The organism is Pseudomonas sp. sp1636 (assembly GCF_030376615.1).
Classification (GTDB): Bacteria; Pseudomonadota; Gammaproteobacteria; order Pseudomonadales; family Pseudomonadaceae; genus Aquipseudomonas.
Map to the genome: position 1 here is coordinate 57,672 of NZ_JARRAB010000013.1, position 85,919 is coordinate 143,590.

79 protein-coding genes and 4 pseudogenes (1 of these 83 only partly in view) are annotated in these 85,919 nt (G+C 63.4%); 47 read left to right on the plus strand and 36 right to left on the minus strand.

All coding sequences use genetic code 11. The features are described 5' to 3' along the window. Positions 1-509 carry the final stretch of an efflux transporter outer membrane subunit gene (locus tag P8H27_RS14025; protein ID WP_289638189.1) on the plus strand. The gene continues 988 nt to the left of window position 1, outside the view, so 509 of the gene's 1,497 nt are visible here — the last part of the coding sequence; its start codon lies off the left edge, out of view; it ends in the stop codon at positions 507-509. Here the strand turns inward: P8H27_RS14025 and P8H27_RS14030 are convergent. From P8H27_RS14030 to P8H27_RS14045, 4 genes and pseudogenes are all read right to left on the minus strand, one after another. Next, complete coding sequence (locus P8H27_RS14030; RefSeq protein WP_289638190.1) at positions 494-940, minus strand: CopD family copper resistance protein; 447 nt, start codon at positions 938-940, stop codon at positions 494-496. The genes P8H27_RS14025 and P8H27_RS14030 overlap by 16 nt on opposite strands. Positions 941-958: 18 nt before the next feature. Next, positions 959-2,347 carry an oxygen-independent coproporphyrinogen III oxidase gene (gene hemN / locus P8H27_RS14035; RefSeq protein ID WP_289638191.1) on the minus strand — a complete coding sequence of 463 codons (1,389 nt, stop codon included), beginning with the start codon at positions 2,345-2,347 and terminating at the stop codon, positions 959-961. A 140-nt stretch (positions 2,348-2,487) separates the two neighbouring features. Further along, positions 2,488-3,186, minus strand: coding sequence for an anaerobic ribonucleoside-triphosphate reductase activating protein (locus P8H27_RS14040; protein WP_289638192.1), 699 nt, complete (start codon positions 3,184-3,186; stop codon positions 2,488-2,490). After that, positions 3,183-5,405: pseudogene (locus tag P8H27_RS14045) on the minus strand (ribonucleoside triphosphate reductase). Before P8H27_RS14045 ends, P8H27_RS14040 begins: the two are co-directional and overlap by 4 nt. 798 nt (positions 5,406-6,203) lie before the next feature. Here P8H27_RS14045 and P8H27_RS14050 point away from each other — a divergent pair. After that, complete coding sequence (locus P8H27_RS14050) at positions 6,204-6,815, plus strand: response regulator (protein WP_289638193.1); 612 nt, start codon at positions 6,204-6,206, stop codon at positions 6,813-6,815. A gap of 90 nt (positions 6,816-6,905) precedes the next feature. Here the strand turns inward: P8H27_RS14050 and P8H27_RS14055 are convergent, their stop codons facing one another. The 9 genes from P8H27_RS14055 to P8H27_RS14095 form a co-directional block, all read right to left on the minus strand. Then, positions 6,906-8,687 carry a hybrid sensor histidine kinase/response regulator gene (locus tag P8H27_RS14055; protein ID WP_289638194.1) on the minus strand — a complete coding sequence of 594 codons (1,782 nt, stop codon included), beginning with the start codon at positions 8,685-8,687 and terminating at the stop codon, positions 6,906-6,908. Positions 8,688-8,735: 48 nt separating this feature from the next. After that, the gene (locus P8H27_RS14060; protein ID WP_289638195.1) at positions 8,736-9,806 is read right to left on the minus strand and encodes a lipase secretion chaperone; all 1,071 of its coding nucleotides are present in this window, start codon (positions 9,804-9,806) and stop codon (positions 8,736-8,738) included. A 49-nt stretch (positions 9,807-9,855) separates the two neighbouring features. Further along, positions 9,856-10,782, minus strand: a complete 927-nt coding sequence (locus tag P8H27_RS14065; RefSeq protein WP_289638196.1) for a triacylglycerol lipase — start codon at positions 10,780-10,782, stop codon at positions 9,856-9,858. A 142-nt stretch (positions 10,783-10,924) separates the two neighbouring features. Next, positions 10,925-11,050: a hypothetical protein gene (locus P8H27_RS14070; protein WP_289638197.1), complete on the minus strand. Its 126-nt coding sequence runs from the start codon at positions 11,048-11,050 to the stop codon at positions 10,925-10,927. Between the two features lie 8 nt (positions 11,051-11,058). Further along, positions 11,059-11,184 carry a hypothetical protein gene (locus tag P8H27_RS14075; protein WP_289638198.1) on the minus strand — a complete coding sequence of 42 codons (126 nt, stop codon included), beginning with the start codon at positions 11,182-11,184 and terminating at the stop codon, positions 11,059-11,061. Then, positions 11,181-12,389 (minus strand): MFS transporter, encoded by a 1,209-nt coding sequence (locus tag P8H27_RS14080; protein ID WP_289638199.1) that lies wholly within the window; start codon positions 12,387-12,389, stop codon positions 11,181-11,183. Before P8H27_RS14080 ends, P8H27_RS14075 begins: the two co-directional genes overlap by 4 nt. A gap of 437 nt (positions 12,390-12,826) precedes the next feature. Further along, positions 12,827-13,489: an O-methyltransferase gene (locus P8H27_RS14085; RefSeq protein ID WP_289638200.1), complete on the minus strand. Its 663-nt coding sequence runs from the start codon at positions 13,487-13,489 to the stop codon at positions 12,827-12,829. A 62-nt stretch (positions 13,490-13,551) separates the two neighbouring features. After that, on the minus strand, positions 13,552-14,070 hold the full coding sequence (locus P8H27_RS14090) for a C40 family peptidase (RefSeq protein WP_289638201.1): 519 nt from the start codon (positions 14,068-14,070) through the stop codon (positions 13,552-13,554). An 83-nt stretch (positions 14,071-14,153) separates the two neighbouring features. Beyond that, on the minus strand, positions 14,154-14,768 hold the full coding sequence (locus tag P8H27_RS14095; RefSeq protein WP_289638202.1) for a C40 family peptidase: 615 nt from the start codon (positions 14,766-14,768) through the stop codon (positions 14,154-14,156). Positions 14,769-15,077: 309 nt separating this feature from the next. Between P8H27_RS14095 and P8H27_RS14100 the strand changes: the two genes are divergently transcribed. From P8H27_RS14100 to P8H27_RS14115, 4 genes are all read left to right on the plus strand, one after another. Next, positions 15,078-15,950, plus strand: coding sequence for an SH3 domain-containing protein (locus P8H27_RS14100; RefSeq protein WP_289638203.1), 873 nt, complete (start codon positions 15,078-15,080; stop codon positions 15,948-15,950). 13 nt (positions 15,951-15,963) lie between these two features. Then, complete coding sequence (locus tag P8H27_RS14105) at positions 15,964-17,838, plus strand: hypothetical protein (protein WP_289638204.1); 1,875 nt, start codon at positions 15,964-15,966, stop codon at positions 17,836-17,838. Between the two features lie 5 nt (positions 17,839-17,843). After that, the gene (locus P8H27_RS14110; RefSeq protein ID WP_289638205.1) at positions 17,844-18,887 is read left to right on the plus strand and encodes a hypothetical protein; all 1,044 of its coding nucleotides are present in this window, start codon (positions 17,844-17,846) and stop codon (positions 18,885-18,887) included. Between the two features lie 76 nt (positions 18,888-18,963). Continuing rightward, positions 18,964-20,715, plus strand: a complete 1,752-nt coding sequence (locus tag P8H27_RS14115) for a hypothetical protein (protein WP_289638206.1) — start codon at positions 18,964-18,966, stop codon at positions 20,713-20,715. A gap of 9 nt (positions 20,716-20,724) precedes the next feature. On the opposite strand, the gene P8H27_RS14120 is transcribed toward P8H27_RS14115, so the two are convergent. From P8H27_RS14120 to ttcA, 3 genes are all read right to left on the minus strand, one after another. Further along, the gene (locus P8H27_RS14120; protein ID WP_289638207.1) at positions 20,725-21,495 is read right to left on the minus strand and encodes an NAD-dependent deacylase; all 771 of its coding nucleotides are present in this window, start codon (positions 21,493-21,495) and stop codon (positions 20,725-20,727) included. Positions 21,496-21,586: 91 nt separating this feature from the next. Continuing rightward, positions 21,587-22,258 (minus strand): DNA-3-methyladenine glycosylase I, encoded by a 672-nt coding sequence (locus tag P8H27_RS14125; RefSeq protein WP_289638208.1) that lies wholly within the window; start codon positions 22,256-22,258, stop codon positions 21,587-21,589. A gap of 41 nt (positions 22,259-22,299) precedes the next feature. Further along, on the minus strand, positions 22,300-23,124 hold the full coding sequence (gene ttcA, locus P8H27_RS14130) for a tRNA 2-thiocytidine(32) synthetase TtcA (RefSeq protein ID WP_289638209.1): 825 nt from the start codon (positions 23,122-23,124) through the stop codon (positions 22,300-22,302). Positions 23,125-23,486: 362 nt separating this feature from the next. Here ttcA and P8H27_RS14135 point away from each other — a divergent pair, with 362 nt between their 5' ends. The 11 genes from P8H27_RS14135 to P8H27_RS14185 all read left to right on the plus strand — a co-directional run bounded on the left by P8H27_RS14135 (position 23,487) and on the right by P8H27_RS14185 (position 32,823). Continuing rightward, positions 23,487-24,083, plus strand: a complete 597-nt coding sequence (locus P8H27_RS14135; RefSeq protein ID WP_289638210.1) for a DNA-J related domain-containing protein — start codon at positions 23,487-23,489, stop codon at positions 24,081-24,083. Between the two features lie 166 nt (positions 24,084-24,249). Next, positions 24,250-24,849 carry a Yip1 family protein gene (locus tag P8H27_RS14140; protein ID WP_289638211.1) on the plus strand — a complete coding sequence of 200 codons (600 nt, stop codon included), beginning with the start codon at positions 24,250-24,252 and terminating at the stop codon, positions 24,847-24,849. Between the two features lie 114 nt (positions 24,850-24,963). Next, the gene (locus P8H27_RS14145; protein WP_289638212.1) at positions 24,964-25,458 is read left to right on the plus strand and encodes a SprT family zinc-dependent metalloprotease; all 495 of its coding nucleotides are present in this window, start codon (positions 24,964-24,966) and stop codon (positions 25,456-25,458) included. A 352-nt stretch (positions 25,459-25,810) separates the two neighbouring features. Beyond that, entirely contained in the window at positions 25,811-26,329 is a 519-nt protein-coding gene (locus tag P8H27_RS14150) for a transcriptional initiation protein Tat (protein ID WP_289638213.1), read from the plus strand. Between the two features lie 54 nt (positions 26,330-26,383). Continuing rightward, positions 26,384-27,964 carry a GMC family oxidoreductase gene (locus P8H27_RS14155; protein ID WP_289638214.1) on the plus strand — a complete coding sequence of 527 codons (1,581 nt, stop codon included), beginning with the start codon at positions 26,384-26,386 and terminating at the stop codon, positions 27,962-27,964. A 22-nt stretch (positions 27,965-27,986) separates the two neighbouring features. Beyond that, positions 27,987-28,976: a thiamine pyrophosphate-dependent dehydrogenase E1 component subunit alpha gene (locus P8H27_RS14160; protein ID WP_289638215.1), complete on the plus strand. Its 990-nt coding sequence runs from the start codon at positions 27,987-27,989 to the stop codon at positions 28,974-28,976. 64 nt (positions 28,977-29,040) lie between these two features. After that, complete coding sequence (locus tag P8H27_RS14165; protein WP_289638264.1) at positions 29,041-30,111, plus strand: 2,3-butanediol dehydrogenase; 1,071 nt, start codon at positions 29,041-29,043, stop codon at positions 30,109-30,111. Between the two features lie 26 nt (positions 30,112-30,137). Next, positions 30,138-31,169 carry an alpha-ketoacid dehydrogenase subunit beta gene (locus P8H27_RS14170; protein WP_289638216.1) on the plus strand — a complete coding sequence of 344 codons (1,032 nt, stop codon included), beginning with the start codon at positions 30,138-30,140 and terminating at the stop codon, positions 31,167-31,169. Then, positions 31,166-31,399, plus strand: coding sequence for a lipoyl domain-containing protein (locus tag P8H27_RS14175; protein ID WP_289638217.1), 234 nt, complete (start codon positions 31,166-31,168; stop codon positions 31,397-31,399). The genes P8H27_RS14170 and P8H27_RS14175 overlap by 4 nt, the downstream gene beginning before the upstream one ends. 12 nt (positions 31,400-31,411) lie before the next feature. Further along, a complete protein-coding gene (locus P8H27_RS14180; RefSeq protein ID WP_308446824.1) occupies positions 31,412-32,113 on the plus strand; it encodes a 2-oxo acid dehydrogenase subunit E2 in 702 nt (233 codons plus the stop codon). Then, complete coding sequence (locus P8H27_RS14185; protein WP_289638219.1) at positions 32,110-32,823, plus strand: lipoate--protein ligase family protein; 714 nt, start codon at positions 32,110-32,112, stop codon at positions 32,821-32,823. Before P8H27_RS14180 ends, P8H27_RS14185 begins: the two co-directional genes overlap by 4 nt. 240 nt (positions 32,824-33,063) lie before the next feature. Here P8H27_RS14185 and P8H27_RS14190 read toward each other — a convergent pair whose 3' ends face one another. After that, positions 33,064-35,028 (minus strand): sigma-54-dependent Fis family transcriptional regulator, encoded by a 1,965-nt coding sequence (locus P8H27_RS14190; protein ID WP_289638220.1) that lies wholly within the window; start codon positions 35,026-35,028, stop codon positions 33,064-33,066. Positions 35,029-35,392: 364 nt separating this feature from the next. Between P8H27_RS14190 and P8H27_RS14195 the strand changes: the two genes are divergently transcribed. The 3 genes from P8H27_RS14195 (at position 35,393) to P8H27_RS14205 (ending at position 37,230) form a co-directional block, all read left to right on the plus strand. Further along, positions 35,393-35,521, plus strand: coding sequence for a hypothetical protein (locus P8H27_RS14195; protein WP_289638221.1), 129 nt, complete (start codon positions 35,393-35,395; stop codon positions 35,519-35,521). 97 nt (positions 35,522-35,618) lie between these two features. Continuing rightward, positions 35,619-36,230 (plus strand): VOC family protein, encoded by a 612-nt coding sequence (locus tag P8H27_RS14200; RefSeq protein WP_289638222.1) that lies wholly within the window; start codon positions 35,619-35,621, stop codon positions 36,228-36,230. A gap of 67 nt (positions 36,231-36,297) precedes the next feature. After that, positions 36,298-37,230, plus strand: a complete 933-nt coding sequence (locus P8H27_RS14205) for a transporter (RefSeq protein WP_289638223.1) — start codon at positions 36,298-36,300, stop codon at positions 37,228-37,230. 73 nt (positions 37,231-37,303) lie between these two features. On the opposite strand, the gene P8H27_RS14210 is transcribed toward P8H27_RS14205, so the two are convergent. The 3 genes from P8H27_RS14210 to P8H27_RS14220 all read right to left on the minus strand — a co-directional run bounded on the left by P8H27_RS14210 (position 37,304) and on the right by P8H27_RS14220 (position 41,404). After that, entirely contained in the window at positions 37,304-38,485 is a 1,182-nt protein-coding gene (locus P8H27_RS14210) for a CaiB/BaiF CoA-transferase family protein (RefSeq protein WP_289638224.1), read from the minus strand. A 51-nt stretch (positions 38,486-38,536) separates the two neighbouring features. Then, on the minus strand, positions 38,537-40,174 hold the full coding sequence (locus P8H27_RS14215) for an AMP-binding protein (protein ID WP_289638225.1): 1,638 nt from the start codon (positions 40,172-40,174) through the stop codon (positions 38,537-38,539). 90 nt (positions 40,175-40,264) lie between these two features. After that, the gene (locus tag P8H27_RS14220) at positions 40,265-41,404 is read right to left on the minus strand and encodes an acyl-CoA dehydrogenase family protein (protein WP_289638226.1); all 1,140 of its coding nucleotides are present in this window, start codon (positions 41,402-41,404) and stop codon (positions 40,265-40,267) included. 169 nt (positions 41,405-41,573) lie between these two features. On the opposite strand from P8H27_RS14220, the gene P8H27_RS14225 reads away from it, so the two are divergent. The 8 genes and pseudogenes from P8H27_RS14225 (at position 41,574) to P8H27_RS14260 (ending at position 48,578) form a co-directional block, all read left to right on the plus strand. Continuing rightward, complete coding sequence (locus tag P8H27_RS14225; protein WP_289638227.1) at positions 41,574-42,572, plus strand: AraC family transcriptional regulator; 999 nt, start codon at positions 41,574-41,576, stop codon at positions 42,570-42,572. A gap of 280 nt (positions 42,573-42,852) precedes the next feature. Further along, positions 42,853-43,851: an alpha/beta hydrolase gene (locus tag P8H27_RS14230; RefSeq protein WP_289638228.1), complete on the plus strand. Its 999-nt coding sequence runs from the start codon at positions 42,853-42,855 to the stop codon at positions 43,849-43,851. A 314-nt stretch (positions 43,852-44,165) separates the two neighbouring features. Beyond that, positions 44,166-44,876: a 4'-phosphopantetheinyl transferase gene (locus P8H27_RS14235; protein ID WP_289638229.1), complete on the plus strand. Its 711-nt coding sequence runs from the start codon at positions 44,166-44,168 to the stop codon at positions 44,874-44,876. A 72-nt stretch (positions 44,877-44,948) separates the two neighbouring features. After that, positions 44,949-46,238, plus strand: coding sequence for a M18 family aminopeptidase (locus tag P8H27_RS14240; RefSeq protein WP_289638230.1), 1,290 nt, complete (start codon positions 44,949-44,951; stop codon positions 46,236-46,238). A 107-nt stretch (positions 46,239-46,345) separates the two neighbouring features. Beyond that, positions 46,346-47,434, plus strand: a complete 1,089-nt coding sequence (locus P8H27_RS14245; protein WP_289638231.1) for a DUF3375 domain-containing protein — start codon at positions 46,346-46,348, stop codon at positions 47,432-47,434. Continuing rightward, positions 47,358-47,519 (plus strand): annotated as a pseudogene (locus P8H27_RS14250) (DUF3375 domain-containing protein); the annotation flags it as partial. The gene P8H27_RS14245 and the pseudogene P8H27_RS14250, both read left to right, overlap by 77 nt. 190 nt (positions 47,520-47,709) lie before the next feature. Then, positions 47,710-48,222 carry a hypothetical protein gene (locus P8H27_RS14255; RefSeq protein ID WP_289638232.1) on the plus strand — a complete coding sequence of 171 codons (513 nt, stop codon included), beginning with the start codon at positions 47,710-47,712 and terminating at the stop codon, positions 48,220-48,222. Next, positions 48,219-48,578, plus strand: coding sequence for a DUF2220 domain-containing protein (locus tag P8H27_RS14260; RefSeq protein ID WP_289638233.1), 360 nt, complete (start codon positions 48,219-48,221; stop codon positions 48,576-48,578). The genes P8H27_RS14255 and P8H27_RS14260 overlap by 4 nt, the downstream gene beginning before the upstream one ends. Before the next feature lie 82 nt (positions 48,579-48,660). On the opposite strand, the gene P8H27_RS14265 is transcribed toward P8H27_RS14260, so the two are convergent. Next, on the minus strand, positions 48,661-49,377 hold the full coding sequence (locus P8H27_RS14265) for a UTRA domain-containing protein (RefSeq protein ID WP_289638234.1): 717 nt from the start codon (positions 49,375-49,377) through the stop codon (positions 48,661-48,663). A gap of 342 nt (positions 49,378-49,719) precedes the next feature. Between P8H27_RS14265 and P8H27_RS14270 the strand changes: the two genes are divergently transcribed. From P8H27_RS14270 to zapE, 7 genes are all read left to right on the plus strand, one after another. Next, positions 49,720-50,778, plus strand: coding sequence for an ABC transporter substrate-binding protein (locus P8H27_RS14270; RefSeq protein ID WP_289638235.1), 1,059 nt, complete (start codon positions 49,720-49,722; stop codon positions 50,776-50,778). Positions 50,779-50,837: 59 nt separating this feature from the next. After that, positions 50,838-51,644 carry an alkaline phosphatase family protein gene (locus P8H27_RS14275; protein ID WP_289638236.1) on the plus strand — a complete coding sequence of 269 codons (807 nt, stop codon included), beginning with the start codon at positions 50,838-50,840 and terminating at the stop codon, positions 51,642-51,644. Continuing rightward, positions 51,644-52,483, plus strand: a complete 840-nt coding sequence (locus tag P8H27_RS14280) for an ABC transporter permease subunit (protein WP_289638265.1) — start codon at positions 51,644-51,646, stop codon at positions 52,481-52,483. The genes P8H27_RS14275 and P8H27_RS14280 overlap by 1 nt, the downstream gene beginning before the upstream one ends. Further along, positions 52,470-53,264: an ABC transporter permease gene (locus P8H27_RS14285; RefSeq protein ID WP_289638237.1), complete on the plus strand. Its 795-nt coding sequence runs from the start codon at positions 52,470-52,472 to the stop codon at positions 53,262-53,264. The genes P8H27_RS14280 and P8H27_RS14285 overlap by 14 nt, the downstream gene beginning before the upstream one ends. 91 nt (positions 53,265-53,355) lie before the next feature. Then, positions 53,356-54,345 carry an ABC transporter ATP-binding protein gene (locus P8H27_RS14290; protein WP_289638238.1) on the plus strand — a complete coding sequence of 330 codons (990 nt, stop codon included), beginning with the start codon at positions 53,356-53,358 and terminating at the stop codon, positions 54,343-54,345. After that, a complete protein-coding gene (locus P8H27_RS14295) occupies positions 54,345-54,998 on the plus strand; it encodes an HAD family phosphatase (RefSeq protein ID WP_289638239.1) in 654 nt (217 codons plus the stop codon). The genes P8H27_RS14290 and P8H27_RS14295 overlap by 1 nt, the downstream gene beginning before the upstream one ends. Before the next feature lie 77 nt (positions 54,999-55,075). After that, entirely contained in the window at positions 55,076-56,212 is a 1,137-nt protein-coding gene (gene zapE, locus P8H27_RS14300) for a cell division protein ZapE (RefSeq protein WP_289638240.1), read from the plus strand. Between the two features lie 10 nt (positions 56,213-56,222). On the opposite strand, the gene P8H27_RS14305 is transcribed toward zapE, so the two are convergent. After that, positions 56,223-57,140 (minus strand): chemotaxis protein CheV, encoded by a 918-nt coding sequence (locus P8H27_RS14305; protein ID WP_289638241.1) that lies wholly within the window; start codon positions 57,138-57,140, stop codon positions 56,223-56,225. A 107-nt stretch (positions 57,141-57,247) separates the two neighbouring features. Then, on the minus strand, positions 57,248-57,484 hold the full coding sequence (locus P8H27_RS14310; protein ID WP_289638242.1) for a glutaredoxin family protein: 237 nt from the start codon (positions 57,482-57,484) through the stop codon (positions 57,248-57,250). A 225-nt stretch (positions 57,485-57,709) separates the two neighbouring features. On the opposite strand from P8H27_RS14310, the gene P8H27_RS14315 reads away from it, so the two are divergent. Next, positions 57,710-58,981: an OprD family porin gene (locus P8H27_RS14315; RefSeq protein WP_289638243.1), complete on the plus strand. Its 1,272-nt coding sequence runs from the start codon at positions 57,710-57,712 to the stop codon at positions 58,979-58,981. Between the two features lie 63 nt (positions 58,982-59,044). Here P8H27_RS14315 and P8H27_RS14320 read toward each other — a convergent pair whose 3' ends face one another. Beyond that, positions 59,045-60,253 carry an ammonium transporter gene (locus P8H27_RS14320; RefSeq protein WP_289638244.1) on the minus strand — a complete coding sequence of 403 codons (1,209 nt, stop codon included), beginning with the start codon at positions 60,251-60,253 and terminating at the stop codon, positions 59,045-59,047. A gap of 386 nt (positions 60,254-60,639) precedes the next feature. Here P8H27_RS14320 and P8H27_RS14325 point away from each other — a divergent pair, with 386 nt between their 5' ends. The 5 genes and pseudogenes from P8H27_RS14325 to P8H27_RS14345 all read left to right on the plus strand — a co-directional run bounded on the left by P8H27_RS14325 (position 60,640) and on the right by P8H27_RS14345 (position 63,337). Next, positions 60,640-60,957 (plus strand): YqjD family protein, encoded by a 318-nt coding sequence (locus P8H27_RS14325; RefSeq protein WP_079201600.1) that lies wholly within the window; start codon positions 60,640-60,642, stop codon positions 60,955-60,957. Between the two features lie 11 nt (positions 60,958-60,968). Continuing rightward, the gene (locus P8H27_RS14330; protein ID WP_289638245.1) at positions 60,969-61,352 is read left to right on the plus strand and encodes a phage holin family protein; all 384 of its coding nucleotides are present in this window, start codon (positions 60,969-60,971) and stop codon (positions 61,350-61,352) included. Then, entirely contained in the window at positions 61,349-61,684 is a 336-nt protein-coding gene (locus P8H27_RS14335; RefSeq protein ID WP_289638246.1) for a hypothetical protein, read from the plus strand. The genes P8H27_RS14330 and P8H27_RS14335 overlap by 4 nt, the downstream gene beginning before the upstream one ends. A gap of 56 nt (positions 61,685-61,740) precedes the next feature. Then, positions 61,741-62,276: pseudogene (locus tag P8H27_RS14340) on the plus strand (EAL domain-containing protein); the annotation flags it as partial. 125 nt (positions 62,277-62,401) lie between these two features. Next, on the plus strand, positions 62,402-63,337 hold the full coding sequence (locus P8H27_RS14345; protein WP_289638247.1) for a c-type cytochrome domain-containing protein: 936 nt from the start codon (positions 62,402-62,404) through the stop codon (positions 63,335-63,337). Between the two features lie 121 nt (positions 63,338-63,458). Here P8H27_RS14345 and P8H27_RS14350 read toward each other — a convergent pair whose 3' ends face one another. Beyond that, complete coding sequence (locus P8H27_RS14350) at positions 63,459-63,836, minus strand: DoxX family protein (RefSeq protein WP_289638248.1); 378 nt, start codon at positions 63,834-63,836, stop codon at positions 63,459-63,461. Between the two features lie 324 nt (positions 63,837-64,160). Between P8H27_RS14350 and P8H27_RS14355 the strand changes: the two genes are divergently transcribed. From P8H27_RS14355 to P8H27_RS14365, 3 genes are all read left to right on the plus strand, one after another. After that, positions 64,161-65,492, plus strand: coding sequence for a deoxyguanosinetriphosphate triphosphohydrolase (locus tag P8H27_RS14355; protein WP_289638249.1), 1,332 nt, complete (start codon positions 64,161-64,163; stop codon positions 65,490-65,492). 3 nt (positions 65,493-65,495) lie between these two features. After that, positions 65,496-66,560: an FUSC family protein gene (locus tag P8H27_RS14360; RefSeq protein WP_289638250.1), complete on the plus strand. Its 1,065-nt coding sequence runs from the start codon at positions 65,496-65,498 to the stop codon at positions 66,558-66,560. A gap of 141 nt (positions 66,561-66,701) precedes the next feature. Continuing rightward, on the plus strand, positions 66,702-69,662 hold the full coding sequence (locus tag P8H27_RS14365) for an HD domain-containing phosphohydrolase (protein ID WP_289638251.1): 2,961 nt from the start codon (positions 66,702-66,704) through the stop codon (positions 69,660-69,662). A 112-nt stretch (positions 69,663-69,774) separates the two neighbouring features. Here P8H27_RS14365 and P8H27_RS14370 read toward each other — a convergent pair whose 3' ends face one another. After that, a complete protein-coding gene (locus P8H27_RS14370) occupies positions 69,775-70,119 on the minus strand; it encodes a YggL family protein (RefSeq protein WP_289638252.1) in 345 nt (114 codons plus the stop codon). 256 nt (positions 70,120-70,375) lie between these two features. On the opposite strand from P8H27_RS14370, the gene dacB reads away from it, so the two are divergent. Next, positions 70,376-71,818, plus strand: coding sequence for a D-alanyl-D-alanine carboxypeptidase/D-alanyl-D-alanine-endopeptidase (gene dacB / locus P8H27_RS14375; protein WP_289638253.1), 1,443 nt, complete (start codon positions 70,376-70,378; stop codon positions 71,816-71,818). 27 nt (positions 71,819-71,845) lie between these two features. Here the strand turns inward: dacB and P8H27_RS14380 are convergent, their stop codons facing one another. From P8H27_RS14380 to recQ, 7 genes are all read right to left on the minus strand, one after another. After that, entirely contained in the window at positions 71,846-72,274 is a 429-nt protein-coding gene (locus P8H27_RS14380) for a hypothetical protein (protein ID WP_289638254.1), read from the minus strand. A 106-nt stretch (positions 72,275-72,380) separates the two neighbouring features. After that, a complete protein-coding gene (locus tag P8H27_RS14385; protein ID WP_289638255.1) occupies positions 72,381-73,547 on the minus strand; it encodes a CynX/NimT family MFS transporter in 1,167 nt (388 codons plus the stop codon). 293 nt (positions 73,548-73,840) lie between these two features. Beyond that, a complete protein-coding gene (locus P8H27_RS14390) occupies positions 73,841-74,134 on the minus strand; it encodes a SelT/SelW/SelH family protein (RefSeq protein WP_289638256.1) in 294 nt (97 codons plus the stop codon). Positions 74,135-74,276: 142 nt separating this feature from the next. After that, the gene (locus tag P8H27_RS14395; protein ID WP_308446823.1) at positions 74,277-76,319 is read right to left on the minus strand and encodes a FimV/HubP family polar landmark protein; all 2,043 of its coding nucleotides are present in this window, start codon (positions 76,317-76,319) and stop codon (positions 74,277-74,279) included. A gap of 300 nt (positions 76,320-76,619) precedes the next feature. Continuing rightward, positions 76,620-78,023, minus strand: coding sequence for a DHA2 family efflux MFS transporter permease subunit (locus tag P8H27_RS14400; RefSeq protein ID WP_289638258.1), 1,404 nt, complete (start codon positions 78,021-78,023; stop codon positions 76,620-76,622). Then, a complete protein-coding gene (locus tag P8H27_RS14405) occupies positions 78,023-78,463 on the minus strand; it encodes a MarR family transcriptional regulator (RefSeq protein WP_289638259.1) in 441 nt (146 codons plus the stop codon). Before P8H27_RS14405 ends, P8H27_RS14400 begins: the two co-directional genes overlap by 1 nt. Positions 78,464-78,675: 212 nt before the next feature. Continuing rightward, positions 78,676-80,802, minus strand: a complete 2,127-nt coding sequence (gene recQ / locus P8H27_RS14410; RefSeq protein ID WP_289638260.1) for a DNA helicase RecQ — start codon at positions 80,800-80,802, stop codon at positions 78,676-78,678. 153 nt (positions 80,803-80,955) lie between these two features. Here recQ and P8H27_RS14415 point away from each other — a divergent pair, with 153 nt between their 5' ends. Next, entirely contained in the window at positions 80,956-81,543 is a 588-nt protein-coding gene (locus P8H27_RS14415; RefSeq protein ID WP_289638261.1) for a YecA family protein, read from the plus strand. Positions 81,544-81,552: 9 nt separating this feature from the next. Next, positions 81,553-81,954, plus strand: coding sequence for a YbaN family protein (locus tag P8H27_RS14420; RefSeq protein WP_289638262.1), 402 nt, complete (start codon positions 81,553-81,555; stop codon positions 81,952-81,954). A 113-nt stretch (positions 81,955-82,067) separates the two neighbouring features. Here P8H27_RS14420 and P8H27_RS20735 read toward each other — a convergent pair whose 3' ends face one another. The 3 genes and pseudogenes from P8H27_RS20735 to P8H27_RS20745 form a co-directional block, all read right to left on the minus strand. Beyond that, a complete protein-coding gene (locus tag P8H27_RS20735) occupies positions 82,068-83,546 on the minus strand; it encodes a type I secretion C-terminal target domain-containing protein (RefSeq protein ID WP_374761357.1) in 1,479 nt (492 codons plus the stop codon). Positions 83,547-83,580: 34 nt separating this feature from the next. Next, complete coding sequence (locus tag P8H27_RS20740; protein WP_374761358.1) at positions 83,581-83,742, minus strand: hypothetical protein; 162 nt, start codon at positions 83,740-83,742, stop codon at positions 83,581-83,583. A gap of 1,295 nt (positions 83,743-85,037) precedes the next feature. Then, positions 85,038-85,919: pseudogene (locus P8H27_RS20745) on the minus strand (VCBS domain-containing protein); the annotation flags it as partial.

Here is an 85,919-nt window from a genome sequence, read left to right on the forward strand (position 1 = left end):
GCTCATCAGCGGCGCGCGCCTGGGCTGTGGCGCCGACCATCAGCTGGGCCGCGTTCGACCTGGGCAGCGTGCGCGCCCGTTTGCGCGGCGCCGAAGCCGAGGCCGATGGCGCCCTGGCCAACTACCAACAGCAGGTATTGCTGGCCCTGGAAGAGACGGAGAACGCCTTCAACGATTACGCCAAACGCCAGCAACGCCTGCTCGCCCTGGTGCGCCAGTCGGCAGCCAGCCGCGCCGCCGCCGAACAAGCCGGGGTGCGCTATCGCGAAGGCGAAGTGGACTTCCTCGTGCTGCTGGATGCCGAACGCGAACGCCTGGCCGCCGAAGATGCCCAGGCCCAGGCCGAAGTCGAGCTGTATCGCGGCATAGTCGCCATCTACAAGGCGCTCGGCGGCGGTTGGCAGGTTGATGTTGTAGGGCTGCGCTCCTCGACGCCAACCGACAGGTTGGCGTCGAGCGCTATTCTCGCAATAGCCCCAGGGGGATATGCGCCTTACCAGTGGAGATAGAACATGCCTTTGGCCAGCAGCACGATGCCGAGCATCTGCGCCAGCACGGCCCAGTGCAGCTTACGGTAAAGACTCGGGGTCATACGCCCGGATCTGAGCAGTATGGCGACCAGGCCGAAGCTGAAAAATACACTGACGGCCAGCGCGATCTTCAGGCTCAGTAAGCTGGCGAAACTGCTGGCGAAAGGGTCGGCCAGAGCCTGGCGGTGCTGCCAGGCCAGACCGAAGCCGGCGCCATAGACCAACAGCACGACCCAGTGCAGCACCGTGCGCGTACGCCGGCCGAGCGCCTGTTCCAGCTCGGCCACGGCGGCAGCGCCTACTACTAGTTGTGGCTTGACCTTGGCGAGGATCAGCACCTCGTAGAACAGCGTGCCGATAAAGGCAATCGCCGCGAGCAGGTGAATCACATGCAGCAGTGGATAACTCATCGCCATGGTTCTAACTACTCAGACCGTGCGCGAGAAGCGGCCTTTCTGCTCGCCGCCCAGGTAGGCGTCGAAGGCCATGGCCACGCTGCGCATCATCAGGTGGCCCTGGGGCAGCAGCAGCAAGGCGTCGGCGTGGATCTCCACCAGACCGTCGGCGACCTGCTCGTCGAGCTTGGCCAGCGACTCGGCGAAATACTCGACGAAGCGGATGCCGTGATTGGCCTCGATCTTGGCGAAGTCGACCCGGCCATGGCACATCAGGTCGCTGATCACCTCGCGCCGCAGCAGGTCGTCGGCGCTCAGGCGATAGCCGCGGTGCACCGGCAGCAGGCCCTGGTCGAGCCGCGCATAGTACTGCGAGAGTTCCTTGACGCTCTGACTGTAGCTGTCGCCGACCTTGCCGATCGAGGACACGCCGAGGCCGATGAGGTCGCAATCGGCATGGGTCGAGTAGCCCTGGAAGTTGCGCTGCAGGGTGCCGTTGGCGCGGGCCAGGGCCAGCTCGTCATCCGGCAGGGCGAAGTGATCCATGCCGATATACACGTAGCCGGCCGCGGTCAGGCGTTCGATGGTCAGCTCCAGCAGTTCGAGCTTGCGCTCCGGCGGTGGCATGTCTTCGCGGCGGATCAGCCGCTGGGCGCGCACCAGTTCCGGCAGGTGGGCGTAGCTGTAGGCGGCGATACGATCCGGACGCAGGGCGATGATCTTGCTCAGGGTGGTGTCGAAACTGGCCACGGTCTGCAGCGGCAGGCCATAGATCAGGTCGACGCTGACCGATTTGAACTGCGCCTCGCGCGCGGCGGCGACCAGGGCGTAGACCTGTTCCTCGCTCTGCACCCGGTTGACCGCCGCCTGCACATCCGCATCGAAGTCCTGCACGCCAAAGCTCAGGCGATTGAAGCCGAGCTGGCGCAGGTTATGGATCTGCTCGGTGTCGATGGTGCGCGGGTCGACCTCGATGGAGAACTCGTGGTCGTCGCTGTCATCCATGTCGAACGCCTGGTGCAGGCTGTCCATCAGGTCGGCCAGTTGCGCGCCGGTCAGGTAGGTCGGCGTGCCGCCACCGAGGTGCAACTGGGTCAGTTTGCGCGTGCTGGCGAACAGCTCCGCCTGCATGGCGATCTCGCGCTTGAGGTAGGTCAGGTACTCCACCGCGCGATGGGTCTTCTGGGTGATGATCTTGTTGCAGGCGCAGTAGTAGCACAGGCTCTTGCAGAACGGGATGTGGATATACAGCGACAACGGCTTGGGCGCGGGCACCTGATTGCTGGCCTGGGCAGCGTGCTGATAATCATCGACGGCGAACGCCTGATGGAACTGCGGCGCAGTGGGATAGGAGGTATAGCGCGGCCCCGGGCGATCATACTTCTCGACCAGGGCGCGGTTGAAATTCAGCGATTGACCCATGTTCGATCACCTCGTAGCGTGAGTAGGATGGCCGCGGCAGCGGCTATGTCGGCGCCGGCAAGCATTGGCCCGACTGGGGCGCAAACGCGCGATTATGCCGCCATTGTACTATGTGCCACTCACCCGTCATCTGACGGCGATCAATCCGTACGCAAGACGAAACACGGAAACAGCTGTTCCAAGCACTGCCAGAGCTCACTCACATCTGCGGGCGCGGCGACCCGGGGCAAACTGGGATCGTACATCCGCTCGCTGCGCACCAACTGCACGGCGAGGTTCCTGACGCCGAAGGCATGCAGGCGCTGGCCGATTTGCCAGAGCCGCTCGGCATCCAGTAGGTGCCAGTGCACGGTGATCCGACATTCGTAGTCGACGCCGCTGGCCAGCAGGTGTTCCAGGCTGCGCCAGTTGGCTTTGCCGCTGCCGCTGACGCCGGTGATCAACTCGGCATCCTCGGCCAGCGCCTTGATGTCGAAACCGACCCAATCCGTCGCCTTGAGCGCCCAGGCAAATGCCCAGGGCTTGATCCCGGCACTGTGCAGACCCACGCGGAACCCCAACTGACGCACCTGCTGCATGGCCGGCACCAGACCGCCCTGCAAGGTCGCCTCGCCGCCGCTGAAGACCACGGCCTGGAGCAACCCCTGGCGCCGCTGAAGAAACGCCAGCACCTGCGCCCAGGGGATTTCCTGCTCGCCGCGGGCGGGGATCAACTGCGGGTTGTGGCAATAACGACAGCGCCAGGCGCAACCCTGGCAGAACAGCACACAGGCCAGCAATCCGGGATAGTCGAGGGTGGTCAGGGGCACCATGCCCCCGACCCGTAGCGCTCTACTCACGCGGCCCGCACTCGCGCCGCCGCTTCGGTAAAGTGCTGGCGCTCAAAGTGCTCGGACTGCTTGCCCGGATTGAAGGCGGTGACCGGGCGGTGATAACCCATCACCCGGGTCCAGACTTCGCAGCGTTGGCGTTGTTCTTCAGGCAGTTGCTCGGCTTGCTTCATGGTGTCGCTCCTTGTTGTGGATAAAGGTTGCTTGATTCAGTTGCAGGTCGCCGTGGTGCAGCTCTGTTTCTGCAACAGAACCTCGTCGCATTTCGGGCAGAACTCGTGTTCGCCATCCAGGTAGCCGTGCACCGGACAGATCGAAAAAGTCGGCGTGATCGTCAGATAAGGCAGGCGGAAGCGGCTCAGGGCGTTGCGCACCAGCTGCTTGCAGGCCTGGATCGAGGAGATCCGCTCGGCCATGTACAGGTGCAGCACGGTGCCGCCGGTGTACTTGCACTGCAGTTCGTCCTGCAGCTCCAGCGCCTCGAAAGGGTCGTCGGTGAAGCCCACCGGCAATTGCGAGGAGTTGGTGTAGTAAGGCGCTTCCAAGCTGCCGGACTGGAGAATGTCCGGGTAGCGCTTGCAGTCTTCCTTGGCGAAACGATAGGTGGTGCCCTCGGCCGGGGTGGCCTCGAGGTTGTACATCTGCCCGGTTTCTTCCTGGAAGCGCACCAGGGTGGCCCGCACATGGTCGAGCAGGAGCAAGGCGAACTCGCGCCCCTTCGGCGTATGCATGCCTTCTTCATCGCCCGTGAAGTTGCGCAGCATTTCATGCATGCCATTGAGGCCGATGGTCGAGAAGTGATTGCGCAGGGTACCCAGATAACGCTTGGTATAAGGGTAGAGGCCGGCGTCCATGTGGTGCTGGATCACCTTGCGCTTGACCTCCAGGCTCTCCATCGCCAGCTCCATCAACTGATCGAGGCGCTTGAGCAGACCCTGGGTGTCGCCCTTGAACAGGTAGCCCAGGCGCGCGCAGTTGATCGTCACCACCCCCAGCGAGCCGGTCTGCTCGGCCGAGCCGAACAGGCCGCCGCCGCGTTTGAGCAGTTCGCGCACGTCCAGTTGCAGGCGACAGCACATCGAGCGCACCTGATTGGGCTGCATGTCGGAATTGAGGAAGTTCTGGAAGTACGGCAGGCCGTAGCGCGCGGTCATCTCGAACAGGCGGTCGGCGTTCTCGCTGTCCCAGGGGAAGTCGTGGGTGATGTTGTAGGTCGGGATCGGGAAGGTGAATACCCGGCCCATGGAGTCGCCGGCCTGCATCACCTCGATATAGGCGCGGTTGATCAGCTCCATCTCGGCCTGCAGCTCGCCATAGGCGAAGGGCATTTCCACCCCGCCGATATAAGGGATCTGTTCGCGCAGGTCTTCCGGGCAGACCCAGTCGAAGGTCAGGTTGGTGAACGGCGTCTGGGTGCCCCAGCGCGACGGCACGTTGAGGTTGTAGATGAACTCCTGGACGGCCTGACGCACCTCGGCGAAGCCCAGATTATCCTTGCGCACATAGGGCGCCAGGTAGGTATCGAAGGAGCTGAAGGCCTGGGCGCCGGCCCACTCGTTCTGCAGGGTGCCGAGGAAATTGACCATTTGCCCCAGGGCGCTGGACAGGTGCTTGGGCGGCCCCGCCTCGACCCGCCCGGGAATGCCGTTGAAGCCCTCGTTGAGCAGGCTGCGCAACGACCAGCCGGCGCAGTAACCGGCGAGCATGTCGAGGTCGTGGATATGCAGGTCGGCCTCGCGATGGGCCTGGCCGATTTCCGCGCTGTACACCTCGTCCAGCCAGTAGTTGGCGGTGACCTTGCCCGACACGTTGAGAATCAACCCGCCGAGGGAATAGCCCTGGTTGGCGTTGGCACGCACCCGCCAGTCCTCGCGCGACAGGTACTCGTTCATCGACGCGGCCACATCCACCAGCGCCTTGCGATCGCGGCGCAGCCGACCGTGGCGCTCGCGGTAGACGATATAGGCCCGCGCGGTCTGATAGAAACCGGCCTCCATCAGCACCCGCTCGACGCGGTCTTGCACCTGCTCGACGTCGATATTGGGCAAGTCCAGCAGACGCACCAGCACCGCTTCGGCCAAGTCCCCGGCCTGCGCCTCATCGAACTCGCCACTGGCCTCGCCCGCCGCGATTATCGCCTGGCGAATCTTGCCGAGATCGAACGCGGCGATGCTGCCATCGCGCTTGCATAACTGCTGAGGATGAAGGGCTTTAACCGGGCTGAGCATATTGTCTCCTGACACCACATATAGATATTTATTTATCTGTAACCACAATATGCAGTGGAAGTTACGCCAGAAACACTAGCCGGAGATTGACCTCGATCAAGAACCGCACGGCGCATGAGTTGGCCATTTGCTGGACTGCACAAAATCCGTTGCACATAGGCATGCACTGTTCTGCGACGCCATGGCCTGACTGGAAAGACTGGGGGGCATCCAGCCTATGGAACGATGCAAAACCGCCCCGGAGAGGCGCGCTGACGGCACCGTGGAGGGTTACCTCGTTTATTTAGGCTCTGTACCCGTTAGGTGCTGTATCGCCAGGCACGAACCGTCTGCGATCCGTAGGAGGCCCGACCTCGGGGCGAGCTTTGGCTATATCCGCGAAACGATGGGCAGGCAGCCCTGCGGGCTGCATTCGCCGCGAGGCGCGTGACCCACATGGATGTGGGAAATGCCGCTAGCCTGTCAGGAACAGGCGCGGCCCTCCGACAAGAGATCGCGCCTGCAACACATAATTGAGACAGAGCCTTTATTCAGTGCCAAACCCGACCTAAAGGGGTGAACTGGGCCTAAAAACAGGCAAAAGGAGCCTCGCCAAGCGAGCAACGAGACTTTTTGTTGATGCTTAGTTGACCGTAGATCGCCTTCGGTTGGTCAAATGGTGCCTTAGGGTTAGCCGGGCGGGTTGGCAGCGCATTCTCGGACGGCCTGCTAGGCAGTGACCTACCCCGCCAAACCCAGTAGCGCTTTGCGTTACACTCACGCGGCGAGCATAACCACAAAAAACCGCGTGAAACTGCCATGACAGCACTCTGTACTGCCTTGCCCGACCAGCTTCGCCTGTTGCTGGTGGATGACCATCGGATCTTTCTCGATGGCCTCAGCCTGGCCCTGGCGCCGCTCTGCCCGAATCTGCAGGTTCATACCGCGCAGGATGCCGCCGCCGCCGAGGCGTGCCTGAGCCAGCACGATTTCGACCTGATCCTGCTGGATTTGCGGCTGCCGGACGTCGCCGGACTGGAACTGCTGCAGCGCTGGCAGCAACAAGGACGCATGACCCCGGTGGCGATTCTCAGTGCCAGCGATTCCAATCTGGATGCTCAGGCGGCGCTGGCCGCCGGCGCTCTGGGTTTTATCCCGAAAAGCGCCAACAGCGAAGAACTGCGCCAGGCGGTGACCCGCGTGTTGCTCGGGGAAACCCTGCCGATTGCCACTGCCAAGCCACCGCTGACGCCGCGCCAGCAGGAAATCCTGCTGCTGCTGGCCGATGGCCTGCCGAACAAGGCCATCAGCCGCCACCTGGGCCTGTCCGAAGACACGGTGAAGACCCACCTCAAAGCGCTGTTTCAGGAGCTCGACGTGCATACCCGTACCGCCTGCGTCAGCGCTGCGCGCCAGCGTGGATGGTTATAGGGATGAACGTTGCGGCGCTGGGCTGACGCGGATCGCCGCCCGGCTCATCCGGCGTTTCGCGGCACAAGCCAAGCTTCGCCGGACACCGCCTCACTCGCTGCCGACAACCTGTTCCGATGCTTTCTCCGCGGCCGGCAGCAAAACCGCCAGAGCCTGGCGCAAGCGCGCCGGCAACAGCGGTTTACCGAGCAGGGTGACGTGGGCGGGAATACAGCGCTCCTGCAGCTCGGGGCTGATATCGGCACTGATCAGCAAGGCCGGCAGCATGTTCCCCAGCTCTTCGCGCAAACGCTCAATGGCGCGTAAACCATCTTCGTTGGCGGCCAGGCGGTAATCGCTGATCAACAGCTGCGGCGCCGCCTCTGCCAGGCACGCCAGGGCCGCCGGCAGATCGGCACAGGCCCAGACCTCACAGCCCCAACGCCGCAACAAACCGGACAACGCCTCGCGCCCGGCTTCATCGTCCTCCAGCAGCAAAACCCGCCCACGCAATGCGCTGCCGACCGGTTTGGCTGGCGGCCACTCGGCCACGGCGGCGCGCGGCAAGCGCAAACCAAAGCAGGCGCCCTGCCCCGGACGGGACTCCAGCTGCAACGGATGCTCCAGCAGCGTGGCCAGCTGCTGGACGATGGCCAGGCCAAGCCCCAGGCCACGCTCGGCATTGCGTCCGGGATTATCCAACTGGCGGAACTCCTCGAAGACCTGCGCCTGCTCTTGCGTGCTCAGGCCACGACCGTCGTCGGCAACTTGCAGCAGCACGCCAGCGGCATCTTCCCGGGCGCTGAGCGTCACCCGCCGCGCCTGGGCATGGCGCAGGGCATTGTTGAGCAGATTGCGCAACACCCGCTCGAGCAGCAAAGGGTCGCTGCGCACCCACAAATCCGCGCAGTGCAGATCCAACTCGACGCCCTGCAACTCGGCTTCGCGTTTGGTTTCGCCGCTCAAGCGCTCGAGCAGCGGGCGCAGGGCGAATACTTCAAGCTTGGCTTGCACCCCGCCGGGCAAGGTCAGGCGGGTGTAGTCCAACAGCGATTGCAGCAGGCGGCTGAGTTGCTCCACCGAAGTCGCCAGACGAGCGCTGACCCGCCGCAGATCCGGTTCCTGGCTTTGTTCGAGCAGGTGCTGGGCGTACAAACCCATGGCGTTGAGCGGCTGGCGCAGGTCATGGCTGGCGGCAGCGAGCAGGCGCAACTTGCGCGCGTCATCCGCTTCGGCACGCTGACGGGCCAGGTCGAGCAGACGCAGATTGAGCCAGGCGCCGCGCTGGCCGTGCTCCTGCAGATAAGCGCCGCCACTGCCGATCAGGTTGGCGCAGAGCAGAAACAGCCCCTGATAGGCCAACGCGCCGCCCGGATCGGTCAGCAGCAAGCCAAGCGCCAGAAACAGGATGCAGAAGCCCCAGGCGGCCAGGCTCACGGCGCGAAATGAGACGCCGAGCAGCACGTAACCGAACAACAGAATCAGGAACAGACCGTCGTAGGGCATGGCCACGCCCTGCAGCCAGCACAGGTGGATGATCACCGCCACGCAGGCGCCGTTCAGCGCGTAAGCGCCAATGTAGGCGAGCAATACCCGTCGCGGCGGGCGCTGCGGACGACGGCAGTAGACGAAAGCAGCCAGCACGCCAAGAATGCCCAGCGCGCGCAGGGGCACCAGCGACAGGCTCACCGTCAGCGGTATCAGCAGCAGATCGAGGGCGGTGTAGATCAACTGGAACACAATCGCGGTGCTGACGATCAACAGCAAGCGTCGACTGATGCGCTGCACCCGGTGCTCGACAAAACCCTGTTCCAGCGCCGGAACAAAGCATAACCGTCGGTAGCCACGGCGCTGTTGCGCCAGCAGCAGGCGTTCTTCCTGCTCCAGGTTCATCGGGCCCCGTCCGTTAGCGCGCGCGACGGGGCATGCCACAACCCGGAGTCAAGGCTCGGCGGGTTCGCTGACCTGCTGTTTGGCGGCAATCGCATCATAGGTATCGACTCGGTGTTGGTCGGCGGCGCTGAACAACCGCTGGCGCAAACGCTGCTGCTCATACTGCTGATCCGCCGGACTCAAGCCGTTGCTGTGCAGCGTGGCCAGTTGCTCGCGATAAGTCGTATAACGCTGTTGCCAGGCACGCTCGCTACGTTGTTCGAGCAACAGACGCTCGACAGTCGCCGGATCATAGGACAAAGCCAATGACTGGCGCACCTGTTCCTCACTCGCCCCCTCACGCCACAACCGCTCACTCTCCCCCCGCTGTTCCTGCGCCTGCAGCTGACGCTCCTCGCTGGCGCGCATGGCCGCGGGCAATTGTCCGCGTAAGCGCTGTTGGGCATCGGCCTTGCCCTGTTCGCTCAGGTCTTCGCGCCCGAGTATGGCCAAACTGTCGAGGGTATAGCGTGCATAGGCCTCTTCGGCACCAAACAAGGCCTCGACCGCCCCTGCCGAAAAGTGTCGGCGGCGCAACTCGGCCAGGCTATCGAACGCCTGCTGCAAAGCCGCCAACTGCGCTTGCGGCTGGAGTTGTTGCTGGCCGTTCAGCGGTTGCTGCAACAGCGCCAGGCTGGCGCGCTTGTACTCCAGATAATCGCCCAGCAAGCCGATCAACTGGCCCAGCGCCGGCTCCTGCAAGCGAGCGTTGGCGTCGGCCAGCAACGCCTCAACCGAGGCATCGAGCCCCGCTTGATCGACAGCGCTAAGGAAATAATCGAAATAGTCACGCAGGGCCAGGTCGAGCTGCAGATTTCCGGCGCTGTCGATCTTCAACTCGCCGTCGACCTCGGTACCGTTCATGCCCGGCAGCAACGTCACTGGCGCGGTCGGGGCGACAGCCGTTGGCGCCGGCTGAGGCAACGAGGGGCTGGCAATGGCCGGAGTGACAACTTGAGCCTGGCTGGCCGAATCGACCAGAGCCGCAGCGGACTCCGGCCACTGCCAGTAGAGCGTCAGCCCGGCGGCACCGATGGCCAGCATGGCCAACGGGATAATGGAGCGGATGGGCAAAGGCATGTGACCTCCGGAATGCGGACTGCCTAACAGCCCGCAGGTATAACTGGGATCAGACGCCTTTGTTCTTCAGGCGGTTGGCATGCTGGCGATACAGCGAGACAGGTTCGGTCCAGCCGCGCAGACCGAACAGGTGGTTGATCGCATCGGCATGGTTCAGGTGATAGCTGTCGCCGAGTACCTGGCCCAGGTAGGTCGAGCAGACACCCACCAGGCCGTCGTTCTTCTCGCTGCCGAAGGCCAGACCGGTGATGGCCAGGAACGGATCGAGCGCATCGAAGATGTTGGTGTAGGACGAATTGCCGGTCCAGGAGAAGTAGCGGATGTTATAGCCACGCACATTCTGCACTTCGGTGGACTTGGCACAGTAGCTGGCGTTGTTCACCCCCCACGGATGGCGACTGTTGAGGGCCGCGGTGCCCGGGGTGGTCAGGGTTTCCAGGGAGGCCAGACCGTCCTGCGGATTGTTGTTGCCGGAGAGCAGGTTGATGACCATGCCCAGTGCATTGGCGATGGTATTGGCGCCGCCCTCGATGGCGCCGTTCGGCGGCACCACGCCACGCACCACGTCGGCGACTTTCGAGCCCTTGTTGACGCCGTTGACCGAAGTCACCGAAGCCACCAGATCCGGACGCAGGGAAGCGGCCACCCGCGAGGTCGGTGAGCCCTGGCTGTGGCCGATCAGGTTGACCTTGCCGCCGTTGGCCGCCGCCCAGGGCACAATCTGCCGCGCCAGATCGGCGCCGCGCTGCTCGCTGTCGTTGAACGCGGCAACGCTGGCCACATAGACCTTGGCGCCATCGCGCTCGAGGTTCCAGGGGATGGTATGGAAGTAGTTGATCAGGCCGCCGAGGGTGTCGAAGCCGCTGATGCCGTGCACCAGCACGATGGGGTACTTGGTCTGGGTGTAACCGGCCTGGGCCGTGGCCGCGCCGACCAGGGCGACGGCAGCTAAAGCAGTACAGATAACGCGACGCATGGGTGCCTCCTTATTTTTCTTGTGGGCACGCCGGGAGACTGCGTCCGGCGTGCCCACACTGTAAGGAAGCGAGGACGGCCGGCCCATCGCCCAGATGGGTGAAGAGCCGGCAGCGCATGAATCGGGGTGTCGAGGCGATGGCCTATTCGGCTGCGGCGATCAGCGCAGGATCGTCCGGTTGGCTGCGGCGGAAGAAACCGGCGCTCAGCGTACCCCGCTGCTCGACGCCAATCGGCGAGACGTAAGCGCCTACAGCAAAACGCTGCAAGCCGGTGTTCAGCAAGCCCCGAGGCCCAGCTGCATGAATGCCAGCCCGCCCTGGTGCCAGCCCCACCAGGCCAGGGCCAGCAGCGTGGCGACCGACATGAGCAAGGCACTGTGCAGCCAATATTCTGTATTCATGCTCCGACTCCAACGCCTTGCAGGCGCGCTACCGGCTGCTCGCGTACCGGCCAGTTCAGCGCCGCGGCAAGCAGGCTGAGGAGGATCGCGATCAGCCAGACCAGATCATAGCTGCCGGTGCGGTCGTACAGGTAACCGCCCAGCCAGCCGCCGAGAAAGGCGCCGACCTGATGAAAGAGAAAGATGATGCCACCGAGCATCGACAGGTTGCGCACGCCGAACAGGGTCGCCACGGTGCCGTTGGTCAACGGCACCGTGGCCAACCACAGCAAACCCATGGCGATGCCAAAAACATAGGCGCTCCAGGTGCTCAGCGGGGCCAGGATGAAGGCCGCGATCACCACTGCGCGGGCCAGGTACAGGCCCGTCAGCAGACGCGGCTTGGACATCCGCCCACCGAGCCAACCGGCCGTGTAGGTGCCGAGCACGTTGAACAGGCCAATCAGCGCCAGCACCGTGGTACCGACCAACGCCGGCAAATGCTGATCGACCAGGTAAGCCGGCAAATGCACGCCGATGAATACCACCTGGAAACCGCAGACAAAAAAACCCAGCCCGAGCAACCAGAAACCCGAATGCCCGCTGGCCTCACGCAGTGCCTCGCGCAAGGTTTGTTCGTGGCCCAGAACCGGCTGCGGCTTGTCCTTGACCATCGCCGCCAAGGGCACGATCAAGGCCACCAGTAAACCGAGGGCGAGCAAGGCGGCGGACCAACCGAGCCAGCTGATCAGGCCCAGGGTGCCGGGCAACATGACGAACTGGCCGAGCGAGCCGGCCGCTGCGGCAATCCCCATGGCCATGCTGCGCTGTTCCATCGGCACGACGCGGCCGACCACCCCGAGAATCACCGAGAACGAGGTGCCGGACAGGCCGACGCCGATCAGCAAACCGGCGCTCAGCGACAATGACCAGACCGAATCGGCCAGGCCCATCAAGACCAGGCCACAGGCATAGAACACTCCACCGACCACCACCGTGCGCTGCGCGCCGTAGCGATCGGCCAGGGCGCCGGTGAACGGCTGGGTCAAGCCCCAGATCAGGTTCTGCAGGGCGATGGCGAAGGCGAACACCTCGCGGCCCCAACCGAACTCGGCGCTCATCGGTGGCAGGAACAGGCCGAAGCCGTGTCGAATGCCCAACGACAGGGCGAGGATCAACGACCCGCCCAGCAGAATCCAACCACTCTTGCGCCAAACGGCAGTCATAAAAGCGTCCTTTCGCGGGCAGGCACCCGCCTTCTCGAGAAAAATATGTCGCGCGCTCCCGGCTCGTCGAACGACGCCATCGAGGCGGCTCTCTGGTGCCGCCGATGCATCGCGTCAGTTGCTCCTGCTGCCGATCCGCATGGCCAGGTCGAAGCACGCCCACAGCTTACGTCCGTGCATGCTGCGCCCCAGCCCACGGCTTCGGCCAGACCGGTGGAGCACGGTTGATTCGACCTTTGCGGGTTTTCAGCAGTGAATACTGAGCGACATCAAGCGCGACAGCTATAAGCGCATCGCCGTAGAGCCCGCTCAGGCCACGGCTGACGCTACGCATGGGTTATACCGGCATGGGGGCGACAACATGGACAGTTGTATATACCCCCCTCCGCCGGAGCGGCAGCTACAGTTACCCGGCAATCCAGCGCTACAGATCGAATTCAGCGTTTGCGGCACAGGCTCAGGCCGTCGCCCAGCGGCAACAGCGACAGGTCGATACGCGCATCGTCATGCAGCGCACGGTTGAGCGCCTGGATGGCGCGGGTATCTTCGCTGTCCGGGTTCGGCTCCAGCACCCGGCCGCTCCACAGGGTGTTGTCGAACAGGATCAGGCCGCCCTGGCGCACCAGCCGCAGGGCATGCTCCAGGTAGGCCGGGTAGTTGGTCTTGTCGGCGTCGATGAAGATCAGGTCGAAGCTGCCGGCCTGCCCTGCACGTTCAAGCCCGGCCAAGGTATCCAGGGCCGGCGCCAGGCGTTGTTCGATGCGCTCAGCGAGGCCGGCTTCGCGCCAGTAGCGCTCGGCGATGGCGTTGTAGTCGCCGGGGATATCGCAGCAGATCATCCGCCCCTCCTGCACCATGGCCTGGGCCATGCAGAGAGCGCTGTAGCCGGTGAAGGTGCCGACCTCGAGTATCCGCCGGGCGCCGATCAACTGCACCAGCAGCGCCATGAACTGGCCCTGCTCGGGAGCGATTTGCCAGTTGGCATTGGCCAGTTGCGCCGTCTCGTCGCGCAGCCGCTTGAGCAGCGGCGTTTCGCGCAGGGACACGTCGAGCAGATAGCGGTAAAGGTTGTCGTCGAGCGTGAGGGTGCGGTTGGTCATGGGCTCTCCATGGATGAACACGCGCTACTGGCGTTCTCGTAGGAGCTGGCGCACCCGGGCAATCAGGGATTAGTCGCCAACTCCGCGGTAAATACCCGCTTGGCATCCAGGTAGGTGCGCTGCCAGTAGCTGTTGCTGAGGCTGTCCAGGCGCACGGTGCCGCCGCTGGAGGGCGCATGCACGAAGCGCCCGTCGCCGACGTAGATGCCGGCATGGCTGACCTGGCGCCCACCGTTGGTGGCGAAGAACAGCAGATCACCGCTTTGCAGGGCATTACGGGCAACGGCTGGCGCGCGCATGCGGATTAGTTCGCGGGTCGAACGCGGCAGGCTGACGCCGGCAGCGTCACGGTAGACATAGCCAATCAGCCCGCTGCAGTCGAAACCGCCTGCCGGGGTATTGCCGCCATAGCGATAAGGCGTACCGACCAACCCGAGGGCGCGGAACAATACGTTCTCGGCGCCACCGTGAGAGCTGGCGACGGGCACATGAATGGTTGGTTGTGGAGTAGGAGCACGGCCCGCGCAACCAGTCAGCAGCGCGGCAAGCAGGAACAGGGCAACAGGGGTCGTGACGTTCATCAGCGAAGCGATCCAGAGCCTGAATGCGCTCTACTGTGCCTACTCGGGAGAAACAGCGCAACCTTTGCGGCTGCGCCAGACAATCAGGGGTGCCGGACGGGCTGATCGGCCGACGCCAGGGCCAGGGCTCGTTTGGCTTCGATAAAGGTGCGGTTCCAATAGCGATCTTCCAGGCTATCTACCCGCACACCGCCGCTGCGGCTGCTGGAGGAGTGGATAAACTGATCGTCGCCCAGGTAGATGCCCGCATGGCTGACACGGCCGCGGCCATTGGTGCTGAAGAACAGCAGATCGCCCGGTTCCAACTCTTCACGCTCGACCAGGGGCGCATCGATATTGATCATTTCGCGAGTCGAACGCGGCAATTGCATACCGAGCTCTTCCTGGAACAGGTAACCGATGAAGCCACTGCAATCGAACCCAGACTTCACCGTGCTGCCGCCGTAGCGATAACGGGTGCCCACCAGCGCCAGGCCATGGGACAGAATGCTGTCGGCCAACTGAGGGAGTTCGTAGGGTTTTTCGGTGGCGAAGTCGACCATTGCTGCGGCGTCGGTCTCATCGAAAACAACCGTATGCTTAGCCGGCTTGGCCTGCATCACTGCAGTGCTCGCCGGCGTTTGCGGCGCATGCCCGGCACAGGCGGCCAGAGCCAGAGTGAGCGCAAGAGGCACGAGCGGTGCGAAGTTTTTGAACATGGGCACAAGGTGTCGTAGTTTTTCCAGGGCGCGACTATGCCTTCTACGCCCTTCATTTGCAAATTCTATGGGGCTTGATGTGACTCAGCAGTTCCGGCAAAACATCTAAGCGCCGCACCGCAAGAAACGAACATGCCATTGAATTGCCAGTAACTTTTAAGCTCTAATCGGCCCTGGTCGTCGGATCGATTTTTTTCGCTCAAGGGAATGAGAGTCCTCAGCAGTTTCTGCTGCCGTTGTTTGCTTTCCCGCCTGCGTAAAAAGCCAATTCCCTCGAGACCCTCACCGAGTCGACAAGGAGTTTTCATCATGCGCATGCTTAAAAAAACCGGCCCCCTCGTTCTGGGCGCCTGCATTGGTCTTTCGGCAGGCTGCGCCAACATGTCGCAGAACGAGTGGATGAACAAAGAGAACATCGGCACCCTCGCCGGTGCTGCCGCGGGCGTGCTGATCGGCAGCCAGGTCGGCAGTGGCAGCGGCCGCACCGCCGCCATGATGGTTGGCGCCCTGGCGGGCGGCATGCTCGGCAAATCCATCGGCGCCAAACTGGACGAACGCGATCGCCAGGCCCTGGCCTTGCAGACCCAACAGGTGCTGAACAACAGCCTCGATGGCCAGGCCAGCACCTGGACCTCCGGCCACAGCGGCGCCAGCGCGCAAATCACCCCGGTCAGCACCGAAATCCGCTCGCGCACTGTCGCGGTCAAGCGCACCGCCCAGGTTCAGCCGGTGCCCAACATGCAATTGCTGAACAAGCCCTACCGCGCCTTGAAATCCGCCAACGTGCGCAGCGCGCCGAGCACCAGCGCCGAAAAAGTCGGCGGCCTGGCCAGCGGCAGCACCTTCACCGCCATCGGCCGCACCGACAACGACTGGATCATGGTCGGACGTCAGGGCGTCAGCATCGGTTATGTCTACGCCCCGCTGGTCGCCGCCGTCGGCAGCCAAACCACGGCCAGCACCGCTCAACCTGTCGCGCCCGCTACCGACCTGGATGCCATGGATGTCGCCAGCGCCAAGGAGCAGGGTTTCGACCTGGACAGCCTGAGCCTGGTGGAAGAACAAGTCACCGCCCAGACCACCTGCCGCACGGTCAATTACAACATGACCAGCAAGGGCGCCAACGACCAGCAAACCGTTCAGGCCTGCCAGGCCGCCGATGGTGCGTGGGAACTGATCTGACCGGGATATGAACATGAAGAACTTTGCAGCCCTCAGCCTCATGGCGCTGAGCGTGGTCGCGCAGGCGGCCGATAACAGCCACCGCTTGGCCTATTCGAAGGCGGAGAATGTCGAAGTATTCGTCGACCATGCCAGCGGCCAGCCCTGGTGCAGCAGCGCCCTGAACATGCGCTTCGCCTTCGGCGGCGCGGCCAATCAGAACACCCTCGAGCGCCTGCTGCCGAAACTGGGCGGATTGCTCGCCAGCCAGTGCCCACAAGCCGAAAGCCTGAACTGGCAAAGCCTCGACCAGAACGGCCAGCTGCAGGCCCAAGGCAGCGCCAGCAAGAGCGGCGCCTGGCTCGCCCAGGTGACGCCAAGCGCCCCTGCCAGCACAGCGCCTCCTGCCCTGGCAGGCCACACACCGATCCCAGCCACCGCGCCAGCCAGCGTAGCGGCCGATCCGCCAACACAGCCTGCTGCAGCGCCCGCCAGCGCCGCCGCAGCAGCGCCAACTGCCGAGCCAATAGCAGCCGAGCCAATAACTGCCGGGCCAATCGCAGCCGAGCCAATCGTCGAACCAACCGCCACGCAAACAACCGCAGCCCCGGCCGCAACCGTTGCGGCACCGGCGGTTCCGAGCAATGACTTCAGCGTGGCCGGCTGGAAGCCGCCCCTGGAGAGCGACGTGCTCGCCCAGGCCAGCTTCCTGAGCATCATCCAGGATCAGAGCGGCTGCCGCTTTCGCACCAGCTACAAGCAGGAAGGCGACAGCCAGTTCATCCAGGCCGAATCCACCGGCATCAGCTGCGGCCCGGACGGTTTCGCCAGCGGCACGGGACAACTGCTGCTCAAACGTAGCGATGGTGTCGAGCTCAAGCGTATCAAGGCCAGTTTCCATCGCGGCCTGCCGATCAGCGACGGCACTCTCGACCTGCCCGTGGTCGGCTTCGACGAAGAGCAGAACATGCTGCTGTGGCTGAGCAGCGACCCGGTCAACCGCGTGCATTACCTGGTGCGGGCAAAACACAACCGCTATGCCGGCAGCTGGCACCTGGAACAACCGCTGCTACTGGCCCTGACCGACAACGCCGAGCTGTTTCGCCAAGCCGAAAGCATCCGCACCATCCTGTTCGCCCCGCTCGCCCAGCTCGACAAGCAACGGCCCAAGGAAACCTGGATCAGCGCCTACGCCATGCGCGACCTGGACAAGGGCCTGCTCAAGGGCGACCGCGACGCCTGGCTGTACGAGGTCGGATTGCAGCGCAACTACCGCAGCAAACTCTGGGACTTCGACCCCAACCGCGCCAACAACCACCTCTTCGCATTCGAGCGCAAGCAGGCAGAAATCGCCCGCCGCGAAGCCGAGCAGAAGGCGCGCGACGAACAGCGCCTGCGCGAGCAGGTGGCCTACCAGGCTGAAGAGCAGCTACGTCTTTTCGAGGCCATGCAAGAGCAGAGCCGCAATCCGCGCAAGCTGATGGCAAGCCTGATCGACGATGTCGGCCAGGGTTCCGGCTATCGCGCACTGATGCGCGGCGAGGCGCGCGACATCCGTCAGGTCGTGCACATCGACGGCAAACAGGACGACGCCTGGGTTCTGGACTACCCCTATGAGGCCCGACTCAGCGCCGACGACGCCGATCAGCAGCCGGAGAACGGCTGGTACCTGATTCAGGGCAAGGTCAGCCTGGACACCAGCAAGCGCGACGGCCAGGAACTGCCGCTGACATTGATCGCGGCCAATTCGTTGCTGGCCTGCGCAGACCAGGGCTGCGCCGATCTGCGCGACCCGCTCAAGCTCACGCGCCAGCGCCTGAACAATCCCGAGTGGACGCCCGAAGAAGCCAAGAACCAAGTCCGTGCCGCCTGGCCGGATCGTTATCCCCAGGCCCAGGTACAGGAGTGAACCGCATGCCAAAACAACTCAAATTCATCGTACCCGGGGCCGCACTGGTGGTATTGCTTGGCGGCTATTTCGGTCTCAGCCAGGTTGCCGCGAACAGCGCTGAGAGCCGGATCGAAGACTGGCTCTACGACAATGAACTGGACGGCCAGGTCAGCTGGCGGTCGCTGTCCTCGAGCCCGTTTGGCGGCACCGTGGTGCTCGCCGGCGTCGAAGTCATGGGCTCCGCCGGCGCACTCAAAGGTCTGGACCTGAGCATCCAGCGCCTGCAGATCAGCGATCTGGTCAATGAGCGTGAGCGCAAGAGCCTGAGCCTCGATATCCAGGGCATCAGCTTCCCGAACAGCGACAAAGGCCTGGGCCAACAGCTCAACGCGGAAGTCTTCGGCAACCTGCTGCTCGACAGTGGCCGCAGCGAACTGCAACCCTTCGACCTGAAACTGCAGGGGCGCTATGACAATGACGAGCAACAGGCCAGCTACAGCCTGGCGCTGACGTTGCCGGAGTTGCTGGAGATCGAAAGCAGCCAGACCATCGACAGGGTGCGTGACCTCGATAGCCTGTTCAGCGGTGCCGTCGCCCAGGCCTCCAGGCACAGTTCCGTGCTGGCCCGCTCCGGCATCGGCAAGCACCTGGAGGGCGACCTCGACACCGCGCTCAAACGCCTGCTCAGCATCGAGCTGGGCGACAGCGCCTTCAGCCTGCGCGACCTCGGCTACTTCAAGCGCAGCAACGCGCTGCACCAGCGCTATGCCCTGAGCCTCGACCCCACCAGCCAGGATGATGCCGAAACCCAGCGCCAGGCGGCGTTTGCACGGCAGATGCGCAACGAGCAGAAGGGTTGCGAAGACCAGCTGGCGCCGCTCTACCGCGATGCCGAGCAGGCCTGCTCCAGCTGGCTGGCCACCCTCAATGGCCAGAACGAGGGAATCCGCCTGAGCAGTTCGCCGGAGGAACGAGTACGCCTGTCCGACCTGTTCAATGCGGCGCAGCGCCCCGATCGGGCCGAGCGCTTGCTGAGCCGCCTCAACCTGCGCATCGACAGCCTGTGATACCCAGGCTCTCCGTGCTGCGCGCAGAGGGCCTGTTCGCTACCGACAAACCTGCTCGACTGACGAGATAAACAGCATGTCTTATGACTATGGCTCCCAGACCCTGGGAATTCGCAACCCGTTCCGTTTCGAAGGCAGCCTGATTGCAACGCGCGGTGCCCTGGTCGCACTCGGCGGATTTTATGCCCTGTTCCAGGTCGCCGGTCTGGTCAACCGCGGCCGTGACCTGGAAGGCTGGATCTGCGCGGGCCTCGGCCTGCTGCTGGTGATCTGGGGCTTGACCGTATTGGGTCAGGGCCTGCTCAAGGTGTTCCGCTTCTACGTCGGCCGCAACGTGCCGGCCAGCCTGGCGCCGAACCAGGCCGACAGCGCTAGCCGCGATCACAATGCCTATCGCAGCGAAGAACTGCGCGACATGTTGATGGCACGCAAGAACACCACCTTCAAAGAACCGCAAAGCCTGTTCTCCCGCCTGATCCACAGCCTGCTGCCGCGCCTGCTGTTCATGCCGCCGGTGTACCGCGCGCTGGCGGAAAACCTGCTGTTCAGCCTCAGCGTCTCGCTGTTCATGCTGCTCGCCTTCGGCCTGGTCTGGTTCGCCAACGCCACCGGCCTGGCACGCCTGGACAACACGCCGGTGATGGCCTGGCTGGGGCTGCTGCTGACCCTCTACCTGCTCAAACTGTGGCTGGGCATGCGTGAGCCATTCCGCCACTTCAGCCGCGGCGCCATGGACATCAGCCTGCTGCGGATCGGCCTGACCCTGGCCCTGGCGATCCTCCTGCCGGTCGCGCTGGCGTATGTCCACCGCCATGTGCAGGCCATCCCCCGCTTGCCGATCAACACCCTGCCCCACCTGCTGACCCTGCTGCTGCTCGGCGCCATCACCACCGGCCTGGGCCTGTACCTGCTGGCGCAGCGTCTCAAGCTGGCCGAACCGAGCACCGAAGTCTCCGAACACCGCAACAACTGGCAGAAGAACCTGATGCCGCGCGAGCTGTTCATCCACCTGGACTCGCACATCCTGGCCAACCGCCGCCATCGGGAAATCCCCAACCGGATCTATCAGAAATTCGAACCCTCGCTGTGCCAGGAAGGCGGCAGCGAGAAAGGCACCTTCGCCGGGCGCACCCTGGTGGAAACCCAACCGATCCTCAGCGAAATAGCCTATGGCAGCGGCTTCCGCGCCGTTCGCATCGCCACCAGCGGGCTCGGCCAGACGCTGCTGGCGGTAGGTGCCCTGAGCCTGATCGGCCTCAGCGCCGACCTGGCGCGCGTGGCGCACCAGCCCGCACTGCTGAGCGGCCTGATCATGCCCGGCCTGCTGTTGATCTTCGGCACGGTGCTGAGCCGCATGGGCAATGCCTTCTGGGCCGAGATGCAGTTCCGCTCGCTGCTCCTGGAGTTGAGCGTGGAAGGCACCTACACCGAGTCGAAACTCTCCACCGGCACCGGCATCTATGACAGCACCCGCTCGGAGAACACCGTAGTACGCTCGACCATCACGCCCTGGTTCCTGGTCAGCGACCTGCTCACCAGCACCTTCGCCATCACTGGCAACATGAACCTCGAACAGGAACGCCACATCCTCTCGCTGGGCAAGGCCGACGACGCCCTGGACGCGGTACTCGGTGAACTGGAGGAGTTCTTCGCCAGCCGCCAGACCATCGCCGGCATCAACGAGGTGGATCTGCAGTCGGCCAGCCAGATCTACCAGATGAACGAGCAGACCCGCGCCCTACCCGCCCAGCCGACGACCCTCGCGCTGCCGGCCGAACAGGCCGCCGGCTCGATCGCCCGCACAGAAGAACAAGGCGCAACCACCTGAAGGCCCAACCTACTCCGGCGCCGACCACAGCTGTTGCAGCCGGGTCAGCGCCTGGGCCGCCCCCATTTGCACATGCACATCGACGACAGCGCTCAGATCGCCGCGGGCGGGGTTGATCTCGACGGTGAAACCGCCCGCCTGACGGGTGCGCAGCACTGGCTCGACGATATAGGGGAAGCTGGCGCTGGTGCCGATGCTGACGACCGCCTCGAAGCCTTTGCCCAGCTCGGTATACAGGCTGTCGATGGCCTGCTCCGGGAGCATTTCCTCGAACAGCACCACCGGCGGACGCAGGATGCCGCCGCACTGCCCGCACCTGGGCGGCAACGGCCGGCTCAGGTGCTCGGCCAATTGCGCATCGATGGCGCCGCAGGATTGGCAATACAGCGGCGCCAGCTCGCCGTGGATCTCGATCAGGCGCTCCGGCGGGCTGCCGGCGGCGCGGTGATAGCCGTCGATATTCTGGGTCAGCACCCAACACTGGGGTTTCAAACGCTGCAACTCGGCGATGGCGTAGTGCCCGGCATTGGCCCGGGCGCCGAGGCAGGCTTTGCCCAGTTCGGCCAGGTACTTCCAACACAGCGCCGGGTCGCGCTGCAGCATGGATCCGGAAAGCGCCGCCTCGATCGGCAGGCCTTCGGCGGTCTGGCCGTTGTACAGGCCGCCGATACCGCGGTAGGTCGGCAAGCCGGAGTCGGCGGACAGACCGGCGCCGGTAATGATCAGGATGCGCTCGGCCGCCACTATGGCCTGGGCGACACGGGCAATGACCTCGTCCATCTCAAGCGCTCCCGCGTAGGGCGGACGACGCTCTTTTCGTCCACCGCCATATCAACAGGTGGATGGAGAAAGCGTCATCCACCCTACCTTTTCAATGATTGACCGTGTACGCCAGCATCATCGACAACTGGCACAGCGGCCGACCGCTCTGCGCCTGCCACTGATTGAACGCCGCCTGCACCGCGGCGCGGTCTTTCAGGCTGGTCGGCACCTTGTCGACGATGCCCTGCGCCTTGAGCGCGGCGACCATGTCATCGCTGGGAATAAAGGTGTCCTTGCCGACCATGCGCAGGAAACGCGGTGCGGACAAACCGCCCAGCTGGCTGCCGTGCTTGGCCAGGTATGTCCATAAGCCGACGATATCGTTCACTGGCCAGTCGGCGATGAACGCGCCGAAGCTGCCGTGGGCACGGGTTATATCCAGCACCAGCTGGGCATTGCGCGGCACGCTCTTGAGCTTGCCCAGATGGCGGATGATGCGCGCATCCTGCATCAGGTTTTCCAGGTGCTCGGCGCTCATCAGCACGACTTTTTCCGGATCGAAAGCGAAAAACACCTGCTCGAACGCCGGCCACTTGGCGTCGACCAGGCTGTGCTTGAGGCCGGCGCGGAAGACCCGCAGGCTGATGGTGGAGAGATAACGGTCATCGCTCAACGCGCGCAACTCGGCAGCGCTGCGCGGTTGCGGCAAGTGCGCTTCCAGCGCCGCAACCGAGCCGAAGCGGTTCAGACAGTATTCGTTCAGCCATTGGTAGTCGCGCATCGTCTCTCGCCTTTGCTCGTCGCTGGCAGCCTGGCGCGGCCCTACAGGTTCATCACATTGACGAAGCGCGAGGCGGCGCTGTCGTCAATCTTGAGGTTCTTGAAGTCGAACAGGTTGCGGTCGGCCAGTTGCGAGGGCACCACATTCTGCAAGGCGCGGAACATGATCTCGGTACGCCCCGGCGACTTGCGTTCCCATTCATGCAGCATCTCCTTGACCACCTGGCGCTGCAGGTTCTCCTGCGAGCCGCAGAGGTTGCACGGAATGATCGGGAAGTCCTTGAGCCTGCTGTAGGCCTCGATATCGTTTTCGCCGCAGTAGGCCAACGGGCGGATCACCACGTTGCGCCCATCGTCGGCGCGCAGTTTCGGCGGCATGGCCTTGAGGGTGCCGCCGTAGAACATGTTGAGGAAGAACGTTTCCAGGATGTCGTCGCGATGATGCCCCAGGGCCATCTTGGTCGCGCCTATTTCGTCGGCGAAGGTATACAGGGTGCCACGGCGCAGACGGGAGCACAGCGAACAGGTGGTCTTGCCTTCCGGGATTATCTCCTTGACCACCGAATAGGTGTCTTTTTCGACGATGTGGTACGGCACACCGATGGACTTCAGGTAATCCGGCAACACATGTTCGGGGAAACCTGGCTGTTTCTGATCCATATTTACCGCGACTATCTCGAACTTGATCGGCGCGACCTTCTGCATATGCAGCAGCACGTCGAGCATGGTGTAGCTGTCCTTGCCCCCGGACAGGCAGACCATGACCTTGTCGCCGTCCTCGATCATGTTGAAGTCGGCAATGGCTTCGCCGGCCTGACGGCGCAGGCGTTTTTGCAGTTTGTTCTGATTGACCGAGAGACTACCCATGGTGCGCTGGAATCCGGAGGCTTACTAAAGTGCGGCATTTTACCTAGAAAGCGCGGCGCGCCCCACCCCAATCACGCTGAATGTTAGGGTCTGTTGCCGTTTCATCGCGACCGCGCCGGAGCCTGTTTTAGCGCGAGGCAAGGCACGAGACGCGAAGTTTGGTTGTTCCAAATGAGTGTCGAGAAACGCAGCATCGCGCTAAAACAGGCCCGGCCCTGCGGGTTGCGCGGAAAATCTCGCCATGCGTTGTTGTAGGACTTGGCAAGGGAACAACCATTACCGGCGTCCTACGCCTAGCCTGGCGAGATTTTTCGCGGCAACGCGGCTTGCGCTGAAACGGCAACAGACCCTAGGCTCGGTTAATGAACGACGAACTCGACCCCGCTGCCGATCTGGCCGAACACCTGTACCAGTTGCTGCAGGACGCCCCTGCCGGGATTGGCGAATACCAGTTGATCCAGCAGTTGAAAGATCGCCACTGCACGCACATCCCCCATCTGCCGTTGACCGACAACCTGGTGCTGTTTCGCACCCACTTCCTGGTATTCAACGCCCTGTACCGGCTGCGCGAACGGTTATGCAGCGAGCAACTCGGCTTTGTCCAGATCAGCCCGCTGCACATCCAGCTGCTGCCTTACCAGGCCGGTAGTGCCGAACTGAGCGAACACGACCCGCTACGCGACTATTACCTGGATCTCAGCCAGTTGAGCGACACCGACGAACAGGCTGTGGAGAAGCTGCTGGCCAGTTTCTGGACACGCATGCAAGGCGGCGAGGAAAAGCGCGCAGCACTGGAGCTGTTTGAACTGAGCGAAAGCCAGCAACCCCTCAATCTCGGGCTTATCAAGTATCGCTACCGGCAACTGGTCAGCCAGCACCATCCGGATCGCGGCGGCAGCACTGCGCGCCTGCAATCGATCAATAAAGCCATGGAAATTCTAGAACGCTATTACGACTGATATTCAGATACCCATTTGCTCTAAAACCAGCCCCTTCATCAACCCCGGCCTCCGCCTATACTGCGACATATGGTCGCATAGGTTCGGCTTAATACCCGGTAGCGCTGCATACGTGCGCCGGGCACTTCGCTGGGGGGCGATCACATAACAAGAGGAGGTGTCTGGCATGATCCATCACGTTTGGGGGCTCTTCACCCATCCCGATCAGGAATGGCAAGAAATTCGTGGCGAAGAAGAAACCATCAGCCACATGTACCTCACCCACATCCTGGTGCTCGCTGCAGTTCCGGCGGTTTCGGCCTTTCTCGGTACCACCCAGGTTGGCTGGTCCATCGGTGATCAGGCACCGGTAATGCTGACCCAAGCCAGCGCATTGCAAATGACCATCATGACCTACCTGGCGATGCTCGCCGGTGTTGCGGTGATGGGCGCCTTCATTCACTGGATGGCACGCACCTATGACGCCAGCCCCAACCTGACCCAATGCATCGTATTCGCCGCTTATACCGCGACGCCCTTGTTCGTCGCTGGCCTGGCGGCACTCTATCCAAATATGTGGCTGGCCATGGTGGTGGGAACGCTGGCCATCAGTTACACCGTCTACCTGCTCTATGTGGGCATACCCACCTTCATGAACATCCCCGAAGATGAGGGTTTCATGTTCTCCAGCTCGGTGCTGGCGGTTGGCCTGGTGGTGCTGGTGGCGATGATCGCCAGCTCGGTGATTCTCTGGGGGCTTGGGGTAGGCCCGGTGTATACCAGCTAAAACATGGCGCGCGCGCAGACAGTACGGAACCACCTTGCGGTGGTTCCGTCGTTTTAGGGCTGCCGTAGCGGCTCGGCTTAGGCATAATCGCGCCGTCATCCTCAGGCCGCGCCCATGCCCGAACACATCCTCGCCCGCGTCGAAACCTGTTACCAGCAGGCCGAAGCTTTTTTCAAACAGCGTTTTGCCCGTGCCGAGGTGAGTTTCAAACTGCGCGGGCAAAAAGCCGGGGTGGCGCACCTGACGGAAAACAAGCTGCGCTTCAACCCGCAGTTGTATCGGGAAAACCGCGAAGACTTCCTCAAGCAGACGGTGGCCCACGAAGTGGCGCACCTGATCGCCCACCAACTGTTTGGCCTGACGATCCAGCCGCATGGCGAGGAATGGCAACTGATCATGCGCGGCGTCTACGAACTGCCGCCAAACCGCTGCCATAGCTATGACGTCAAACGCCGCCAGGTCAGCCGCTTCATTTACCGCTGCAGCTGCCCTCAGGGCGACTTCCCCTTCTCCGCCCAACGCCATGCCCTGGTCGGCAAAGGCCGGCGCTACTTCTGCCGGCGCTGCAAGGTGATCCTGAGCTTTACCGGCGAACAGCGGCTGGAGTGAACGACTCTTTCTCCGGAAAATCGATCACCAACGGCAAGCCATCACTTTAAGCAAACCTCGCCCCAGAGCTGGGCTCAGCTCACCTGCACGGCGTACTCCGGCCCCCTTACAGATGTTTTACAACTGTAAAGAGTCTCGCGTTACAGGTGCATTACGACGCCCTGTAAGAGCGCCGCCAAACACCTTATAAAATTCTTAATAAACAACATCTTATGCACGAATAAGAGCATTGGCACGCAAGCTGCTCAAGGGTTATCGAGAGAGAAAAACAGTCCTCTCGACCAATAACAATGAGCGCCGGCCACGTCTGTCCCACCAGCAGGATGTGCCGGCAACAGCCTGGAGCACTGCCATGCATGACTCTCCCAGCCCTCACACCGGCTTCACGCGCCGGCGCTTCATGTCCCTTTCCGGCCAGTCCCTGCTCGCCCTCGGCGCCACGGCCGTGGCCGCGCAACTGATCCCGGTCACCCTGCTCGCCGATGAGGCACTGCCCGCCCTGCCCCAGGGCCTGCTGCGCATGGGCCGCGACATCTACCCGCATGACCGCCTGAACGATCTGCACTACGCCAAGCCACTGGCCGAACTGGTGGCCAAACAACCCGAGCTGATCGCCGACGGTCTGCGCGAGCTGCAGGCCAGCGCCGAGCGGCGTCACGGCCAGCCCTTCGAAGGCCTCAACACGGAAATCGATCGGGTCGCCCTGCTGCGCGAGATCGAAACCGGGCCGTTCTTTCGTGCCGTGCGCAACGCCCTGATGTTCGGCCTCTACGACAACCCGGCGCTGTTCCCGCTGTTCGGCTACGAAGGCTCCTCGGTGGAGAAAGGCGGCTACCTGGCGCGCGGTTACAACGACCTCGACTGGCTCTGACCCACGCCTGACCAATCGCAGCTCATCCAATTCCAACAACGAGGGGAACACCCCATGGCAGCGAAATTCGCACAAGACGACGGCGACGTCGTGGTCATCATCGGCTCCGGTGCCGGCGGCGGCACCCTGGCCCACGCCCTGGCCAAGCAGGGCATCCGCAGCGTGGTGCTGGAAGCCGGCAAGCGCTTCGAAATGGCCGACATCGAGAACGATGAATGGGCGATGTTCAACAAGATTTCCTGGCTCGACAAACGCATTGCCACCGGCGGCTGGGACATCGCGCAGAACCATCCCAACCTGCCGGCCTGGATCGTCAAGGCAGTCGGCGGCAGCACCGTGCACTGGGCCGGCGTGGCCCTGCGCTTTCGCGATTTCGAGTTCCGCATGCGCACGGAAAATGGCGAGATCAAGGGCGCCAACCTGCTCGACTGGCCGCTCGGCTACGAGGAGCTGGAACCCTGGTACGTCAAGGCCGAGCGGCATATGGGCGTGACCGGCCCCAGCACCGGCATGCCCTATCACCAGTGGCACAACTCCTTCAAGGTGCTGGCCGAGGGCGCCAAACGGGTCGGCTACCAGGAAATCCAATCCGGCCCCATGGCGATCAACACCCAGGCCTACGACGGCCGGCCGGGCTGCCAGCAGATCGGTTTCTGCATGCAGGGCTGCCGCATCGGGGCCAAGTGGTCGACCCTCTACACCGACATTCCGCGCGCCGAAGCCACCGGCCACTGCGAGGTACGCCCGCAGTCCATGGTTCTGCGCATCGAGCATGACGCCCGCGGCAAAGTCAATGCGGTGGTCTACGCCGACGCCCAGGGCCGCCAGCAGCGGCAGAAGGCGCGCGTGGTGTGCGTGGCCGGCAACTCCATCGAGTCGCCACGCCTGCTGCTCAATTCCGAGTCCTCGACCTTCAAGGACGGCCTGGCCAACTCCTCCGGCCAGGTCGGGCGCAATTACATGACCCACACCACCGCCGGCATCTACGCCACCCTGCCCAAGCCGGTGCACATGTACCGCGGCACCACCTGCGCCGGGGTGATCTCCGACGAGTCGTACAACGACCCCGCGCGCGGCTTCATCGGCGGTTACCGCCTGGAGGTGCTGTCGCTCGGCCTGCCGTTCATGTCCGCTTTTCTCGACCCGACGCCACAGGGCTGGGGTCGCGCCTTCGCCTCGAAGATGGAGCGCTACGACCACATGTCCGGGGTCTGGCTGTGTGGCGAGGATCTGCCCATGGAGGGCAACCGCATCACCCTGCACGCCAGCGAGAAGGACCAGTACGGCCTGCCGGTACCGGTGGTGAACAAGGACGACCATGCCTTCGACGTCGCCATGCGCGAGCACGGCATCGAGCAGACCCGCAAGTGCTACGAGGCGGTCGGCGCCACCGAAGTGATCCGCCTGCCGTCCTACCCGGCCAGCCACAACATGGGCACCAACCGCATGAGCGCCAAGGCCGCCGACGGGGTGGTCAACAAGTGGGGGCAGAGCCACGACATCCCCAACCTGTTCGTCTCCGATGGCAGCCAGTTCACCACCAGCGGCGGCCAGAACCCGACCCTGACCATCGTCGCCCTGGCCCTGCGCCAGGCCGAGTACATCGGCACGCAGCTCAGCCAGCGTGCCCTCTGACAGAAACAATGGAGCCCAGCACATGACCGTACCAAGCAACGCACAGCGCCTCTGGATGTTCGAGCAGATGCTCGTCAGCCGCTACCTGGAGGAGTCCATCGAGCGCATCTATATGGAAGGTAAGACCCCGGTATTCAACATGGCCAACGGGCCGATTCCCGGCGAAATGCACCTGTCCAACGGCCAGGAGCCCTGCGCCGTCGGCGTCTGCGCGCACCTGAATGCCGAGGACATCGTCACCGCCACCCACCGCCCGCACCACATCGCCGTGGCCAAGGGTGTGCATCTCAATGAGATGGTCGCGGAAATCTTCGGCAAGAAGACCGGCCTGTCCGGCGGCCGCGGCGGCCATATGCACCTGTTCGATGCCCGGGTGAACTTCTCCTGCTCGGGGATCATCGCCGAAGGCATGGGTCCGGCCGTGGGCGCGGCGCTGTCGCGCCAGCTGCAGGACAAGCCGGGCGTGGCGGTGGCCTTTATCGGCGAGGGCGCGGCCAACCAGGGCGCCTTCCACGAGACGCTGAACCTCGCCGCCCTGTGGAAGCTGCCGGTGGTGTTCGTCATCGAGGACAACGCCTGGGGCATCTCGGTGGCCAAGCAGGCCTCCACCGCGATCGAGCGTAACTACCTGCGCGCGGCGGCCTACGGCATGCCTGGGGTGTTCGTCCCCGGCAACGACGCCGACGCCATCTTCGCCGCTGCGTCTGCTGCCATCGAGCGCGCCCGCGCCGGTGGCGGGCCGAGCCTGATCGAGATCGAGACCTCGCGCCTGGCCGGCCACTTCATGGGCGACGGCGAGCAGTACCGCCCGGCCGGCGAGAAGGAAGCGCTGCAGGCCAAGGATCCGATTCCCGCCTACCGCCAGCGCCTGCTCGAGCTGGGCGTGCTGGACGAGCGCGGCGCCGAGGAGATCGCCGCGCGCGCCCGCGGGCGGGTCGACGAGGCCGTGCTGTTCGCCCGCGAAAGCCCCTACCCGGCCCCCGAAGAGGCGCTGGAAAAGGTGTTCGTTTGAACGTCGTGTCCGCACGCGCATACCAACAGACAGAAAGGATGTGCTTATGAATCAGCAAGCCAGTATGACCGCCGCGGTATGGCATGGACGCCGCGACATCCGCCTGGAACAGGTTGCCCTTCCCGGCACGCCGCCACCCGGTTGGGTGCAGATCAAGGTGCACTGGTGCGGCATCTGCGGCTCCGACTTGCATGAATACCTGGCCGGGCCGGTGTTTATCCCGATGGACAGCCCGCATCCGCTCACAGGGTTGCAGGGGCAATGCATCCTCGGCCATGAGTTCAGCGGCGAGATAGTCGCCCTGGGCGAAGGCGTCAGTGACTTTGCCTGCGGCGAGCGGGTGGCGGCCGATGCCTGCCAGCACTGCGGCCAGTGCCTGTTCTGTCGGCAGGGCCAGTACAACCTGTGCGAGAACCTGGCCTTCACCGGGCTGATGAACAACGGCGCCTTCGCCGAGTTGGTCAATGTACCGGCCAACCTGCTGTACCGGCTGCCGGAGGGATTCCCCAGCGAAGCCGGGGCGTTGATCGAACCGCTGGCCGTGGGCATGCATGCGGTGAAAAAGGCCGGCAGCCTGCGCGACCAGACCGTGGTGGTGGTCGGTGCCGGCACCATCGGCCTGTGCACCATCATGTGCGCCAAGGCCGCGGGCGCCTCGCGCATCATCGCCCTGGAGATGTCCGCCGCACGCAAGGCCAAGGCCCTGGAAGTCGGCGCCAGCCACGTCATCGATCCCAGCGAGTGCGACGCCGTCGCCGCCGTGCGCGAACTCAGCGAGGGCTACGGAGCCGCGGTTTCCTTCGAGTGCATCGGTCACAAAGCCACGGCCAAGCTGGCCATCGACGTGATTCGCAAGGCCGGGCGCTGCGTGATGGTCGGCATCTTCGAGGAGCCCAGCGAGTTCAACTTCTTCGAGATCGTCGCCACCGAGAAACAGGTCATCGGCTCGCTCGCCTATGCCGGCGAATTCGCCGACGTGATCGAGCTGATCGCCGACGGCCGCATCGATGTCACGCCTTTGATCACCGGGCGGATCGGCCTGCAGCAGATCATCGAGCAGGGCTTCGAAGAGCTGGTGAACAACAAGGACCACAACGTCAAGATCATCGTCAGCCCCAGCCCGCTGGCGAGCTGACCGGCCAAGAAATCCAGGAGACAACCATGACCACAGCAGTCAAACAACGCAAACTCACCGTCGCCCGCGCCATGGCCGAGGCGGTGGCCCAGGAAATGCGCCTCGATCCCCGCGTGTTCGTGATGGGCGAGGACATCGGCCCGCTCGGCGGGGTATTCGGCAACACCCGCGGCCTGCATGAAGAATTCGGCGGTGCGCGGGTACGCGACACGCCGATCTCCGAGACCGCCTTTATCGGCGCCGCGGTGGGCGCGGCCTCCGATGGCATGCGCCCGATCGTCGAGCTGATGTTCGTCGACTTCTTCGGCGTGTGCATGGACGCCATCTACAATCTGATGGCGAAGAACACCTACTTCTCCGGCGGCAAGGTCAGGGTGCCGATGGTGCTGATGGCCTCCACCGGCGCCGGCTATTCCGATGCCGGCCAGCACTCGCAGTGCCTGTACGCCACCTTCGCCCACCTGCCGGGGATGAAGGTGGTGGTGCCGAGCAACGCCTATGACGCCAAGGGCCTGATGACCGCGGCGATCCGCGACGACAACCCGGTGATCTTCCTGTTCCACAAGGCCCTGCAGGGCATGGGCTGGCTGGGCACCGAGAAAGGCGCCACGGTGGCGGTACCGGAGGAACCCTACTGCCTGGAGATCGGCAAGGCCAAGACCCTGCGCGAGGGCACGGATGTGTCCATCGTCAGCCTCGGCGTCGGCGTGCACCACGCCCTGCGCGCGGCCCAGCAGCTGGCACAGGACGGCGTCAGCGCCGAGGTCATCGACCTGCGCAGCCTGGTACCTCTGGACCGCGACCACGTGATCGCCTCGGTGCGCAAGACCGGCCGGCTGATCGTGGTCGACGAGGACTATCACAGCTTCGGCGTCAGCGGCGAGATCATCGCCAGCGTGGTCGAGCACGACATCGGCATGCTCAAGGCGCGGCCGCAGCGGGTGGCCTTCCCGGACATCCCAATCCCCTTCACCCCGGTCATGGAGCAATGGGCCCTACCCAATGCCGAGAAGATTGTGGCCGCTTACCAACAGATGCACGAGGAACACAACCGATGAGTACTCCCATCCTGATTGCCGACGATCTCTGGGACGGCGACGCCGAAGCGGTGATCACCTCTTGGCTGGTCAGCGACGGCGCCGAGGTCGGCCAGGGCGACCTGGTCGCCGAGATCATGTCCGAGAAGGCCCAGTTCGAGATCGAGGCGCCGGCCGCTGGCGTGCTGAAGATCCTCGAGGAAGAAGACGCGGTGATCGCCAAGGGCGCGACCATCGGCCGGGTGGAGTAGCCCATGACTGCCATGACACAAACCGCGGATTGCCTGCCGGGCACGACTACAGTGCCGCTCAAGGGCATGCGCAAGATGATCGCGGCGAAGATGCACGAGAGCCTGCACAGTTCCGCCCAGCTCACCCACCACGCCGAGTGCGAACTGACCGCGCTGCAGGCGCGGCGCGCGCGCTTGAAGGCGGCCGGCAGTGCGGTGTCGTTGCAGGATCTATTGCTGCACCAGATCGTCCAGACCCTGGGCGCGCACCCGAGCCTCAACGCCACCCTGCAGGACAACCAGATCACCCGCTATCAGGCGGTGCACCTGGGCCTGGCCATCCCGCTGCCCGGTGACCTGCTGGTGGCGCCGGCGCTGTTCGACGCCGACCAGCTGGATGCCGAGCAACTGGCCGAGGCGCGCCGCGCCCTGGTCGACAAGGCCCAGGCCGGCAAGCTGTCGGTCAGGGAGCTGACCGGTGCGACCATCACGGTATCCAACCTGGGCCTGTCGCGGGTACGCTTCTTTACCCCTATCCTCAATGTGCCGCAGGTGGCGATCATCGGCATCGGCGGCAGCCAGCGGCGCTTGCAGCGCGAGGCCGATGGCACCCTGGTGGAACGGGACTTCATGGGCTTGTCGCTGACCTTCGATCACCGTGCGGTGAACGGCGCGCCGGCGGCGGACTTTCTCGATGACCTGTGCCGGCGACTGGAAAACGAAGAGGTGACATGACAAGCATACAGCGACTGCCGGTCGAAGCCGGTCTGGATGCGGAACGGCAGTTGTTGGATCGGGTGCATGGCGGCGCCCTCGACTGCGGCCTGCTGTTCTGGCGGCCGCTGGATGCCGCGCTGGTGATGCCGCGCCGACTCAACCGCCTGGACGGCTTCGCGGCTGCCGAGGCGGACTGTGCCGCGCAGGGCTGGCCGGTAGCCCTGCGCGACACCGGCGGCGAGCCGGTGCCGCAATCGGCGGCGGTGCTCAACGTGGCCCTGGCCTATGCCGTGCCAGCCAGCGACAACGAACAGAAACGCATCGAAACCGCCTACCTGCGCCTGTGCGAACCGCTGCGCGCCTGGCTTCGCGGCCTGGGCCTAGATCCCGGCCTGGGCGAAGTGGACGGCGCCTTCTGCGACGGCCGCTACAACGTCACCCTGGGTGGGCGCAAACTGGTCGGCACCGCGCAACGCTGGCGTCGCCGGCCGAGCGACGGGCGTCACGTGTGCCTGGCCCATGCCGCGGTGCTGCTGGAGAACCAGCGCCAGTCGATGGTCGAGGCGGTCAATACTTTCTATGCCGGCTGCGCACTGCCGAGCCGTTGCCGGGTCGCCAGCCATGTGGCGCTGGAGGAATTGCTCGAGGATGTCTGGCCGGCTACCGATGGCCTGCTGGGTTGCTACCGGCAGCAGTTTCAGACGATGGGATTGGTGCTGTCACCGTAGAAGGCCCGGGCCGCACCCTACGGCCCCCTCACCCTAACTCTCTCTTAGCCGGCCGCCCCCCAAAAGGGCGAGGGGACTCATCAGCGTAAGCCCTGCAATCTGTAGGAGCGGTCCATGACCGCGAAAGTGTCTGGCCTCGCGTGGTTCGCGGGCATGGCCCGCTCCTACAAGGAATAGCTGCATACAACAGCTAACTGGTACATCGCCTAAAAAAACCCGCTCCGCGGCCAGGCCGGCGGCTCACTCCCATGCCTTCGGCGGCACTATGTTGTAGACCTTCATCCAGCGATAGATGGTCGGCCGCGACAGCGACAATTCGCGCGCCGCGGCGCTGACATTCCAGCGGTGCCGGCGCAGGGTTGCCTCGAGCTGCGCAGCCGGATCGGTGCTTAACGTACGGGCCTGTTCTGCCGGCACTGGCAGACGCGGCCCCGGGCTGGGCAGGCACTGCTCGGGCAGGTCGTCGACGGTGATCTCGTCGCCTTCGCAGGTGGCCAGGGCGTACTGCAGCGCGTTGCGCAGTTCGCGGATATTGCCCGGCCAGGCATAGCCCAGCAGCGCACTCATGGCATCGCCGCGCAGGCGCGGCGGACGCTGGCGCTGCTCGCTCAACTCGATGAACAGCCGCTCGATCAGGTAACCCTTGTCGGCCCGCTCGCGCAGCGCCGGCAGTTTCAGGGTGGCGCCGTTGAGGCGGTAGTAGAGATCCTCGCGAAATTGTCCGGCCTCGATCATCTGGCGAATATCGCGGTGGCTGGCGGCGATCACCCGGATGTCCACCTTGATCGGCTTGTCCGCCCCCAGCGGCATCACTTCCTGCTCGGCCAGCACCCGCAGCAGGCGGGTCTGCAGGTGCAGCGGCATGTCGCCGATCTCGTCGAGGAACAGGCTGCCGCCATCGGCCTGCTGGATCAGCCCGCGCATGCCCTTGCCGCGCGCGCCGGTGAAGCTGCCCGGCTGGTAGCCGAACAGTTCGCTCTCGATCAGCGACTCGGGCATGGCCGCACAATTGATCGCGACGAAGGCGGCTTGGCTGCGATTACCGCTCTCATGCAGGGCACGGGCCAGGCGTTCCTTGCCGGTGCCGGTCTCGCCATTGAGCAGGACGTTGAGTGGCTCGCTGCACAGGCGCTTGGCGCGGGCCAGCATCTTGCGCATCAAGGGGTCGTCGTCGGCCAACTCGTCCAGGGCGCAACGTGGCAGCTCGCGACTGCTGGCCAGCGCCGGCGCAGATGCGCGGCGCGGCTCCATCAGGGCGGCGAAATACAGCGCATTCTGCCGATGGGTGCGGAAGGCGCGCACATGGTCGGCGCTGGCATAGGGAATATTGAAAACATCCTCCAGTTCGCAATCGAACAGCTGCTGCACGCCAATCTTGGGCGCCAGCGCGGAAGGCCGCAGCGGCAGCTCCAGGGCGCACTCGGCGAGCAGTCTCCGACCCGCGGTGTTGGCCGCCAGCAGGCTGCCATCCTCGGCCATCGCCAGCAGGTAATGACGGTTGATCAGGACGAACTCGCGCGAGCTGTCCAGGCAGAGGATGTGGCTGTCGCGGTAGCGCCGAAGAAAATAGACGTCCTCGATCATCCGCGCGTACTGCTTGACCAGTTGCAGGGCAAAGGTCTGCGAGTCTTTCGAGGGCGGCGACTGCAGGGCGGAGATGTCCAGCACGGCAAGCAGTTGGCCCTGGGGGTTGAAGATCGGCACCGCGGTGCAAGTGAGGCTGACATGGTGGGCGCTGAAGTGGTCATGGTGGTGACAGGTCAGGGCCTGCTGCTCCTTGATGCAGGTGCCCACCGCGCAAGTGCCGGCGTGATCCTCGCTCCAGTCGGCCCCCAGGTAGAGGCCGGTCTTGCGGTGCGCGGCCTTGTCGTCCGGGTCGCCGAGAAACTGCACGGTGATCCCGCGGTTGTCGGTGAGCAGCACCACATAGCCCAGCTCGGCGATATGCCGGTACAGCTGTTCGACGCCGGCGCGGGCCACGTTGATCAGTTCGTCGGCCTGATCCTGGTGATCGAGCAGCACCTGGCGCGGGACGAAACGCGGCGGAGCCGGCTTGGCCGGATCCAGGCCGTAGTCCTGGATGCAGCGTTGCCAGGAGCGCGAGATCAGCGGGTCGAAACCTTGCCCCAGCGGGGCCAGCGCAGGGTCGGCGGCATGGGACAGGACAGTGTCGATATGCACACTGCTGGGCCGGGTGATGCGCATGCAACCTCCTCGGACGCGCGACCCACCCTGCTCAGGCAGCACGCGCTGACGATCTTGTTTTTGTTGCGCCCCGCCCGCTCGCTGGCAAGCCGGGCGCATCCGTCTGTGGATCAGAGTCTACTCCCCCAGCGCCGGCCCTGCGAAGCCTGTAATGCCTGTAACTACGGGCATTACAGCTGTAAGCGGCGTGACAGTCGGCGGCCTTGCTCTGGTTGCCGCAAGCCGATTCGACATCCGAAAAAAGCCATTGAAAATCAATCGCCTGCAGCCACAACCAAGAGCCGCAACGGGGTTGGCATGGGTTCTGCCATCCAGTCGATGAGCCCGGCAACGGGCCCCCATAACAACAAGACGAGGATGCAGCATGCCCGCCATCACCCCGATGCCTTTTACCGATACCACTCGCAGCGCCGACAGCCAGCCCTGGCCATTGCTTTGCCGTCCCGGCTTGCCGCAGAGCCAGCAGGCGGTGCGGCGATCACCCCGCCGCTGACCGCTGCCCACTTCCCACTGTCCCAGTCGACCGACATTGCAGGCGCGCAAGCCTGCGGCGGGCGACCGTTTGCCCATCCTGTACCAGGAGTATCGCCATGACTTTCCAAGCAGCAACCCAGCTGTTGCGCCGTTTCCTCCTCACTCTCGCCGCTGCCGCGCTGTCGCCATTGGCCCTGGCCGGTGGACTTCCCGGCGTGCAAGGGCTGCAGCACATCGGCATCACCGCCCCCAGCCTGCGCCAGGCGACGGATTTCTTCGTCGAGGTGCTCGGCTGCGAGCCCTACTTCACCTTCGGCGAGTTCAAGTTCGCCGACGACTGGATGGAGCGCCACCTCAACGTGCATCCGCGCGCCGCGATCAAGGACTTCCAGATGGTTCGCTGCGGCAACGGCACCAACCTGGAAATCTTCGAGTACAGCGCGCCGGATCAGAACCGCCGGCTGCCGCGCAACAGCGACATCGGCGGCCACCATCTGGCGTTCTACGTGGACGACATGGACGCGGCGGTCGCCTACCTGAAGTCGCAGCAGGTGCGGGTGCTCGATACGCCCAGCACCTTCCGCGAAGGCCCGGCAGCCGGCCTGACCTGGGTGTACTTCCTGGCGCCCTGGGGCCTGCAGCTGGAGCTGGTGAGTTTTCCGCGCGGAATGCAGTACGAGCAGGGGCTGGATCGACTGCTGTGGGACCCACGCCAGCCGCAGCAATAGTCCCGCCAGCCCAGCTGTCGACGAGAAATGCACCGCTCAAATCAAACAAGAAAAACGAGGAGGCAAGATGCTGCCAAATACGCCAATGCCGCTACGCCCTGGCGCTCGGCAAGTCGATGCGAAAGTGTGGATAGTGCTGTGGGGATTGCTGCTGTTGGGCGCGCTGCTGTCCTGGGGCAGGCCGGCCCAAGCCCTGGATCTGGATGCCGGCGACTACGTGCCGGCTGCCGCCGACACCACCCTGGGGCTGCTCTACCTGCAGTACGCGGAGCGCGACCATCTCTATCGGGACGGCGACCAGCAGGCCGGTTCGACCGGGCTGGATTCGCAGATCGGCATCCTGCGGCTGGTGCACTACACCGACCTGGGTGGCTACCGCATCGCACCGCAGATCCTGCTGCCATTCGGCCGCCTCGACGGGCGTCACGATGGCGGCGCACTGGGCGACAGCAGCGGCCTGGCCGACCCGATCCTGGCGATGCCGATCTGGCTGCTCAACCAGCCGGAGCGGCGGCGCTTCTTCGGCATCACGCCCTACCTGTTCCTCCCGCTCGGCAGCTACGACCACGAGCGGGCGCTGAACCTCGGCGAGAATCGCTGGAAGTTCAATCTGCAGGCCGGCTATGTCACCGGGCTCGGCGCCAAGCTGGCGCTGGATCTGGCGGCCGACGTGACCTTCTACGGGCGCAACCACAGCTACGGCGCGCACAAGTGGACCCATCGACAGAAACCCAGCTACCAGTACCAGGGCTTTCTGCGCTATCCGCTGCGCGACAACCTCGACCTGCGCGTCGGCCTGTCGCACCAGAGCGGCGGCGAGAACCGCATGGAGCAGAGCTGGCTGGACGACAGCCAACGCAGCAGCAAGTGGTCGGCGGGCTTCGCCTGGTTCTTCCTGCCCGACACCCAACTGGCGGCCACTGTCGGCCGGGACATCGCAGTGGAACACGGCTTTCGCGAAGACAGCCGGCTGAATATCCGGCTGCTCCAGGTGTTCTGAGAGGCGCCGGGTTCGGCGGCCGGCGCGAGGCCGATGCGGTCGCCGGCCGCTCAGGAGCGAAGCGCCATCCCGCTTACGCCACGACCTTGGCCGCCTTCAGCGCGGCGATTCGCTCGGCCGAATAACCCAGTTCGCGCAGCACTTCCTCGGTGTGGGCACCCAATGCCGCGCCTATGTGCCTGGGCGCGGGCAAACCGGCGGAAAACTTGAGCGGGCAGGCGAGTTGCTGCTGCGGGTCGCTACCCGCGCGCGGCACTTCGGCGATCACTTGGCGGGCCTTGAGCTGCGGATGCTCGACCGCCTCGGCCAGGCTCAACATCGGCTCGACGCAGGCGTCCAGGCCGGCGAATAGCTGGCTCCACTCGGCGAAATCGCGCTTCTCGAATTCGATCTCGATCTCGCGCTTGAGCGCCTGCTGTTCTTCCGGCTTGGACGACAAGCCGCGTGTAGCCAGCTCCGGACGGCCGAGCGCCGTGCAGAACTGCTGCATGAATTGCGGCTCCAGGCTGCCGACCGAAAACCAGCGCCCGTCGCGGGTACGGTAGTAGTCGTAGAAGCTGCCGCCGTTGAGCGCCTGGTTCTGCATCTGCGGCTCGACGCCGGCGGCCAGGTAACCGGCGCCGGCCATGCCGTGCAGGCTGAAGGCGCAGTCGGTCATGCTCACATCGACCTGCTGCCCCTCCCCCGTGACCTGGCGCTGGATCACCGCCGCCAGCAGGCCCATCACTCCGTGCAGCGAGCCGCCGGCGATGTCCGCCAGCTGTACGCCCAAGGGCAGCGGCCCGCTGTCGCGGCGCCCGGTGTAGCTGGCGATGCCGGCCAGGGCCAGGTAGTTGATGTCGTGGCCGGCGCGATCCTTGTACGGGCCGGTCTGGCCGTAGCCGGTGATAGACACGTAGATCAGCCTGGGGTTGATCGCCTTGAGCGCGGCATAGCCGACGCCGAGCTTGTCCATCACCCCGGGGCGGAACTGTTCCAGGACGATGTCGTACTCGGCCACCAATTGCTTGACCATGGCCACCGCCTCGGCCTGCTTGAGGTCCAGGGCGATGCAGCGCTTGTTGCGGTTGAGGTAGGCGTGGCTGGCGGAGACGCCGCCATCGTGCGGCGGCAACACCCGCAGCAGATCCATGCGGCTGGGCGACTCGACCCGCAGCACCTCGGCGCCCATGTCGGCCAGCAGCAGCGAGGCAAAAGGCCCCGGCAGCAGGGTGGAAAAATCGAGAATCTTCAGCGAAGACAGCGGGCCGTTCATTGCAGCTCCTTGGGGCAAAATCGGTATGCGGATAAAGCACGCAGGCAACAGTCACTGCCAGTGCAATGGCTGCCCGGCATCGAGTTTGGCCAACTCGGCGACAAAACGCGCCTCCAGCACATTACGCCGGATTTTCATGGTCGGGGTCATGCAGCCGTTATCCACCGTCCAGGCTTCGCGCACCAGCACGAAGTGACTAATCCGTTCGTGGGCCTGCAGTTGGGCATTGAGCTGCAGTAAGGTCTGCTGCAGATCGGCCGCCACCTGTTCACGGGCCTGTTCGCGGGCCACTGGCGAGAGCTCGATCAGCGCCAACGGCTGATCCAGATTGCTGCCCATCAGGCACACCTGCTCGACCCAGAGGTTCTTGGCGATCTCGCCCTCGATCGGCGCCGGCGCCACGTACTTGCCTTTGCTGGTCTTGAAAATGTCCTTCACCCGTCCGGTGATCCGCAGGTAGCCGGCTGCATCGATCGCCCCCTTATCGCCGGTGTGCAGCCAGCCGTCGACCAGGGTCTGCGCGGTTTTTTCCGGCTCCAGATAGTAGCCCAGCATCAAGCAGGGGCTGCGAAACAGAATCTCGCCGTTGTCGGCGATGCGCACCTCATTCTCCGGCATGGGCCGGCCGACCGAACCGAAACACACCTGACCGGGCCGATTGAAGGTGCCATAGGCGAAATTCTCGGTCATGCCGTAGCCCTCGCAGAGGGTCAGGCCGATGCCCTGGTACCAGTCGAGCAACCCCCTGGGGGTGGCTGCAGCACCGCTGATCAGGATGCGCGCACGATCCAGCCCCAAGCTCTTGCGCAGCTGCTTCGCCACCAGCCGACCGAGCAGAGGAATGCGCAACAAGCGCTGCAACCAGGCCTGCGGCAACTGCGCCAGCACGCCCTGCTGAAAGCGCGTCCACAGCCGCGGCACCGAGAAGAACACCGTAGGCCGTACATGCTTGAGGTCGCTGGCGAAGCTCTCCAGCGACTCGACGAAGGCCACCCGCCCCGCGCTGTACAGGCTGCTCATCTGCACCAGAAAACGCTCGGCGGCGTGGGACAGCGGCAGGTAGGAAAAATACTGATCGCGCTCGCTGATCTGCATCTCCAGCACCGATCGGCTGGCGGCGAAGGCAAAGGCGCGCGGGCTGAGCATCACGCCCTTGGGCTGGCCGGTGGTGCCGGAGGTGTAGAGGATGCTCAACAGCTCATCCGGCGTCTGTTGGTGGCCGACCTGCAAGGGCGCATGCGCCGCCAGCAGGCTCGCCCAGTCATGCTGCGCGGCGAGGGTCGGATACGGCAAGGCGATACGCATCACTTCGGGCGGAATACCGGCGGCGAAGGCTTCCGGCTGATCGAGCTTGCCGAGGAAGATCGCCTTGCACTGCGAATGGCGCAGCACATAAGCGATGCTCTCGGCCGACTGCAACGGATACAGCGGCACGCTGACCAGGCCGGCGAGCATGATCGCCAGGTCGGCGATAAACCATTCGGCGCAGTTCTTCGCCAGCAGCGCCACCCGCTCGCCGGGCTGACAGCCCAGCGCCTGCAACGCGCTGGCCATACGTCGTGCCTGCTCATCGACCTGGCGCCAGGTGAAGTCGTGCCACTGGCCATTCACCGGTTGAGTCAGCCAGACCGCATCCGGGCGTTTCTCCAGCCAGTAAGCCAGGCGCTCGAGCGGCAGTTGATCGGTCATATCGCTGTCCTTTTCTTATTGTTTTAGCTGTGCCATTGCCTGCACAGGTCGGCTGTCAGCCCGTTCCCTGCTCTACCGTACAGTTCTGTGTCAGAGCCGCATGCCGCGACTGATGATCTCCTTCATGATCTCCGAGGTGCCGGCGAAGATGCGCTGGATGCGCGCGTTCGCGTACATCTTGCAGATCGGATACTCCCACATGTAGCCCCAGCCGCCGTGCAGCTGCACGCCCTCGTCGACCACCTTGCCGAGCAGTTCGGTGGTGAACAGTTTGGCTTCGGCGGCCACTTCCGGGGTCAGCTTTTTCTGGTTGTGATCCATCACGCAGCGGTCGACGAAGACCTGGGCCACATCGACCTGGGTGCGCATCTCGGCCAGCTTGAAGCGGGTGTTCTGAAAGTGCGAAATAGGTCGATCGAAGGCCTTGCGCTGCTTCACGTAGTCGATGGTGGTCTGCAGCGCCGCCTCGGCGCCGGCCACCGCGCCGCAGGCATTGGTCAGACGCTCCTGGGCGAGCATGTTCATCAGGTAGAAGAAGCCGCCCTTGGCGTCGCCGAGCAGGTTGGCCTTGGGCACCTTGACGTTATTGAAGAACAGCTCGGCGGTGTCCTGACTGTGCATGCCGAGCTTCTTCAGCTTGGCGCCGCGTTCGAAACCGGGCATGCCGCGCTCCACCAGAAACAGGCCCATGGCGTGCTTGTTGGTCGGGTCGGTCTTCGCCGCGACTATCACCACATCGGCCAGCAGGCCGTTGGAGATAAACACCTTGGAGCCGTTCAGCTCATAGTGGTCGCCCTTGTCCACCGCCGTGGTGCGCATGCCGGCGAGATCCGAGCCGGCGCTCGGCTCGGTCATCGCCACCGCGAGGATCAGTTCGCCGCGAATGATCCCCGGCAGCAGGCGCGCCTTCTGCTCGGCGTTGCCGTACTCGGCGAGATAGGGGCCGCACAGCGCCGAGTGCAGCGGCAGCATGAAGCCGGCCTCGTTGATGTAGGCCAACTCCTCGGCCATGATCTGCTCGTAGCGGAAGTCCTTGAGCCCGGCGCCGCCGTATTCCTCGTCCGCCCAGGGCAGCAGAAAACCCATCTCACCGGCCTTCAGCCAGGCCTCGCGGCTGACCACCCCGGCCTCCTCCCACGCCTCCTGATGCGGCAGCACTTCCTTGCGCAGAAAAGCCCGGAAAGATTCGCGAAACATGGCGTGTTCGGTATCGAAATGGATGCGCTGCATGCGGGTGACTCCCGGTGAATTAACTCGTTGCGCAGAGTAGGCGCCTGCGCCGCGCCCGCTCAATGACCCCAGCGCTCAGACTCGATTGACCCATTCGCTCGCGCGCACAGACGGCTTGTCCTGATCCGCCGCACCTGCCTACCATCGGCACACCGAACAGGAGCCGCCCATGCGCGAACGCACCATCGCCAGCCACTTCGTCCGCGCCGCCTTGCGGGGCGCCGAACGCCATGGCCACGATTGCCTGGCGCTGTTGCGTCAGCTGAACATCCAGCCGGCGCTGCTCGATGAACCCCGCGCACGGGTGGCCCCCGAGCAATTCGCCCGCCTGCTGCAGCGGCTGTGGGAAAGCCTCGACGACGAGTACCTGGGTTTTGGCCGCAGCGCCAGCAAACGCGGCACCTTCGCCATGATGTGCCACGCGATCATCCACTGCCGCAGCCTGGAGAAGGCCCTGAGCCGTGGCGCACTGTTCTACAGCCTGTTCCCCGAAGCCCCGACCATCAGCCTCAGCCGCGAAGGCGACTGGGCGCGCTTGAGCGTGGACGACTCGAACCTGCTGGATCCCGATCACTTCCTGGTCGAGAGCCTGCTGGTGATCTGGCATCGCCTCGGCAGTTGGCTGATCGGCCAGCGCATCCGCCTGGAAGAAGCCACCTTCGGCTATGCCGAGCCGGCGCACAGCACCGAGTACGGGCTGCTGTTCCCCTGCCCGCGACGCTTTGCCGCCGGCAGCACCAGCCTGCTGTTCCATGCCCGCTACCTGAGCATGCCGCTGCTGCAGGACGAGCGCACGCTCAAGCAGTTCCTGCAACACTCGCCCGCCGATCTGCTGGCGCGGCCGGACGGTGGCGACAGCCTGAGCAGCCAGATCCGGCGCCTGCTCGGCCGCGATTGCAGCAGCTGGCCGGATCTGGAAGCGGTCGCCCAGCACCTGCACATGAGCCCGCAAACCCTGCGCCGGCATCTGCGCGAAGAGGGTTCGAGTTTTCAGGAACTGAAGGATCAATTGCGCCGCGATCTGGCGATCTACCTGCTCGGCCGCGACGAGCTGTCGACCCAGGCCATCGCCGAACAGCTCGGCTTCTCCGAGCCTTCGGCCTTTCACCGCGCGTTCAAGAAATGGAGCGGGCTGACCCCGGGCGCCTATCGCGCCCAGGAAAGCTGAGGCGCCGCCCAACCCGGATTCACCTTGGCAAAACTTACCGCGTTCTCGCCCGCCAAGCGGCCAGCAGAACAGGCCGTGCAAAGCCAAGCGCGCGCTGCCGCGCACAAATGTTATGCGCCTGCCGAACAAGCCGCTTAGCCAACGAGCGAGCAGCGCTCCCGACCACCCATGCGTGCCAGTTCGCCCACCAGGGTCTAGCCTGAAACCGGTGTCAGGATCGGCCCACGCGGCCCCCTTTCGCCCCAGCGCAAGCACGCGCCTGAAACAGGAGCATTCATCGATGAACGACTTTGTGGTCAGCGCCCGCCGCGTCAGGCAAGGCGCTTTCGAGGCAGAACCCGGCCCTTCGCATATGCTGCTGGTGCCTGTCGATGCCAAGCAGCCGCTGCCCAGCCATGGGCGCATGGGCGCAACCTGGATCAAGGCCTGGTTGCAGCAGTTATTGCACGCGGCGATCTGGGGCACGGACGAGCGTACCGGCGCCGAGCGCGGCGACATCCTGGTCTATGTGCACGGTTACAACAACAGCGCCGCGGAAGTGCTCAAGCGCCACCGCCGACTCCAGGCCGACCTGATCGCCATCGGCTGGAAAGGCGCATTGGTGTCCTTCGACTGGCCTAGCGACAACCGCGCCATTGGCTATCTGGAAGACCGCCACGACGCCAAGCGTAGCGCCATGCAGCTGGTCACCGACCTGATCGCCCTGCTGGCAGCCAGGCAGACCCCGGACTGCGCGGTCAACACCCACATCCTCGCCCACTCCATGGGTGCCTATGTGGTGCGCGAAGCCTTCGACGACGCCGACGATGCACGCCTGGAAAACAACAGCTGGATGATCAGCCAGCTGTGCTTTATCGGCGCCGACGTATCGGCCGCCTCGCTCGACGCTGGGCATGCCAGCAGTGACTCGCTGTACCGCCACTGCACACGCCTGACCAACTACTTCAGCTTCGGCGACAGCGTGCTGAAACTGTCCAACGTCAAACGTGCCGGCGTGGCCCCACGGGTCGGCCGCGTCGGCCTGCCGGAGTCGGCCCCACGCAAGGCGGTGGATATCGACTGCAGCGCCTATCACCAGGCGCTATTGGCCGATGCCGCACGGCAGGCAAACGACCAGCCACACGGTTTTTTCGGCAACCGGGATCACTCCTGGTTCATCGGCAACCGGGTGTTCACCCGGGATCTGTTCGAGACGCTCAAGGGCGACCTGGATCGCAGCATCATTGCCGCCCGCGAACCGCTCAGCGGTTCGCGCCGGCTCAGCCTGGCACGCCTGTAGCAACCGCGGCGCCGGCGCCATGCGCAAGCAGAGACAGCGGGAGCCTCGCGTCGAGGCGTGTTGGCATCGGTTAACGGGCGCAGAACCAAAAAAAAAACGGGAGCCCAATCGGGCTCCCGCACTCATTCGCAGAGAAAAGTCGCAACCGACTCGCACCGTTTGCAACAAAAACCTCACCTGCGTTCCCGAAGAAACGCGGGCTCATTCTGGCAAGAATCCACCTACCTGTTCGTGTAGCTTTGTTGTCGCTGTGCAAAGAAATGTAAACGCGCACACTGCTGGCAGGCTGCCACGGCAACCGGCAGAATGCCGGCATGAGCGACTTCTACCTGCCCCCTTGCTGCACCGCGTTGAGCGATCACTGGCCATTGCCGCAGGCGCTGGCCGGCGTGCAGCTGATCAGCACGCGTTTCGATCCCGCCCGGCTCGGCGCCGAGGACTTCAGCCGCAGCGGCATTGCGGCCGTCAGCGGTGTGGCCAAGCGCCAGACCGAATACCTCGCCGGCCGCCTGTGCGCGCGTGAAGCCTTGCGCCGCGTGACCGGCATGGCCTCGGTGCCGGCGGTTGGCGCCGACCGCGCACCGCAATGGCCCGCCGCGGTTAGCGGTTCGATCACCCACGGCAACGGCTGGGCCGCCGCCCTGGCGGCGCACGCCAGCGCCTGGCGCGGCCTCGGCCTGGACGTCGAACAGCCACTGCCGCCGGCGCGCGCCGAACGCCTGGCCGCGGAGATTCTCACCGCCAACGAAATGCAGCAGTTGCATGCCCTGGCACCCGAGCAACGCGCAAGGCGCGTCAGCCTGACCTTCTCGCTCAAGGAAAGCCTGTTCAAGGCGCTCTACCCCCTGGTCTTGCGCCGTTTCTACTTCCACGACGCCGAGCTGCTGGATTGCCACGACACCGGCAACGCGCAGCTGCGCCTGCTGATCGACCTGCATCCCGATTGGCCCGCCGGCAGCCGGCTGGATGGCCAATTCGTCGAGTTCGACGGTTACCTGCTCAGCCTGGTCGCTATTGCGGCCTGATCGGTTACGCCGCACGGCCCAATGCACCGGGCAAATCCGATAAACTCCGCGCATTGCCGCCAGGAGTGACCCATGCGCGAAGAACTGAATCAAGGCCTGATCGATTTCCTCAAGGCCTCGCCCACCCCCTTTCACGCCACCGCCAGCCTGACCCAGCGCCTGGAAGCCGCCGGCTACCTGCACCTCGACGAGCGTTCCAGCTGGCACACCCAAGCCGGCGGCCGCTACTACGTGACCCGCAACGACTCCTCGCTGATCGCCTTCAAGCTGGGCCAGCGGGCGCCGCTGGAAGGCGGCCTGCGCCTGGTCGGCGCGCACACCGACAGCCCCTGCCTGCGGGTCAAGCCGCAGCCGGAGCTGCAGCGCCAGGGTTTCTTTCAGTTGGGCGTGGAAGTCTATGGCGGCGCCTTGCTCGCGCCCTGGTTCGACCGCGACCTGTCCCTGGCCGGACGGGTGACCTACCGCCGGGCCGGCAAGGTGGAAAGCCAGCTGATCGACTTCCAAGCGCCGATCGCGGTGATTCCCAACCTGGCCATTCACCTCAACCGCGAGGCCAACCAAGGCTGGGCGATCAATGCGCAGACCGAGCTGCCGCCGATTCTGGCGCAGCTGGCCGCCCCGGAAGCGGCTGACTTCCGTGCCCTGCTCACCGAGCAACTGGCCCGCGAGCACGATTTCAATGCCGATGCGGTGCTCGACTATGAACTGAGCTTCTACGACACCCAGAGCGCCGCGGTCATCGGCCTGAACGGCGACTTCATCGCCGGTGCGCGCCTGGACAACCTGCTGTCCTGCTATGCCGGCCTGCAGGCGTTGCTCGCCGCCCCGGACATCGAGACCTGCGTGCTGGTCTGCACCGACCATGAAGAGGTCGGCTCCAGCTCGGCCTGCGGTGCCGACGGATCGATGCTCGAACAGGTGCTGCGCCGCGTGCTGCCGGAGGGCGACGGCTTCGTGCGCAGCATCCAGCGCTCGCTGCTGGTGTCCGCCGACAACGCCCACGCCGTGCACCCCAACTACCCGGACAAGCACGACGAAAACCACGGGCCGAAACTCAACGCCGGCCCGGTAATCAAGATCAACAGCAACCAGCGCTACGCCACCAGCAGCGAAAGCGCCGGGTTCTTCCGCCACCTGTGCCTGGAGAATGAAGTACCGGTGCAGAGTTTCGTGGTGCGCAGCGACATGGCCTGCGGCTCGACCATCGGTCCGATCACCGCCAGCCAATTGGGCGTGCGCACCGTCGACATCGGCCTGCCGACCTTCGCCATGCACTCGATCCGCGAACTGGCCGGCAGCCACGACCTGGCTCATTTGATCAAGGTGCTGACGGCGTTCTACGCGAGCGCCGAGCTGCCCTGATGGACTACCAGCAGCTCGCCGGCCTGCGCCAGCACCACCCGGCCTGGCGCCTGCTGTGTTCGCCCCATGCGCCGTTGATCGTCAGCTTCCTCTAGCGCACCTTCCGCGTGCCCAACCTGCGCAGCCTCGACCAGCACAGCCTGGCCTCGCGCCTGGAGGATCACCTCTACGCCTTGCGCCAGACCCAGGGCGACGAGGCCTTTCCGCGGGCGGCCGCGGCCTACCTCGACGAATGGGCGGACAACGCCAACGGCTGGCTGCGCAAGTACTACCCGGCCAGCGGCGACGAGGCGCACTTCGAGCTGAGCGCCGCCAGCGAGAAGGCCATCGAATGGCTGACCAGCCTGGGCAAGCGCCAGTTCGTCGGCACCGAGTCGCGCCTGCTGACCATCTTCGAGCTGCTCAAGCAGATGGTCGAAGGCAGCGAAACCGACCCCGAAACCCGCATCCATGAGCTGGAGAAGCGCAAGGCCGGCATCGACAGCGAGATCGCCCAGATCCGCGCCGGCCAGCTCGAACTGATGGACGAGACGCGGGTCAAGGAGCGCTTTCTCGAGGTTGCCGCCGGCGCCCGCAGCCTGCTGGCGGACTTTCGCGAGGTGGAACAGAACTTCCGCGACCTCGATCGCGCCGTGCGCGAGCGCATCGCCACCTGGGAAGGCAGCAAGGACGAGCTGATCGGCGAGATCTTCGGCGAGCACGAGGCCATCGCCGACTCCGACCAGGGCCGCAGCTTTCGCGCCTTCTGGGATTTCCTGATGTCGCCGGCGCGCCAGGAGGAACTCTCCGCGCTGCTGCAACAGGTCTTCGCCCTGGCCCCGGTGCAGAGCCTGGAACCGAACCGGCGCCTGCTGCGCATGCACTACGACTGGCTGGCAGCCGGGGAAACCGCGCAGCGCACCGTGGCCCGTCTGTCCGAGCAACTGCGCCGCTACCTGGACGACCAGGCCTGGCTGGAGAACCGGCGGATCATGCGCCTGCTGCGCGATATCGAGGGTCAGGCTCTGCAGCTGCGCGAACGCCCGCCGAGCGAGCTGGCGTTGAGCCTGGACGCCGCCCCCCCCCGAGCTCAACCTGGCCCTGGATCGGCCGCTGTACAGCCCGCCGCTGAAGCCGCGGATCGAGCAGCAGATCCTGCTCGAAGGCGAACCCGCAGGCGACCACGACGCGCTGTTCGAGCAGGTACAGATCGATAAGGCGCGCCTGCTCGGGCAGATCCGCCGCGCCCTGCAGAGCGAGACGCGGATCAACCTCGGCGAACTGCTGCAACGCCACCCGCTGCAGCAGGGCCTGGCCGAGCTGGTGGCCTACCTGGAACTGGCCGCCAACGACAAACTTCGGCAGCGACCTCTCGGCCCTGCGCGAGCTGCCCAACATCACGCTCGAAGAGAGCTTTTCCGCCTACGGCGCGGCCTTCCGCCGCCGCTTCGGCATCGACAACGAGCAGGCCCTGGAGCTGTTCAGCCAGACCGTGTCGATGAAATCGGTGGGCAATCTCACCGATTTCGTCCGCGAACACATGCTCGAAGAGCTGCCGATGCAGGCGCGCATCGGCGCGCTGATCAACCACTTCGACGACCTCAATCGCGCCCACGAGGCGGTGCTCAAGGCCAAGGATCAGATCGCCCGGCTGCGTCCGCTAAGCGAGGACTGCCAGCGCCACGCCACGGTCGCCGCCGAGGCCGAGCACTTCACCGCCTGCCGCGAGGCGCTGTCGCCCTGGTTCGCCCAACTCAAGGGCGAGTTGCTCGGCAAACGCCTGAGCAACCTGGAACAGGACGGCGCGCGCCTCGGCGAGCGCCGCGAACAGGGCCAGGCGCGGCGCGACGAGCTGAACCGCGCCATCGCCCAGGACGGCGGCGACCGCCTGGCCGCGATCAAGACCGAGATCCACGCCAGGAGCGCCGAGCAGCAGCGCCGGCAGAGCCGCGCCGAGCAGTACGCAACGCCCTGGCCTTTCCCGCCCAGCCGCGGGCGCTGGTGATCCTCGGCCAGGGTTACGCCCTGGAACGCCTCGGCGACATCCCCTGGCTGCACCAGCAGCCCCTGCACTACTGGGGCGATATCGACAGCCACGGTTTCGCCATTCTCGACCGCCTGCGCGCGCACCTGCCCCAGGCCAAATCGCTGCTGATGGATCGCGCCACCCTGCTGGAACATAGGGCGCTCTGGGGCCAGGAGCCGGCCGACAAGCGCTGCAACGCCGAGCTCGGCCGTTTGACCGAGGCCGAGCAGGCGCTCTACCGCGAACTGCGTGAAGACCGCCTCGGTGCACGCCTGCGCCTCGAACAGGAGCGTGTGCGCTTCGGCTGGCTGCAACAGACGCTGCAAAGGCTCTGAAACCGGCAGGCGAGCGACGCATTCCGCCAGAGGCCACGCGGCCGCCTGACGATGGTGCGCACGGCGCACCCTGGGCGCTGAATCACTCCGGCACCTCGACGCTGACGTGCAGCGCATCGTGGCGCCAGAACTCCAGGTCGCAGTCGATCAGCCGGCCGTGCTGGTCGCGATTGACCCGCACGATGCGTAGCGCCGGGCTGCCCACCGCCACCTTCAAGGCCGCCGCCGCTTCGCTGTGCAGGGCGGTGGGCACCATATCGAAACGCACCCGACCGTAATGAACGCCGTACTCGCGGGCATAGAGTTCGGTCAATGAGCGGGTCAGGTCGTAATCGAGAATGCCGGCGAAGTAGCTCGGGTTGAGGTAGTGCTCGACATACAGCACCAGGCGCCCGTCGATGCGCCGCGCCCGGCGGATCTGGTAGACGCTGGACAGTGCCGGCAGCGCCAGTATCTGGCAGATCTCGGCGCTGGCCGGGATCAGCCGCGCGCTCAACACTTCGGTGGCCGGCACCCGTCCCTGCTCATCGACCATGGCGTGAAAGTGGCTGCGCACCAGCGGGTTGTAAGCCACCCGCGGCGGCGAGACGAACCAGCCGCGGCGCTCCTCGCGGTAGATCAAGCCCTGCGCCTCAAGCTGGCCCAGCGCCTCGCGCAGGGTGATGCGGGTGGTATCGAACACCTCGCTAAGCTTGCGCTCGGCCGGCAACTGGCTGCCGGAAGGCAGCAGGCCATGCTCGATCTGTTCCTCTAAGGCCCGGCAGATGGCAGTGACTGCCCGTGGCGTTGCATCACCCATCAAGACCCCCACAACTGGACTAGTCCAAATCGGCCTGCGAGCCTGAAACGGCTCGTACAGCCTCGACAATCATGTTTCAAGGTTAAGCAGTCTAGATGACCGAGCCATGACAACACTCTTTCAAGGCGGGCCTAAAACCGCCGAGGCATGGATAAAACGGCAAATAATCGGGCGCTTATTCATGGTCTACGCTTGTTATTCGCCAGTTTGGCGAAGCGTTCGCAGATCGGCAAATGAGCCGCCTACATAAAACTGTCATTTAACTGGCCTAACTTGACCCGGCCTTACTGATCTAGACCAGAACTTTCCACCGCACGCACTTTGATCGCAAAGGAGTTTCCCATGAAGCAACTGCTGCTGGCGTCACTAATGGGCTCGGCCATCGCCCTGGCCACCTCGGCCATGGCCGCTGAAACGGACTTGCAAGCACTGGAACAGGCTGCGCGCGCCGAAGGCGCGGTGAACAGCGTGGGCATGCCCGATAGCTGGGCCAACTGGAAGGACACCTGGGTCGACCTGGAAAAGCGCTATGCCCTCAAGCACATGGACACCGACATGAGCTCGGCCCAGGAAATCGCCAAGTTCGCCGCCGAGAAAGAAAATGCCACCGCCGACATCGGCGATGTCGGTGCCGCCTTCGGCCCCATCGCCGTGCAGCAGGGGGTGACCCAGCCGTACAAGCCGAGCACCTGGGAGCAGATCCCGGCCTGGGCCAAGGATCAGGACGGCCACTGGATGCTGGCCTATACCGGCTCCATCGCCTTTATCGTCAACAAGCAGCTGGTCAAGGACATCCCGACCAGCTGGGCCGACCTGAAGACCGGCACATACAAGGTGTCTGCCGGTGACGTCAGCACCGCCGCGCAGGCGGTTAACGGGGTGCTGGCCGCCGCCATCGCCATGGGCGGCAATGAAGGCAACGTCAAACCGGCACTGGAGCTATACGCCGAACTGGCCAAGCAAGGCCGCCTGTCGCTGGCCAACCCGACCATCCAGACCCTGGAAAAAGGCGAAGTGGAAGTCGGCGTGGTCTGGGACTTCAACGGCCTGAGCTACCGCGACCAGATCGACCCCGAACGCTTCGAGGTGCTGATCCCTTCTGACGGCTCGGTCATCTCCGGCTACAGCACCATCATCAACAAGTGGGCGAAAAACCCCAACGCGGCCAAGCTGGCCCGCGAATACATCCTCAGCGACGCCGGCCAGATCAACCTGGCCAAGGGCAACGCCCGGCCGATCCGCGCCGAGCACCTGAGCCTGCCGGCCGAGGTGCAGGCCAAGCTGCTGCCCCAGGCACAGTACGCCAAGGTGCAGCCGATCAAGGATGCGGCCGTCTGGGAAGCCACCTCCAAAGCCCTGCCGCGCCTGTGGCAAGAGCACGTCATCATCCATATGAACTAATCCAATCGGGCCCTGGGCTGTACCCGCCAGGGCCGCTTCGGTTGCTAAGGCGTTTAACCATGTCGCACAACGTCATCCTCGTCGTACTGGATGGCCTGAGTTTCCAGGTGGCCCAGCATGCGCTGGGCCATTTGCAGGCTTACTGCCAGGCCGGGCGCGCCGCGCTGTACAAGCTCGACTGTGAACTGCCGGCACTCTCGCGGCCACTCTACGAAGCCATACTCACCGGGGTTGCGCCCATCGACAGCGGCATCGTGCATAACGATGTGGTGCGCCTATCGAGGCAACGCAGCCTCTTCCATTACGCCCGCGACGCCGGCCTGACCACCGCTGCCGCGGCCTATCACTGGATCAGCGAGCTGTACAACCGCGCCCCCTTCCAGGCGGCCCGCGACCGCCACACGGCGGACGAGGCGCTGCCGATTCAATACGGCCATTTCTACTACGCCGACCATTACCCGGACTCGCACCTGTTCGCCGATGCCGACAGCCTGCGCCAGCGCCATCGACCCAACCTGCTGCTGGTGCACCCGATGAATATCGATGACGCCGGCCACAAGCATGGCCTCGATAGCCCGCAATACCGCAACAGCGCACGTCGGGCCGATGTGCTCTTGGCCGAATACCTGCAGACCTGGCTGGAGGCCGGCTACCAGATTCTAGTCACCGCCGACCACGGCATGAATAACGACCGCTCGCACAACGGCCTGCTGGCGGAAGAGCGCGAAGTGCCGCTGATCGTGCTCGGCAGCGCCTTCAGCCTCGACCCCAGCGCCCAGCCCAAGCAGCTGGAGCTGTGCGGCACGGTCTGCGAGCTGCTGGGCGTGGCCCATGACAAGCCCTTCTGCCGGGAGCTGTTAGCATGATGCCCGCCCTGCGTGGCAAGTGGCTGGCCTTGCTGTGCCTGCTGCCCTTTGCCCTGTTCTTTATCGCCTTCCAGGTCGCCCCGCTGCTCTGGGTAGCCACTCACAGCCTCAATAGCGGCGCTGGCTGGGGCCTGGGCAATTTCCAGGAAGCCCTGGCCTCGCCCTTCTACCGCCAGGCGATCCGTCACAGCCTGGAAGTGAGCTTCTGGTCGAGCCTGATCGGCATCAGCATCGCCATCCTCGGCAGCTATTCGCTGCGCCAGGTCGACAGCAAGCTGCGCGACTTCGTCATGGCCTTCTCCAATATGACCAGCAACTTCTCCGGGGTGCCGCTGGCTTTCGCTTTCATTATCTTGCTCGGTTTCAACGGTGCGCTGACCATCCTGCTCAAGCAGATGGGCATCATCGAAGACTTCAACCTCTACTCCAAGACCGGCCTGATCGTGCTCTACAGCTACTTTCAGATCCCGCTGGGGGTACTGCTGCTCTACCCGGCCTTCGATGCCCTGCACCAAGACTGGCGCGAATCCGCCGAGCTGCTGGGCGCCAATGCCTGGCAATTCTGGCGGCATATCGGCCTGCCGGTGATGGCTCCGGCCTTGCTCGGCACCTTCGTCATCCTCCTGGCCAACGCCCTGGGCGCCTACGCCACCGTGTACGCCCTGACCACCGGCAACTTCAACATCCTGCCGATTCGAATTGCCGCCATGGTTTCCGGCGATATCTTCCTCGACCCGAATATGGCCAGCGCCCTGGCGATGATCCTGGTCGGTCTGATGACCCTGATCACCGTGATTCACCAATGGCTGCTGCGCCGGAGCTACCATGTCGCCCGCTGAAAACCGCTCACCGCTGTTCCACCAAGTGGTGGTCTACGGCCTGTTCATCATTCTTCTGCTGCCGCTACTGGGCACCCTGCTCTATTCGCTGTCCAGCAGCTGGTCGGCGAGCATTCTGCCCAGCGGCCTGACCTTCAAGTGGTACCTGGCGCTATGGAGCGACGAGCGTTTCCTGGCCGCCTTCGGCCGCTCGCTGCTGGTCTGCTTTGCCGCCCTGGCGCTGGCCTTGCTGCTGATTCTGCCGCTGTTGTTCGTGATTCATTACCACTTCCCCAAGCTGGACGCGCTGATGAACGTGCTGATCCTGCTGCCGTTCGCCATCCCCCCGGTGGTGTCCTCGGTGGGGCTGATGCAGCTGTTCGCCGGCGGCCCCTTGGCGATTCTCGGCACGCCCTGGATCCTCATCGGCACCTACTTCACCATCGCCCTGCCCTTTATGTACCGGGCGATCAGCAACAACCTACAGGCCATCAACCTGCGCGACCTGATGGACGCCGCCCACCTGCTGGGAGCCAGCACCTGGCGCGCGGCTTTTATGGTGGTGCTGCCCAACCTGCGCAAGGGCCTGATGGTCTCGGTGTTCCTCTCCTTCAGCTTCCTGTTCGGTGAATTCGTCTTCGCCAACCTGCTGGTCGGCAGCCGCTACGAGACCCTGCAGGTCTACCTGTACAACATGCGCAACGACAGCGGCCACTTCACCAGCGCCCTGGTGATCTCCTACTTTATGTTCGTGCTGCTGATGACCTGGGCGGCCAACCGCTTGAACCAGGATAAATCGTGATCGTTCACGCGTGCAGGAGCCCGCGCGCCAGCGATCCACGCGAACACCGATACGAGCCGGCGCCTGTGACGACCGTCAATAAGGATCTGCAATGAGTTACCTGTCTATTCAAGGCCTGCATAAAAGCTATGGCCCCACCGCCATCTTCAGCGACATCAACTGCGAGATCGGCAAGGGCGAATTCATCACCCTGCTCGGCCCCTCCGGCTGCGGCAAGTCCACCCTGCTGCGCTGCGTCGCCGGCCTGACCGGAGTCAACGGCGGACAGATACGCCTCGATGGCCAGGATCTGCTGCCGGTCGCCCCGCAGAAACGCGGCATCGGCATGGTGTTCCAGAGCTACGCGCTGTTCCCCAATATGACCGTGCAGCAGAACGTCGCCTTCGGCCTGCGCATGCAAAAGGTCAAGGGCAGCGAGGCCGAGCAGCGGGTCAAGGAGGTGCTGGAGCTGGTCGAGCTCAATGACTTCGCCGGGCGCTATCCGCAACAGCTGTCCGGCGGTCAATGCCAGCGCGTGGCCCTGGCCCGCTCGCTGGTCACCCGCCCGCGCCTGCTGCTGCTCGACGAGCCGCTGTCGGCCCTCGATGCACGGATTCGCAAACACCTGCGCGAGCAGATCCGGCAGATCCAGCGCGAATTGGGCCTGACCACTGTCTTCGTCACCCACGACCAGGAGGAAGCCCTGGTCATGTCCGACCGTATCTTCCTGATGAACGCCGGCCAGATCGTCCAGAGCGGCGATGCCGAGACCCTCTACACGGCACCGGCGGATGCCTTTGCCGCCGGCTTTATCGGCAACTACAACCTGCTCGATGCCGCAACCGCCAGCCGCCTGTTCGGTCGAGCGATCGGCAGCAGTGTCGCCATCCGCCCGGAAGCCATCCAGATCGGCGCACAAGGCAGCATCGCCGCGCAGATCCGCAGCCACAGCCTGCTCGGCAACGTCATCCGCTACCGTGTCGAGGCAGGCGGCGTCGAACTGCTGGTCGATGTACTGAATCGCTCGGCCAGCGACATGCACGCCTGCGGCCAGTGCATCAAGCTGAACATCGAAGACTCTGCAATTTGTGAGGTGGCCTGATGGCCCTGGCAATTTTCGACCTGGATGAAACCCTGATCGGCGGCGACTGCGCCAGCCTGTGGAGCACGGAAATGGTCAAGCTCGGCTGGGCCGACGGCGAGCGCTTTATCGCCCGCGAGCAGGCCCTGATGCGCCAGTACAGCGCCGGCGAACTGGCCATGGAAGACTACATGGCCTACACCCTCTCGCCCCTGGTGGGACGCACGCCCGAGGAAGTCGCCCAGGTGGTCGAGCCCTTTGTCGAAGAAGTGATCGAACCGATTTTCTACCACGACGCCATCCGCTGCCTGAGCAACCACCGGATCGCCGGTGACCGCATTCTGCTGATTTCCGCCTCGGCGCACTTCCTGGTCAGCGCCATCGCCAGCCGCCTCAAGGTCGAAGAAGTGCTCGCCATCGACCTGGAACAACAGCACGGCCACTACAGCGGCAAAACCCAGGGCGTGCTGACCTACCGCGAAGGCAAAGTCAGGCGTCTGCACAGCTGGCTGGAAGAACACGGCGAAAGCCTCGCAGGGGCCTACTTCTACTCCGATTCGCGCAACGACCTGCCGCTGCTGCGAGTGGTCGACAAACCCCACGCGGTCAACCCCGATCCAACCCTGCGGCAACACGCACAACAAGCCGGCTGGCCGATTCTGCACTGGCGCTGATGCAAAACGGAAACTGGCGTGCGCAGGCCATCACAGGCTATAAAGCGCCCCACCGCCGATAACTGCACCACGCCACCATGCCCAACGACTCCCCCCTGGCCGCCTATCAGCAGGCCATTGACCGCGACGGCTTCAAATCCGACCCGGCGCAATGGCGCGCCGCGCAAGCCTTGCACCGCTGCCAACAGGCGCTGCATCAAAGCAACCCCGAGCAGCCCCCCACCGGAGTCTACCTATGGGGCCCGGTGGGCCGCGGTAAAACCTGGCTGATGGACAGTTTCTACCGCAGCCTGCGCGTGCCGGCGCGGCGCCAGCACTTCCATCACTTTATGCGCTGGGTGCATATCCGCCTGTTCCAGCTGACCGGAACCGCCGACCCGCTACAGGCCCTGGCCCGAGAGTTGAGTGAAGAAGTACGGGTGCTGTGCTTCGACGAGTTGTTCGTCAGCGATATTGGCGATGCGATCATTCTCGGCCGCCTGTTTCAGGTGATGTTTGAGCAGGGCGTGGTGCTGGTCGCCACCTCCAACCAGCCGCCCGAACAGTTGTATGCCGATGGTTTCAACCGCGAACGCTTTCTCCCGGCTATTGCCGCCCTGCAACGTCATATGCAGGCGGTAGCCATCGACGGCGACGAAGACCACCGCCTGCATCCAGGCGTCAGCCATAGCCGTTATTGGGTCGCCACCCCCGGGATTCCCTGTGTGCTCAATCGGCCGTTCAGCCAGCTGGCCGCCGGCAGGCCGAGCAGTACGGAGCCGCTGCCCTTGGGCCAGCGCAGCCTGCAAGTGGTGCGCCATTGCGCCACGGCGGTCTGGTGCCGCTTTGCCGACCTCTGCGAACAGCCCCTGGCCGCCATGGACTTTATCGCCCTGTGCGACCGTTTCAGCGCCATCCTGCTCAGCGAAGTACCGAACCTGAGCAGCCCGCAACGCGCGGCGAAGATCGCCCGCGGCACCGAAGACGGCGTCGAGCGTGTACTGGCCGGTGATCGCCAATTGCCCACGCTGTCGGTCAAGGATGACAGCGTGCGGCGCTTTATCGCCCTGGTCGATGAGTGCTACGACCGCAAGGTGCCGCTGTATATCGAGGCCCAGGTGCCCCTCAGCGAACTCTATTGCGAGGGCTACCTGAGCTTTGCCTTTCGCCGCACCCTGAGTCGTCTGCAGGAAATGCAACTGCAACGTTTTGGTCAGCACCAGCAGAGCGACTAGCCGTCGTTTTTCAGCGGCCTGCCAGGGCGGAACGCTCTGGCGCACCATCAAGGCTTTGCAACGCGTGCAGCAGTGCCTTGCTCAGATCCACGGTGGAAAACTTGGTGAGCACGGCGTTAGCGCCTACCGAGCGTGCCTTTTCGGTGTTCATGGTGCTGTCCAGCGAGGTGTGCAACAGCACGTAGGTCTGGCCAATGTCGCTGCGCCGACGAATTTGCCGAACCAGGCTGTAACCGTCCATCTCCGGCATTTCGATGTCCGAGACCAGAACCTCGATCGGCAGCCCGGCCAGATGCTGGGCAAGCAATACATCCAGCGCACTAGCGGCGCTTCTCACCGCCTGGCAATCCAGATCGAGCTTGCGCAGGGTGGCCAGCGTCTGCTGCAGGGCCACGTGGGAGTCGTCCACCACCAAGACGCGGCGACCGCGCAGCAGCTTGCGCTCGGCATCGGTGAGCAACTGCTCATCGACCTCCTCCGGGGCTGCGGGGGTGATCTCGTGCAACACTTTCTCGATATCGAGAATCTGCACGATGGCACCATCGATTTGGGTCACCCCAGTGATAAAGGCTCGCGCCCCGGCACCCGCCGGTGGCGGGCGTATGTCATGGGTGGAACACTGGACGATTCGCTCCACGCTTTGCACATGCAAGCCCTGCCGCGAGCGGCTCAATTCGGTGACGATCAGACAACCGTCCTGGCTGTCGCTCTCGCCACGCTCGCCAATTGCCCGCGCCAGGTCGACGACGATCAAGGACGCGCCGCGCAGACTTGCCACGCCGCGCACGTGGGGGTGGCGATTGGGTAACTTGGTCAATCCCGGGCAAGGAATGATTTCCTTGACCTTGAGCAGATTGATGCCTAACAACCTGCCGCTGTGCAAACGGAACAACAACAGCGATAACGCATCCCCCAACACCACACTCATCGACCACCCTCCGTTTCAAACTCAGGCCTGTACATGCTTAAAGCCTAACAGTTGGGTTCGCTTAATCGGGCAAAAATTACTGCCCCGGATCGCCGCCGCCAAGACACTCAGCGTAAGAACTCCACAACCTGCTCGGCCTCGAACGGCCAGTTGAGTTCGGCCCCGGTATCACAACGGCGCAACACGGGGATACGCAAGGCATAGCGCTCGACCCAGTCTTCACGCTCGACGATGTCGATCAGTTCGACCAGCAAACCATGTTCGACGAAAGGCATCAGCATCGCCTCGGCCACGTCGCACAAATGACAGCCGAGGGTGCCGTACAGTTGACATTCAGGGAGCATCGCAGGCCTCCATAGATGGGACTTGCAGTCTAGCAGTCTGTCGGACTTAACACTGTCCTCCGGCGGAAAAGCCGGGCTTGACTCGCCAGTCACGCTCAACTCATTGATAAATAAAGCGTGCCGACTAAAGTCTAAAGGCTCGCCGGGCGCGCTCGTGGTTTATTCCACAGCGCCGTAACAGGCCGGTCATGCACCGGGCCGCACACCATCATGGAGACAATAATAATGAGTAAAACACGCCTCGCCCAAGCAGTGGCATTTGCCACGTTGGGCGCCAGCCTCACCCTGCCATCCCTGGCTCACGCCGAGTTCATCAAAGACAGCAAAGCCAGCTTGGAGCTGCGTAACTTCTATTTCAATCGCGACCTGCACCACACCACCGCCGCGCAGCAATCCAAACGTGAGGAGTGGGCACAAGGCTTTATCTTCAAAGCCGAGTCCGGCTTTACCGAAGGTACCGTCGGTTTCGGCCTGGACGCCTATGCCGGCCTGGGCCTGAAACTCGATTCGTCGGATGAGCGTGCCGGCACCAACCTGCTGCCAAGCACTTTCGGCGATGAGGGGCCGGGCGAATACTCCGAAGCGACTGCCACGCTCAAGGCCAAGGTCTCCAAGACCGTGCTCAAGGTCGGCGGCCTGATGCCCAAGCTGCCGAGCGTGTCGGCCAACGACTCGCGCCTGCTGCCGCAGAACTTCCTCGGCGGCCACCTGAACTCCCAGGAGATCGCCGGCCTGACGGTCGATGCGGGGCAACTGAAGGAGCTCAATCAGCGCGACTCCAGCGACTTCGAGGATCTGAGTGTTAATAGCGCGGGCGGCATACGCAACTTCAAGTTCGGCAGCAACGGCAATCAGGGTGACGACTTCAACTTCGCCGGGCTGTCCTACAAGTGGCAGGACAACCTGACCACCAGCTACCACTACGGCGAGCTGGAAGAACTGTACAAACAGCACATCTTCAACCTGGTGCACGTGCTGCCGATCGCCGACAAGCAGTCGTTAAAAACCGACCTGCGCTACGCCCGCTCCACCGACGACGGCCGCAGCAACATCGACAACAACTACGTCGGCGCCATGTTCACCTACGCCCTGAACGGCCACAGCTTCGGCCTCGGCTACCAGAAAATGAGCGGCGATACCGGTTATGCCTATCTCAACGGCACCGACCCGTTTCTGGTCAACTACGTGCAGATCGGCGATTTCGCCAGCAAGGACGAGACCTCCTGGCAGGCGCGTTATGACTTCAACTTCGCCTCCATCGGCATCCCCGGCCTGACCTTCATGACCCGCTACATCAGCGGCGACAACATCGACCGCGGTGCAGCCTTGTCCGAGGGCAAGGAGTGGGAACGCGACATGGACATCGGCTACGTCGTCCAGGAAGGCGCCCTGAAGAACCTCGGGGTGAAATGGCGCAACGCCACGGTGCGTTCCGACGCACTCGGCGAACTCGACGAAAACCGCCTGATCGTCTCTTACACCATCCCCCTGCTGTAACCTTGACTGAAAGTAAAAAGCCCGCTCATTCGAGCGGGCTTTTTACCTTTTAGATCGCCTTGGTCAGTCCTCGCTATGCGAGCCGATCTTGTGGATCGACAAGTCGGCGCCATTGAACTCTTCTTCCTGGCTCAAGCGAATGCCGACCAACGCCTTGAGCGCACCATACACCAGCAAGCCACCGCACAACGCCACCAGCACGCCCAGTACGGTACCGGCCAGCTGACTGCCCAGGCTGACACCACCCAGGCCGCCCAAGGCCTGCTGACCGAAGAGCCCACAGGCGAGCCCACCCCACACGCCGCACAGGCCGTGCAGCGGCCAGACGCCGAGCACGTCGTCGATCTTCCATTTGACCTGGGTCGCGGTGAACGCCCAGACGAACAGCGCCCCGGCGATGGCGCCGGTGGCCAAGGCGCCGACCGGGTGCATCAGGTCGGAGCCGGCGCAGACCGCCACCAGGCCGGCCAACGGGCCGTTGTGCAGAAATCCCGGGTCATTGCGCCCAACCAGCAAGGCCGCCACGGTGCCGCCGACCATCGCCATCAGGGTATTGACCGCCACCAGGCCGCTGACGCTGCCCAGGGTCTGCGCACTCATCACGTTGAAGCCGAACCAGCCGATGATCAGGATCCACGAACCCAGGGCGAGAAACGGAATATTCGACGGCGCGAAGGCCACCAGCCGGCCGTCGCGATAGCGCCCGTTACGCCGCCCCAGCAATAACACCGCGCCCAGGGCCAGCCACCCGCCCACGGCATGCACCACCACCGAACCGGCGAAGTCATGGAAGGGCGCACCGAATTGCGCCTCCAGCCAACCCTGTACGCCGTAGTTGCCGTTCCAGATCATGCCTTCGAAGAACGGATAGACGAAGGCCACGATCAGAACAGTGGCGCACAGTTGCGGACCGAACCTGGCGCGCTCGGCGATACCGCCGGAGATGATCGCCGGAATCGCTGCGGCGAAGGTCAGCAGGAAGAAGAACTTGACCAAGGCATAACCATTGCCTTCGGTCAGCACGCTCGCCGGCTCGAGGAAGTTCACCCCATAGGCAATCCAATAGCCGATAAAGAAATAGGCCAGGGCCGACACGGCAAAGTCGGAGATGATCTTCGACAAGGCGTTGACCTGGTTCTTCTGGCGAACCGTGCCCACCTCGAGAAAGGCGAAACCGGCGTGCATGGCCAATACCATGACCGCACCGAGCAGGATAAACAGGGTATTTGAGCCGTGAATCAGGGTTTCCACAGCACTATTGATGTTTTCCATTAGCGAAGAAAACTCCGTGGTTAGGGAAAAAGCACCAAAGCGGGTCATTCGTGGCTGCAGACGCACCATATGGCAGCACAACAACCGACACGCCTCATGTAGCGCCGCTATCCAGGGCACCAAGATGGTTCCTGTCAAAACCGCACAAGAGGTACTTAATCTATATTTATTAGTAACTTATCAATGCACCATGGCGTCCAGGCCGACCCTTGCCGAGCTCCATAAAAGAGCACTTCAGTAAGGGCGCGCACCAGTACGATGCAAGCGCTGTACCAGTGCATGATCGGTCAGCAGCTGAAACCGCCTGGCAATATGAAGAAGGAACCCAATCCCCGCACAACACTCGAACCACTTACACTGAACAGAACCGCTCAAGGAGAGACCCGATGCCTCGTAAAAACGCCAGCGCAACCAGCCAGGACGAACTGCTCAACGAATTTCAGGCACTGGTTAGCGACACTGAAAAACTGCTGCAACATTCGGCCAGCCTGGTTGGTGAGCAAGCCGAAGAGCTGCGCGAACAGATCCGCACCAGCCTAGGCCGCGCCCGCTCCACCTTGCACAATGCAGAAGACTCGCTACGTGATCGCGGCAAGGCTGCAGTCCAGGCAACCGAGGGTTATGTGCAAACCCATCCCTGGCAGACTCTGGGCGTTGCCGCCGCTATCGGTTTGCTGCTGGGCATGCTGATCACGCGGCGCTGATGAGAGAAGACATGGACGCCACACCGCCCTCCACACCCAGCCGCGGCGCCTCTCCGCGACGCTTTGCCGGTGCCCTGCTGGGTTTATTACATGGCCATATCGCACTGTTTGGCGAAGAGCTGAAAGAACAGCAAAGCCATACACTTCGTCTGTTGGTACTGGCTAGCCTGAGTCTGCTGTTTGGCCTGCTCCTGGTGATTGGCCTCTCCGCTGCGCTGCTGATCAGTTTCTGGGATAGCCATCGGCTGACCGTGATCATCCTTCTGTGCGCGGCTTATTCCCTGGGCCTGCTGATTTGCCTGCTACGCCTGCTGACACACCTGCGCAATGCCCCTCCACCGTTCAGTGCCAGCCTCGAAGAACTGGCCCGTGACCGCGAGCAACTGCTGCCATGAGCCTACCTGAACTGCCCGCCAAGGCCTCGCGCAGCGAGTTACGCAAAGCCATGCTGCGCCTGCGCCTGGAAATGCATCGCCAGGAACTGCGCCACGAAACCCTGGTGATCCTGCAACCGCTACGCCAGGCGCAGTATTTCAGCAGCCATTGGCGTGAAGAGCTGGGCAACAGCAATGCACCCCTTTGGGTCGCCGGTGGCGCCCTACTGCTGGCAACGCTGGGTATACGCCGCGGTAACTGGCGACGCTGGCTGCGCATCGCCCTGATCGCCTTCCCGCTGCTCAGGCGCAACCCGCCGCGAGGCACTGACAACGAGGCAAAGGCCCCATAAGCGTGCCACTCGATCTTGCCTAGCTGCACCATAACGCCGCACTTCGCGGCGTTTTGCTGCCTGCCCATAAGCGAAGGAAGTGCCCGGCGCTCGACGGTCAACTGCTCGCCGTCTTTCAACCTTTTATCGACACTGCCGCTGGCCCTCTGCACTCGGCCGAGCCACTGCGCAGCGCTGCGAAAACCTCCCGCTGCCGCGAACAGGCCCTGGCGCGCTTCCATGGAGCCCCATTGACTGGCTCTTAGCCTGAATATCTCGCCAACTGCGCCCCGCCCAGCCGCTACCCAGCTTGAAGCAGTTGCAGCGCAGCGGCATCGACCCATCGCGCAGCGTCTTCGAGATTACCGAACTGGGCGGCGCCAGCCAGCGCTTGCCCGGCGTGGTCGCGCGTTCCCGTGAAGCCGATGCGCGCATCGCCATCGATGACTTCGGTGCTGGTTATTCGCAACTCGATCGGCTGCTGGCCTTACCGCCGGGCATTCTCAAGCTGGATATGCGCCTGTTCCAGGCAGCGGCCTGGGGCGGCCCCAGCGGCGAAGTGGTCAAAGCCCTGACGCAGATGGTCGAGAAAACCGGCTGCAGGCTTATAGCCGCTGTAAGCACAGACATGCTTACCTGCGGTCGCTACTGCAGCTTTGCACGCTGAAATTTTCCGCCCGCAACGGGGCACCAGCTAGGCTTGAAAGACCGAGAGGCAACCCTGAGACGTGGTTCTCCATGCCTGATAATGCCCCCCGCAAGCTTGCGATTACCCTGGTGCTGGCCCTGCTCGCAGGCCTACAGGGCACCGCTGCAGAACCGACCTACAGCGATATCGCACCGATCCTGCAAAACCGCTGCGTGCTCTGCCATGCCGGGCCGCAGCCGCCGTTGGGCTTGCGCCTCGAGAACCTTGCACAACTACTCAAGGGCAGCCAACGTGGCCCTGTCGTGCAGGCCGGCGATCCCGCCGGCAGCGAGCTGATCAAGCGTCTCAAAGGCATCAGCCAACCACGCATGCCGCTGAGCGGCCCGCCTTTCCTCAGCGCCGCCGAGATCGACCTGTTTGAACGCTGGATTGCCGCCGGACTCAAGCCCGCTGTCGCCCCACGCGCAACAGACGCAGCGGCCGGCCCTGGGGCGGCGCCTGCAGCCACGCCTGGCACTATGCCGAACTACAGCCATGTGGAAGCGATCTTCGCCCGACGCTGCGCCAAATGCCATTCGCCTCATGGGTTGATGGGGGCCGCGCCCGAGGGCTATCTGCTGTCTTCCTATGCGACGACCCTGGCTTACGCCGACCGCGCGCGGGTAGTACCCGGTTCGGCAGACGCCAGCGAGTTGGTGCGGCGTATCCGCGGGCAGTCCCGGCCACGCATGCCATACGATGGCCCACCCTTTCTCGACGAGACGGAAATTAGCCTGATCGTCGACTGGGTCAATCAAGGGGCACGCGATGCGCAGGGCAAACCCGCACCGGTGCCGAGCGGGGCCAAGGTGCGCCTGCAAGGCACGCTCGGCGCCAACTGGCGGCTGGATACGCTGCCGCTCAAGATCGACGCCAAGACGCGCATCGATCATTCGCCCCAAGCCGGCGACTACGTGCAAGTGCGTGGTCGCCTGATGCGGGACGGCAGCGTACTGGTCGAGCGGATCAGGCCACGCTCACGTTAGCCGCGCCTTCTCCCCGACAGATCCAGCATACAAACGGGTTTATCCGCGAAGTTTTATCGCCGTCTCAGGGTTTTCACGGATAAATCCGCCCCTCATGCAGCAGGTCACTGGGACGGCGCGACTACTTACCGCGCTGGGCATCGACACTGAAGGCGCCCGCACCCTGCACGTAAAGCAGAAGCAATCCGCCAGCCATGGCGAGGTTCTTCATGAACATGATCATTTGCGTCTGTTCGGCAAAGTTATTATGAAAAATCAACGCGGACGCTATACAGAAAGCGGACAGCGCCAGCGCCGCCCAGCGAGTGAGAAAACCGAAGATCAGTGCAAGACTGCCGCCGATTTCCAACGCGATTACCAGCGGCAACAGCGCGCCGGGCACGCCCATGCTCTCCATATACCCCTGGGTACCGGCATAACCGGTGATCTTGCTGAATCCGGCCAACAGAAAAATATGAGCCAGCAGCAGCCGAGCGACCAAGACGATTGCATTATTCATACATCCTCCATTATGAGAGAAAACCGTTTAAGCGAACGCTAACGGCCTGCTTCAGTGGATCACCCTATATTCGCTGTTGCGGGAAGTGCCGATGAGCAGGGGCATGCTTTCACGTAACAAGCCCCAGCTGGCAGGATGCCTCCATTCGCAGCTTGATTTGACCTTAGCAATGCCACCCGCCTTCCGCCACTCGAAGCCAAATTGAGCGGTGCCGCACACTGCCCGCATCCCTGCCTTGCGACACGAGCAAGCCTGGATACTTGCAGGAAAGTCCGGCAACCCCGAAGCTAGGAACCATCTGCCACTGAATGGCGAGGACTGGCCTTGGACTGGCAAACACTGCTCAATCGCGAACGACTCGGCAAACCGACGCACAGCGCCGATGAACTGGGCCGCACGCCCTTTCATAAAGATCATGACCGGATCATCTTTTCCGGTGCCTTTCGCCGCCTGGGACGCAAGACCCAGGTGCACCCGGTGTCGAGCAACGATCATATCCACACGCGCCTGACCCACTCGCTGGAAGTCAGCTGCGTCGGCCGCTCGCTGGGCATGCGCGTGGGCGAAATGATTCGTTCCGAGCTACCCGCCTGGTGCGAGCCGAGCGACCTGGGCATGGTCGTGCAGTCGGCGTGTCTGGCCCATGACATCGGTAACCCGCCGTTCGGCCACTCTGGCGAGGATGCGATTCGTCACTGGTTCCAGCAGGCCGCCGGGCGTGGCTGGCTGGACTCCATGAGCGCCGCCGAACGCGGCGACTTCCTCAGTTTCGAAGGCAACGCCCAGGGTTTTCGCGTACTCACCCAACTGGAATATCACCAGTTCGACGGCGGCACCCGGCTGACCTACGCCACCCTCGGCACCTACCTGAAATACCCCTGGACGGCGCGTCACGCCGAAGCGCTCGGCTACAAGAAACACAAGTTCGGTTGTTACCAGAGCGAGCTGCCGCTGCTCGAGCAAATCGCCCACAAGCTCGGCCTGCCGCAACTGGAAGAACAACGCTGGGCGCGCCATCCGCTGGTCTACCTGATGGAGGCGGCGGATGACATCTGCTACGGCCTGATTGACCTGGAAGATGGCCTGGAGATGGAGTTGCTCGACTACCGCGAGGTCGAGGCCCTGCTCCTCGACCTGGTCGGTGACGACCTGCCGGAAACCTACCGCCAGCTTGGCCCGAAGGATTCCAAACGACGCAAACTGGCAATCCTGCGCGGCAAGGCCATCGAACACCTGACCAACGCCGCCGCCTACGCCTTTGTCGAGCAACAGAACGCCCTGCTGAGCGGCACCCTGCAGGGCGACCTGGTCGAGCATATGCACGGCACCGCCAAGCGTTGCGTGCAGAGCGCCAAGGACATGGCGCGGGAGAAGATCTTCCAGGACAAGCGCAAGACCCTGCACGAGATCGGCGCCTACACCACCCTGGAAATCCTCCTCAACGCCTTTTGTGGCGCCGCACTGGAGCAGCACGGCGGACGCACGCCATCGTTCAAGCACCGGCGCATCCTCGACCTGCTCGGCAACAACGCGCCGGATCCGCACGGATCGCTGTATAGCTCGTTTCTGCGCATGATCGACTTCATCGCCGGCATGACCGACAGCTACGCTACTGAAATGGCCCGTGAAATGACGGGACGTTCGAGCCCGGTGTAATCCATGAAAAGCGTGCTACGCAAAACCTTCAGCTGGCATGCCGGCCCGCCGGCTTGGGGGCCGGCGATGGTCGCCGGCTTCGGCTGCGCCCTGCCCCTGCTGTTGGGTTTGTTCAGCGGCCACCCGGGCTTTCTCTGGGCCTCGGTGGGCGCCTTTCAGGCCGCCCAGGCCAACCCCCTGCACCGCCTCGGCATGCTGCGCATGTTGATGCTCATCGGCCTCGGCGCCTGCAGTGCCGGTCTGGGTTTCTGGGCGGCCAGCGATCCGCTGCTCAGTCTCGGTCTGTTCGCTGCCTTTGGCTGCTTGCTCGCCTGGCTGCAACGCTTTGGCAGCGAGGCCGGCAAACTCGGCATAGGCCTGGCCGTCTGCTTGTGCCTGGGCCAAGGTCAGCAAGGCCTGGGCAACCTGGATAAACCGCTCGCCATTGCCACCTTGTTCGTCCTCGGCGGTCTCTGGGTGATGCTCCTGGCGTTCGGCCTGCGCGGCATGCATGGCCTGCGCATGTGGCCGTACATGCCACGCTTCGTCAGCCTGCTCAAAGTACTCAAGCGCCACGCCAAGCGCTTGCCTCGGCAGCAGTGGCGCCTGCATGCGCTGGCTTGCACCCTGGCCTTCTCGCTTGCCGGCCTGGTCGTCAATCTGGCCGATTTGCAACGTGGTTACTGGTTGACCTTGACCGTGGTCACCACCCTGCAGCTGGAATTCCAGGGCAGCCTGGTGCGCGCCCTGCAATCGAGCCTGGCCAGCCTAGGGGCTGCCGGGTTATTGATTTTGCTCGGCCACAGCCTGCAGGATCCAGCGCTGATGGTCGCCACTCTGCTGCCGTTGATAACCCTCAACCGTGCCATACAAGCCAACCACTATGCTTTGTTCGTGCTGCAAACCACCGTCTGCTTCGTCTTGCTGGCCGAAAGCCTGGCGCAAGACTGGCAGCTTGCCGAAGTGCGTTTGCTCAACGCCTTGTTTGGCGTGATTCTGGCCTTGTTCGTCGCCCTGCTGATGCACGGCGTGCAGCAGTTGCTGGAAAAACACGCAAAGCGCATGGCCGCTCCTCACCAGACGCCTTGAGTCGAGACAGCAGGCCGATACGCCTACATAGCGCCGTTCTAAACAGAAATTTTCTTATGATTTTCCGCTTTTAGCCGGCAGCCCTCGGCCCCCTTCACTATGCTTTCTCGGCCCGCAGCGCAATTCACGGAGTGACGCGCTATGCCCAGCACCGCCAGGCCCCGCGACCACCTCTTCCCCCTGCATGTACATATCAGCCTGTTGTTCACCCTGCTGTTGTTGCTGACCGGCGTGGCGCTCGGGCTGTTCAACTACCAGCAGAACACCCAGATCATTCTCTCCAGCAGCGCCAAGCTGTTCGAGCGCATCCAACAGGATGTGCAGGAGGATCTCCAGCACACCTATCAGCCGATCCGTCGCCTGCTCAGCTTGCTGACCCGCGCCGAGCAAATCCACGGGCACGATCGCTATGAGCGCATGGCGCTGCTACCGCTCTTCGCCCAGGCCCTGCGCGACAACCCCAAGCTCGCCTCGCTCTACCTGGGTTATGGGGATGGCGATTTCTTCATGGTTCGCCCGCTCCGCAGCGACTCGCTGAAAAACGCCTTCGACGCCCCACCCGACGCGGCCTTCCAAGTATGGAGCATCAACCGCCTAGGTCAGGCGCGCCCAGACTCCGAATACCAGTTCTTCGACGACAACCTGCAGTTGCTCAGCTGGCGACAGAACCTCAAGGAGCGCTACGACCCACGCTCTCGCCCCTGGTACAGCAGCGCCCTGGCCAGTGACCAGCACTTCACCACGGCCCCTTATGTGTTTTTCTCCACGGGAGAAGTGGGCACCACCATCGCCCGTCACGGCACCGGCGAGACCGTGCTCGGCGCCGACCTGACCCTGGCCGACCTCTCGGCGACCCTGGCCCAGCATCAGGTCACGAGCAACAGCCAAGTCGTCCTGTTCGACGCCAGTGGCAACGCCGTGGCCTATCCCGACAGCGCACGCCTGGTGATGACGAATAACGGCGAACCGCATCTGATTCCGGCACGCGAGCTCAGCGCCGAACTCGCCGCACTGTTCGCCGACGGCCTGGATGGCTCACGACAAGGCGTCATGGAATTGAGCAAGCAGCGCTGGGTGGTGTCACGCCATCATCTACAGGAAGGCGGCCCGCAAGGACTGTACCTGGCGTTACTGGTGCCGGAAGACGAACTGCTGGCCGACGCCTACCGCATCCGCTGGCAAGGTGCGCTGATCACCCTGACCACGCTGCTGTTGTGCCTGCCGTTGGGCTGGCTAACCTCGCGCATCGTGGCCAAACCCTTGCGCGCCCTGGTACTGGAAGCGCAAGCGATCCGTCGCTTCGACTTCAGCTACCCGCCCAGCGGCCACTCACCAGTGCTGGAAGTGGATCAACTGGCCGAGTCCATGGCGCGGATGAAAGAGACTATTTCCAGCTTCCTCGACATCGCTGCCAGCCTCTGCGCCGAAACCCACTTCGATGCCCTGCTTGAACGGATCCTGCAGGAAACCGTGACCATCAGCGCGGCCCACGGTGGCCTGATCTACCTGATCGACGCCGACAGCGGACGCCTGGAGCCCCACGGCCTGTTTCTCAATGGCACACAACACAGCCTCGGCAAACACGGCATTCGCGGCTACGCCAAGGCCGCCAGCCAGCTGCCCACCTGGCTGCAACAAGCAGCCAGTGGCGGTAACAGCGCGATAACTTCGCTCGGCTTCGACCAGGCCGGCGACTACAGGAGCCTGCTGCAGGCCCTCGACAGCCCGCGGGTGCACCTGCTTGCGACAGGCCTGCGCAACCGCCAGGGCGACACCCTGGGAGTCCTGGTGCTGCTGCACTGCGACCGTGGCGAACCATCCGATTTGGCCATGCAGAGCCCCGAGCACGTGGCCTTCGTCGAGGCGGTGTCTGGAGTGGCGGCGCTGTGCATCGACAGCCAACGCCTGCTGGAACGGCAGAAACAGCTGCTCAATGCCTTTATCCAGCTGATCGCTGGCGCCATCGATGCCAAGAGCCCTTACACCGGCGGTCACTGCCAGCGTGTGCCGGAAATCACCCTGATGCTGGCCCGCGCAGCGGCCGACAGCGATGCGCCGGCCTTTCGCGACTATCGCCCCAACGCCGAGGAATGGGAGACGTTGCATATCGCCGCCTGGCTGCATGATTGCGGCAAGGTCACCACTCCCGAATACGTGGTGGACAAGGCGACCAAGCTGGAGGCCCTCTACGATCGCATTCATGAAGTGCGCACGCGCTTCGAGGTACTCAAGCGCGACGCCTGGATTGCCTATTGGCAAGGCTGTGCGCAGGGGGGCGAGCAGGCGCGGCTGGCCGTCTTGCGCGATGCCGCACTGGCCACCCTGGACGATGAGTTCGCCTTGGTCGCACGCAGTAATCTGGGCAGCGAGGCCATGGCCGAGGCAGATCTGGCGCGCCTGCAGCAGATCGCCACACGCACCTGGATACGCACCCTGGATGATCGCCTCGGCCTGTCCTGGGAAGAGACCCAACGCCATGAGCGGCGACCCGCGCCAAACCTGCCAGTCGAAGAACCGTTGCTGGCCGACAAGCCCGAGCACCTGATCGAACGTGCGGCCACAGAAATCATCCCGCCGGACAATCCCTGGGGTTTCAAACTCGAGGTTCCCAAGTACAAGTTCAACCGCGGCGAACTGCACAACCTGAGCATTCCCCGTGGCACCCTGACGGGCGAAGAGCGCTACATCATCAACCACCACATCGTGCAAAGCATTCTCATGCTCGACCGCCTGCCCTTCCCCGCACACTTGCAGAACGTCACCGAGATCGCCGGTGGCCATCACGAAAGAATGGATGGCAACGGTTATCCGAAACGCCTGCGGCGCGAGCAGATGAGCCTGCCGGCACGAATGATGGCGATAGCCGATATTTTCGAGGCGTTGACTGCCGCGGATCGACCCTACAAGCAGGGCAAGCGGCTCTCGGAATCGCTGAACATCATGGCCGCCATGTGCGCGGACGCACACATAGATCCAGACTTGTTTCGCTTGTTCGTCCGCGCGGGAGTCTATCGGCACTACGCCGAACGCTTTATGCACGCACAACAGATCGATGAGGTAGACGAACTCAGCGTACTGAGCAAAGCCGGCCTGACAGGCTAGCCGTCGGCTGGGCTTGAGGCGGTCTTACGGAAGGCAGGGAAAGGCACAGGCAGGCATAGGCAGCACCGCTGAAGCAACGGCTGGGCATGCGGGCATGCCCAGCCGGCAGACATCAGGCCGGAGTATTGATAGTGCTTTCCGGATACCAAACGTCCATCAGTGGGCTGACAGTGATGTCGACCAACTCATCGCGACTTTTCAACCAAGCCTCGACCTGGGCACGCTGTTCTTCGCTGACCGAACCGCGCTTGGCCAGACACACCAGACCATAGTCATCGCCGCCGACATAGCCCAGACCATTGGCGGTCATGGCGTCACGCAGGAACTGATCGAGGAAGGCGTCAATGGCTTCTTCGGCCAGATCGTCTTTGAAGTTCAGGTTCAGCTCAAAACCCAGCTCCTGGAATTCATCCACGCAGAGTTTTTTGCGCAAACGGCGGGAACGGTTAGTAGCCATGGAACAATCCTCAAAAGTGATAACGCGCGGCACTTTAGCAGCTTGCTGCCCGAATTGCCTGCCTCTCTGCCCGCCAGGCGATGGGCGCGACGCCGCTAAGCCGCCTGAGCACGCATTTACGCCGACCACTGAACGGCGCAGGCATGACGGCCCTGGAGCATCTTGGGCATAATGTGCGGCAATTCGCAAAACCTCGACGGGATCTTCTGTACATGTCGCTCGTGCTCTCCAACCCTCGCCTGGCGGGTATCCAGCCATGATCAACACCTTGCGCAAACTGGCCATCGCCGCCTTGCTCCTGCCACTCGCCTTGCCCTCGCATGCGGCCGTCAACAGCAGCCTGTCAAGCAAAGTGCAACAGTCGCTGAAAACCAACAAAATCAGCAGCCAATCGCTGTCGGTGGTCACCCTACCGCTTACCGGCCCAGGCAACAGCAGCTTCTTCAACGCCGACGTGTCGGTCAATCCGGCCTCGACCATGAAACTGCTCACCACCTTTGCCGCCCTGGAACTGCTCGGCCCGACGCACCAGTGGAAAACCGAGTTCTACAGCGACGGCCCACTGAAAGACGGCGTGCTGCACGGCAACCTGTTTCTCAAAGGCGGCGGCGATCCCAAGCTGAACATGGAGCGGCTCTGGCTGCTGCTGCGCGACCTGCGCGCCAACGGCGTGCAGCAGATAAGCGGCGACCTGGTGCTTGACCGCAGCCACTTCAACCAGCCCGCGCTGCCGACCTTCAACGACGACGGCAACGACTCCAACAAGCCTTATCTGGTCACCCCCGACGCCTTGCTGGTCAACCTCAAGGCGCTGCGCTTCGTCGCGCGTACCGACGGCGGCAAGGTGCATATCGCAGTCGAACCGCCGCTTGCCGAAATCCGCATCGACAATCGGGTCAAGGCGCTGCCGGCAGGCAAATGCCCGGGCTGGCCGGATGTGCGTTACAACCCGGTGAAGCAGTTCGACGGCACCACCGTGATCGTCAGCGGCAAACTGGCAGAGGGCTGCAGCGCCCAGACCTACCTGTCCCTGCTCGACCATCCCGGCTATGCGGCCGGCACCGTACGGGCCATCTGGCAGGAACTGGGCGGCAAGATCCTCGGCCAGGATCGCCTCGCCGAGGTACCGAAAAATGCGCGCCTGCTGGCCCGCGCCTTCTCCCCGGATCTGGTGGAGATCATCCGCGACATCAACAAATACAGTAACAACACCATGGCCCGTCAGCTGTTTCTCAGCCTCGGCGCGCAGTTTCGCAACGAAGCCGATGGCGACGATGCCAAGGCCGCGCAGCGCGTGATCCGTGGCTGGCTGGCGCGCAAGGGCATTACCGCCCCGCACCTGGTAATCGAAAATGGTTCCGGCCTGTCGCGCGACGAACGCGTCAGCGCGCGTGAGCTGGCGCAATTGCTCCAGGCTGCCTGGAAAAGCCCCTATGCCGCCGAGTTCATCAGCTCCCTGCCGCTGGTGGCCATGGACGGCACCATGCGTAAACGCCTGCAGCGCACCGCCTTGGTTGGCGAGGCACACATCAAGACCGGCACCCTGAACAATGTCCGCGCCATCGCCGGCTACAGTCGCGACAGCAATGGCAACAGCTGGGCGGTGGTGGCGATTCTCAACGACCCGAAGCCCTGGGGCGCCTCGTCGATTCTCGACCAGGTACTGATCGACCTGTATCGCCAACCCAAGCACAAGTGAGTCCTCGCGCAGGCGGCTGGCCGGCATTCAGCCGCGCAAGCCGCCTTCGCGCTCCCAGGCGCAGCGCACCCGTAATTCGCCTTCCTGAGGGCTGTGACAGCCGTTGTCCGACTCCCAGCGAAAGGTATGGGTACCGTTCAGTTCGGTTTCCAGATGCACCACGGCACTGGCCCAATACAGGCGCCTGAGCAGCGTCTCGAACTGCTCGACCCACAGGCTCCACTCGTACTCGACCGCGCGGTAACTGGCGCCGAAGTGAATCACCTGGGTCTGGTACAGACCCTCGCCGGGCTGCTGGCAAAAGGCAAACATCTCGCGCCCCAGAAATGGCCAAGCCTCGCCAGCCGGCAACTCACCCAACACCTGATGGTTGATCTCGCGGCGCAGACGACTCTGCGTCTGGCTATCGGATGGCCAATCGCGGATGCAGCCATAAACAATGGATTCGGACTCCACGCGGGCACTCCAGAAAATCAAGGCTGCCTTCTATCACAGCGCCGAGCGTCAAGAAAGGAACTGCTGGGAAACTTTGTGTTTTGCCGCCCATCGCCGCACTCCCAGCTCATGAGGTATGGCGGGGGCCGCTACGCATGCCCCAGGCCAGCAACGTCATCAACAGCGCCAGGCCGGTCAGCACCATGAACGGCAAGTGATAGTGGCCGGTAAGATCGCGCGCCAACCCGATCAGAACCGGCGCCAGACACGCCATGCTGTAGCCCATGCAGAGCATCATCGCGGTCCAGCGGCTGACCGCCAACGGCGAGCCCGCCTCATACAGCGGCAACACCAGCGACAAGGCAAAGGAGCCGCCGAGACCGAAGCCGATGGTGGCCGCCCAGAGTTCCGGGGCGAAGGTCGGAACCAGGGTGATCATCGCCAAGCTGATGGACGACGCCAAACCGCATGCGACCAACAACCAGTAGCGATTGCCGAAACGCTGGGCCAACCAGGGCAGCAGGAAGGCGCTGGGCACGCCCATCAGCATCGAGAGACTGAACAGTGCATTGCTGCGCAACAGGGGCAAACCGGCCTCGTGGTAACGCGCCACCGCCCAGGTGGCCAGGGCATAGAACAGCCCGGATTGGAGCGCGAAGAAGGCGCTGATCAACCAGGCTCTGGGCTGATTCCATGGCAAGCCGCGGGCCCCTTCGGCGGCATCCGCAGACTCCGCCTGGCTGGGCAGGCACAACCATAACAATAGCCCCAACGCTGCGGGCAAGGCCCAAACCGCCAGCCCCTGCGACCAACTGTCGCCGAACAGTTGCGTGGCGGGTGCCGTCAGCACGGCACCCGCAGCGCCACCAATCGCCATGCTCAAGGAATACCAGCCGACCACAATGCCCATCTGCCCAACGAAGTGCCGCTTGATAAACCCCGAGAGCAACGGTCCGGCAATGGCAATTGCCGCACCGAGCAGCACCGCACTGGCAATCAGCACAGCGCTGGACTGGCCGGCCAAGCGCATCAGTAAGGCGACCGCGATCCCACCCATGCACAAAGCGATGCTGCGTTCCAGTCCCAGACGCAACGCCACACGCGGTGCGAAAGGTGCCAGCAAGCCCATGCATAGCACCGGCAATGCCGTGGTCAGGCTGATCAGGCTACGGCTCAATGCCAGCTCATCGGCAATTCGCTCGATCAGCGGCGCCAGAGAGGTAATCCCAGGCCGTAGATTGATCGCCGCCACCACCAGAGCCAGCAACAGCAGGGTTCTAGACCTGGTTTTCAATTTGCGGCGGCCCGGAGCGATCGAAAAGACGGTTGGCAACAAGCTTCTGATAAGGCTTTCACTAAAGTTCCAACATCGTGAGGACTAGACAGAACGGGTTGGCAACCCTACCGCCGAGGCAATCAGAGAGCAAGCCTGCGGGCATTAAAGCTGACCAAAAGGTCAGCACTGTATGGCGGAAAAAATCCGTCCAACCGGCTTGGCACGACCAGGACGGCCGGGCTAATCAGATCGCAGGATCGCCCGCATGCCAGGCAATCCTGCGACCAGCGGCGAGGCTGTTGCGCGAACGGTCAGGTGTCGCCCGTACGATCATTGTGGCCAAGATCCCGGGCCGGGTCGATCAAGTCACGCAAGCGCTGCTTGAGCACCTTGGCTTCGGGAAAACCGCCGTCGGCCTTGCGTTCCCAGAGCTGCACGCCAGCGCAGGTGACGCGAAACACCCCACCGGTGCCAGGCTCCAAGCTGACCTTGCCCAGATCATCGGCAAAGGTCGACAGCAGTTCCTGGGCCAACCAGGCCGCGCGCAACAACCACTGACACTGACTGCAATAGGTGATGGTCACTTCGACTTTGGCGCTGGACATAATCAACTCTGCTTAGGCGAAAAGAATCATGATAACCCCGCCCCGCAAGCGAGGCGGCAAGCTAAAAGGCTCGCTTACCTTGCGTAGGTAAGCGAGCCTTTTAGCTGGAGCCCCGACTAGCCCGTGACAGGCTTAACAGGCTTCAAGCAATTTTTGCCAGCAATTCACGGGCTTCCTGCTTCTGCTCGTCATCGCCATCGTTGATGACCTCATTGAGAATGCCGCAAGCACTTTCCAGGCTACCCTGCTCGATGTAGGCCAGTGCCAAGTTGAGTTTGGCCAGGGCATCGTGGCTCCCGGCCAACTGATCGAGGTCGTGCAACAGCTCGCCGCCATCGGCAAGGTCTTGATCGCGGACGCCTTCAGGCAGTTCCTCCTGCAGCCAGTCGGCGGCCGATGCCTCTTCAACCAGCATCGACTGGGCGAAGGGACTGCGTGCATCGCGATGGCCCGTTAGCTCAAAAGCCTCTGGCAGATCGTCATCCTCGGCAACCTGTTGCGTCGAGGCAACACTCTTTTTGCGCAGGCTGGTTGGGAACGGGCTCACCAAATCCCAATCCGCATCCAGCGACAAGTCATCCAGATTGAGCTGAAAGTCCTCGGTATGGGTTTCATCCGCTTGCAGCGGAGCCTGCAAGTGCGTTTCGTCCAGCACCAGCGCGGCGTCGTCCAGCTTGTCCGTCGCCACGGGGGTATCAAGCAAACCTGGATGACGCGTCTTGAGCTGATCGATACGCGCCGCTGTGAAACCGGCATTGCGTAACTTTGCTTCCTCCTCGACGAAGGCCTGAGCATTGCCCTGCTGCGCCAGCACTTCCAGCAGGCGGAAGCGAATATCGCTGCGCTCAGGCTGAGCATCCAGAGCCTTGCCGAGAAGTGCCGCCGCCTCACTGAGGCGGCCATAGGCAATATAGATATTCGCGCCGCCCAATGCGTCGTCTGGAATGGCTGCAGCGGCCGCGGGTTGATTGGCGCGAGCAACCACAGGCACGCTGCGCAGCGGCGGCGCAATTGGCTCAGGCACGGTCAATACGGGCTCGGTTAATGGTTGCGCCTGTTGAGTTGGCGGGGTAGCCAGGTGCCGGGAACGCCATAACAACCCGAAAAGGCCAAACAACAGTAAGACCAGTGCAGCCACGCCCGCGCTAAACCAGTTGCGGCTCGGCGTCTCGCTTGGCTGGTTCGACTCAACGGGCGAAGACTCCGGCGCGGCAGGCGCCGGAGACGATTGCACGAGTGCAGGGCGTTCCAGCAACTGGGCTTGTAACTCCGCCAGTTGCTGATCCTTGTCACCCACCTGTGCCTGCAGCTGCTGTAACTGCGCCTGCAGAGCGCTGATGCTCTGTTGCAGTTTGAGATTTTCCTCAGCCTGGCTGAGCAACTCCTGATCCAGGCGCCGCTGCATGTGTGCCATCTGCTCGACCTGCGAGTCGACCGGCGGCTCATCGGGCGCCAGGGGTTGCACGCTGGCGGTGGCGGTGGCAATAGGCGCACTGCCGGCCTGAGCGGCATCCGGCAGCAGCAGATCGGCCCCAACTTGCAGGCGATTGATATCGCCTCGGCTGAATGCCTGCGGATTGAGCGCATGGATATCGCGCATCAAGGCTTGCTGCGATGCCTGGCTACCCGCAGCGCGCAAGTTTGCGGCGATCTTCCACAGGCTGTCACCGCTGACTACCTGGTAACGCGTACCCGCTTCGGCTGCCGGCATGGCGCGAGGCGCAGCAACAGTAGCTGGCGATGCCGGCGCGCGCACGGACGGCACCTGCACTTCTGGCGCGGCAGCGACAGCACGGTAGGCCGATGAACTGGGCGGATCGAGCAGCAGGGTGTATTCGCGCAGCAGCTGGCCATTGGGCCGCGCCACTTCGACAATGAAATTCAAATAGGGCTCACGCACCGGCTGGCTCGACACCACACGAATCACACTGTTGCCGCCGCGCAGCAAAGGGGTGAAACGCAGATCGTTGAGAAAGAACAAGCGGTCGACGCCAGAACGGCTGAATGCATCGGCAGATGCGAGCCGCACCAACAGATCGCTGCTGGCCAGATCGGCAGCTTCCAACAATTCGATTTCAGCCTCTAGCGGCTGATTCAAGGCTGAATGCAGGGTGATTTCGCCCAGCCCCAAGGCTGGTACTACCCCGGAATAGAATGCTGAGCTTGAAGCAAGGCCGAACAGCAATTGCCGAACTCGAGACATATGAACTCTCCCGCTGACTCCGCTCCCGAGTCGTCACACCACCCCACGCCTTGGCGTGTGTATCCGTCAGTGGTGAAAACAGTGGGTGCAGCAAATTCTTACGTCGGGGCAAACACTCCGTGTCGAGCCCGGCCCATGAGTGAGTATGGCCATGATTTGCAAGCCTGCATGCTTTAGTACGCACACCGCGACAAGACAAGTAGCAATCATACGCAAAAGCGCGACAAAGAAGTCAATAAAATGACCCGCAAAACCACCCGGCATGCCGACGACACACGACTGTCAGACCCTTGTCGAACGCACGCGCCAAGCCGCCAGCACCGTCAGGGTGAAGACCGCCGCCATCAACCAAAAACTCTGCTGGAATGCCACGGCTTCGGCCGCCAGGCCTCCCGTTTCCCGGCCATGACGCCACTCGAGAAAAAAGGTCAGTAAATTGACGCCAAACGCCCCACCCAACTGACGAACGAAAGTAATGGCACCGGCGCCCAATGCCAGCTCTTGCGCACTGAGAATGTCCAGCGAGCCCGTGCTCAGCGCCGGCAACAGCAGCCCGAGCCCGGCCCGCCCGACACAGGCCCAGAAACACAGCACGGTGAAGGAGGCGCCCTGCTCGAGCCAGCCAAATCCTGCGGCAGACAAGGCGAAGATCAGTAATCCGCTGACCAGCAGCAAGGCCGCCGACTGCCTATCGCTCAGCCAGCCGCCGGCAAAGGACGCGGCCCCCATCAGCACCCCTGTTGGCAACAGCAACAAGCCGGCGCGTCCGGCGCTGTAGCCTTCGACTGTTTGCAGGTACAGCGGGATCAGGTAGGTCGAACCATACAGACCCATGCCCAAAGTCAAGGCTACCCAGCTGGCATTGCGAAAGCCGGCATGGCGCCACAAACGCAACGGCAGCAGCGGCTTGGCACTGCGCCAGCTGCGCCGGAGAAAACCGCTGAACGCCAGCGTACCCAGCAGACCGGGCAGCCACACCCGCGGCGCCAGCCAGGCAAAGCGCTGAGCCTCGGCCAGGGCGCCGAGCAGGGCAAACACCCCCACGCACAATAAAACCAAGGCCCATACATCCAGCAAAGGCGTGGTCTTATCCCGCTGACTGGGCAACAACCACTGCCCGCCCAGCAGCGCCAGGACGCACATGGGCAATGGCAACCAGAAGACCGCCCCCCAGCCAAAATGATCGACCAGATAACCGCCGATGGTTGGCCCCAATGTGGGTGCGACCATCACCCCCAGACCGTAGAGACCCAAGGCCATGCCCCGGCCGCCGCCAATGAATACGCGAAAGATCAGCACCATGGCCAATGGCTGGACGACACCGGCACACAGCCCCTGGACGATGCGCAGGGCAATCAGCTGCCAGGCCTCTTGCGCGAGCAGTGCCAGCAACGAACTAAGGATGAACAGCGACAGGCCGAACTGCGCCGTGTGCCTGGCGCCAAAACGCGAATGCGCCCAAGCGGCCAATAGCAGACCGACGGTCATGGCCGCGAGAAAACCAGTGGACAGCCACTGCGCCTGCGGCCGGCCAATCGAAAAGTCCAGCATGATCGCCGGCAAGGCCACATTGATGCTGGTCGAGGCCAGCACCATGGCCATGCTGCCGATCATCAATATGCCCAACAACCAGTGCGGATAGCGCGCGCCGAAACGCGCCTGCAAGTCCGCCAGACCCTGCCCCATCAGCGCTTTTCCAGGTTACCCAGAATCCGTGCATGCACCTGCTGGCAACGGCGCAGTTCCTCTTCGTCGATCCCGGCGAAGAGTTCTTTGCGTAGCTGGGTGGAAATGGCCTCGATCTTTTCGATCAACGGCTGCGCTGACGGTCTCAGGGAGATTTTCTTGGCGCGGCGGTCTTCCGGCACCGCCTGCCGGTTGACCAGGCCTTGGGCTTCCAGGCTATCCAACAGCCGGGCCAGGGTGGGGCCTTCGACCCCCACGCTTTGCGCCAGCTCACGCTGGGTCGGCAACTCGTCAAAGCGCGACAGATGCAAGAGCACCAACCAACGCGCCTGTGACAGACCGAGCCCCACCAGGCGCCGATCGAGTTCGGCGCGCCAGGAACGGGATAACTGGGCTAATTGCATGGCGAAACGGTGTGGATCCAACTGCGACTGCGACATGGCTAAACGGCTCTTTAAATATCAAAATCTAATTATTAGCGAGCTAACCATGATCATAGCCCCGAGAGCAAGAGTCCTGATATCTCTCGGATATTTCACCATTTTACAGGCTGGCTTTCGACCACGCCCCGCAGGCCATCAATCGACACCAGCGCTCGCCAGAGGGGCGCACCGGATACCTGCTCGATGTTGCGGGTCAGGCTTGCCAGCGCTCAGACGCCGAACTCGGCCTGCAACGCGGCCCGCACGCAGTACAAGACGCCGTCCTCGGCCCGGCCGACGAACAAGCCGCTGACTTCAGCCACCGGCGGCAGTTCGCCTTCTCCGTCGAGAAAGGCATCCTGGATCTCGCCGAGCAGTTCTTCCGGCAGATCCAGCGCTTGCTCCAGGGATAGCTGCTGGCGACCGATGGCCTCGGCCAACAGGCTGTAGACGTTCTTTTCGCTGCACTTGAGTTGGCTGGCGATCTGCTGCGGGGTCATGCCGGCACGGGCCAGGCTGACCAGCTCATGCCGCAGGTCGAGCACCACTCGCGGCGCCTCGGCATTCCCACCCAACACTTCGAGAAAGGCTTCGCCATAGCGTTCCAACTTGCGCGCACCGACCCCGCTGACCTGAGCCATTTCGGCCAGGGTGCCGGGCTTGCTACGGAGCATTTCCAGCAGGGTAGCGTCGGGAAAGATCACATAGGGCGGCACCGCATGCTCCTCGGCCAACTTGCGGCGCAGCGCGCGCAGGGCTTCCCATTGCTCGCGTTCGTCGCCGCGCACCAGTTGGCTGGCCGCGCTGCTGGAGGATTTCGCCGTGTGCTGCGGCTTCAGATCGCGGCGCAATTGCAGGGTCACCTCACCGCGCAACAAGGGCCGGCAGCTCTCGGAGAGACGCAGGCCGCCGTAGCCTTCGAGGTCGACATCCGCCAGGCCGCGCGCCACCAACTGGCGGAACAGCGAGCGCCACTCGCCCTCGCTGAGCGCCTTGCCGACGCCGAACACCGTCAGGTGCTGGTGACCCAGGCCACGCACCTTGTCATTGTCGCGGCCGAGCAACAGGTCGACCAGATGGCCGACGCCATAGCGCTGACCGCTGCGATGGATCGCCGAGAGTGCCTGACGTGCCGGCTCGGTGGCGTCCCAGGTCTGCACGCCATCGATGCAGTTGTCGCAATGGCCGCAGGGCTTGGGCATGTCCTCGTCGAAATAAGCCAGCAGCGTCTGCCGTCGGCAGCGGGTTTCCTCGCAGAGCGCAAGCATGGCATCGAGCTTGTGCTGTTCGAGACGCTTGTGCCGCTCGTCGCCTTCGGAGTTGTTGAGCATCTGTTTGAGCAACAACACATCCTGCAGGCCGTAGGCCATCCAGGCATCGGCGGGCAGGCCATCACGGCCGGCGCGACCGGTTTCCTGATAATAGGCCTCCAGCGATTTGGGCAGATCCAGGTGGGCGACGAAGCGCACGTTCGGCTTGTCGATGCCCATGCCGAAGGCAATGGTCGCCACCATGATCAGGCCTTCCTCGTTGAGGAAGCGCTTCTGGTGATAGGCGCGCAGGTCATTCGCCAAGCCGGCGTGATAAGGCAACGCCGGGAAGCCCTGCCCGGAGAGAAAGGCCGCGACTTCGTCGACTTTCTTGCGCGACAGGCAGTAGACGATGCCGGCATCGCCCTTGCGCTCGGCGAGGAAGGCCAGCAACTGCTTACGCGGCTGATCCTTGGGCACGATGCGATAAAAGATGTTCGGCCGGTCGAAGCTCGACAGGAAACGCTCGGCGTTTTGCAAATGCAGACGCTGAACGATTTCTTCACGGGTGCGCATGTCCGCCGTAGCGGTCAGGGCGATGCGCGGCACATGGGGAAACAGCTCGGCCAACTGGCCGAGCTGCAGGTATTCCGGGCGAAAGTCATGCCCCCACTGCGACACGCAATGCGCCTCGTCGATGGCGAACAGGGCGATCTCCAGACGCTGCAGGAACGCCAGCATGCGCGGTTGCACCAGGCGTTCCGGAGCCAGGTAGAGCATTTTTATCTCGCCGCGGTTGATCCGCTCGGCAATCTCGCGCTGCTGCTCGGCGCTCAGGGTGGAATTCAGGGCCACTGCGGCCACCCCCAACTCGTCGAGAGTGGCGACCTGGTCGTCCATCAAGGCGATCAGGGGCGACACCACCACCGCCAACCCCTCGCGCAGCAAGGCCGGCACCTGAAAGCACAGCGACTTGCCACCGCCGGTCGGCATCAGCACCAGGGCGTCGCCGCCGCCCGCCACGCGCTCGATGATCGCCCCCTGGCGGCCACGGAAGCTGTCATAACCGAAAACGTCTTTGAGGATGCGCTGTGCGTGGTCGAGCATGAAAGGTCTCCGAAACGAGCCGCGCATTATACGCACCTGCTTGCCGGATCGAGTTTTGATGTGTTTTTCGCCGCGCATATCCCTAGAACTATGGCTGCTGCAGCAGGTCTGGACTAGAATCCATCCTCGTTTACTTCTTCAAGGTAGCCCACGATGTCCTTCGCCGAGCAACTGTCCCGCCTGCAAGCCTTCCTCGACGCCGATGAGCTGCACGACGAGGCTCTGGACTACGTGGCCGCCCACGGCTACCTCACCGCCTTGTCGATCTGTCCCGATCCGGTACCGGAGCGTGAGTGGATCGATGCCCTGTTCTCCGAGCCACCGCATTACCGCAGCGACGAGGAGCGCGACGACATCGAGGCCACCCTGGTACAACTGCAGACTCATATCGCCCGCCAACTGGCCAGCGACGACGACCCGGAAGTACCTTGCGAACTGGATCTCGGCGAAGAGCCGGACGACTCCGACCTGCGCGGCTGGTGCATCGGTTTCATGGAAGGGGTGTTCCTGCGTGAAGCGGCCTGGTTCGACGATGCCGAAGACGAGGTCAGCGAGCTGCTGCTGCCGATCATGGTCGCCTCCGGCTTGTTCGATGAGCAGCCGGAGTTCGCCGAAATCGCCGGCGACCGCGACCTGGTGGACAGCATGGTCGAGCAAATCCCCGAACTGCTGACCGCGCTGTTCCTGCTGTGCCATGCCCCGGAAGAAAAACCAGCCCTGCTCAAACCGCGTCACCACTAAGCCTGCGCCATGGCGCATGACGTACAGGAAAGCCGCAACCCGCTGACTCGCTACGCACTGCTGGCCTTGGGTTGGCTGTGCGTGGCGCTCGGGGTAATCGGTATTTTTCTGCCGGTGCTGCCGACCACGCCGTTCCTGTTACTGGCCGCGGCCTGCTTTGTCCGCAGTTCAAAGCGCTTCTATCTGTGGCTGGTGCTGCATCCCAGGCTCGGCCCCTGGGTGCGCGATTATCTCGACGGCCAGGGCATCCCACTCAAGGCCAAGGTCTACAGCATCGCCCTGATGTGGTTCAGCATCGCCCTCTCCTGCTACCTGATCCCGCTGTTCTGGGCACGCGCCTTTATGCTGACCAGCGCGCTGTTGGTGAGCATCTATATCCTCAAGCAGAAAACCCTGCCCAACCCGCGTTAGCACGATCAGTACCCCTGGGCTGCTGGCCAGCCTGGGGCTGTTACTCCGCGACGCTGCGTTTCGGCCATTTTTGCCTTGCCTCGGCTGCCTCGCCTACATTGTTCAACGGCCGGCTAGACGGTATCTATTTTCAGGGCACCATCGTCAAGCAGATTAGTGATAATGCTGGCCTCATTTGCCGTGCCATAAAATGTTGCCAGATTAATGTTATCCAGCACTATCTGCTGTTCAACCGAACCGCTGGCATCGACATCCACCGAAATAGTGGTGGTCGTCCCGGCAAACGCGAAGTCCAGGTAACTTTGCAAGCTTGCAGCGTTCGCCCCTACACCCGATAGCAATTGCGACAAATCCAGCACATCCGAGTTAGTACCGCTGGAGTCTATGAAAAAATCGGTAATCCTATCAGTCCCATCGCCCAGACCACCTGGGCGCCAAACATACGTATCTATACCTGCACCGCCGCTCATAATGTCGGCACCCAGACCACCGATCAATATGTCGTCGTCATCACCGCCGAGCAGCGTGTCATTGCCCGACCCACCGAACAAAACATCATTGCCACTCCCGCCGAAGATATTGTCATTTCCCTCTTGCCCATATACCAGGTCGTTTCCTGCGCCCGCGTCAATGCTGTCATGCCCAAGTGCACGCCCCGATTCCTGGCCAAGCTCATCCGCATGGGTAAGTACATAATTGACCGTATCCGCCCGAGTCCACGCTGCATATGCACCCGCACCAGCGCCCGCCTCAAGTGCAGAAAACACCTGCCAACCCGCACCAGGATTCATAGCCAACGCTGCCGCAGCGGCCAGAATATCGCTATACAAGACGTCGCCAAAAATCAGGTCATCTCCCGCGCCCCCCAGAATAGTGTCATTACCTGCATCGAAAAGCTGAGTCGAGGGATTGAAGTCGGCCAGCACACTCGCCAGTTGCTCGCCGGTGGTAATGTTGCTGGCTACATCGGGGTTGACCGAGGCCAGTTCTCCCTCGATCTGATTGAGTATATCGAGCGCCGTACCGCCCACATTGATACCGACAGCTTGAATTTGTCCGAAGCTCGCCTCGAGCAAAGCCACTTCACTTACCCGATCGTCATTCTGGCTGCCCGACTGGTTGTGCATGCCGAGGACATGAGCAACCGCCGTGCTGGTAGCGCCATTGGTGACGGTATTGTTAAGGTTGGTTGAGTCCCCGGTTAACCAACTGTTCGGCGCACCATCGGAGACAAACACCACCTGATTGATCACATTGGCGCCGGTATATGGGGCGTCGGCACCTACGCTTGCAACCCAGTTCAACGCCACTTGCAAGCCAGCCTCATAATTCGTCCAGCCGTTGGCGAGCAGACCATTTACCGCATTTTGCGCGGCGATCAGTTCACCACCCTTGATATCGAAAACCCCAAGACTATTGGCCGAGTTATTGAAGTCGACGAGTTGGATCCGCACATTGTCGGCGGCACTGACCGCAAGCCCAGAAAGCAGGCCATTAACGGCCAACTTGAGCGCGGACATGCGACTCATGGTCGTCCCATTGAAGCTGATATTCGTTGTCATACTGCCGGAGGAGTCAAGCACAAGTATCATGTTGACATTTTTTCCAACGAGGTTACTGCGGCCCTCATCGCCCACCAGAATATCGTCTCCGCCCTTGCCTGTAATGACACCTGCCCCTGCTGGAGTCACATACAGGGCGGCACTGCCCGCCACGTCGTTGGCGTTGGACGCAACCACGAACTGGCCTGCAAACTGCGGCTGAAAAACAACGTCCAGAGTGGCCGATGCATGGTCGCCATCGGCATCAATAACACCGATGTCAAAAGACGTGCCGATTGGATCCTCTTCGATCCGGTCAACAATCGAGGAACCGCTCACCCGGAACCCGGCCCCACCGGTGTCAGACAGATCGATTCGGGTTATTCCCGTCAACAACGTAGGGATAGCGGTCAGCACGCCCTCGGTGAATACCGTGGTACCGCTCTCAGTGACGCTATTACCCAACGCGTCCTGACCATAAACAGTCCAATTGACCGCGTTCGTTGTATCTGAACTCTGAATATCAATGGAAAACTGTGCGCTGACTACCGGGCTGGCGTAGGAGAAGTAGAGTGCCACACCGCCACTTACCCACTGATTATCTGCAGCAAGACCCTGCTGACTTGAATTCACCGAGCCAACAGAAGAATCGACCGACATAACGACCGTCTGCCCGACCGGAATAGAGTCTGTAGGCTTGTAGAGCGCTCCTGTATCCGTCACCAACAGGTAGTCCTGATTGCCGCCGATATTCTGGTTGAAAATCGCACCAAATGTCTGGACGGGGCCATCCAGCTTACCGTTCATATAAATTACATAATTGCCTGCCACGTCATAGGACAGGGTAAATATCAGCGACTGCCCCCCGCTTCCGGTATAGGGTGCCGGCGTTGTGCTGGTGAAGGCGTAGAGCACACCCGTATCGCCAGACCTGACCTCGTAATAAACGGTATGACCACCCGAAGTAAGCGACGATGCGGCGAACGTAACACTGGAGCCATTCCAGCCGGCAATGTTCCCACTCAAGTCAGGACTTCCAGGTGCATCCGCGCCAATAACGGGATCAGAGCTACCCGTCGCGTAGCCCGATGGATCATTGTTCAAGAATGCGTCTGAAACAGTGGTGAGTGTCGGCGTGTCGTCAATGATCCGGACGATCAACTGGTCGCTGGCAGCACTGCCGCCCACACCCAATACGCTGATCGCGACGCTGTCATCAAAGTGGGTGCCGGTAGCGCCTGGGTGGCTATCATTATCAATGGTCGCGCTCAGCCTGTAGCTGTAGCTCAGCGTGCCTGCGTTGCTCGTGCCGCTGTAATCGTTCAGGGTCAACAGCCCTTCGCCGGTATTGATCACCTGGTTGCTCGCGGCCAAAGCCTGCAGTTGCGTCAAACTCAGGGTCACCCCACCAACCGTGAGGCTGGCGATGCCGTCGGTAGCCGACACCGTGAAGCTGCCGTCGATGATTTCGCTGGTGTCCTCCACCGAGGTCAAGCCTTTTTCGTAAACAGTCGCATCGGGGCCATGCAGCGCGGCGGTCACCACCTGGGCGCTGTCGTCAGCACCGAGGATGGTAATGCTCAGGGTCGCAGTAGCAGTGTCGCCATCGGCGTCCTGCATGGTGTAGCTGAAGGTCTCGCTCAGGCTCTCGCCAGCGTCCAACCCCTGCACCGCCGGGTTGGCGTTGTTCAGGCTGTAGCTGTAAGTGCCGTTACCGGTGTCGCTGAAGGTGCCGTAGGTGGCGGCGGTGCTGGCCCAGCCGACGAAGCTGGTCGGGGTGTCCGCGCCCGGCTGGCCGTTGGCGTGCAGGTCGTTGTCGAGCACGCTGCCGGTGATCGGGGTAAGGCTGTCCTCGCCGATGCTGTTGCTGTCATCCAGCGCATTGGGCACATCGTCGACGATTTCGATGACGACGCTGGCCGGCGCCGAGCTGGCCGTGCCGTCCGACACGCTGAGCGTGAAGTTGTCGCTCTCGATACCCGGGCCGTCGGTGGTCGGGCTGGTCAGCTCATAGCTGTAACTGGCCACCCCGGTGGTGCTGTTGTAGGCGCTGATGGTCAGGCTGCCGTGGGCGCCGGCGAACACGCTGCCGGCCAGGCTGCCGATGGCCACGGTCACGCCGTTGATGGTCACGCTCTGCAGGTCGTCCAGGCCGTCGGCGTCGCTCAGGGTGAAGGTGCCGCTGGCGAATTCGCTGTTGCTGGCGGCGTCCGAGCCCTGGGCCAAACCGGCCTCGAAGACTCGGTCGTTAGCCCCTTGGTTGCCCGGATCGACCGTCAGTACCGGCACATCGTTGCTGCCGGTGATGGTGATGGTCAGGGTGGCCGTGGCGGTGTCGCCATCGGCGTCCTGCATCGTATAGCTGAAGGTCTCGCTCAGGCTCTCACCCGCATCCAACCCCTGCACCGCCGGGTTGGCGTTGTC

Coding starts and splice junctions, on each gene's coding strand:
- P8H27_RS14030 (WP_289638190.1), bottom strand. CDS start 940: ATGAGTTATCCACTGCTGCATGTGATTCACCTGCTCGCGGCGATTGCC.
- hemN (WP_289638191.1), bottom strand. CDS start 2,347: ATGGGTCAATCGCTGAATTTCAACCGCGCCCTGGTCGAGAAGTATGAT.
- P8H27_RS14050 (WP_289638193.1), top strand. CDS start 6,204: ATGACAGCACTCTGTACTGCCTTGCCCGACCAGCTTCGCCTGTTGCTG.
- P8H27_RS14055 (WP_289638194.1), bottom strand. CDS start 8,687: ATGAACCTGGAGCAGGAAGAACGCCTGCTGCTGGCGCAACAGCGCCGT.
- P8H27_RS14060 (WP_289638195.1), bottom strand. CDS start 9,806: ATGCCTTTGCCCATCCGCTCCATTATCCCGTTGGCCATGCTGGCCATC.
- P8H27_RS14065 (WP_289638196.1), bottom strand. CDS start 10,782: ATGCGTCGCGTTATCTGTACTGCTTTAGCTGCCGTCGCCCTGGTCGGC.
- P8H27_RS14075 (WP_289638198.1), bottom strand. CDS start 11,184: ATGAATACAGAATATTGGCTGCACAGTGCCTTGCTCATGTCGGTCGCC.
- P8H27_RS14080 (WP_289638199.1), bottom strand. CDS start 12,389: ATGACTGCCGTTTGGCGCAAGAGTGGTTGGATTCTGCTGGGCGGGTCG.
- P8H27_RS14085 (WP_289638200.1), bottom strand. CDS start 13,489: ATGACCAACCGCACCCTCACGCTCGACGACAACCTTTACCGCTATCTG.
- P8H27_RS14090 (WP_289638201.1), bottom strand. CDS start 14,070: ATGAACGTCACGACCCCTGTTGCCCTGTTCCTGCTTGCCGCGCTGCTG.
- P8H27_RS14095 (WP_289638202.1), bottom strand. CDS start 14,768: ATGTTCAAAAACTTCGCACCGCTCGTGCCTCTTGCGCTCACTCTGGCT.
- P8H27_RS14100 (WP_289638203.1), top strand. CDS start 15,078: ATGCGCATGCTTAAAAAAACCGGCCCCCTCGTTCTGGGCGCCTGCATT.
- P8H27_RS14105 (WP_289638204.1), top strand. CDS start 15,964: ATGAAGAACTTTGCAGCCCTCAGCCTCATGGCGCTGAGCGTGGTCGCG.
- P8H27_RS14110 (WP_289638205.1), top strand. CDS start 17,844: ATGCCAAAACAACTCAAATTCATCGTACCCGGGGCCGCACTGGTGGTA.
- P8H27_RS14115 (WP_289638206.1), top strand. CDS start 18,964: ATGTCTTATGACTATGGCTCCCAGACCCTGGGAATTCGCAACCCGTTC.
- P8H27_RS14120 (WP_289638207.1), bottom strand. CDS start 21,495: ATGGACGAGGTCATTGCCCGTGTCGCCCAGGCCATAGTGGCGGCCGAG.
- P8H27_RS14125 (WP_289638208.1), bottom strand. CDS start 22,258: ATGCGCGACTACCAATGGCTGAACGAATACTGTCTGAACCGCTTCGGC.
- ttcA (WP_289638209.1), bottom strand. CDS start 23,124: ATGGGTAGTCTCTCGGTCAATCAGAACAAACTGCAAAAACGCCTGCGC.
- P8H27_RS14135 (WP_289638210.1), top strand. CDS start 23,487: ATGAACGACGAACTCGACCCCGCTGCCGATCTGGCCGAACACCTGTAC.
- P8H27_RS14140 (WP_289638211.1), top strand. CDS start 24,250: ATGATCCATCACGTTTGGGGGCTCTTCACCCATCCCGATCAGGAATGG.
- P8H27_RS14145 (WP_289638212.1), top strand. CDS start 24,964: ATGCCCGAACACATCCTCGCCCGCGTCGAAACCTGTTACCAGCAGGCC.
- P8H27_RS14150 (WP_289638213.1), top strand. CDS start 25,811: ATGCATGACTCTCCCAGCCCTCACACCGGCTTCACGCGCCGGCGCTTC.
- P8H27_RS14155 (WP_289638214.1), top strand. CDS start 26,384: ATGGCAGCGAAATTCGCACAAGACGACGGCGACGTCGTGGTCATCATC.
- P8H27_RS14160 (WP_289638215.1), top strand. CDS start 27,987: ATGACCGTACCAAGCAACGCACAGCGCCTCTGGATGTTCGAGCAGATG.
- P8H27_RS14165 (WP_289638264.1), top strand. CDS start 29,041: ATGACCGCCGCGGTATGGCATGGACGCCGCGACATCCGCCTGGAACAG.
- P8H27_RS14170 (WP_289638216.1), top strand. CDS start 30,138: ATGACCACAGCAGTCAAACAACGCAAACTCACCGTCGCCCGCGCCATG.
- P8H27_RS14175 (WP_289638217.1), top strand. CDS start 31,166: ATGAGTACTCCCATCCTGATTGCCGACGATCTCTGGGACGGCGACGCC.
- P8H27_RS14180 (WP_308446824.1), top strand. CDS start 31,412: ATGACACAAACCGCGGATTGCCTGCCGGGCACGACTACAGTGCCGCTC.
- P8H27_RS14185 (WP_289638219.1), top strand. CDS start 32,110: ATGACAAGCATACAGCGACTGCCGGTCGAAGCCGGTCTGGATGCGGAA.
- P8H27_RS14190 (WP_289638220.1), bottom strand. CDS start 35,028: ATGCGCATCACCCGGCCCAGCAGTGTGCATATCGACACTGTCCTGTCC.
- P8H27_RS14195 (WP_289638221.1), top strand. CDS start 35,393: ATGCCCGCCATCACCCCGATGCCTTTTACCGATACCACTCGCAGCGCC.
- P8H27_RS14200 (WP_289638222.1), top strand. CDS start 35,619: ATGACTTTCCAAGCAGCAACCCAGCTGTTGCGCCGTTTCCTCCTCACT.
- P8H27_RS14205 (WP_289638223.1), top strand. CDS start 36,298: ATGCTGCCAAATACGCCAATGCCGCTACGCCCTGGCGCTCGGCAAGTC.
- P8H27_RS14210 (WP_289638224.1), bottom strand. CDS start 38,485: ATGAACGGCCCGCTGTCTTCGCTGAAGATTCTCGATTTTTCCACCCTG.
- P8H27_RS14215 (WP_289638225.1), bottom strand. CDS start 40,174: ATGACCGATCAACTGCCGCTCGAGCGCCTGGCTTACTGGCTGGAGAAA.
- P8H27_RS14220 (WP_289638226.1), bottom strand. CDS start 41,404: ATGCAGCGCATCCATTTCGATACCGAACACGCCATGTTTCGCGAATCT.
- P8H27_RS14225 (WP_289638227.1), top strand. CDS start 41,574: ATGCGCGAACGCACCATCGCCAGCCACTTCGTCCGCGCCGCCTTGCGG.
- P8H27_RS14230 (WP_289638228.1), top strand. CDS start 42,853: ATGAACGACTTTGTGGTCAGCGCCCGCCGCGTCAGGCAAGGCGCTTTC.
- P8H27_RS14235 (WP_289638229.1), top strand. CDS start 44,166: ATGAGCGACTTCTACCTGCCCCCTTGCTGCACCGCGTTGAGCGATCAC.
- P8H27_RS14240 (WP_289638230.1), top strand. CDS start 44,949: ATGCGCGAAGAACTGAATCAAGGCCTGATCGATTTCCTCAAGGCCTCG.
- P8H27_RS14265 (WP_289638234.1), bottom strand. CDS start 49,377: ATGGGTGATGCAACGCCACGGGCAGTCACTGCCATCTGCCGGGCCTTA.
- P8H27_RS14270 (WP_289638235.1), top strand. CDS start 49,720: ATGAAGCAACTGCTGCTGGCGTCACTAATGGGCTCGGCCATCGCCCTG.
- P8H27_RS14275 (WP_289638236.1), top strand. CDS start 50,838: ATGTCGCACAACGTCATCCTCGTCGTACTGGATGGCCTGAGTTTCCAG.
- P8H27_RS14280 (WP_289638265.1), top strand. CDS start 51,644: ATGCCCGCCCTGCGTGGCAAGTGGCTGGCCTTGCTGTGCCTGCTGCCC.
- P8H27_RS14285 (WP_289638237.1), top strand. CDS start 52,470: ATGTCGCCCGCTGAAAACCGCTCACCGCTGTTCCACCAAGTGGTGGTC.
- P8H27_RS14290 (WP_289638238.1), top strand. CDS start 53,356: ATGAGTTACCTGTCTATTCAAGGCCTGCATAAAAGCTATGGCCCCACC.
- P8H27_RS14295 (WP_289638239.1), top strand. CDS start 54,345: ATGGCCCTGGCAATTTTCGACCTGGATGAAACCCTGATCGGCGGCGAC.
- zapE (WP_289638240.1), top strand. CDS start 55,076: ATGCCCAACGACTCCCCCCTGGCCGCCTATCAGCAGGCCATTGACCGC.
- P8H27_RS14305 (WP_289638241.1), bottom strand. CDS start 57,140: ATGAGTGTGGTGTTGGGGGATGCGTTATCGCTGTTGTTGTTCCGTTTG.
- P8H27_RS14310 (WP_289638242.1), bottom strand. CDS start 57,484: ATGCTCCCTGAATGTCAACTGTACGGCACCCTCGGCTGTCATTTGTGC.
- P8H27_RS14315 (WP_289638243.1), top strand. CDS start 57,710: ATGAGTAAAACACGCCTCGCCCAAGCAGTGGCATTTGCCACGTTGGGC.
- P8H27_RS14320 (WP_289638244.1), bottom strand. CDS start 60,253: ATGGAAAACATCAATAGTGCTGTGGAAACCCTGATTCACGGCTCAAAT.
- P8H27_RS14325 (WP_079201600.1), top strand. CDS start 60,640: ATGCCTCGTAAAAACGCCAGCGCAACCAGCCAGGACGAACTGCTCAAC.
- P8H27_RS14330 (WP_289638245.1), top strand. CDS start 60,969: ATGGACGCCACACCGCCCTCCACACCCAGCCGCGGCGCCTCTCCGCGA.
- P8H27_RS14335 (WP_289638246.1), top strand. CDS start 61,349: ATGAGCCTACCTGAACTGCCCGCCAAGGCCTCGCGCAGCGAGTTACGC.
- P8H27_RS14345 (WP_289638247.1), top strand. CDS start 62,402: ATGCCTGATAATGCCCCCCGCAAGCTTGCGATTACCCTGGTGCTGGCC.
- P8H27_RS14350 (WP_289638248.1), bottom strand. CDS start 63,836: ATGAATAATGCAATCGTCTTGGTCGCTCGGCTGCTGCTGGCTCATATT.
- P8H27_RS14360 (WP_289638250.1), top strand. CDS start 65,496: ATGAAAAGCGTGCTACGCAAAACCTTCAGCTGGCATGCCGGCCCGCCG.
- P8H27_RS14365 (WP_289638251.1), top strand. CDS start 66,702: ATGCCCAGCACCGCCAGGCCCCGCGACCACCTCTTCCCCCTGCATGTA.
- P8H27_RS14370 (WP_289638252.1), bottom strand. CDS start 70,119: ATGGCTACTAACCGTTCCCGCCGTTTGCGCAAAAAACTCTGCGTGGAT.
- dacB (WP_289638253.1), top strand. CDS start 70,376: ATGATCAACACCTTGCGCAAACTGGCCATCGCCGCCTTGCTCCTGCCA.
- P8H27_RS14390 (WP_289638256.1), bottom strand. CDS start 74,134: ATGTCCAGCGCCAAAGTCGAAGTGACCATCACCTATTGCAGTCAGTGT.
- P8H27_RS14400 (WP_289638258.1), bottom strand. CDS start 78,023: ATGGGGCAGGGTCTGGCGGACTTGCAGGCGCGTTTCGGCGCGCGCTAT.
- P8H27_RS14405 (WP_289638259.1), bottom strand. CDS start 78,463: ATGTCGCAGTCGCAGTTGGATCCACACCGTTTCGCCATGCAATTAGCC.
- recQ (WP_289638260.1), bottom strand. CDS start 80,802: ATGCTCGACCACGCACAGCGCATCCTCAAAGACGTTTTCGGTTATGAC.
- P8H27_RS14415 (WP_289638261.1), top strand. CDS start 80,956: ATGTCCTTCGCCGAGCAACTGTCCCGCCTGCAAGCCTTCCTCGACGCC.
- P8H27_RS14420 (WP_289638262.1), top strand. CDS start 81,553: ATGGCGCATGACGTACAGGAAAGCCGCAACCCGCTGACTCGCTACGCA.
- P8H27_RS20735 (WP_374761357.1), bottom strand. CDS start 83,546: ATGATACTTGTGCTTGACTCCTCCGGCAGTATGACAACGAATATCAGC.